Annotated in this window: 110 protein-coding genes, 1 pseudogene and 1 riboswitch (2 of these 112 cut by a window edge); of the genes and pseudogenes, 84 read left to right on the forward strand and 27 right to left on the reverse strand. The window is 42.0% G+C overall.

Annotation, left to right across the window (positions count from 1 at the left end; genetic code table 11):
• From ACXAH9_RS04060 to ACXAH9_RS04085, 6 genes are all read left to right on the forward strand, one after another.
• A protein-coding gene (locus ACXAH9_RS04060; RefSeq protein WP_474893587.1) for a PAS domain-containing sensor histidine kinase crosses the window boundary here: on the forward strand, positions 1-1,267 show its 3' portion. It extends 503 nt beyond the left edge of the window; only the last 1,267 of its 1,770 coding nucleotides appear in the window; its start codon lies off the left edge, out of view; the stop codon is at positions 1,265-1,267.
• 11 nt (positions 1,268-1,278) lie between these two features.
• Positions 1,279-1,917 carry a response regulator gene (locus ACXAH9_RS04065; protein ID WP_474893588.1) on the forward strand — a complete coding sequence of 213 codons (639 nt, stop codon included), beginning with the start codon at positions 1,279-1,281 and terminating at the stop codon, positions 1,915-1,917.
• 50 nt (positions 1,918-1,967) lie between these two features.
• Positions 1,968-5,696 (forward strand): sigma 54-interacting transcriptional regulator, encoded by a 3,729-nt coding sequence (locus ACXAH9_RS04070; RefSeq protein WP_474893589.1) that lies wholly within the window; start codon positions 1,968-1,970, stop codon positions 5,694-5,696.
• 120 nt (positions 5,697-5,816) lie between these two features.
• On the forward strand, positions 5,817-6,329 hold the full coding sequence (locus ACXAH9_RS04075; RefSeq protein WP_474893590.1) for a hypothetical protein: 513 nt from the start codon (positions 5,817-5,819) through the stop codon (positions 6,327-6,329).
• A gap of 23 nt (positions 6,330-6,352) precedes the next feature.
• Complete coding sequence (locus ACXAH9_RS04080; protein WP_474893591.1) at positions 6,353-8,101, forward strand: PAS domain-containing sensor histidine kinase; 1,749 nt, start codon at positions 6,353-6,355, stop codon at positions 8,099-8,101.
• A 130-nt stretch (positions 8,102-8,231) separates the two neighbouring features.
• Complete coding sequence (locus ACXAH9_RS04085; protein ID WP_474893592.1) at positions 8,232-8,990, forward strand: sterol desaturase family protein; 759 nt, start codon at positions 8,232-8,234, stop codon at positions 8,988-8,990.
• 213 nt (positions 8,991-9,203) lie between these two features.
• Here the strand turns inward: ACXAH9_RS04085 and ACXAH9_RS04090 are convergent, their stop codons facing one another.
• From ACXAH9_RS04090 to ACXAH9_RS04100, 3 genes are read right to left on the reverse strand one after another with little or no spacing between them, the layout of a single operon-like run.
• Positions 9,204-11,369: a carboxypeptidase regulatory-like domain-containing protein gene (locus ACXAH9_RS04090; protein ID WP_474893593.1), complete on the reverse strand. Its 2,166-nt coding sequence runs from the start codon at positions 11,367-11,369 to the stop codon at positions 9,204-9,206.
• A 1-nt stretch (position 11,370) separates the two neighbouring features.
• Entirely contained in the window at positions 11,371-12,282 is a 912-nt protein-coding gene (locus ACXAH9_RS04095; protein WP_474893594.1) for a PorP/SprF family type IX secretion system membrane protein, read from the reverse strand.
• Entirely contained in the window at positions 12,283-16,671 is a 4,389-nt protein-coding gene (locus ACXAH9_RS04100; protein ID WP_474893595.1) for a tandem-95 repeat protein, read from the reverse strand.
• Positions 16,672-16,981: 310 nt separating this feature from the next.
• Between ACXAH9_RS04100 and ACXAH9_RS04105 the strand changes: the two genes are divergently transcribed.
• The 7 genes from ACXAH9_RS04105 (at position 16,982) to ACXAH9_RS04135 (ending at position 21,677) form a co-directional block, all read left to right on the forward strand.
• Positions 16,982-17,443: a hypothetical protein gene (locus ACXAH9_RS04105; protein ID WP_474893596.1), complete on the forward strand. Its 462-nt coding sequence runs from the start codon at positions 16,982-16,984 to the stop codon at positions 17,441-17,443.
• 40 nt (positions 17,444-17,483) lie between these two features.
• Complete coding sequence (locus ACXAH9_RS04110) at positions 17,484-17,906, forward strand: SiaC family regulatory phosphoprotein (protein ID WP_474893597.1); 423 nt, start codon at positions 17,484-17,486, stop codon at positions 17,904-17,906.
• 77 nt (positions 17,907-17,983) lie between these two features.
• Complete coding sequence (locus ACXAH9_RS04115) at positions 17,984-18,352, forward strand: LytR/AlgR family response regulator transcription factor (RefSeq protein WP_474893598.1); 369 nt, start codon at positions 17,984-17,986, stop codon at positions 18,350-18,352.
• Between the two features lie 227 nt (positions 18,353-18,579).
• Positions 18,580-18,906 (forward strand): hypothetical protein, encoded by a 327-nt coding sequence (locus ACXAH9_RS04120; RefSeq protein WP_474893599.1) that lies wholly within the window; start codon positions 18,580-18,582, stop codon positions 18,904-18,906.
• 101 nt (positions 18,907-19,007) lie between these two features.
• Entirely contained in the window at positions 19,008-20,714 is a 1,707-nt protein-coding gene (locus ACXAH9_RS04125) for a SulP family inorganic anion transporter (protein ID WP_474893600.1), read from the forward strand.
• Between the two features lie 93 nt (positions 20,715-20,807).
• The gene (locus tag ACXAH9_RS04130; protein WP_474893601.1) at positions 20,808-20,996 is read left to right on the forward strand and encodes a hypothetical protein; all 189 of its coding nucleotides are present in this window, start codon (positions 20,808-20,810) and stop codon (positions 20,994-20,996) included.
• Positions 20,997-21,122: 126 nt separating this feature from the next.
• Positions 21,123-21,677 (forward strand): hypothetical protein, encoded by a 555-nt coding sequence (locus tag ACXAH9_RS04135; protein ID WP_474893602.1) that lies wholly within the window; start codon positions 21,123-21,125, stop codon positions 21,675-21,677.
• A 2-nt stretch (positions 21,678-21,679) separates the two neighbouring features.
• On the opposite strand, the gene ACXAH9_RS04140 is transcribed toward ACXAH9_RS04135, so the two are convergent.
• Positions 21,680-22,375: a metallophosphoesterase gene (locus ACXAH9_RS04140; protein WP_474893603.1), complete on the reverse strand. Its 696-nt coding sequence runs from the start codon at positions 22,373-22,375 to the stop codon at positions 21,680-21,682.
• Between the two features lie 75 nt (positions 22,376-22,450).
• Here ACXAH9_RS04140 and ACXAH9_RS04145 point away from each other — a divergent pair, with 75 nt between their 5' ends.
• Complete coding sequence (locus ACXAH9_RS04145; RefSeq protein ID WP_474893604.1) at positions 22,451-23,116, forward strand: FAD-binding oxidoreductase; 666 nt, start codon at positions 22,451-22,453, stop codon at positions 23,114-23,116.
• Positions 23,117-23,118: 2 nt separating this feature from the next.
• Here ACXAH9_RS04145 and ACXAH9_RS04150 read toward each other — a convergent pair whose 3' ends face one another.
• Positions 23,119-23,640 (reverse strand): hypothetical protein, encoded by a 522-nt coding sequence (locus ACXAH9_RS04150; protein ID WP_474893605.1) that lies wholly within the window; start codon positions 23,638-23,640, stop codon positions 23,119-23,121.
• Between the two features lie 152 nt (positions 23,641-23,792).
• Here ACXAH9_RS04150 and ACXAH9_RS04155 point away from each other — a divergent pair, with 152 nt between their 5' ends.
• Complete coding sequence (locus ACXAH9_RS04155) at positions 23,793-24,401, forward strand: hypothetical protein (RefSeq protein ID WP_474893606.1); 609 nt, start codon at positions 23,793-23,795, stop codon at positions 24,399-24,401.
• Between the two features lie 45 nt (positions 24,402-24,446).
• Here the strand turns inward: ACXAH9_RS04155 and ACXAH9_RS04160 are convergent, their stop codons facing one another.
• The 4 genes from ACXAH9_RS04160 to ACXAH9_RS04175 all read right to left on the reverse strand — a co-directional run bounded on the left by ACXAH9_RS04160 (position 24,447) and on the right by ACXAH9_RS04175 (position 27,964).
• The gene (locus ACXAH9_RS04160) at positions 24,447-24,803 is read right to left on the reverse strand and encodes a response regulator (protein ID WP_474893607.1); all 357 of its coding nucleotides are present in this window, start codon (positions 24,801-24,803) and stop codon (positions 24,447-24,449) included.
• 90 nt (positions 24,804-24,893) lie between these two features.
• The gene (locus ACXAH9_RS04165) at positions 24,894-25,268 is read right to left on the reverse strand and encodes a response regulator (protein ID WP_474893608.1); all 375 of its coding nucleotides are present in this window, start codon (positions 25,266-25,268) and stop codon (positions 24,894-24,896) included.
• A 5-nt stretch (positions 25,269-25,273) separates the two neighbouring features.
• A complete protein-coding gene (locus ACXAH9_RS04170; RefSeq protein WP_474893609.1) occupies positions 25,274-27,190 on the reverse strand; it encodes a YfiR/HmsC family protein in 1,917 nt (638 codons plus the stop codon).
• Between the two features lie 363 nt (positions 27,191-27,553).
• A complete protein-coding gene (locus ACXAH9_RS04175) occupies positions 27,554-27,964 on the reverse strand; it encodes a hypothetical protein (protein ID WP_474893610.1) in 411 nt (136 codons plus the stop codon).
• 314 nt (positions 27,965-28,278) lie between these two features.
• Between ACXAH9_RS04175 and ACXAH9_RS04180 the strand changes: the two genes are divergently transcribed.
• On the forward strand, positions 28,279-28,539 hold the full coding sequence (locus ACXAH9_RS04180) for a hypothetical protein (RefSeq protein ID WP_474893611.1): 261 nt from the start codon (positions 28,279-28,281) through the stop codon (positions 28,537-28,539).
• A gap of 19 nt (positions 28,540-28,558) precedes the next feature.
• Here ACXAH9_RS04180 and ACXAH9_RS04185 read toward each other — a convergent pair whose 3' ends face one another.
• Complete coding sequence (locus ACXAH9_RS04185) at positions 28,559-29,773, reverse strand: MFS transporter (protein WP_474893612.1); 1,215 nt, start codon at positions 29,771-29,773, stop codon at positions 28,559-28,561.
• A gap of 203 nt (positions 29,774-29,976) precedes the next feature.
• Here ACXAH9_RS04185 and ACXAH9_RS04190 point away from each other — a divergent pair, with 203 nt between their 5' ends.
• From ACXAH9_RS04190 to ACXAH9_RS04225, 8 genes are all read left to right on the forward strand, one after another.
• Positions 29,977-31,233, forward strand: a complete 1,257-nt coding sequence (locus ACXAH9_RS04190; protein ID WP_474893613.1) for an alginate export family protein — start codon at positions 29,977-29,979, stop codon at positions 31,231-31,233.
• A gap of 67 nt (positions 31,234-31,300) precedes the next feature.
• Positions 31,301-31,525, forward strand: coding sequence for a chaperone NapD (locus ACXAH9_RS04195; RefSeq protein ID WP_474893614.1), 225 nt, complete (start codon positions 31,301-31,303; stop codon positions 31,523-31,525).
• A complete protein-coding gene (locus ACXAH9_RS04200; RefSeq protein ID WP_474893615.1) occupies positions 31,518-33,860 on the forward strand; it encodes a molybdopterin-dependent oxidoreductase in 2,343 nt (780 codons plus the stop codon). Before ACXAH9_RS04195 ends, ACXAH9_RS04200 begins: the two co-directional genes overlap by 8 nt.
• A gap of 90 nt (positions 33,861-33,950) precedes the next feature.
• Positions 33,951-34,643, forward strand: a complete 693-nt coding sequence (locus tag ACXAH9_RS04205) for a hypothetical protein (RefSeq protein ID WP_474893616.1) — start codon at positions 33,951-33,953, stop codon at positions 34,641-34,643.
• Complete coding sequence (locus ACXAH9_RS04210) at positions 34,640-35,266, forward strand: hypothetical protein (protein ID WP_474893617.1); 627 nt, start codon at positions 34,640-34,642, stop codon at positions 35,264-35,266. The genes ACXAH9_RS04205 and ACXAH9_RS04210 overlap by 4 nt, the downstream gene beginning before the upstream one ends.
• 3 nt (positions 35,267-35,269) lie before the next feature.
• Positions 35,270-36,280, forward strand: coding sequence for a 4Fe-4S dicluster domain-containing protein (locus tag ACXAH9_RS04215; RefSeq protein WP_474893618.1), 1,011 nt, complete (start codon positions 35,270-35,272; stop codon positions 36,278-36,280).
• 60 nt (positions 36,281-36,340) lie between these two features.
• Complete coding sequence (gene dsrP / locus ACXAH9_RS04220) at positions 36,341-37,525, forward strand: sulfate reduction electron transfer complex DsrMKJOP subunit DsrP (RefSeq protein ID WP_474893619.1); 1,185 nt, start codon at positions 36,341-36,343, stop codon at positions 37,523-37,525.
• Between the two features lie 123 nt (positions 37,526-37,648).
• Positions 37,649-38,236, forward strand: coding sequence for a TlpA family protein disulfide reductase (locus ACXAH9_RS04225; RefSeq protein ID WP_474893620.1), 588 nt, complete (start codon positions 37,649-37,651; stop codon positions 38,234-38,236).
• Between the two features lie 117 nt (positions 38,237-38,353).
• Here ACXAH9_RS04225 and ACXAH9_RS04230 read toward each other — a convergent pair whose 3' ends face one another.
• Entirely contained in the window at positions 38,354-40,594 is a 2,241-nt protein-coding gene (locus tag ACXAH9_RS04230; protein ID WP_474893621.1) for an FdhF/YdeP family oxidoreductase, read from the reverse strand.
• 342 nt (positions 40,595-40,936) lie between these two features.
• Between ACXAH9_RS04230 and ACXAH9_RS04235 the strand changes: the two genes are divergently transcribed.
• Positions 40,937-41,236 (forward strand): GIY-YIG nuclease family protein, encoded by a 300-nt coding sequence (locus tag ACXAH9_RS04235; protein ID WP_474893622.1) that lies wholly within the window; start codon positions 40,937-40,939, stop codon positions 41,234-41,236.
• 313 nt (positions 41,237-41,549) lie between these two features.
• Here the strand turns inward: ACXAH9_RS04235 and deoD are convergent, their stop codons facing one another.
• Entirely contained in the window at positions 41,550-42,248 is a 699-nt protein-coding gene (gene deoD / locus ACXAH9_RS04240; protein WP_474893623.1) for a purine-nucleoside phosphorylase, read from the reverse strand.
• A 76-nt stretch (positions 42,249-42,324) separates the two neighbouring features.
• Here deoD and ACXAH9_RS04245 point away from each other — a divergent pair, with 76 nt between their 5' ends.
• The 10 genes from ACXAH9_RS04245 (at position 42,325) to ACXAH9_RS04290 (ending at position 50,192) form a co-directional block, all read left to right on the forward strand.
• Complete coding sequence (locus ACXAH9_RS04245) at positions 42,325-43,197, forward strand: nucleoside phosphorylase (RefSeq protein WP_474893624.1); 873 nt, start codon at positions 42,325-42,327, stop codon at positions 43,195-43,197.
• 475 nt (positions 43,198-43,672) lie between these two features.
• Positions 43,673-43,903, forward strand: coding sequence for a MoaD/ThiS family protein (locus ACXAH9_RS04250; protein ID WP_089358417.1), 231 nt, complete (start codon positions 43,673-43,675; stop codon positions 43,901-43,903).
• A gap of 3 nt (positions 43,904-43,906) precedes the next feature.
• The gene (locus ACXAH9_RS04255; protein WP_474893625.1) at positions 43,907-44,323 is read left to right on the forward strand and encodes a molybdopterin synthase catalytic subunit; all 417 of its coding nucleotides are present in this window, start codon (positions 43,907-43,909) and stop codon (positions 44,321-44,323) included.
• Positions 44,323-45,303, forward strand: a complete 981-nt coding sequence (gene moaA, locus ACXAH9_RS04260; RefSeq protein WP_474893626.1) for a GTP 3',8-cyclase MoaA — start codon at positions 44,323-44,325, stop codon at positions 45,301-45,303. The genes ACXAH9_RS04255 and moaA overlap by 1 nt, the downstream gene beginning before the upstream one ends.
• A complete protein-coding gene (gene moaC / locus ACXAH9_RS04265) occupies positions 45,300-45,770 on the forward strand; it encodes a cyclic pyranopterin monophosphate synthase MoaC (protein ID WP_474893627.1) in 471 nt (156 codons plus the stop codon). The genes moaA and moaC overlap by 4 nt, the downstream gene beginning before the upstream one ends.
• On the forward strand, positions 45,703-46,338 hold the full coding sequence (gene mobA, locus ACXAH9_RS04270) for a molybdenum cofactor guanylyltransferase (protein ID WP_474893628.1): 636 nt from the start codon (positions 45,703-45,705) through the stop codon (positions 46,336-46,338). The genes moaC and mobA overlap by 68 nt, the downstream gene beginning before the upstream one ends.
• Positions 46,335-47,339, forward strand: a complete 1,005-nt coding sequence (moeB, locus tag ACXAH9_RS04275) for a molybdopterin-synthase adenylyltransferase MoeB (protein ID WP_474893629.1) — start codon at positions 46,335-46,337, stop codon at positions 47,337-47,339. The genes mobA and moeB overlap by 4 nt, the downstream gene beginning before the upstream one ends.
• The gene (locus ACXAH9_RS04280) at positions 47,336-48,088 is read left to right on the forward strand and encodes a sulfite exporter TauE/SafE family protein (protein ID WP_474893630.1); all 753 of its coding nucleotides are present in this window, start codon (positions 47,336-47,338) and stop codon (positions 48,086-48,088) included. The genes moeB and ACXAH9_RS04280 overlap by 4 nt, the downstream gene beginning before the upstream one ends.
• A gap of 429 nt (positions 48,089-48,517) precedes the next feature.
• Positions 48,518-49,699, forward strand: a complete 1,182-nt coding sequence (locus tag ACXAH9_RS04285; protein WP_474893631.1) for a molybdopterin molybdotransferase MoeA — start codon at positions 48,518-48,520, stop codon at positions 49,697-49,699.
• Between the two features lie 184 nt (positions 49,700-49,883).
• Positions 49,884-50,192 carry a DUF7009 family protein gene (locus tag ACXAH9_RS04290; RefSeq protein WP_474893632.1) on the forward strand — a complete coding sequence of 103 codons (309 nt, stop codon included), beginning with the start codon at positions 49,884-49,886 and terminating at the stop codon, positions 50,190-50,192.
• On the opposite strand, the gene ACXAH9_RS04295 is transcribed toward ACXAH9_RS04290, so the two are convergent.
• From ACXAH9_RS04295 to ACXAH9_RS04305, 3 genes are read right to left on the reverse strand one after another with little or no spacing between them, the layout of a single operon-like run.
• Entirely contained in the window at positions 50,189-50,782 is a 594-nt protein-coding gene (locus tag ACXAH9_RS04295) for a nucleotidyltransferase family protein (RefSeq protein WP_474893633.1), read from the reverse strand. The two genes, ACXAH9_RS04290 and ACXAH9_RS04295, sit on opposite strands and share 4 nt — an antisense overlap.
• A complete protein-coding gene (locus tag ACXAH9_RS04300) occupies positions 50,779-51,936 on the reverse strand; it encodes an XdhC family protein (RefSeq protein ID WP_474893634.1) in 1,158 nt (385 codons plus the stop codon). The genes ACXAH9_RS04295 and ACXAH9_RS04300 overlap by 4 nt, the downstream gene beginning before the upstream one ends.
• A complete protein-coding gene (locus ACXAH9_RS04305; protein ID WP_474893635.1) occupies positions 51,933-53,057 on the reverse strand; it encodes a cysteine desulfurase family protein in 1,125 nt (374 codons plus the stop codon). Before ACXAH9_RS04305 ends, ACXAH9_RS04300 begins: the two co-directional genes overlap by 4 nt.
• 114 nt (positions 53,058-53,171) lie before the next feature.
• Between ACXAH9_RS04305 and ACXAH9_RS04310 the strand changes: the two genes are divergently transcribed.
• From ACXAH9_RS04310 to ACXAH9_RS04325, 4 genes are all read left to right on the forward strand, one after another.
• Positions 53,172-53,633, forward strand: coding sequence for a (2Fe-2S)-binding protein (locus ACXAH9_RS04310; RefSeq protein ID WP_474893636.1), 462 nt, complete (start codon positions 53,172-53,174; stop codon positions 53,631-53,633).
• A 21-nt stretch (positions 53,634-53,654) separates the two neighbouring features.
• Positions 53,655-55,853, forward strand: coding sequence for a molybdopterin cofactor-binding domain-containing protein (locus ACXAH9_RS04315; RefSeq protein ID WP_474893637.1), 2,199 nt, complete (start codon positions 53,655-53,657; stop codon positions 55,851-55,853).
• A gap of 130 nt (positions 55,854-55,983) precedes the next feature.
• Entirely contained in the window at positions 55,984-56,169 is a 186-nt protein-coding gene (locus ACXAH9_RS04320; protein ID WP_474893638.1) for a hypothetical protein, read from the forward strand.
• A gap of 50 nt (positions 56,170-56,219) precedes the next feature.
• Positions 56,220-57,878, forward strand: coding sequence for a sodium-dependent transporter (locus ACXAH9_RS04325; RefSeq protein ID WP_474893639.1), 1,659 nt, complete (start codon positions 56,220-56,222; stop codon positions 57,876-57,878).
• 116 nt (positions 57,879-57,994) lie between these two features.
• On the opposite strand, the gene ACXAH9_RS04330 is transcribed toward ACXAH9_RS04325, so the two are convergent.
• Together ACXAH9_RS04330 and ACXAH9_RS04335 are read right to left on the reverse strand one after the other, a co-directional pair.
• Positions 57,995-59,104 (reverse strand): hypothetical protein, encoded by a 1,110-nt coding sequence (locus ACXAH9_RS04330; RefSeq protein ID WP_474893640.1) that lies wholly within the window; start codon positions 59,102-59,104, stop codon positions 57,995-57,997.
• Complete coding sequence (locus ACXAH9_RS04335) at positions 59,101-59,853, reverse strand: EcsC family protein (RefSeq protein ID WP_474893641.1); 753 nt, start codon at positions 59,851-59,853, stop codon at positions 59,101-59,103. The genes ACXAH9_RS04330 and ACXAH9_RS04335 overlap by 4 nt, the downstream gene beginning before the upstream one ends.
• Positions 59,854-59,932: 79 nt before the next feature.
• On the opposite strand from ACXAH9_RS04335, the gene ACXAH9_RS04340 reads away from it, so the two are divergent.
• Entirely contained in the window at positions 59,933-61,069 is a 1,137-nt protein-coding gene (locus tag ACXAH9_RS04340) for a BamA/TamA family outer membrane protein (protein WP_474893642.1), read from the forward strand.
• A 6-nt stretch (positions 61,070-61,075) separates the two neighbouring features.
• On the opposite strand, the gene ACXAH9_RS04345 is transcribed toward ACXAH9_RS04340, so the two are convergent.
• Positions 61,076-61,543, reverse strand: a complete 468-nt coding sequence (locus ACXAH9_RS04345; protein WP_474893643.1) for a hypothetical protein — start codon at positions 61,541-61,543, stop codon at positions 61,076-61,078.
• 98 nt (positions 61,544-61,641) lie between these two features.
• Positions 61,642-63,531, reverse strand: coding sequence for a CocE/NonD family hydrolase (locus tag ACXAH9_RS04350; protein WP_474893644.1), 1,890 nt, complete (start codon positions 63,529-63,531; stop codon positions 61,642-61,644).
• Between the two features lie 417 nt (positions 63,532-63,948).
• Between ACXAH9_RS04350 and ACXAH9_RS04355 the strand changes: the two are divergent.
• The 6 genes and pseudogenes from ACXAH9_RS04355 to ACXAH9_RS04380 all read left to right on the forward strand — a co-directional run.
• Positions 63,949-64,098: pseudogene (locus ACXAH9_RS04355) on the forward strand (NUMOD4 domain-containing protein); the annotation flags it as partial.
• A gap of 54 nt (positions 64,099-64,152) precedes the next feature.
• On the forward strand, positions 64,153-64,506 hold the full coding sequence (locus ACXAH9_RS04360; protein ID WP_474893817.1) for a hypothetical protein: 354 nt from the start codon (positions 64,153-64,155) through the stop codon (positions 64,504-64,506).
• 15 nt (positions 64,507-64,521) lie between these two features.
• Positions 64,522-64,872, forward strand: coding sequence for a DUF2200 domain-containing protein (locus ACXAH9_RS04365; protein WP_474893645.1), 351 nt, complete (start codon positions 64,522-64,524; stop codon positions 64,870-64,872).
• Between the two features lie 254 nt (positions 64,873-65,126).
• Positions 65,127-65,783, forward strand: coding sequence for a DUF4386 domain-containing protein (locus tag ACXAH9_RS04370; protein WP_474893646.1), 657 nt, complete (start codon positions 65,127-65,129; stop codon positions 65,781-65,783).
• A gap of 66 nt (positions 65,784-65,849) precedes the next feature.
• Positions 65,850-66,773 carry an OmpA family protein gene (locus ACXAH9_RS04375; protein WP_474893647.1) on the forward strand — a complete coding sequence of 308 codons (924 nt, stop codon included), beginning with the start codon at positions 65,850-65,852 and terminating at the stop codon, positions 66,771-66,773.
• A gap of 80 nt (positions 66,774-66,853) precedes the next feature.
• Entirely contained in the window at positions 66,854-67,057 is a 204-nt protein-coding gene (locus tag ACXAH9_RS04380) for a hypothetical protein (RefSeq protein ID WP_474893648.1), read from the forward strand.
• A gap of 25 nt (positions 67,058-67,082) precedes the next feature.
• On the opposite strand, the gene ACXAH9_RS04385 is transcribed toward ACXAH9_RS04380, so the two are convergent.
• Complete coding sequence (locus ACXAH9_RS04385; protein ID WP_474893649.1) at positions 67,083-69,392, reverse strand: acyl-CoA dehydrogenase family protein; 2,310 nt, start codon at positions 69,390-69,392, stop codon at positions 67,083-67,085.
• A 311-nt stretch (positions 69,393-69,703) separates the two neighbouring features.
• Between ACXAH9_RS04385 and ACXAH9_RS04390 the strand changes: the two genes are divergently transcribed.
• The 24 genes from ACXAH9_RS04390 to ftsZ all read left to right on the forward strand — a co-directional run bounded on the left by ACXAH9_RS04390 (position 69,704) and on the right by ftsZ (position 93,058).
• A complete protein-coding gene (locus tag ACXAH9_RS04390) occupies positions 69,704-70,465 on the forward strand; it encodes an MlaE family ABC transporter permease (RefSeq protein ID WP_474893650.1) in 762 nt (253 codons plus the stop codon).
• Entirely contained in the window at positions 70,455-71,240 is a 786-nt protein-coding gene (locus ACXAH9_RS04395; RefSeq protein ID WP_474893651.1) for an ABC transporter ATP-binding protein, read from the forward strand. The genes ACXAH9_RS04390 and ACXAH9_RS04395 overlap by 11 nt, the downstream gene beginning before the upstream one ends.
• A gap of 2 nt (positions 71,241-71,242) precedes the next feature.
• Complete coding sequence (locus ACXAH9_RS04400; protein WP_474893652.1) at positions 71,243-72,211, forward strand: MlaD family protein; 969 nt, start codon at positions 71,243-71,245, stop codon at positions 72,209-72,211.
• 166 nt (positions 72,212-72,377) lie between these two features.
• On the forward strand, positions 72,378-73,004 hold the full coding sequence (locus ACXAH9_RS04405; RefSeq protein ID WP_474893653.1) for a sll1863 family stress response protein: 627 nt from the start codon (positions 72,378-72,380) through the stop codon (positions 73,002-73,004).
• Between the two features lie 192 nt (positions 73,005-73,196).
• A riboswitch (SAM riboswitch) is annotated at positions 73,197-73,308 on the forward strand.
• A 140-nt stretch (positions 73,309-73,448) separates the two neighbouring features.
• Positions 73,449-73,763 (forward strand): ArsR/SmtB family transcription factor, encoded by a 315-nt coding sequence (locus ACXAH9_RS04410; protein ID WP_474893654.1) that lies wholly within the window; start codon positions 73,449-73,451, stop codon positions 73,761-73,763.
• 7 nt (positions 73,764-73,770) lie between these two features.
• On the forward strand, positions 73,771-74,253 hold the full coding sequence (locus tag ACXAH9_RS04415; RefSeq protein ID WP_474893655.1) for an SRPBCC family protein: 483 nt from the start codon (positions 73,771-73,773) through the stop codon (positions 74,251-74,253).
• 254 nt (positions 74,254-74,507) lie between these two features.
• Positions 74,508-74,657 carry a hypothetical protein gene (locus ACXAH9_RS04420; protein WP_474893656.1) on the forward strand — a complete coding sequence of 50 codons (150 nt, stop codon included), beginning with the start codon at positions 74,508-74,510 and terminating at the stop codon, positions 74,655-74,657.
• The gene (locus ACXAH9_RS04425; protein ID WP_474893657.1) at positions 74,654-74,932 is read left to right on the forward strand and encodes a hypothetical protein; all 279 of its coding nucleotides are present in this window, start codon (positions 74,654-74,656) and stop codon (positions 74,930-74,932) included. Before ACXAH9_RS04420 ends, ACXAH9_RS04425 begins: the two co-directional genes overlap by 4 nt.
• A gap of 13 nt (positions 74,933-74,945) precedes the next feature.
• Complete coding sequence (locus ACXAH9_RS04430) at positions 74,946-75,569, forward strand: hypothetical protein (protein WP_474893658.1); 624 nt, start codon at positions 74,946-74,948, stop codon at positions 75,567-75,569.
• A 1,046-nt stretch (positions 75,570-76,615) separates the two neighbouring features.
• Positions 76,616-77,059, forward strand: a complete 444-nt coding sequence (gene mraZ, locus ACXAH9_RS04435; protein ID WP_474893659.1) for a division/cell wall cluster transcriptional repressor MraZ — start codon at positions 76,616-76,618, stop codon at positions 77,057-77,059.
• Positions 77,060-77,150: 91 nt separating this feature from the next.
• A complete protein-coding gene (gene rsmH / locus ACXAH9_RS04440) occupies positions 77,151-78,083 on the forward strand; it encodes a 16S rRNA (cytosine(1402)-N(4))-methyltransferase RsmH (RefSeq protein WP_474893660.1) in 933 nt (310 codons plus the stop codon).
• 87 nt (positions 78,084-78,170) lie between these two features.
• A complete protein-coding gene (locus tag ACXAH9_RS04445; protein WP_349562633.1) occupies positions 78,171-78,533 on the forward strand; it encodes an FtsL-like putative cell division protein in 363 nt (120 codons plus the stop codon).
• A gap of 123 nt (positions 78,534-78,656) precedes the next feature.
• Positions 78,657-80,756, forward strand: coding sequence for a penicillin-binding protein (locus tag ACXAH9_RS04450; protein ID WP_474893661.1), 2,100 nt, complete (start codon positions 78,657-78,659; stop codon positions 80,754-80,756).
• On the forward strand, positions 80,756-82,207 hold the full coding sequence (locus tag ACXAH9_RS04455; protein WP_474893662.1) for a UDP-N-acetylmuramoyl-L-alanyl-D-glutamate--2,6-diaminopimelate ligase: 1,452 nt from the start codon (positions 80,756-80,758) through the stop codon (positions 82,205-82,207). The genes ACXAH9_RS04450 and ACXAH9_RS04455 overlap by 1 nt, the downstream gene beginning before the upstream one ends.
• Before the next feature lie 118 nt (positions 82,208-82,325).
• Positions 82,326-83,501 (forward strand): phospho-N-acetylmuramoyl-pentapeptide-transferase, encoded by a 1,176-nt coding sequence (gene mraY / locus ACXAH9_RS04460; RefSeq protein ID WP_474893663.1) that lies wholly within the window; start codon positions 82,326-82,328, stop codon positions 83,499-83,501.
• Entirely contained in the window at positions 83,501-83,869 is a 369-nt protein-coding gene (locus ACXAH9_RS04465) for a hypothetical protein (RefSeq protein ID WP_350205860.1), read from the forward strand. Before mraY ends, ACXAH9_RS04465 begins: the two co-directional genes overlap by 1 nt.
• Positions 83,869-85,248 (forward strand): UDP-N-acetylmuramoyl-L-alanine--D-glutamate ligase, encoded by a 1,380-nt coding sequence (murD, locus tag ACXAH9_RS04470; protein ID WP_474893664.1) that lies wholly within the window; start codon positions 83,869-83,871, stop codon positions 85,246-85,248. Before ACXAH9_RS04465 ends, murD begins: the two co-directional genes overlap by 1 nt.
• Before the next feature lie 133 nt (positions 85,249-85,381).
• Positions 85,382-86,533 (forward strand): FtsW/RodA/SpoVE family cell cycle protein, encoded by a 1,152-nt coding sequence (locus tag ACXAH9_RS04475; RefSeq protein ID WP_474893665.1) that lies wholly within the window; start codon positions 85,382-85,384, stop codon positions 86,531-86,533.
• Between the two features lie 26 nt (positions 86,534-86,559).
• Positions 86,560-87,642, forward strand: a complete 1,083-nt coding sequence (gene murG, locus ACXAH9_RS04480) for an undecaprenyldiphospho-muramoylpentapeptide beta-N-acetylglucosaminyltransferase (RefSeq protein ID WP_474893666.1) — start codon at positions 86,560-86,562, stop codon at positions 87,640-87,642.
• A 142-nt stretch (positions 87,643-87,784) separates the two neighbouring features.
• Complete coding sequence (gene murC / locus ACXAH9_RS04485; RefSeq protein ID WP_474893667.1) at positions 87,785-89,179, forward strand: UDP-N-acetylmuramate--L-alanine ligase; 1,395 nt, start codon at positions 87,785-87,787, stop codon at positions 89,177-89,179.
• The gene (locus ACXAH9_RS04490; RefSeq protein ID WP_474893668.1) at positions 89,172-89,930 is read left to right on the forward strand and encodes a cell division protein FtsQ/DivIB; all 759 of its coding nucleotides are present in this window, start codon (positions 89,172-89,174) and stop codon (positions 89,928-89,930) included. Before murC ends, ACXAH9_RS04490 begins: the two co-directional genes overlap by 8 nt.
• Entirely contained in the window at positions 89,927-90,112 is a 186-nt protein-coding gene (locus ACXAH9_RS04495) for a hypothetical protein (RefSeq protein WP_474893669.1), read from the forward strand. Before ACXAH9_RS04490 ends, ACXAH9_RS04495 begins: the two co-directional genes overlap by 4 nt.
• A gap of 7 nt (positions 90,113-90,119) precedes the next feature.
• On the forward strand, positions 90,120-91,415 hold the full coding sequence (ftsA, locus tag ACXAH9_RS04500) for a cell division protein FtsA (RefSeq protein WP_474893670.1): 1,296 nt from the start codon (positions 90,120-90,122) through the stop codon (positions 91,413-91,415).
• An 86-nt stretch (positions 91,416-91,501) separates the two neighbouring features.
• Entirely contained in the window at positions 91,502-93,058 is a 1,557-nt protein-coding gene (ftsZ, locus tag ACXAH9_RS04505; RefSeq protein ID WP_474893671.1) for a cell division protein FtsZ, read from the forward strand.
• A gap of 231 nt (positions 93,059-93,289) precedes the next feature.
• On the opposite strand, the gene ACXAH9_RS04510 is transcribed toward ftsZ, so the two are convergent.
• A complete protein-coding gene (locus ACXAH9_RS04510) occupies positions 93,290-94,027 on the reverse strand; it encodes a lysophospholipid acyltransferase family protein (RefSeq protein ID WP_474893672.1) in 738 nt (245 codons plus the stop codon).
• Between the two features lie 119 nt (positions 94,028-94,146).
• A complete protein-coding gene (locus ACXAH9_RS04515; protein WP_474893673.1) occupies positions 94,147-96,603 on the reverse strand; it encodes an ABC transporter permease in 2,457 nt (818 codons plus the stop codon).
• 163 nt (positions 96,604-96,766) lie between these two features.
• Here ACXAH9_RS04515 and ACXAH9_RS04520 point away from each other — a divergent pair, with 163 nt between their 5' ends.
• Positions 96,767-97,930 (forward strand): thioredoxin family protein, encoded by a 1,164-nt coding sequence (locus ACXAH9_RS04520; protein ID WP_474893674.1) that lies wholly within the window; start codon positions 96,767-96,769, stop codon positions 97,928-97,930.
• Between the two features lie 103 nt (positions 97,931-98,033).
• Positions 98,034-98,582 (forward strand): hypothetical protein, encoded by a 549-nt coding sequence (locus ACXAH9_RS04525; protein ID WP_474893675.1) that lies wholly within the window; start codon positions 98,034-98,036, stop codon positions 98,580-98,582.
• Positions 98,583-98,638: 56 nt separating this feature from the next.
• Here ACXAH9_RS04525 and ACXAH9_RS04530 read toward each other — a convergent pair whose 3' ends face one another.
• From ACXAH9_RS04530 to ACXAH9_RS04540, 3 genes are read right to left on the reverse strand one after another with little or no spacing between them, the layout of a single operon-like run.
• Entirely contained in the window at positions 98,639-99,382 is a 744-nt protein-coding gene (locus ACXAH9_RS04530; protein ID WP_349562700.1) for a succinate dehydrogenase/fumarate reductase iron-sulfur subunit, read from the reverse strand.
• 27 nt (positions 99,383-99,409) lie between these two features.
• Entirely contained in the window at positions 99,410-101,419 is a 2,010-nt protein-coding gene (locus ACXAH9_RS04535) for a fumarate reductase/succinate dehydrogenase flavoprotein subunit (RefSeq protein WP_474893676.1), read from the reverse strand.
• 14 nt (positions 101,420-101,433) lie between these two features.
• Positions 101,434-102,102 (reverse strand): succinate dehydrogenase cytochrome b subunit, encoded by a 669-nt coding sequence (locus ACXAH9_RS04540; RefSeq protein ID WP_474893677.1) that lies wholly within the window; start codon positions 102,100-102,102, stop codon positions 101,434-101,436.
• A gap of 219 nt (positions 102,103-102,321) precedes the next feature.
• Between ACXAH9_RS04540 and ACXAH9_RS04545 the strand changes: the two genes are divergently transcribed.
• The 11 genes from ACXAH9_RS04545 to ACXAH9_RS04595 all read left to right on the forward strand — a co-directional run bounded on the left by ACXAH9_RS04545 (position 102,322) and on the right by ACXAH9_RS04595 (position 113,568).
• Entirely contained in the window at positions 102,322-105,135 is a 2,814-nt protein-coding gene (locus ACXAH9_RS04545; protein ID WP_474893678.1) for a T9SS type B sorting domain-containing protein, read from the forward strand.
• Positions 105,114-105,530, forward strand: a complete 417-nt coding sequence (locus tag ACXAH9_RS04550) for a thiol-disulfide oxidoreductase DCC family protein (RefSeq protein ID WP_474893679.1) — start codon at positions 105,114-105,116, stop codon at positions 105,528-105,530. Before ACXAH9_RS04545 ends, ACXAH9_RS04550 begins: the two co-directional genes overlap by 22 nt.
• 38 nt (positions 105,531-105,568) lie before the next feature.
• On the forward strand, positions 105,569-106,447 hold the full coding sequence (fabD, locus tag ACXAH9_RS04555) for an ACP S-malonyltransferase (RefSeq protein WP_474893680.1): 879 nt from the start codon (positions 105,569-105,571) through the stop codon (positions 106,445-106,447).
• A 148-nt stretch (positions 106,448-106,595) separates the two neighbouring features.
• A complete protein-coding gene (gene cmk, locus ACXAH9_RS04560) occupies positions 106,596-107,261 on the forward strand; it encodes a (d)CMP kinase (RefSeq protein ID WP_474893681.1) in 666 nt (221 codons plus the stop codon).
• Entirely contained in the window at positions 107,251-108,141 is an 891-nt protein-coding gene (locus ACXAH9_RS04565) for a 4-hydroxy-3-methylbut-2-enyl diphosphate reductase (protein WP_474893682.1), read from the forward strand. Before cmk ends, ACXAH9_RS04565 begins: the two co-directional genes overlap by 11 nt.
• A 140-nt stretch (positions 108,142-108,281) precedes the next feature.
• Entirely contained in the window at positions 108,282-109,640 is a 1,359-nt protein-coding gene (locus tag ACXAH9_RS04570) for a Na(+)-translocating NADH-quinone reductase subunit A (RefSeq protein ID WP_474893683.1), read from the forward strand.
• 6 nt (positions 109,641-109,646) lie between these two features.
• Positions 109,647-110,837: an NADH:ubiquinone reductase (Na(+)-transporting) subunit B gene (locus ACXAH9_RS04575; protein WP_474893684.1), complete on the forward strand. Its 1,191-nt coding sequence runs from the start codon at positions 109,647-109,649 to the stop codon at positions 110,835-110,837.
• On the forward strand, positions 110,824-111,573 hold the full coding sequence (gene nqrC / locus ACXAH9_RS04580) for an NADH:ubiquinone reductase (Na(+)-transporting) subunit C (RefSeq protein WP_474893685.1): 750 nt from the start codon (positions 110,824-110,826) through the stop codon (positions 111,571-111,573). Before ACXAH9_RS04575 ends, nqrC begins: the two co-directional genes overlap by 14 nt.
• Positions 111,570-112,283, forward strand: a complete 714-nt coding sequence (locus ACXAH9_RS04585; RefSeq protein WP_474893686.1) for an NADH:ubiquinone reductase (Na(+)-transporting) subunit D — start codon at positions 111,570-111,572, stop codon at positions 112,281-112,283. The genes nqrC and ACXAH9_RS04585 overlap by 4 nt, the downstream gene beginning before the upstream one ends.
• 18 nt (positions 112,284-112,301) lie before the next feature.
• Positions 112,302-112,913: an NADH:ubiquinone reductase (Na(+)-transporting) subunit E gene (nqrE, locus tag ACXAH9_RS04590; protein ID WP_350205847.1), complete on the forward strand. Its 612-nt coding sequence runs from the start codon at positions 112,302-112,304 to the stop codon at positions 112,911-112,913.
• Positions 112,914-113,019: 106 nt separating this feature from the next.
• Positions 113,020-113,568: a porin family protein gene (locus ACXAH9_RS04595; RefSeq protein WP_474893687.1), complete on the forward strand. Its 549-nt coding sequence runs from the start codon at positions 113,020-113,022 to the stop codon at positions 113,566-113,568.
• A 227-nt stretch (positions 113,569-113,795) separates the two neighbouring features.
• Here ACXAH9_RS04595 and ACXAH9_RS04600 read toward each other — a convergent pair whose 3' ends face one another.
• Both ACXAH9_RS04600 and ACXAH9_RS04605 read right to left on the reverse strand, forming a co-directional pair.
• The gene (locus tag ACXAH9_RS04600; RefSeq protein WP_474893688.1) at positions 113,796-114,422 is read right to left on the reverse strand and encodes a hypothetical protein; all 627 of its coding nucleotides are present in this window, start codon (positions 114,420-114,422) and stop codon (positions 113,796-113,798) included.
• Positions 114,415-114,651, reverse strand: coding sequence for a DUF1059 domain-containing protein (locus ACXAH9_RS04605; RefSeq protein ID WP_474893689.1), 237 nt, complete (start codon positions 114,649-114,651; stop codon positions 114,415-114,417). The genes ACXAH9_RS04600 and ACXAH9_RS04605 overlap by 8 nt, the downstream gene beginning before the upstream one ends.
• Positions 114,652-114,817: 166 nt before the next feature.
• On the opposite strand from ACXAH9_RS04605, the gene ACXAH9_RS04610 reads away from it, so the two are divergent.
• Positions 114,818-115,343 carry the 5' end (the start) of a thrombospondin type 3 repeat-containing protein gene (locus ACXAH9_RS04610; protein ID WP_474893690.1) on the forward strand. It continues 911 nt past the right edge of the window, so only the first 526 of its 1,437 coding nucleotides appear in the window; it begins with the start codon at positions 114,818-114,820; its stop codon lies beyond the right edge, outside the window.

The following is a 115,343-nucleotide window of genomic DNA, read 5'->3' on the forward strand; positions in this document are numbered from 1 at the left end:
AGTAAATCGCCCTTTTTGCGAGTTTTTGAAAATGCATGAAGCAGAGATTATCGGCTCTCGTGAGCGTGACATTTTCCCTGAGGATATCGCTGCTGAGGCGCTGGAAAAAGATGAGTATGTGAAGCTTTCCAACCGATCGCTTACATATGAGGTAGAGCACGATCAAGATGGAGTACTAAAGACGCTGGAAATAACTAAAAGCCCACTCATAAGTGACGATAGGGTCACTGGGATTGTGGGTAAGTGTCAGGATATAACCTCAAAAAAGTCGCTGTTGGAGGAGGCGATTAAGTCACGATCCATCCTTAGTCAGGCCGAAAAGCTTACGCGTTCCGGAAGCTTCGAATATGATTCTGATTTAGATTTGATAAGTTGTAGTTTGCATTTTAAACATATTTTGAAGCTTCAGATTGAGGGAGACTCCATCTCTTTCCGAAAATTTGCTCAATTAATCAAAGAAGAGGATAGGACTATATTCAATGAGGGAATCAATAAAGCCATTGAAAATTATGAAGAATATCACAATGAACACAGATTCATTATTAATCCGAATAATAAGGCAATTGTTGGTTATTTTAAGGTAGTGTTGAGACCGGATTATAAAGACGGAAAGGCCAAAAGATTTTATGGTACGATAGTAGACGTCACCGCAGAACATGAAAACCAAATCTATCTCATGAACAAACAAGAGCAGGATCGTAAAGAGTTGGCTCGTGAGCTGCATGATAATTTAGGCCAAAAAATGAACGGTATATCCATGTTCATTAGTAAGATCTCTGATGGAATGCCGGACAATAAAGACTTGAAAAAAGTAAAGGAGTTGACGCACGAAACCATTGACGACCTGAGCTATCTTATAAATAATATTTCCGTAAAGCAGATAGAAGAGCACAGCCTTGATTATGCCATTGATAAACTGATAAGCTACATGCCTATGCCAATAAAGGTGAATAAAAATTATTCGATAGATGAGGAACAATTATCTCCTTTCGTTAAATCTCAAATCTATCGGGTTATTCAAGAGGCACTCAATAATGTGGCAAAATATAGCGAAGCATCTGAGGTCAAAATGAACTTAAGGCAAAGTGGAGGGGTGCTAAGCTTGGAGATAGAAGACGATGGTAAAGGCTTTGCAGTTGAGGAGGTGCTTAATGGAAATGGTCTACAGAACATCACTCACCGGGTAAGGCGCAGCAATGGATTAGTTAATATTGATTCACAAAAAGGACAAGGCACGCGGGTGACCGTAAAAATGCCAGTCAGCTAAAAAAAAAGAAAATGCGTACACTATTATTAGTTGATGATCATCAGATTATCAGAGACGGTATTCGATTTTATTTCGAAGGTGATGAGGAATTCATCATCAAAGATGAGGCAGAAAATGGACTAGAGGCACTTGAGTTAATGAAGGAAAATGAATATGACATTGTCCTTACAGACATTAACATGCCTAAAATGGATGGGTTGGAGTTTATGAAAAGCATCAAGGAAAATTATCCTGATCAAAAAGTTCTAGTACTTTCCATGTACAATGAAGCAGGCTATATCAATAAAATGATTGCACATGGAGCCAATGGCTATGTTTTGAAAAAATCAGACAAAGGGGAGCTTGTCGCAGCAATAAAGAAAGTACTTGACGGGCAGGATCATTACTCTGATGAGGTTTATAAAACCATCATTGGAAACATTGCGGGTAGAAAACCTAAAGAACGACTGACGTTAGAGGCAGAATTGTCAGATAGGGAAAAAGAGGTATTGGTACTCATTGCCAATGAATACTCTAATCAGGAAATAGCAGATAAACTTTTTATCAGTATACGCACAGTAGAGACTCATAAAAGGAATCTACTTGAGAAAACCGGTTGTAAAAATGTAGCCGGACTAGTTATGTATGCAGTTGAACGAAATTTGGTTTAACACGAGGATTTATTAATAATAACAGAAGCTCCTCCTGAGGAATGCATAGGATGGACAACCGGATCATTCATAGTATTAAGAATCCTGTCGTGATCATGGATATGGACGTTGGGCATTTTGTCGACTGCAATGATCTGGCACTTGAGCTATTTGGAATTTCAAGAGAAGAATTATTAAAGACTAGTCCATCAAATCTTAGCCCGGCCAACGTATATGGGCATGAAGCTGAAGCTTACAGCAGACAGTTGATCCAGGAAGCTCTGGCGGGGGACAACCCTTCTTTTGACTGGATTCATATAGACAATAAGGGGAATGAAATTCCATGTGAGGTCAGGCTAATACGGTTCCCTCCGTACGACCGAAACCTTGTTCGAGGTACGATCATCCACAAAGAGGATAAGAATCGCATCGTCAGGCGCGCAAGCGAAAGTCGGTTGATACTTACCTTGGAATCGGCAGAGATAGGTACCTTCGATTGGTTTCCCCAAATAGACCAACTAACCTGGGATAGGCGCCTATATGAAATTTTTCATCTGGATCCTAATTCAAAGATTGACCTCAATAAGCATTTTTTCGGCATCATCCATCCAGATGATGTCCAGCGAACTCAAGATGATTTTAAGAAGTCGCTAAAACCGGGTGGTCCCAATCATAATCGAATTGAGTACCGTGTGGTCATTGATGGAAAGGTCAAGCATATTCTTGCCCACAGCCGGATGATCCGCGATGATAAGGGAGAGGTCATTCGGATGTTGGGTACTACCCAAGACATTACCCCATTAAGAGAGTCTGAGGAGAAGCTGAGAGAAAAAGAAGAGTTGCTAGACTCCATCATTCAGGACCAAAAGGAAATGATTGTGAGATGGAAGCCAGATGGTCTCCGAACGTTCGTAAACAAAGCCTATTGTGAAGCATTTGGTTTGGATCCATTGAAAGCGATCGGAAAAAGTGTTTTCACGAATTTAGAAAAATCAATAAAGGAAGATATAATCAATAAAATTGATGGCCTCACCATCGAAAATCCAGTAAGAACAACCACTATTCACAGGCCAATGCCTGGTGGTAAAATGGTTTGGCAGGAATGGTCAGATCGTGCCTACTTTGATGCTGAAGGAAGCATCATAGAATACCAAAGTGTGGGCAGGGATGTTACCGCCCACATAGAAAGTGAAAGAGAGCAGCAGTTAATGGCTGAGCGATTGAAAACAATCTCTGACAACTTACCAGGAGTGGTTTTACGCTATAAACTTAACCCAGACCTTACCGATGAATTAGTATTTGTAAGTGATGGAATTCGTGAAATCCTTGGAATTGACGTGAGGGATGCCACTGGTGATATTAACTCCGTTTGGTCAAGGTTTCATCAGGATGACTTAGAAAAAGTAAAGCTTTCTATCCAGGAGTCATATACAAATATGACCAGATGGTATGCGGAATGGAGGATGCATCTGGCAGATGGAACGCTTGGATGGTTGCAAGGGATTGGGCAACCTAAAAAATTAGAGGATGGAAGTGTGATTTGGGACTCTGTGATCCTGGATATTACTTCACAGATTTCATTCAAAAAGGAGTTGGAGAAAAGTGAAAGCCTTTTCAGATCTATCGTTCAGGATCAAGATGAAATGATTGTGAGATGGAAGCCCGGTGGTATTCGGACTTTTGTGAACAAGGCCTACTTAGATTTTTATAAATTGTCTGAGGATCAGGTAATCGGCACCAGCTTTTTTAATCTGATTTCCAAAGAAGATCGCAAATGGATAAAGCAAGTAATTGATCAGCTCACACCAGAAAATCCCTCACGTGAGAACACCCATAGGGTGCTGCTACCAGATGGCTCCATAGGGTGGCAAAAATGGAAGGACCGTGCTTTTTTTGACGAAAATGGTAACCCTGTTGAATATCAAAGCGTAGGGCAAGATATTACACAAGTGGTGGAGGCAGAAAGAGCAATAAAAGAAAGTGAGGAACGATATCGGAATGTTTTCAATCAACAGTTTCAGTTTACCGTACTACTAGATCTGGATGGAAAGGTAGTTCACATCAATGACCTTCCTTTAAAAATTCAGGGTCTGAAAAGAGAAGATTATTTGGGAAAATGCTTCTGGGAATCACCAGTTTGGTCTGGTAATAAAGAGTGGCAAAAGAAGATCAAAAGTCAGGTTCTCTTCGCTAAGAAAACAGGAGAATCACTTACCGTAGAGGATCCTTTTTACGGTCCGGATAAGAAGACCCATTGGGCGATGGCATCATACAGTGTGATAAAAAACAGTGAGAAAAAAGTAGAAAACATATTAGTGCAGGCCATTGATATTACCGCTGAGAAGGACGCTAAAAAAGAAATTGAGGAGCGGGAAAAGATGCTATCTCTCATTTATGACAATGCCAATGACTTCATGATTCTCTTTCGGCAAGATGGTAAGAAATTTCACATTGAAAGTGTGAATGAAGAAACGTTAAAGGGTTTTAAAAAATCAGGTTTAAAAGTATCCAAAAGCGATCTGGTCGGGATGGAGGTAAAAGACTACTTTAAAAAGTTTGTTGGTTATGATCAGGAGACCATCGATTTTCATCTATGGAAGTACAAGGAAGCCATTGAAAATAAGAAAACAATTACATATGTTTCTGAAACAACGGTTAACAACTTTTATTACGCCATTGAAACAAAGGTGACTCCCGTGGATGAATCTGATGGAGTAAGTTACCTGCTTACTACTTCTCGGGACATTACCGCTATTGTCCAATCACGCAATGAAGTGGAAAAAGCGCTGAATGAAGTGAGTGAACTGAAGGATAAGCTGGAGCAGGAGAATGTCTATCTCAGAGAGGAGATTAAGCAAGCGAATGACTTTGAGAACATGGTGTTCAAAAGCAAGGCATTTAGGGACGTGCTAAAGAAAGTAGAGCAGGTTGCTAAAACAGATGCGACCGTATTGGTCACCGGAGAAACAGGTACCGGTAAAGAATTGATCGCTCGTGCCATTCATAACGTAAGTAAACGTTCGGAAAAGCCAATGATCAAAGTAAATACAGCAGCTATTCCAAGAGACTTGATTGAAAGTGAGCTATTTGGGCATGAAAAGGGGGCTTTTACAGGTGCTTCTGGGGTGAAGCCAGGAAAATTTGAGCTGGCCAATGGAGGTACCATTTTTCTTGATGAAATAGGTGACATGCCGATGGAGCTTCAGGTGAAAATCCTGCGTGTACTTCAGGAAGGTGAGGTAGAACGGCTGGGGAGTACACAATCAAAGAAAATTGATGTAAGGATCATCTCTGCCACCAACAAAGATCTGGAGGAGGCTGTTAAAAATGGAAGCTTCAGGGAAGACCTTTACTTCAGGCTTAAAGTTTTTCCAATTGAAATTCCACCGCTCCGTTCCCGTCCGGACGATGTACCTATTCTGGTAGAGCATTTTATTGTGAAATTTGGATTAAAGCACGGCAATCCTATTAAGATAGTCCCAAAATCTGTGATGGACTACCTACGAAACTATTCCTGGCCAGGTAATGTACGTGAATTGGAGAATACAATTGAACGTGCCGTGATCTTATCTTCGGATAATAAGCTGGAACTACCTGAGGCAGTAGATAGTACTTCTACTCAGGAGAAGTGGGAACATGATAACTCACTAGATGTAATCATGGAAAACCACATCCGAAAAGTACTGAAAGAATGTGATTGGAAAGTAGAAGGTGAAGACGGTGCAGCCGCACAGTTAAAAATCAAACCAAGTACCCTTCGTGACAGAATGCGAAAGTTTGGAATAAAACGGCCCAGATGACACCCCACGAAATACCGTGATCACTAAAATATTTAACGGTTTCACCCACGGATTGTCGTGGAAATATTTTAATAAGTATTTTGCTTAATGTAAAATAATGCTGCTGATTATCAAATAGTTATGATGGTATTTTTGTCTTTAATTAATACTGGCACACCTATTGACTATTGGATTTACGTGACTGAAACAAAGAATCAAATCAAATTGAAGACAGGCGTACACTGGGTGACAGAGGATCAGATTCTTCATTCGAAATTCATGATACCTGCTGGATGTCCCATGATAGACAGCAGTATGATTAAAGAACACATAAAAGTATTGCACGATTTTCTGGGAGACAGAAAACTGCCCTTTTTAATTGATTTAACAACTTCCGAAAGTGTTCTCAGTTTTGATGCCCTTAAAAAATGGGGTCAGAGTGAACTTTTAAGAAATCATCGCGTGGTTGAAGCCTATGTGGTAAATAACCTGGCCGATTTGATTTTCATGAAACAGCACATACGACTGAATAAGGTCGAGTATCTGGCGATGGTCTTTCACGGACTGACGCTTGCGAAAGATTGGCTTAAATCGTATTCCAATAAAAACAATCCATCACACCACACCAAACAAACAATGAAAATGAACCACTAACTAGCAAAACAATAATGGAAGTTATGGAAAAGGAGATTAGAATCTTAATGTTAGAGGACAATCCAGATGATGTGGAGTTAACGAAAATGGTATTGGATCGAAAGGAGGTGGAGTATACCATGAGTGTGATCCATAAGGAGGCGCAATTAAAGGAAGAAAATTTAGAGCAATATGATATTGTACTTTGTGATTACAGCATCACAGATTATGATGGTTTACGTTCAATCAATTACATTAAACAACACTCAGATATACCGGTAATAAGTGTATCTGGTTCTATCTCAGAGGAGCTTGGCTTTGACTTAATGGCGGCAGGTGCCGATGATTTTGTTAAGAAGTCTTTTTTGAAAAAGCTCCCCTTGGTCATTGAGAAATCTTTAACTAAGGCGAAATGGAAAAGACAAGCTGATCAGTGCCTTCGAAAACTGGAGGAGACTACCCAGATGTTTGATAATTTGTTCGACGGGTTGGACAATCCGGTATTTTTAAAGAATACGGATAGAAGGTATGTTCGTGTCAATGCAGCATTTTGCAAACTATATGAGAGAAGCGAAGCAGAGATTATTGGTAAGACCGATGAAGAAATTGACTGGATGCAGCAAAGTGAGATTTATTATCAGGATGACATTACCATTCTTGGTAAAGGGGTATCCTCGCAATACGACACAAGCTATATTGATGACTTGGGAAGACGCATTTGGTTGGAAGTGACCAAAAATCCAATTGTGATTGATGGAAAGATTACCGGTATTTTAGGTCAGGCTAAAAATGTGACAGATCGGAAAGATGCCATTGCTACAATGGAAAAATCACAGCACATTTTGCAGCAGGCAGAGGAGTTGACTCTTTCTGGTAGTTTCGAATATGATGTAGAGCTTGATCTGGTGACCTGTTCTAAGAATATGATGAAAATGCTGGGGACGCATTCTAATCAAATCTCATTGGGTAGGCTGGTACGATTGGTTAAGCAAGAAGACAGGACGATATTCCTGGATGGCATCAATGAAAGTATAGAGAACAAAAAAGAGTACCGCGCGGAGCACAGGTACGATATAAACGATAAAAATCAAGGGTATTTTGAGATTTTGTTCCGTCCGGATTATAAAGATGAAACAGGAAATACATTCTATGGAACTTTAGTGGATGTAACAAGAGAATCGAAAGAAAGTAGATCACGAATTGAGCATCAGGAGGAATCTCGAAATGAAATCGCACGTGAGCTACACGATAATCTCGGACAAAAACTCAATGCTGTTTCCATGTATCTGGGCAAAGCATCCAGTTGCGACTCGTGTGCTCCTATAATTCAAAAAAGTACAGATCTTTTACATGAAGGAATTGATGATTTAGGAAGATTGCTCACCAACATATCAGTAAAACATATTGATGACATCTCACTCAGATATGCGCTGGAAAAACTGACCTCTTACTTACCTGAAGGTATGAACTTCACCTTCAATTGTGATATCAATGAGGCTAGTGTCGATCGTTTTGTAAAACGACAGGTATTTCGGGTAGTTCAGGAAACGGTAAATAATGCAATCAAATATAGCGAAGCGAAAAACCTTAATATTTCTCTCAAACATGAAGGAAGCATACTGAGTATGGTGATAGAAGATGATGGAAATGGGTTTGAAATAAGTAACAACGAGGAGTTAGGTAATGGTCTGATGAACATCACCCATCGAGTGAAAAAATCCAATGGACTTATTGATATTGATTCCAAAGTAGGTGAAGGAACCAGGGTTATGGTCAAAATACCTGTGAGCTAATCCTCTCAAAAAAAAATGTAAATCATTGAAGTGATAGTGAGTTGCCTCTATCTTTGGAGGCAGTGATTAGGTGAGGGCCTGCCGCGAAAGCGGTGGGCTTTTTTTATGATAATTGGTAACTTAGGGTAATATGATCGGTGAATTAAAAGATATGTTTCCGGCGGTTTATTTTAGTATTGGAATCCGATACGTACTGGCTGCCGGAGTTGCTTTCCTGGTATTTTACATCCTTTTTCGATCCAGGTTTTCGATGAGGAGAATACAGGCAGTCTTTCCTAAATCTTCCGATTATTGGCGAGATCTCATGTACTCCCTGCTCACGGTTTTCTTCTTTACCCTTATTTCACTATTTACGTTTATCGTTTTGAAGCCTTATAATCTGCTTTATGATTCATTGGCAGATAAGCCTACTTGGTACTGGCTTCTTACTGTTATACCCATGTTTTTCATCCATGATTTTTATTTTTACTGGGCCCATCGGCTGATGCATCATCCCAAACTTTTCAAGACAGTACATAAAATTCACCACCTTTCCACCAACCCCTCACCATGGACGGCATATGCATTCCATCCACTGGAAGCATTTATCGAGGCAGCCATTATTATGATTTTTGCATTTACTGTTCCTACCCATCCATTCATCATCTTACTTTTCATGATTTTTCAGATCATCTATAATGTGTATGGTCACCTTGGCTATGAATTGTTTCCCAGGGGCTTTCACAAAACACGTATAGGTCGATATGTGAATACTTCAGTAGCGCACAATCAGCATCATGCAAAGTTTCATGGTAACTATGGGTTATACACGCTCATCTGGGATCGCCTGTTTGGGACCATGCGGGAAGATTATGATGAATCGTTTGAAAAAGCTACAGGAGTAAAATAAAAAGCTGGCTGCACCATTGGAGCCAACTTTCAGCTATGGGTCGTATCACCAACCAAATATTATATCCGACCCGCGCCAGCGGGTCGGCAATCATTAAAACACTTATCACTAAGTGAAAAGATGTAATACTTACGAAGTGGAGGAGGGGATGGATTTTTCTGAGTGAGGTTTTCTTTTTTTATCTTAAACCCACCCAAATCCTGCGGATATATTTCAATGATAGGCATGCATCTGTACTTTGAGTTCTGCCCGCCTGTTTTTGGAGTGATCTTCTTCTTCACACTCTACTCCACTACTACATTTATTTAAAGGTAACTCCTCACCAAAAGCCAGTCCGTTAATACGGTATTTTGGAATACCTTTTTTATTGAAATAACGGACTAGTTGCTTTAGCCGGTTTTCTGAGAGCCGTTTGTTATATGCTTTGGTTCCTCTTGCATCTGCATGTGCAGCAATATTCAAAATAGCGTTAGGGTATTTGTTTAATGTACGAACCAGCTGGTTTAGATCAGCGTAATCCTTTGGGTCTACCTTATCATCATTGAAACCAAAATAGGCCACTACCTTATCGACATAAACTTCTTCCAATACTATATCATTAAGCAATTCGCCGGTATATATGTTTTTTGTATTGATTGAATAACCATCGTCTATGAAACCTTCATGGTTAGCAGTGATCTTGTAGCGCGTGTCAGGTACAAGCACAAAAGAATACTCGCCATTTTCTTTAGTTATGACAGAATCAGTCACCCCATTGTCCAGGTTTTCAATCACCACTGTAACATCGGAGATAAGCTGCTGGGTCTCGTTGCTGTATAGTTTTCCTTTCACATACAAGTCATGCTCCCATAGACTCAGAACCAGCGTGTCATAGTTGATCCTTGAGCCTCTTGTGGTGAATGGCACCTTATAAAGATCGGAGTGACCATCTTTACTCACCGTGACATAATAATCCTGATCATAAGGAACATTGATCCGGAAGCCTCCACCTTCATTGGTCAGAGAAGACCATGATTCGTCATTGAATGCAGATTCTACTTGCACAAATGCACCGGGTATTGGATTTCCATTTTGTTTTGTGACCACCTGCACCACGCCCGCATACATCGTGGTGCTAAATCGATAGATATCGTCCAGACCCTTCCCACCGGAACGGTTAGAGGAGAAGTAACCTTTTCTACCGGAAGGGTCCATATGGATGGAGAAGTCATCAGCGATCGAGTTGATCGGGGTACCCATATTCCGCGGATTAAATACACGATTTTCTTTGAAACTTGACTCGAAGATGTCGAGTCCCCCAAAACCACCCAAGCCCGAAGACGAATAGTAGAGCGTGGTGTCATTGTAAAGAACAGGAAAAAGCTCCTCTCCGGAGGTATTGATCTGCGGACCCAGATTAACCGGTTTACTCCATCCTTTTTCTTCCCTGAAGGAAGCATACAAATCAGGTCCACCAAATCCTCCCGGCATGGTAGATGAGAAAAACATGATTGAGCCATCAGACGAAAGTGTAGGATGTCCGACGGAGTAGCTGTTGCTATTATATTCAAAAGGTTCGATATTGACCCATTGATCAGGAGTGCAGTCAGCAAAGTATATTTTCAAGTTTACCTTACTCACTCCTTTATTGGTTTTCGAGGCATCTTTCAGGTTATTTCTGGTAAAGGCTACCTGCTTATATCCATTGTAGAAAGAGAGTGGACCATCATGATAATAAGGCTTGACTTCCTCGTCGTAAACAAAGTGCCGAGTACCACTGGTGTCATTTACAAAATATCGAAGCATGCCTTCATCATCATTGATTGCATTGGCAGGCTGATGCTTGATATATCTTTCGGTTTGCCTTGCTGAAAGAAAAATCATTTGATTTCTGTATGGCTGATAGGAAAAGTCGGACTGATCGGAATTAATAGGCAGGGGTTCTACTACATATGCAGAATCACGACGATAGAAATCGATATTTACTAAGAAATCCAGTTTGGAAGCGATCTCAGGATTGTTATCCTCGGTTAGGATTTTCGCATACCATTTTTTGGCCTGATCAATTTTGCCGTTTCTTCTCAGCACTTCGGCATACAAAATTTTCATTTCCAGCGTGACATTGGGGTCGTTCATTAATGTTCTGAGCCACACTTCAGAGTTTTTGGTTTCATTCAGGAATAAATAGCACTTTGCGATTTTGAATTCAGATTCTGTATCATCTGGTTGCTTATCCAAAACTTTCTCATAAAAGTGGACAGCATTCCGATAGTCCATCTGGTCATAGTATTGATTGGCCACCAATCGATCTCCCCGAAAAAGATCCAATACACTTTTGCTCTGGCAAAACGTACTCAGACAGCTCATTAAAAAGATGATATGTATGAATGATCTTTTCATATTAAAAATATCTCGGGCTTACCAGTCTGTATTTGGTAAACTTGAATCTGAAGTTTAACAATATTTCGTGTGTGCCAACACCTACTTCTCTAAGCTCACCTTTTTCCAGTGCATAGGCATAGCCCAAAAGTAGCTGGTCAGTGAGCCGGATCTCCGTAAGCAGGTTTATGCCTGGGAATCGGTAAGATGCTCCCACCCATAGTAAGTCATCAAACTGTATGCTGGCATTTAAATCAATATCTGAAACAGATCCATCGGTTACCTTAAATAAAAAATTAGGCTTAATCCTTAAAACCGGGTTGATGGTGTATACATACCCACCATGAATGAGGAATGGAATGGATTGAAACACGGTGCTGAAATTATCACCCCGGTCAAACACATTGTTCATCATGTGCGGCATGGATATACCTGCAAAGTAATTTTTGTTTCTGTAAAAGAAGCCCGCTCCAATGTTTGGTCTGCTTTGCTGGACGTCCGTATTGAAATAAGGATCATCAGGTGATAAGCTGAGCAGGTTAGTATAATCCGCCCTGTAGGTGATCATGCCATACTGCATGCCAAAAGCCACCGAATGTTCACCTTGCTCATCGAAGAAGATGCGATACGCTCCAGCAACATGAATGCCTGTATTATTGATCACGCCAATTTTGTCTCTAATAAAAAGTGCGCCACCAGAGATGTTCTTTTGCCATAAAGGAGAATGAATAGAGAAAGTCTGTGTGCTGGGAGCCCCCTCCAGACCAATGTTTTGAAAGCGTGTGATGAATGAGGCACTAAGCAGATTATGGGATCCTGCGTAGGCCGGATTGATTGCTATCGGATTAAACATATACTGAGCGAAGCTGGCCGTTTGTTGAGCAGCAGTAGCGGTCACTAAGGCGAGGAAAATACAGGCTAAGACTTTTCTCATTTAATTTCCAGTGCCTCTTAGTACTACAAAACCACCGAAAGTGCCTTTTTCCCCTGCGGAGATTCGATAAAAGTAGGTTCCTTCCGGTAGTGTTTTCGTTCCATTAGTATTTGATCGTCCAGTCCAGGCTCGATCGTTATTGTTGTACCCTTCTATTTCAAAGACGAGGTTATTGTTACGGTCATAAAGACGTACGGTGTTATTTGGGTAAAAATCGATCCCTTCAATGTGCCAGTAATCGTTGAATCCATCTCCATTAGGTGATATCGTTTGATATACCGTGAAAGGATTGTCATCTACGAGTATAATCACTGTGCCAACAGCCGATTCTGGTGGAGATCCATTATCTATGACGGTATACATTAATCGGTCTTCTCCACGGAATGTGGCATCTGATGTATAAGAGAGGATCCCATCCGATGATACTTCTACTGATCCACCCGTTGGATTCTCATGCAGGGTCAAGTCCAGGGTAAGTGGGTCATTTTCAATGTCCAGATCATTTTCTAGTACATTAATAGTACCTTTTTCTTTTCTCAATACATAAAGAGTATCTGCTATTGCTATAGGGGTATCATTCACAGGAAAGATACGGATAGTTAATTGCAAAGCACCACATAGCTGGGGTGTGCCATCATCACAGATTTCTATTTCCCAGACAGAGTTTCCGTTATAATTTTGATCAGGAATGAATTGATAGGTAAATGTTCCAATTTCGATCAGTTCTCCATTGCCACTGAGGCTGTTTAACCCAGTGGTAGTTACGACATCTCCCTCGGGATCTGTCACTTCAAAACTGAACTCCAGCGGTTCATCTTCCAGAGTGTTAACGGAATGACTGGTTGATGGTAGCGTGTTGATAATGATTTCCGGTGGCTCATTTACATCCAGTACATCTATAGTGATCGCAGAAGTGGTACATACGGAACCATCGCTTGAATCACACACGGTGATTTCAACCTGATCCTGTCCAACAAAATCAACATAACCCGTGTAGGTGAAACAAAGGTCACCATCGATATTATCCGTAATTGTAGCATTTTCTGAGGTGATGGAAACAGCACCAAGTTCGTGCAGATCATTTTCAATATCAGAAACAGACACACATATTTCAGTAGCAACCTCTTCATCTACCTCATATATTATATCATCAATGATAGGTGGATCATTGACCGGTGATACTGTAACTATGAAAGTTTGAGTGGCAGTATTGTTGGTTGTTTCTCCATCATCAACAGTTACAGTAATGGTTGCAGTGCCAAATTGATCGGCGAATGGTGCATAGGCTAATGAGCCTGTTGTATTGGAACTTGTGTAGTTAACCGTTGGATTCGGGATCAATGTAGGATTATCAGAAGAGGCGGTTACCGTAAGCGTTTGATTTTCACCTCCACCGGCGGTGATTCCAGATATGCCAATGATTTGTTGTACATCATCTTCCGGAATGGCGAGTGGATCAGTGATTGGATCTAAGGTTGGAAAATCATTTATAGGTGAAATGTTAAGCGTGATGGTGACCATATCGGTCAGATTGCCAGTACCATCATCTTCAATAGTGACTTCCCATACAGAAGGGATTCCATTTTCATCAGGGACAGGTGTGTATTCATAACAAAATTCGGTTGCATCCGCTATAAGCGTCCCATTTCCGGAAATATTATTAATTGAAAGTGTATTGACATTGTCTCCGTCTACATCGATGACTGCAAAGCAAAAAACCTTTACAGAATCTTCGATTGTTTCAACCGTCATCGTTTCGGAGCTTACACCATTGACCAGAATGACCGGGCTATCATTCACACTTAACACCTCAACCTCAACCGTAGTGGTAGAACATACTGACGCATCATTGCTGTCACAGATGGTTACCTCTACTTGATCGGTACCTATAAAGCCCGTTGGTGGCGTGTAATCAAAACATAAATCATTAGCGGCACCATCTTCTATTGTTGCTCCATTTGCTGATATACCAGATGTAAACTCATGAGTATCTCCCTCAACATCAGTAATATCTGTAGGGTTAATGCATAATTGCGTAGTGGTCTTCTCATTGGCTGTTTCGTTAGACGGTGCTATGACCGGGGGATCATTGACAGGCAAAACATCAATATTGATGGTGACATTGGTTGTATTACATTCACCCAGAGCGTCACAAGCTTCTAAAACGATGGTTTCTGAACCATCAAAGTCAGCATCGGGTGTGTAATCAAAGCAAAATATGCCTCCAGACTCAGTGATAGTTCCAGTCGTTCCATTTGTGGGAGGTGTGATTATCGTTACAGTTACCAGGTCGCCATCCGGATCATTTACTGTCAGGCAAACTTCAATCGAAGTGTCCTCATTTGTAGTTACATCCACCGCACCAATAACAGGCTCACCATTCACTTCAATTATTTCAGGAGGGAAGTTGGTACTTGTAGCAAAGGTTATAAAATGGTTGATGAAGTTGCTTGTATTTGAACCATCCGAGACGCTAAACGTGATTCTTCTGGTATTTTCGTTTGCTGCCCCCGGTGGATTATATTCATATTCCACACTATTGATGGCTGTTGCATATTGTGCCAAAGTAGCTGATCCGCTTAAATTTAAAACTCCGGTCGAGCCAGTGTATGACCCGGTGATCCCGGATTGATCAACAAAAATCAGCTCATCTCCATCTACAAAAGAATTATTACTGGATTGAACCACGGATATTGCTGCAGAAGCAATTTGTGTGTTGTCTACATCTGTAATTGAAAAAGAGGAATTAACGATGAATGGTGGAGTTTCAGTTGTATACTCTGTAGAACCTGATGTGCCATTAAGTACGGGAGAATCATTAACCTTGGAAACAGTAATGTCTCTGGAAAAAGGATCACTATCTTCTGTTCCGTCATTAATTATGAAAGTTACTGTGCGGGTAGATTCCACCGGGTCTTCACTGCTATTGGTATAAGCAACACTTTGAAAGGCAGTGTTGTAGTCGTTGATAGTAGCGTCCCCTGTGATAGTCAGGGTAGCAGAGGGTGCATCATAGCTTCCGATCAATCCCAGTTGGTCGGTAAAACTCAATGCATCTTCGGTTGATTCATAACCATTCGAAATTTGAATGGTAGAGTAAACAAAATCAAGATCTTCATTGTCACTGGCGGTAAGAGCAGGATCTATTGGTATAGCTCCATCATTTTCAGTGTAGATCAGTGCTGTAGATGTTCCATTGATAGATGGCTTGGTGTTTAAGACAACAACTGCGAAGCTGACCTGAGATCCGGAAGCTTGTGAATCACAATTACCTGCAATTTGTGCTACAGCTACCACTGAGTCGCCCTGATTAAGTGGAGCTGCTAGTGTAACACTCCATAGACTGTCTGCGGCCACTTGTGAAGTGTCGGATTCAACCAAATTGTCATTTAGATCATATACATCAATATAAACTTCACCTTCAGGATCAGCCATTCCACTGATAATAATGTCTCCTTCTTTTAATGGTATCTCTAGTTCCGGTTCTGGCGTTGATCCGGAGGCAAATCCACTTCCACCATCTTGGAGCTCGCTAAAGGGAACCGGACATTGGTTAGACGCCAAATCCTCAAAAGCGCATGAAATACAGCCATCATATTGTGTGTCATCTACTCCTCCGATATCGGATATCTTTCCTGCCATGGCACAGGTCCCGGATATGTTGGTTACAACAACAAACTGGAGCTCACTATCCACAGTGATGCCAAACTCTGCCGTTAGATCGGCGAAAGGGACAAAGAAATCGTAGAAATAATCCTCATCGCCACAGCTTACTTCGTCTGCTATCGACACTTGAAAATTACTGTTGATGTTGTATTGCAATACCGGTGTGGGGCAGCTGTCAAGGCCATCGATATCATAGACATATACACCTTTGGAGTTGCTCTTAATTAATGTAATATCAATTTCAAATCCCGCATTGGTTTCGTTGTAGTTTGGGTCACCAGTGCCTATTTCACCATCTGTATCTATGAGTACCGTATATGCTTCTACGCTCGGGTGCTCATCAGCCAGTCTCATTCGAATGATTAGATTGTTGCTAGGGTCTAGTGCAGCGTAAGCAGAAACCCCCGTTGAGTCAACGGTCAAGTCTGTGGTGCCGCAAGAGGGGCCGGCCTGGGTGTCATTGGAAGTGTCCCCATCGCCAAATACAGGGATTGGAAACATTGGGATCTCAAATTCATCCACGTACCAGCCGTCGTTAGAGAAACCAGTGTTATCTAGGGAAACATAGCTATCTCCATTGGGATCCATGACACTGGTATTAGCAGGATCAATGATTAATCCTCGCTGGGCTAAAAGCGAAGAAGAAATCAGCACAAATAAACTGATAAATATCTGGCGAAAAGTAAGCATGGTAGTAGTAATGGCTTCATTAAATATAAGCATTTTGTTAATAAGTAGCTGAATGTTAGGAGTTTGTGAACATTCACTATCTTTTAATCGACAGTTTTAGTCGACTTTGAGCTTTTCTCAATAATCAATAATGAGCGTGCTTTTACTGTTAAAAATCCCTTATTACACCCTCCGTATTTCCCGTTGCGTGATTCTCGTAGAGGCCTAAGTGCTTCCCCGATACGCATCTCACGGACTTTTCTGCGAGAAATTCTGAATCTTTTTAAACCCGAAAATCACTCTCATATAGGGGGTGGCTTTTTCTGACTTTTGAATTATCAAACAAACAAAAACACAAAAGAAAATGAAAAAGCTATTGTTATTACCGCTACTATTTATCGCAGCATTAGGAACAGCTACTGCTCAGAAAGTAATCGTGAGAACTTATATAGAGAAGACTCATATGAGCCCCAAAACTGGAACGGCGATTGGATTTGAGAACCGGTTTAAATGGGAATACGGAGCATTCTTCCAGGAAGCCTCTTTGATGGAATCATTCATGATGACAGAAGAGGAGCTGGAAGCACTACCACATGTATATGAGAAGGAATTTGCAGGGGTATACTTCGCAGTACCTATTGTTTCACGAGAGCAATTTGTAGTTAAAGCTAACGTGCGTACAGGGATGTCTAATGGCGAAAACTTCGTGATAACTCCATCTGTATTGGCAGACTATCAGCTAATGGAGCACATCAGTATTGGTATGGGCGTAGGCTCTAGAGCCTTCCGACCTACTCTACAAGCATCCGTTGCACTTTCATTTTAAATCAAAACAGTCCAAAAGAACTTTTAAAATCTAATTGATTATGAGCGCACAGCCGAAAATAACCCACAATTACCAGGAAGAAGTATCTCCGCTGAGAGTAGTAAAAAGCGACCTGAAAGTATTTAATGTTCGATACTTAGAGTCTCTAAACCTGATCACTGCAGTGGGGTGGAGTGTTACGGATGACACGGGAGAGAAATACATTCAATTATTAACAGATATTGATTCGCACCTGGTAAAGAATGATGATCTAAAGGTCTATTTCAAATTAGAAATAATAAACACCTCTTCAGCCGGATATCTTTTTAAGATTATCAAACGGTTAAACAAAGCTCATGCAGCTGGAAAATGTGTGAAGATTTTCTGGAGTTGTTCATCAAGAGACTATAGCCAAGAGATGATTGCAACAGGACTGGACATGTCTAGCATGTGTGCATTCAATTTTCAGATTACTGAAGCATAACCCATCTATTCAATAGCAATATCCTTTCATAAAATATTGAATCAAAAAACATAAAAGAGAACTAAATGACCACCACTATGCAAGTACTAAAAACAGAAACACCAAATATAAAAGATCAGATTGATCAATTTGAAGGAAGCATCTTCCTGAATGTAGGCAGACAAATTCAACGCGTTTCTTTGAGCAGTATTGAATATATCAAAGGATACGGCGACTACATGATGGTAAAGTGCAAGGAGAAGAGTCATACGGTACACATTACCATGAAGAATCTTCAGAAGATCCTACCTTCATCGGATTTTTACCGGGTTCACAAATCATACATAATCCGATTAGACAAAATTGAGAGCCTGTCATCTTCCCATGTGAAGATTGATGAAGCTCACATCCCAATAAGCAGAAACAACAAGCAAGAGTTGCTTTCTCTTATACCCTGGGTGAAATAGGCATGTGTTTTTTGGTGGTTAGTACAAGGGTGGCTCAGAGGTGAGTCACTCTTTTTTCCTCTCTTTAAATATTCGAGTGCAAATCTTAAATAAGCGAAACCTTGGCTCATTCTTTACCAGAATGGGCCTTTTTTATTTGTTGAGCTTTGAAAAGCAGGGGGTTGATCGAAAATGATTTGATCCGAAGGGCAAAATAGCTAAATTCACCTCTTTCATCCTGCCAAATTATGTTTCGTAAAGAACATATGCTGAACTATATCGCCATCATATTGATGGCATTCATCACCATTTCGGAGGTAAGCCTTTTACTTTCAGGTGAGCAGGCAGAAGAAACCAAAGAAGAACGAGAGCTTAAGGAAGAAGTAAAGGAAAAAGAAGGAGAGAAGGAGTTTGTTCTTCTACTCGGATGCCTTGACCTATCGGCAGTAGCTCCGTTTACCTTTCAGTTCTTATCAAACACATTAGATAGCGATTTAATTAAGCAGCCACGTGCTGGCTACCTGAGTCGATCACTATTTATTGTGCTCTGTAGTCTCAAAATTCCATTCTGTTAGTTCAATTCAGCTATTAGCTGAAAAACTGATCTGTTGCTCTCACCCCCTGGTGTCAGAGCCAACACTCATATCCTTTTCATCAAAAAAGAATTAACAGAAAAATGAATCAACAAACGAAAAATATATTCGCGCATTTAAAGCGTGATGCACTTGCTGGTACAGTAACAGGAGTTATGGCTGTACCATTGACAGTGGGTATCTGCCTGATGTCAGACTATCCAATCATGACGGGTTTATATACCGTCATTTTTGCAGGAGTAATCAGCTTTGTTACTTACTTGGTACGACCAGGCAATTACACAGGTATGCCAGGGGTGGCAGCAGGACTTGCACCGGCTCTGGCTTTAGGTGTCAGCACCTTTGGAATGGAAAATATGCCATTTGTGATTGCACTTACAGCTCTCTTCCAGGCAGCAGTTTGGAAGTTCAAATGGGAAAAATATATCCTAAGAGTGGTGCCTCATTACCTGGTAGAGGGTTTATTGGCAGGGGTAGGGCTTAAGATAGCGCTTAAATTCGTGCCTTTTCTTTATGACATAGAGCACGAAACGGACACTTGGCTCAATTGGGAACGAGAAATGGTAATAGCGCTAAGCATTGTTTCCTTTGCTTTGTTTGTCACATTATACAAATACTACAAAAAACGTATGCCAGCATTACCTTATTTCGTGATAATGGTCACCAGCTTTATTCTTAGCTTCATTCTACCTCTTCCTAAGGTGGCCATTGATTCCATTCCATTTCAAATACAGGCTCCTTTGCCACATCTGGATGGTATGAATCAGCAGGAGACGCTTTGGATGCTCTTAAAAATGCTTGGTTTTGCACTCATGCTGGGGACGATTGATATCATTGAGCAGGTAATGAGTCATGTGGCGATAGAAAAAATGGATCCCTACAAACGAAAGGCAGATACCAATAATGGTTTGCTTCCGATTTGGATTGCCAACATGGGAGCAACCCTCTTCGGAGGGATGACGAATCTGGATGGACTGGCTAAAAGCACTACCAATACGGTAGCTGGGGCAGTCACCAAGCTTTCCAACTTATTTACATCAATCGTCTTATTGCTGGTGGTACTGTTCCCCTCCATACTTGCTCACTTGCCGGAATACGCGCTTGGAATCATCATGGTTTATTCCGGGTGGAAGATGATTGCGAATATTTCCAACGTAAGATCGGAGGGAAGATATGCCTTGATCATGGCAGCTGTTTGTGGTTTGCTGGTGTTTGAGCTCGGCATATTTGAGGGACTACTCCTTCTACTTGGTGTTCATGCAGGCATTCAGATCGTATTTATGCGAAGGTTAGGAAAGTCCACATCAGATATCTGGTTAGAGTTTCGTGAGACCTTTAAGCCGGATGCTAACATCGAGTTGGAAATTGCAGATATGGTACAGGAACCGAATGTGCCTGTTTTGAATAAATGGGTAGCAGCCATCAATAAACACGACATAGAAAAGTTGATGGCCCTCTATGCTGATGATGCCATGATGATACCGGCTTTTTCTTCTCGAATCAGGAAAAATAGAAATGAGGTGAAAGATCTATTTCATGACTTGTTTGAGAAGGATGATGTGAAAGTCACCCCGATAGATGTGGTGACCCTAAGTGTAGATGGCCTCAAAGTAGATAGTGGAGTATATGAGTTGATTTGGAACTCAGGCGGATTTGAAAAACGAAATAAACTACGGTTTTCTTTTGTGATCAAAGATGGAAGAATCACTTCACACCACTCCAGTCTGGACCCGGATGAGGGATTAAGTATTGAGCATCCAGAAGCATATAAATCTACATATGCGGTGTAGCACACAATTGAGTGCTGACTCTCAGATTGGGAGTCAGCCTTTTTACATACTTATCAAATCCTTAACTTACTGATGTAATTGAAGGCCTCAATCATGATCGAAATAGACGATAAGTATCAATCCATTCTTCTGGAAGCTCTGGAGGAACAGATGTATAAGCTTTCACTTCAACTGGATGACTTCAAAGGAGAACCACTCAGTGATGAAAGGGAAAGACTCACCAAAAAGCAGGCAGAAGTAGAAAAATTACAACATCTCATTTCTGCGCATAAGCATAAATAAAAGGCGATTTCAGGAATTTTTTCATAGGTTTTCACGCTGGCTCATTCATCATCTCACTGAATTCTGGCATCATTTTTCCTATATCCCCTTCAAAAGGTCGAGATGTTAAACTAAAAATGAACAGCCATGAAAGGACTACTGATACTATTATTGTCTGCCTTGATCGGACTATCGAGTTGTTATTTTGATGAAGGACCAAGGGGCCCCAGAGGTTATGATGGAAGAGATGGGAACGATGGTGTGGATGGAGAAGAGGGGTATGTATTTGAATACGAATTCAGTTTTACGGCACCTGATTATAGTGAGCTGCTATTACTGCCAGATGATTTTGTCATGCTAGACTCTGATGTGATGCTCGTTTACTTCTTATGGGAAGTGACCGAAAATGGTGTAGAAGTCTGGCGATCACTTCCTCAGACCATGTATTTCAGTGGTGGAGTTCTTGAATATAACTATGATTTCACTAAATATGATGCAAGTGTTTTTCTTGACGGAAACATAAACTTCGATGAGCTAGGAGCTATTTATACTGACAATTGGATTGCGAGGGTTGTGGTAGTGCCGGCTCAATATGGTGGAAGAGGAGGAGTGGACTATTCTAATTATGATGAAGTGAAAGCATATTTTGAGCTCTCAGATTCTAAGCTTGGCACACCAGGGTATACGAAACGACCCAAATAGAATCAATTATAGAGGGTACTGGATGAATCAGATTGCCAGTACTCTTTGGTTTCTATATCCATAATGGTGAGCTTTCCATCCCAGCCAGCTCCCGTATCTAGATTCCAGACATTAAATGCCTGCATAGGAGTATCCGCCAGCCAGTTGATTGTGGGTGTATGGCCGATAAAGATCTCATCGAAGATCTTGAACCGTTCAGGCTGTAGGCCCGTTAATCGTCCTTGTATCGCTTCCAACCATAAGCTGCGGTCCCAATAACATCGGGAAGCCGGATTTTCGTATTCCGGCCCTTTCGGGTTGGTGAAACCGGCATGAATAAATAGCCGGTTTTTATTATCGATATAATAGTCTTTTTGGTTCCTGAGAAAAGAAAGGTGTTTGGATCTGCTAATTTGATTACCAGTTTCTATGTATGACTGGATGGATGCAATTCCTCCATTTTCAGCCCATCCAGCAGGCGCTTCTCCGGTATCCAGCCATGCTTCAAGCCAAGGATCATGATTGCCTCGAACGGCGATAAGGTTAGGAATCTCTGATACTAGTTCCACCACTTCACATGTATCCGGATGCCGATCACAAACATCTCCCAGTTGGATCAATGTGTCGTTTTCCCTGTCGAAATCACATCGATCCAGACATTGTTTCAGGGCTTTATTATTGCCGTGAATGTCCCCCATAACCAATGTCCGTTTATTCATTGCATTATGATTCAGCTACCTGATTCGAAACAATTTCTGTCCAAATCTCCTTATTTGAATGTAACCAATAAGATTATGGATCACAAAGTAGAGATTATAGATATATTTTCACTGACACATGATGTGAAGCGAATTACAACTAAAAAACCAGACGATTATCACTTTAAACCAGGCCAGGCTACCGAAGTAGCAATTGATCTGCCCGGATTTGAGGATAAGAAAAGGCCTTTCACATTCACCTCCTCACCTGAAGATGATCACTTGGAATTTGTCATAAAATCCTATCGGGATCACAACGGAGTAACCAATGCAATTGATGGTCTGGTTGTCGGAAATTCACTGATCATTGGAGATGCATGGGGAGCTATTGAATACAAAGGACGAGGTACCTTCATAGCCGGAGGTGCTGGTATCACCCCTTTCATTTCCATTCTACGGGACTTAGAAAATAAAGGATCACTGACGGGGAATAAGCTCATCTTCTCCAATAAGAGCGGCAAGGATGTGATACTGGAAGCTGACCTTGAGGAGATGCTTCAAGATGATTTTACTTCTGTTTTGACCAGGGTAAAGCTGGAAGGTCATAAACACGGAAGGATAGATATGGAATTCCTGAAAGAAAACATCAATGATTACTCTCAACATTTTTATGTATGCGGCCCTGATAAAATGGTAAAAGACATCAACGAACTATTAGAGAAATTAGGCGCAAATGCAGACGCTTTGGTCTTTGAAAAGTAGCTCTACTCAAAATTCAGGTGATGTATATGCTCATCTATGATATCAATTCTATAGGTGATGCTATTTAGGTATTTAATGAGCTCTTTTTCAAACTTGCGGATGTCTTTTTCATATTGCTTCACAGTCTCCTGACCAAACGAATCCTGAATGATCTTTAGCATTTCACATTCATCAGTAATGAACTTTTTGAAATTAGCGGTAGAGTATTCCATCTCTAACTTTTCAATATCTCGTAAGGTCGCGGCGGCTTCCTTGTCCTTGTTTGTATCAAATTTTTCCTGAACGATGAAATAGAGCGTGGTATCCCAATGGTGAATGTTATCTAATAAGTTGATCGTTGATTTACGAAAATCCTTTGTCAAACAGAACTCCTGTATTCCCTGGTAGTTCTTCATTTTGATGGCGGTCTCATCCCATCTCACAGTGAGATCATCAATCACAGTGACAATATCTACCTCAGCCTTTTTCTGAGATAAGACACTAAAACTTAGGCAAAATGACAGTACAAAAGTTAAATATTTCATTGCAGGTGATATTTGACTCAAGATACTAAAACCAGATTTGTAGAAAAAGGCGTTTTAAATAAGGTTTTCATTCTCCATCTAATGCATGGTAATTAACTTTTTTATAATTATCATTCAATTAATTATTTGTATTATTATATTATTGCACTAGAATGAACCGCCTGTCACCCCTTCTCCTTGCATTATTTATCTTTTCATGTTCGTCAGATTTTGATGACGAGTGGAAGCGCATCCCCTATGAAAGTGTTCATTTTAATAAGCTGGTTGTAGTAGGGCTTTCGCACGACCTTGACACCAGAAAGTTCTATGAAGAAGAGGCTGCAATGGAACTTGAAAAGGTCGGATTTCACGCAGTAAAAGGACTGAATATTTTCCCTCAGGAAGTGACAGAGTTAGATCATAATCAGGATAGTATTTCAACACTGATTGTAAAGAATAAGGTAGACGCTGTTCTAGTCATTAAAGTACTCCATGAGAACGATGACGAATATATGATGCCTGAGGATTACAGTAAATTCAAAAAGATGTATTTCAGACGAAGGTCATTTCATACCTACAATGCCAATTACTATGAGCGGCCTGATAAGTACTTTATGATTGCAACACTTTACAACCTGAAGGAAGAACATGAAGAAAACGAAGAAACAGTGATCTGGCGTGCTTCGAGTGTTATTTTAAACCCAGCTGAGAATCATGAATTCAAGAAGGAGTTTATTGATAATGCCGTGAAGCATATTACCAAACAGCACCTGATTGAATGATAGATGTAATGAAAAAACGAACTGTTTTGAGTTATGTGAATTAATCTAGATCGTACTTATTGCAGACTTCAGTCCGTCATAGGTCCAGGGCTTGTCTATGAATCGGTCGATCAGGTTTGTTCGAATTGCTTCGCCCACTTCACCTTCTGCAGCATAACCTGAGATCATTACTTTTTTTGGGGATGCAGAGATTTTCATTTCCTCCATCTCTTTAAGAAATTCTACTCCTGACATAATCGGCATACGCTGATCAGTGAATACAAATTCCACATGATTGTTTTTTACAAACTCAAGGGCTTCCTCAGGGAAGGTAGTTGTGAAAACGTCAAAATCTTTTTTGAACATTTCCTTGAATAGGAGGAGGTTGATTTCCTCGTCATCTAAATAGACTACTTTAGGCATGCTTTGCTTCATTATTAAACACTGATTGACATAGACAAATTAAAGGAATATTAATATAGTTTGAAAAGCAATCATTTTCATTTCGATGAACTATACGTGTTTGCTGAGCAAAAGGTCTTTTAAATTCTGATAAGACCATGGTTTGCTTACAAAGTGATCGATTAAATGAGTTTCTAATGCCTCATCTACTTCACCTTCCTGAGTGAATCCCGAGATGATCACTTTCATAGAATCAGAGGAAATATCCTGTTCTCTGAGTTCTTTCAGAAATTCCACACCAGTCATGGATGGCATTAATTGATCCGTGAGCACGAAATCGAGTTGATTATTTTTTACGTGCTCAATGGCAGTATTCGGATTGGTGGTGGTGAAAATTTCAAAATCCTTTTTAAACATTTCGTTAAAAAGAATCAGGTTAATTTCTTCATCATCCAGATAAATCAAGGATGGTTTGGTATCGTTCATTGGCGTTAACTAGCTAGCGGTAATTTAATGATGAATTCAGCCCCTTTTCCTAACTTAGAGTTTACCGTAATGGTTCCTCCATGTCGCTCAACAATTCCATAGGTAATAGCCAGACCCAGCCCTGTACCGGCCCCTATTTTTTTAGTTGTATAAAAAGGGTCAAATATTTTTTGTTGATCTTCCTCAGTCATTCCTTTCCCATTATCCTTTACAGCAATCTCAATGGTTTTTCCGTTTATAGATGTTGATACATCAATCACACCATCTTTTCCTTTTTCACCTACTGCGTCAATAGAGTTGTTGATTATGTTTAGAAATGCCTGACTCAGTTGTCCTTTGTAGCCGTCAATTTCAGGAATATTGTCCCCCAGGTTTTTATTGATTTGCACAGCATCCTTATGACGACTATTTAAAAGCAACAGTGCGACATCAATATCATCATTAATGTCGATTTTGGTTTTTCTTTCTGTTTCTGATCGGGAAAAGATTCTTAGCCCTTTCACAATTTCTGTGGTCCGCTCTGCGCCTACCTTGATGCTGGTGATCATTTGATCAATTACTCCCTGGGCCTCATCATAGCCTGCTTTTTCTCGCTCATCCACAAGTTCCTTCAGCGTAGATTTAAAATCTTTTTCATCTTCATTCAGGTCTGTTACTCTGGATATCACTGGTTTAATCTCAGAAAACTTGTCGCTTAAAACGTGAATGCCGGAGTAAACAAAATTGATGGCGTTATTGATTTCATGGGCTATTCCTGCAGTAAGAACACCTAATGAAGCCATTTTTTCGGATTGAACAAGCTGTGATTGAGTTTCCTGAAGCTCTTCCAGCAGACGTGCCAGGTCTTCTTTCTGATCTGCCAGTTTTTTTGCTGCGCGTTTCCTTGCTCGATACGCGGTAAATATTAGGAATGATAAAACAACAAGAACAACTAAAAATAGCACCAAGAAGATCAATGCACTCTGCTGCGAACTTACAATCGTGGACATCTCACCAAGACGTTCTTCTCTCTGCTCGATTTCTTTATTTTGAGCTGAAATCCGATCTTGCTGTGCTTCAAGCGTTTTGTTTCCTGCTGCTACTCTATCCTTTTGAAGGTCAATCTCCTCGGTGAGAACTGCTAAATCATCCTCTCTTTCTTTCAGGGTAGAGGTCAACTCCATCAATCGTTTTTCTGATTCTGCAAATTCTTTTTTAAGACTATCCAATGCTTTGGTTTGAAGAATGATTTGTTGTTCCTTTTGCTGAATCTCTCTGTTTTTCTCATTCACTATATCCGTTAGCCTCCCATATATTCCTCTTGCTGCAGCCACATCAAGGTTCAATGAGTCAAATTGCTCTCTAAGTTCTTCAGCTCTAAACTCCATTGCCCGGACAGAATCCCTCACCTGCTTAAATATTTTAGCTAAGTCTACTTCAGAACCTCCCAGAGCGTCCATTCCAGGTTTAATCCGTAAGCCCTGGTTTATAATGTTTGCCCGATTCATTTCGAATGTCAACCCACTCGAACTGTCCAGGAAATTGATCATGATATCACGTTGCTTATCATACCTGTCTGTAATTAGAAGCATCGAAGTACCACCAATTCGATCCAGCAAGGTGGGTATAGTAGCATTATACCTATTGGTAACAAAAATCACATCAGCATCCTGTGGCACGATAACATAGCTGGTAAAACTCACCTCTACAGATCTGCCGGAAAATTTTTGTGAAGCACTTGTTGTTCTAAATTCAGCTTTTAAATCATCGTCAGTGGTGATGATGTGTATCTTGAATGGAGTGTCCTCTTCCGGCCATTCGATATTTTTTATAAATGAATAGGTAGACGAAACCATCCTCTTTTGACGATCTGTCTGAGCAAGAGCTAACTGGCTTATCAAAAGCGTTACGAGCAAGAGTGCTATTCCCTTCTGTCTGTTCATTTTTGGACTGGTGACAAAGTGAAATATAGCTATTTTGAATGGGTTCATACAAGCAATTAGACAAGTCATAGACTTAATTAGATGAATATCGACTTTATCGCAAGATTGATTTTTCAGTGATTTATAAGATTTCGATGTTTGATTAATGTTCTGATGTTTGATTAAATATTGCTTTTCACCCTTTTTTTCTTACCATTCACCCAAAATCATGAAACTCTTTTGGTGGTTTTCGTATTAGAAAGACACATATACAGGACTAATAAAACGAAAACTCATGAAGGCAAAACAGATCTTATTGATCGTATACTTGGTGCTTCTGGCAATTACCATCTTGATCAGCTAAAATGAAGTCGGGTAGCTAGGTTATTTCTTGTCAGAAGGTAAAGCTTCCCGAACTTTAGCTTTCAATTGATTGTGTGTTATTTTATCAGCAGTCACTAATGTGACGGAAATATGCTTTGTTTTGTGTGATCGCTTAATCTGCTCACATAATTGTTGCTTCGTCAGTCCCGGACCCATAATCACAACATTTTCAAAGTCTTCAATACGATCAAGAATATCGGCAAAGTACATATTTAGTGAATGCTTCTTCTTCTCCAGCACTTTACTCTCTGAGATAACATCCTGAGGACCGTATGGGGTAGCAGATCCTGAACCACCCTTTGCATGTCCCAGAGTAAAATTAGATGTAACCACGTCTATGATTTCATTGCCGGATGCAATGATCGCTTCACGTAAATCGATCCATATACCAATGCTCTTTTCAAAATTCATTTATCAAAATTATTACGGTGCTCAGGCTTAAAATATGATCCGTAACAGTCACATAAGTGAGAATTGTCAGTTGTATTAATAGAGCTTAAAGACTTTAATAGAAGGGTATTCATTTGTTTATGATATTACTTAGGGTGAATCCTGATTTAGCTCATTGATTCTGGAAAAATCACTATTCATATTTACAATGTTCTTTATACGGGACACATCATAGAGGAGAGCATTGAATAATTGATAATGCTTTACTTTGTCGAATTACCAACCTTGAAGGCAGGATATATCCTGCCTTTGATTTTTATCGTAATATCACTGCTATGAAGACTGGAGAACGATACAATAATTATGATTTGGATGGAGATTTCATCTCATATATCCGAATGATCGATGATCTGAAGTTACACCTCTATGATAAGGATGGGAATCAATTAGGTTATGGTAAAATACTGGATGACCATCGATTTAATATCTATGATATGGAAGGCAACCTCACATCACATGGTATAAGAAAGGGTGGTCCTGCATACAATCTCTTCGATAATGATGGGGATCAGATTGGGTACGGTAACCTTGCCTGAAATTTAGGTGCTATCATGGTCACATCATACTTTTAGGCTTCATTCGAATCAGAATAATAAGTGCTGAGCAAATAGTAATGCCTCCAATCAGGTAGATAGAGGAATTTATCCCAAAGATATCAGCTACAGATCCAGTGATCAACGCACCTGCTGCATATCCCAAATCTCGCCACAGTCTGAACACTCCAATGCTCTCAGCTCGTTGCTCAGGGTGAGTGTAATCTGCTATTGCGGCTAGAAACGTTGGATATACGATCGCTGTTCCAATGCCTAAAGCAATACCGATCATGACAAATCCGTCGAATGTAGAGGTAATAACCATCAATACAATCACAATTCCCTGCAATAGCATCCCCCAGAAGAGCATCTTTTTCTTTGAAAAAGAGTCGGCTAGCTTACCCGTTACCAATTGCCCCAAACCCCAGACGATAGGATAAATGGCCACCAGTTTACCAATGTCTTCGAGCGTGAACCCTTTAATTGATAAAAGTATCGGAAATAGGCCCCATATCATGCCATCATTGAGGTTATTTACTAGCCCGGCTTGTGATATAGATCCCAAACTAGGATTCGTCCAGGTCGTTTCTTTAAAGACATTTTTTAGTTTGGGAATGCTACTTGATTTGGTTTCCGAACGCACGTGATGGATCGTATCGGTTACGAACAACCAACTTAAAAGCAACCCTGCCAATGCAAATCCGATTCCCATATAAAAAGGAAAGGGTCTTAGCCCATATTCCGAAGCAATGAACCCGGTTAGAAATGCAACAATCCCAACAGCCAGGTATCCGGCAGATTCGTTTAGCCCCATGGCTAATCCCCGATTCTTTTCTCCTACCAGATCAATTTTCATGACAACTGTACTGGACCAGGTGAGACCTTGATTCACACCCAGTAGTATGTTTGCCATAATGATCATGTTCCAGCTGTCTGCATAAATGAGGATTAGTGGAATTGGCAGGCCTATGATCCACCCCAGAACCAGGAGATTCTTTCTTCCTATTCGGTTAGCCCAAAATCCTGTGTAGTAGTTGGTGATGGCTTTGGAAATACCAAAAACAATAATGAATGACAGGATAGCTGTTTTGGCAGCAATGGAAAATTCAACCTCTGCAATTTGGGGTAAAATTGTCCGCTCCAATCCAACCATGCCTCCAACAAAAGCATTGATAATAACGAGGAGCGTAAATTGTTTCCAATTCTCTTTGAGACCTAGTGAGACATTTTTGTGCATAGTGAAGTTTGGTCATGCGATCTTAAGCGCCCAAAATAAATTAAGTTCCTTTTGATATACTGACTTCTTTCCAATAAAGATCCACCTGAATTTCGGTATAAGACTGTCTTTTCAGTCCTTTCAGGATTTAATGCTGATAAATATCAGTAACCCTAATGCACAATATCATGATGATTTGATGGGAGTCAGACAAGATTTGAGCCATGAAGAAATTTATGGTAATGCTTCTGATTACGAGCTCAATTGGAAGTCAGGCACAGTTCAAAGTTTCTGGTGAAATTCGACCAAGATCTGAGTATCGGCATGGATTTCAATCACTAGTAGAGCAGGATCAGGATCCTGCTTTTTTCACGGAGCAGCGAACCCGATTGAATGCAGAATATTGGCAGGATCAATATTCGATGAAGATCGTGCTTCAAGACATCCGCGTGTGGGGAAGTCAAAGTCAGCTGGTGAATAATGGGGGAGCCTTAACAGCCATCCATGAGGCCTGGGCAAAAGTCAAACTGAGCGATGCGTCCTCATTGAAGCTCGGCAGACAGGAAATCATTCTGGATGATTCCAGAATCTTTGGAAATGTAGCATGGGCTCAGCAGGCAAGAAGCCATGACGCTGCATTGTTTGAGATGAAAAAAAATGACTTCACATTGAAGTTAGCAGCAGCGTACAATCAGGATGGTGTTCAGTCTACAACCAATTTCTACACCGTTCCAAGAAGTTATAAAACGCTTCAGTTCCTATGGGTACAAAAGCAGTTGGGTCAGGTGAAATCCTCATTTCTTTTTCTCAATAATGGACTGCAGGAAGGAACTCCTACAGATGGTGAAACCTATTTCAGTCAGACGCTAGGAGTCAGATTCGTTAGCAACAGCGGTAATCTACAGCCAAGTGGTGCATTCTATTATCAAACAGGAGATGATGGTAATGGGACCAGTATATCCGCCTACGATTTGCAGCTTGATCTTACTTACAAAATGAGTGAGAAAACAAGCCTGACGCTGGGTTTTGAATCCCTCTCAGGTAATGATGAGGTCGATCCCTCTTCTGATAACAAAGCGTTCAATCCTTTTTTTGGAACCAATCACAAATTCAACGGACTGATGGACTATTTCTATGTAGGAAATCACATTGGCAGTGTAGGGTTAAATGATCTTTACCTTCAATTATCTGCCCCCATATCCACCTGGAGTTCGAGCTTAGCTGTGCACTACTTTGCATCTCAAGCAGATCAACTGGACCCTGCATCAACAGAAGCTGCTGACCGCTATCTGGGTACTGAGATTGATTGGGTGTTGACCAAAAAAATTTCTGATGAAATCAAATTCAATTTCGGGTACTCTCAGATGATAGGCTCTTCCTCGATGGAGCTACTCAAAGGTGGAGATGCAGGTGCCAATAATAACTGGGCCTGGATGATGCTGACCATCAAGCCTACGTTTTTTCAGATTGAATCTAAATAACCGATGTATGATAAAAGTCATTTCATAGCTAGTCAATCATTTGCAACTTGAATAGAAATTAAAATCCATGCCAATAAAGAGCTACATCATCATTCCTCAATCAGATCGAAAACAGCAATTAGTTGAAGAGGTAAGTCAAATGAATGGGTGTGAAATACATCCGGCAAAAAATCAGGAGGTTTTGGTGCTCGTTACTGACACAGATACTGAGAACGAGGATAAAAAGCTCGTTATGCAACTAGAGTCCAATCAAAACATTAAACACATTTCATTAGTGTCCGGATATGAATGAACTAATAGAAGATAAAGACCTAAGCAGGCGCCAGTTTTTGCGAATGGCCGCTCGCGCATCTGCCATTGCTACTGCTGCAGCTATGTTCCCGGGTATAGTATTCGCTGAGGAGCAGAATAGAATGATAGATAAGCTTGGGGCACTGGATGTCAAATGGACGAAGACCCCATGTCGTTTTTGTGGTGTGGGATGTGGACTTAAAGTGGGGATTTCGGATGGCAAAGCAGTGGCAGTCAAAGGAGATCCCAATAGCTCTGTGAATAAAGGGCTTTGTTGTGTCAAAGGCTACCACTCGATTTTAGCATTGTATGGGAATGATCGACTGACCAAGCCATTAATTCGAAAGAATGGTAGGCTGGTAGAATCCACCATGGAAGAGGCATTGGATTTGGTTGCTTCCAAATTAAAATCTACCATCGAGGAGAGCGGCAAAGATTCAGTATCTATTTATGGCTCAGGTCAGTGGACGATTCCTGATGGATATGTTGCTTCCAAGTTTTTTAAAGGAGGGATAGGAACCAACAATGTAGAAGCAAATGCGCGGCTATGTATGGCAAGTGCAGTCACAGGCTTTCTTACTTCATTCGGTCTGGATGAACCAATGGGGTGCTACGAAGACATTGATCATGCTGATGTGTTTGTTTTATGGGGCAATAACATGGCGGAAATGCATCCGGTGTTGTTTTCCAGAATACTGGACAATCGATTGAAACGTCCGGTTAAAATCATCGATCTGGCCACCCGTACCACTCGTACCTCTCATGCGTCTGATAAATCCATTTTATTCAAGCCTCAAACTGACCTGGCTATCGCCAATGCGATTTGCTATGAGATCATTAAAAACAGATGGGTAAATAAGAGCTTTGTTGAGAAGCATTGCGCTTTAAAGGAAGGAAAAACCAATATCGGTTATGGATTGGAAGAAAACTTCCAGTTTAAGGATGAACCAAAAGACATTACTTTCGAAGCGTTTGAAGCGTTTTTGGAGGACTATGCTCCGGTGAAAGTAGCTGAGTATACGGGTGTTTCAGTGAAGGATATTAAATACCTGGCATCTCTTTATGGTAATCCGAATAACAAAGTGATGTCGTTGTGGTGCATGGGAGCAAATCAGCATACCAGAGGCACCTGGATCAATAACCTGATTTACAACATCCACTTGTTGACAGGGAAAATATCAACACCTGGTAACAGTCCATTTTCACTTACAGGTCAACCAAGTGCATGTGGCACAGTACGTGAAGTAGGAACGCTCACACACAAGCTACCGCATGGAGTAGTGATGAATGAGAAAGACCGGGAAATGGCAGCAGAGATATGGCAAGTACCTGTGGAAAACATTTCATCCAAGCCTACCCACCACACGGTCTCAATGTTTAGAGCATTAGATCGTGGAGACATTAAGTTCATGTGGATTCAGGTGACAAACCCGATGGTGACCATGCCACACCTAAACAGGTATCGTAACGGAGCAAAAAAGGATGGACGGTTCATCGTTGTTTCAGATGTGTATCCAACGCCTACTACAGACATTGCCGATGTAGTCCTACCTTCAGCCATGTGGATCGAGCGTGAGGGGATGTACGGAAATTCTGAGCGAAGAACCCAGCATTTCAACCAATTACTTCAGCCTCCCGGAGAAGCAATGAGCGACACCTGGCAACTCATTGAAGTAGCTAAGAGGATGGGTTATGGCGATTTGTTTCCATGGGATGAGTCCAATCACATCGAAGAAATCTGGAAAGAATATAGCCGCTTTCATGCCGGAAAAAAACATGCAATGGCACCTTACGAAGTATTGAAATCTCTAGCGGGCGCGCAATGGCCGTATGTGGATGGGAAAGAAACGAAATGGCGCTATCACGGAAAGTACGATCCTGCATGCAAGGGTGATACCTTTGATTTCTATGGCAAACCAGATGGTAAAGCCTGGATCTGGGCACGTCCCTACGAACCAGCGCCGGAAGAGCCTGATCAGGAGTATCCGTTTTGGTTGTGTACTGGTCGCGTGCTCGAACACTGGCATACCGGCTCAATGACCAGAAGGGTACCAATTCTACACCAGGCGGTTCCTAAAAGTTATGTGGAATTAAATCCGGAAGATGCTAAGCGATTGAATATTAGAAACGGTGATCAGGTAAAGTTGGTCTCTCGCCGAGGAGAGATTGTCATGGATGCGTCTGTAAACGAGCGCGGCAAGCCTGTTTCAGGTCATGTTTTTGTGCCATTCTTTGATGAGTCGTTTTTAATCAACGACCTGACGTTGGATGCATATTGTCCCATTTCAAAACAACCGGACTATAAAAAGTGTGCAGTACGAATCGAAAAGGTATGAAATGAGCGGAATTAGTAACTATATCGATCAGATGATGAATAAAAATATAGCGAATTCCATATACACCTTTGAAAATAAATCCAAAGGCATATGAGGGGAAAAGCAATCATTTTCTTCATCATCTTGCTTATGGTATCGGCCATTGTGGTTTTCGATTTGAGCATCAGTCAGTCAAAAACTGGGGCAGAAATTACTACAGCATCTACTGAGCCTGTAGTCCAAAATGAAATACAGGAAGAGGAGGTATTTAACCTTCAGGATCTGGCCGTCGAATTCAAAGCATTGCAGTCGGTCGAAAGTGAAAAGTCACTGGATGATTACTATAAAAACAGGGCTTATGATGGTGCACCACCTATGATTCCGCACCCAATGCTTAGTAAAAAAGGAATAGGAGGCAAATCATGTCTACAATGTCATTCCACCGGGGGCTATGTGGATCAATTCAAGGCATATGCTCCAATCACTCCGCATCCGGATTTCCTGAATTGTGTCCAATGTCATGTTCCAAAGAACACAGATAAGCTTTTTGTTGCCAGTCAATTCACCAGATCTAAACCGAAGCGAATTGGATCAGGAGTGCTTGACGGTAGCCCGCCACCTATACCGCATGATTTTCAGGTACGAGGCAGCTGTCTTTCCTGTCATGGAGCACCTTCTGCTCCCAAAGAAATTCGAGTGACTCATCCGGAAAGGGTGAATTGCCTGCAATGTCATGCACCAACCAAAGGTCGTCAGATCACATGGGAACGAAAATCAACAGAAGAGAAAGGAGGGACAGAATGAAAATCGGGGTAAAAATATTTTCTCTTGCATTCATGAGTGTCTTCCTTTTAAGCTGCTCTGGCGGGCATAAGGAATCTAATCTGGAGTTGATCGCCAGGCATACCGATACGATATCTTACAATTTTGACAGCTTTGAACGTCTTGAAGATTTAGAGGTAGCAACCGTATTGACCCAGCTTCAAGAGCGGGATTCACAATTCCTAGTCCCGTCCAGAATTCAGCAGATTACCAAATACCCCTGCTCCAACTGCCATACTCAGCCGGTAGATCAATTGAAGAAGCTCAATGAGGGCAAAGACGCTCATTGGGACATTGAATTGTCACATGCTAATCCAATTTCCATGAATTGCATGACGTGTCACAACATGGATAAGCCAGATGACCTCACTTCTCTAACCAAGACAAGTATCAGTTTCGATCACTCATATAAGCAATGCTCGCAATGTCATTCCACCCAATTTAAAGACTGGGAGGGTGGAGCGCATGGAAAACGATTGAAAGGATGGCTTCCACCAAGGATATCGCAAACCTGTGTAGGATGTCACAATCCGCATAAGCCCGCCTTCGAGAAGAGATGGCCATCACGTTTGAATACAGAAAAAATTAAAGCACAAAATCACTAGATCATGGAAGAGAATAATTCATGTGGGCATAACTGTAGTTGCGGAAGCAATCAATCACCTGCCCCAACTCCGGATGCTGGATTTGGCCAGATGGGGGATGCGAAAACCAGCAGGAGAGGAGCATTAAAAAAATTGACGCTGGGACTCTTGACAGGTGCAGGAATGGCATCTACCTCATGCAGTGTAATCGGAGACGATGATGTGAAAGAGAAAAATAGTCTGAAATGGGACGAGTTCTTCAAAAAGAACTACCGGGTGATGACGGACAAAGAACAAAAAGAAACGGTGCAACGGCTAGAGCGCTTGTATGAGCTGAATACAGGAAAAAAAATCAGTGTTTCCTCAACTGGTGCTACTGAAAATGTGCTTTACGGATATGCCTTTAATATTTCCAAATGTCAAGGGTATATGGATTGTGTCAACGCTTGTGTGGAGGAAAACAATCAGGATCGGTCTTCTGAGATGCAATATATCCGTATCCACGAACACAAGAATGGGCAGATCAATTTTGAATTGGCGGAGGATGATTATTTCCATGAGGTTCCGGCTGAAGGGCATTTCTACATGGGTACCCAATGCTTTCATTGTGAAAATCCTCCTTGCGTCGATGTATGTCCGGTAAAAGCCACATGGAAAGAAGAAGATGGAATTGTGGTCATTGACTATGACTGGTGCATTGGCTGTCGGTATTGTATGGCTGCTTGTCCGTATGATGGTCGAAGATTTAACTGGCAGCAACCACAAGTTCCAGAAGAGGAGGTCAATAAAGATCAGCACTATTTGGGCAATCGGTTGAGAAAAAACGGGGTGATGGAAAAGTGCACATTCTGTATCCAGCGATCCAGAAATGGAAAGAACCCGGCCTGTGTTGAAGCCTGCCCAACTGGAGCTAGAATATTTGGCAATATCCTCGATCCTAACAGTGAGATAAGATGGGTGCTGGAAAATAAAAAGGTATTTAGGCTTAAAGAAGATCTGGGTACGGAACCTAAGTTTTGGTATTTCATGGATTAGGCAATGATGAATCAATTAAAAATATTCGGCTCACTCGTTAGTGATAGCATTTCTAATTCAATGCAAGGCTCCAGATCTTATCACATTTGGATGGGAGTGCTCACATTCTTTATGCTATTAGGAGCCTATTGCTACTACCAGCAATTAAGTCAGGGTTTGGTGGTAACGGGCATGCACGACAATGTGAGTTGGGGATTATACATCTCCAATTTCACGTTCCTCGTAGGAGTGGCCGCTGCGGCTGTCATGCTTGTGATGCCAACCTATGTCCTAAAAGACGTTGATTTTTCGAAGGCAGTTTTGATAGGTGAGGGATTAGCAGTAGCAGCATTGATCATGTGTTTAGCTTTCGTAACTGTCGATTTGGGTGGACCCGGAAGAGCCTGGCACCTGATTCCCGGCATTGGGTTATTCAACTTCCCGCAATCCATGCTGGCCTGGGATGTGATTGTTTTGAATGGCTATTTATTTATCAATATTACTATACCACTTTACATCCTGATGTCCAGGTATCAAAATCGGGAACCGAATAAGAAATTTTATATTCCTGGAGCGATGATCTCCGTTTTCTGGGCTGTAGGTATCCACATGGTAACAGCCTTTCTGTATGCAGGATTACCAGCACGACCATTCTGGAACAGCTCTCTGCTGGGCCCAAGATTTCTTGCTTCAGCGTTCGCTGCAGGACCTGCACTTATTATCATCATTTTAGAGGTGATCAACAGATATACAGATTATAAAATCGCTGATAAGTCTTTTGGAAAATTGGCCATGGTAGTGACCATTGCAGCACAGGTAAATCTCATCATGCTGATATCTGAGCTCTTTAAAGAGTTTTATGCTCAGACCCACCACAGCTTAAGTGCGGTTTATTTGTTTTTTGGATTGCATGGAAAAACGGGGTTGGTGCCGTGGACGTATGCTTCTTTGATTTTGAATGTAGTGGCCACAGGAATCCTGACCATGCACCTCATTCTAAAAAGCTATCGTTGGCTTACTGTTGCGTGTGTTTGCTTGTTTGTGGGAATCTGGATAGAAAAAGGAATGGGGTTAATCATACCGGGTTTTATCCCTGGTTCGTGGGGAGATATTGTTGAGTATGTACCCACCTGGATAGAGGTCGGAGTAACGATTGGAATCTGGGCCATGGGTGCCTTTATTTTCACCATCCTGGCAAAGTCTGCCATTTCCATTGAGATGGGTAGAATGCGGTATGTAGAAAGGAAAGTAGCAACTACTGATTAATACCCTGCCCCTGCCTCAATTTCACTTGCTTCATTGAATTGAGATGCTTTGCCTAAAGATTATTAATATTAGTCCAGCAAAAATGAAAACCATTACAATTGACGTAGTATTGTTATTCAAAATATGAGACATTCATTAATCTTATTTTTTAGCATTTCTTGGATATTGCTGTCAGCTCAAGACAAGCAAGACCTTTCTGATCTTTCTCCGGAAGAATTTTATACCTACATTTTTGAAACTAAAATCACTGAAGAAGAAGATTTCCAAAAAGGTATTCCTAATGGGGAGATATTTTCTGATTCAACTTTTCTTACAATAAATGGAGATGAACTTTCATTTATTGATGCGGAATATGAGCTAACAGTGGTTGATTTTTGGTTTAAAGGGTGCAGTGGCTGCAAGCAAGAAAAAAAGTTTGTTAAACAGGTTATTGAAAAATATGAAGATGATTCTCGGATTAGATTTGTGGCAATTACTCCAACTGATGAAAAAGGGATTGAAAGGGTTATCAAGAAGCATGGAGATTATTACAAGCATATCATATCAGTAGGAGGATTTAAAAATTGTGAACTCCTTTTTAAGTTCAAGGGATTTCCCCGACATGTTTTGGTTGATAATAATGGTAGGGTACTTGCGACTTATTTTGTGCCAATATTTAATGCTGGAATTCAAAAAGAGTATGAAAAACGAATTTTATCATTTATCAGATAGAAAAATTGATGATTTGAAGCATTGACAAATATTTTCGGTTTTGTTTGGTTCAAAAATCAAAACAGCTTGTTAAGGGATAATATTTTCAAATTTATTTCTCTCATTATAGAGGAAACCTTAAACCTTTCTAATATTCACTCCCACTGACTTAGATGCCGGGGTGTGACTTTTTCTTGCGATTAGATGCAGAGGCACCAATGGATTAGCTTCTGGGAAATATGTAGCTACACAACCCTTAGGTATTTCATACGGCACAACTGTAAATCCGGCGACCTTCCGTTCTAGTCCGTAATGGTTGGATAGTACAACAACATCTTCTTTTTCAAGACCTTCTTCTCGCATATCCACTTCATTCATGAAGACCACATTGCGGCCACCAAAAATTCCGCGATAGCGATCGTCTAATCCATAAACTGTGGTATTGAATTGATCGTGACTTCTGATGGTCATCATCACATATTTATGTCCTTCCGGTATGGATTCAGCTAATTGATTGATGGAGAAAACTGCTTTTTTGGAAGGAGTATTGAATTCTCCCTTTCGAGCCCCATTGGGAAGTTCAAAGCCATTATCATTTTTTAGTCGTTCATTATAATTCTCGAATCCATGAATGGCTTTAGCAATCAAGTCACGGATGTTGTCATAGTCCTCAATTAATCCCGACCAGTTGATATCATCGTTACCTAATGTAGCTGCAGCAATGGAAGCCACAATTTCCGGCTCACTTTTCAAGTGTTTGGAAGGAGGAGTGAGACTCCCATGCGAGCCATGAACCACACCCATAGAATTTTCAACGGTTACGACCTGTTCTTTTCCATTCTGAATGTGTTTGTCCGTTCTACCCAGACAAGGTAAGATCAGCGAAGTTTTGCCAGGCGCTAAGTGTGTTCGATTGAGTTTGGTGCTGATATGCACGGTCAACTCACATTTTTTTAAGGCCTGCTCAGTCAGTAAGGTATCAGGTGCTGCAGGCAAAAGATTTCCTCCAAGCGCCATGAAGAACTTCACTTTCCCTTCATTCATGGCCTCAATGGCTTCCACCACATTGTAACCTGGCGATTCGGGAGGATCAAAGTTGAAGGTGTCTCTCAATTTATCCGTCCAGGCTTTGGTTGGTCGTTCCCAAATACCCATGGTGCGATCACCCTGCACATTGCTGTGACCTCTGACCGGACAGGTGCCAGCTCCTTTTTTACCAATACTTCCTTTCAGCAAGAGCAGATTTACAATCTCGCGGATGTTATCCACTGCATTGACGTGTTGAGTGAGCCCCATTGCCCAGCAGGCTATTATCTTCTTACTGGCTGCCAGCCAATGAGAACTTAGAAGCACATCTTCTTTAGAAAGGCCTGTTTGACTGATTAGATCATCCAATGAATACTGTTCCAGATCGGCTTTCAGTGCTTCAAATCCTTCCGTGTTAGCAGCAATAAATTTTCGATCCAAACATCTTTCATCTACCAAAAGCAGCTTCAGCCAGGCTTTGAGTAAGGCAACATCCTGATTGATTTTGATTTGCAGGTAGAGGTCTGCGATATCCGTTCCCTGACTGATCCAACCCTTGATTTTTTGAGGATTTTTAAACTTCATCAATGCGACTTCCTTCAAAGGATTGATCACGATGATCTTCGCACCATTACGTTTGGCCTTTTCTAATGAATTCAGCATTCTGGGATGATTGGTGCCCGGATTTTGTCCAAAAATCAAAATGACTTCTGCATGCTTAAAATCTTCGAGTGTCACGGATCCTTTACCAATGCCTAAGGTTTCACTTAGGCCAACCCCACTCGATTCGTGGCACATGTTAGAGCAGTCGGGGAGGTTGTTGGTTCCGAACTTACGTACGAAGAGCTGGTAGAGAAAAGCAGCCTCATTGCTAGTTCTTCCGGAAGTATAAAACACAGCTTCATCGGGATGTGGGAGAGATTTTAGATGATCACTTATAAGTTTGAAAGCTTCGCTCCATTCAATGGGTTCGTATCGTGGACTGCCTTCTTTTTTGATCATCGGTTGGGCAAGCCTGCCTTGCTGACCTAACCAATAGTCGCTTTGCTTTCTGAGGGAATCAATCGTATGCTGTTTGAAAAATGCTTCGCCTGCCATCTTATGCTGTGCTTCCTCCGCGATGGCTTTTACCCCGTTTTCACAGAATTCGCCCAATTTCGATCGCTTATCTGGATCGGGCCATGCACATCCCGGGCAGTCAATGCCCTTTTTTTGATTTAGTCTACTCAAAAGCTTCAATGCTTTCCATGGAGGCATGGCCTTCAGAATCATGCGGCTGGCGTTGGCCACTGATGTTGGTCCAACGGAGACTTTGGGTTTGTCTTTTATGTGTAGATGGTTGTGCGCTGGCATAGGATATAAAGATAGGAATCCTTGGGCATAGACTATATATACAGATCCGTATTCCCTTGTGAGACCGACTGAAAGGAGGTCGAGTCATGGGAATCCCTTGAAGGATAGAAGTAAAGTTCATTAAGATTCCCAAGTCTCACTCGTGCCTCGTTCGCAAGGGAATAGGGGAAGTGGTTAAATAGTGTCCTTTTTGCTTCTCCGTATTCCCTTGGGAAAATGGCGTTAGCCATTTGAGTCATGGGAATCTCCTTGATGATGCGTCTAATGGTTATAAGATTCCCAAGTCTCACTCATACTTCGCTCGCAAGGGAATAGGGCTAAATTTTTTAGATTTAGGATTTGATGGTTAAAGGTGGATACGTTTATATCATGTCGAATAAGAGTCGAAGTGTACTTTATGTCGGCTCCACGGATAATCTGTATAATCGAGCCTACCAACATAAAAATGGCTTTGGGTCAGAATTTACAAAAAAGTATAACTGCACAGACCTAATCTATTATCAGTTTTATGAACGCATTGAAATAGCCAGGGAGCGGGAGCATAAGATCAAAAAGTGGAATCGCGCCTGGAAGGACAAATTAATTAGGGATTTTAATCTAACTCTTAAAGATCTTTTTGATGAGGTAAGTGATCTGCAATAAACACCGTATTCCCTTGGGAGACCGACTGAAAGGAGGTCGAGTCATGGGAATCCCCTTTGATGATGCGTCTAATGGTTATAGATTCCCAAGTCTCGTTCCTTCGTCACTCGCAAGCCAGCCTGCGGTAGGCAGGGGAATAGGGATGTAATATTTGGTGTCTTTTAACCTCACCGTATTCCCTTGGGAAAATGGCGATAGCCATTTGAGTCATGGGAATCTTCTTAAGTGATAGATTGGAAGATTACGAGATTCCCAATTCTCTTTCATTCTTCACTCGCAAAGGAATAAGGTGATAATAATCTTGATTTGTCATTTAAATAATCTCCAATGCTATTCTCGCTGAGTCCTCGAAATGATTGGCACGATCCTCTGCTGAATTAAACTCTTTGGTGATCAGATTATCACTCACGGTTAAGATACTTAAGGCTCTGGTGTTAGTTCTGGCAGCCAGCGTGTATAGTATGGCTGACTCCATCTCTACTCCAAGTACCTCATGATTAGCCCAAACTTCGTAGCGATCAGGATTTTCATCATAGAAGAAGTCTGTGCTAAATATTCCTCCTACACGAACAGGAATGGATAGCTCCCTGGCTTGATGGTAGGCCTTATCCAGTAACTCAAAATCAGCTACAGGCGAATAATTCATCCCATTAAAAGTCGCCCGATTGATGTTGGAGTCTGTATTGGCACTCATAGCCAGTATCACCTCTCCAAGGCTTATTTCTCGTTTTAGGCTACCACAGGTACCGACCCGAATAATGGTCTTCACATCGTATTCCTTAATCAGTTCGTTGGCATAGATGGCTGTAGAGGGCATGCCCATACCGCCACCCTGGACAGAGATACGCTTCCCTTTGTAAGTGCCTGTGAACCCGGACATGTTTCTGATATTCGTATATTGATGTACGTCCGTCAGGAAGGACTCAGCGATTAACTTAGCCCGGAGTGGGTCTCCCGGTAATAGGACCGTTTCAGCGATTTCGCCTGCTTTAGCACCAATATGAAAGCTCATACTTCTGTAAGGTTATTTAATCCATCTGAAAATTAGGTTCAAATGCATTAAATGTTCAATTTGTAAGACACTAATAATGAAGATAAAGCCATTATCGGAATCCGAACTTATCCTGAATCCAGATGGAAGCGTGTATCACATTTGTTTACGTGATGAACATGTGGCGGATACCGTGCTCTTAGTCGGAGATCAGGATCGCGTGGCGCAGATTAGCAGACACTTCGATCATGTTGAATTTCAAAGAAAAAATCGTGAATTTGTAACGCATACGGGTACCTATAAAGGCAATAGAATCACCGTTATATCCACTGGGATAGGTACTGAGAACATAGATATTGTGGTCAATGAGCTACATGCCGCAGTAAACATCGACTTAAAGAACAGAATTCCCAAAACAAATCAAAGAAGCTTGAATCTAATTCGCATAGGGACTTCAGGTGCACTTCAACCGGATATGCCCGTTGGATCACATGTGGTTTCAAGCTATGGGCTAGGTTTTGATGGGGTCCTCTATTACTACAACTATACGTTTGATGCCAAGGAAGCTGAAATCACAGAAGCAGTAAGAAATCATCTTCAATTGGATGCTAAACACTCACTTCCCTATGTGGTGTCCGGATCTTCCGGATTGGTTCAGCAAATAGGGGCAGACATGCGAGAAGGAATCACTGCTACAGCAATCGGTTTTTATGGCCCTCAGGGGAGGAGTATTGGTTTGAAATTGAGTATTGATGATCTACAAGGTATGTTACAGGCCTTCGAGTTTGAGGGTCTTCGAATCAATAATTTTGAGATGGAAACTTCTGCGTTGTTTGGGTTGGGCAGGCTGTTTGGCCATCATTGCTGTACATGTTGTGTGATTCTGGCAAACAGAATTACGAAAGACTTTCTGACAGATCATGAAGCAGCCATTGATGCGCTCGTAGAAACCGTGCTGGATCGATTGTGATCATGAACCTGAATTTCTTCCTTGCATATTCCCTGGGAGACCGATTGCAAGTGGTCGAGTCATGAGAATCACTTTCATGCTAGGTATTAGATTCCTACGTCTCGTTGTGCCTCACTCGCAAGAATTGGTGGTTATATGGTGCCTTCTCTCCTCCCGTATTCCCTTGGGAAAATGGCGATAGCCATTTGAGTCATGGGAATCTCCTTTGATGATGCGTCGAATGGTTATGAGATTCCCAAGTCTCCTTCGTTCCTAGTCGCAGGGAATTGGGTTGATAGAAGCACCACCCTTTTCTCTTAGACCCGATAGGAGTGGCATCCTTTTGCAACGGGTTGGGAGTGGGAAGTGCAAAAGATAGAACGGATAGCGGGAACGCCTCTTACGCACACTAGATGCCTGTTCTCTCCAAATAATTGACAAAAGTCATGTTTGTCAGCTTCTTTATTGATAAAGTAAATGCCTATTTTTACTCCATATGATAGTGGTGAAAGCTTTTGGTCATGTGAAGGAGGTATTGGGATCTGAGTTGGAGGTAAATAGGGAGTTGATCGATGTAAAATCACTGCGAGATTACTTAGGTAACGAGTACCCCACCATTGTATGGTCCACGGTTGCGATAGCCGTAAACAAGAAGTATGTGCAGGACCCGGACCCCATTAGCCCCGGCGATGAAATCGCCCTGATACCACCAGTATCCGGAGGGTAAAAATTGGTACAATTAGTTGAACATATTGACCTCAATGAGGTGTATAAGCTGCTTGCTGATACAAAAGCAGGGGGTACGTGTGTATTCGTGGGTACGGTGAGAAATCACACCCCGCAACGTGAAGATGCGGAAGTGACTGATTTACGCTTTGAAGCGTATGATGAAATGGCACTGGCTGAGATGGAAAAGATTCGGCAACAAGCCATCGAAAAATGGGGACTGCATCAAGCAGTTATGATCCATGCAATAGGCAAGAAGGAAGTTGGGGAGCCTGTTGTAGTGGTAGGAGTGGCTTCCTCCCATCGCAAAGAGGCCTTTCCGGCCTGTCAGTTTTTGATTGATGAATTGAAGAAATCGGTTCCTATCTGGAAGAAAGAATTTTTCACCGACAGTAGTCACTGGGTCTCACCTACACCATAATGGAAAAGTTGCAAGACAAATTTGGAAGGGAGATTAACTATCTCCGACTATCGGTGACCGACCGATGTAACCTGAGGTGCACCTATTGCATGCCTGAACGTGGGATGACCTTTGAGCCGAAAGAGCATCTGCTATCCTATGAAGAATTGCTGAAACTTGTGGATGTGGTGGGTGAAATGGGGATCAATAAAATCAGATTGACAGGAGGGGAACCGTTTGTTCGAGCCGATTTGATGTATTTCATCAAGGCGCTTGCTAAAAAGTCCTATCTCGATAAAATTAGCATCACTTCTAATTTGACGTTGATTCGTCCACATTTGGATGAACTGGAAAGCCTTGGGGTTAAGGACATCAATGTGAGTCTGGATTGCCTGGATCGACAGAAGTTTAAAGAAATCACCCGAAGAGATGAATACGAAGAAGTTTTTGGTGCTTTACATGAAATGATAACCAGAGACTTCAATCTGAAGGTGAATTGTGTGGTGATGAAAGGCGTGAACGAGGATCAAATCCTTCCATTGCTTGACCTGGCAAATGACAACCCAATTTCTGTTCGATTCCTGGAAGAAATGCCCTTCAATGGGTCAGGAGGGAAGGTGGAAACCCCAATGAATTATAAAGACATCCTGTCGATCATCGAAAAGGAATACGATTACACTAAGATGATTGATGGCCCGCATTCTACCTCGCAGAATTATCAAATCGCAGGATTGAAAGGCTCATTTGGTGTGATTCCCTCTTTTAGTCGTACGTTCTGTGGGGATTGTAATCGATTGAGGATGTCGGCGACCGGAGAGATTCGCACTTGTCTGTATGGACATAGCCAGTTGAATTTGAAAGAGATGCTCCGATCCGGAGCGTCTACCGATGAATTAAAAGAAGCATTGAGGGTGGCAGTGGCTAACAAACCTAAGGATGGATTCGCTGCTGCCGAGGAAAATGAAAAAGAGTATTTATCCATGACCAAATTAGGAGGATGAGCGAGTTAACACATATCAACAAAGAGGGGGATGTGCACATGGTAGATGTGAGTGATAAGGAAATTACCGAGCGCATTGCTGTGGCTACTTCCCATGTTGAATTTCCAGTAGAAGCGTTTGCAACCATCAAAGCGAATGGGTTCAACACTAAAAAAGGAAGCCTGATTCAGACGGCTGTATTAGCTGGAATAGGGGCTGTGAAGAAAACATCCGACTTGATTCCATTGTGTCACAACATCCCAATATCCAAAGTTGATATTGATATTCAGCCAACCGAAAATGGATTCGAGATTAGCTGCCTGGTGAAAACGACCGGGCAAACCGGAGTAGAAATGGAGGCTTTAACGGGTGCTTCAGTTGCCGGATTGTGTATTTATGATATGTGCAAGGCGCTTTCTCATGACATCATTATTGGCCCGACTCAGCTGCAAGAAAAGAAAGGAGGGAAGCGTGACTTCAAACGATGAACTATATGGATTGGTATTGATGGGCGGCCAAAGCTCCCGCATGGGGACAGATAAGTCCGCGCTCAATTATCATGGCAAACCACAGGTGGAATACCTGTTTGACTTACTCCAGGTTAAGCTTTCCAAAGCCTTCGTTTCGGTTCGAAAGGGACAATCTGTTGCGTTTACTGATCGTATAATTGAGGACAGTCTGGATACCAAAGGACCGATCAATGGCATTATTAGTGCCATGCATGCACATCCGAATAAGTCGTGGTTGGTGCTCGCTGTGGATCTACCTTTTGTGACTGAGCAAACGATAGATCAACTCATTCAAAATCGTGATCAAACTGCCCTGGGAACTTCACTGGCGACTAAAGAGACCGGATTGCCAGAGCCTTTAATAGCCATTTGGGAAGCACATGCTCGTCCGGTTTTGGAGGAATTTCACATCGAACAAGATATGAGGTGTCCGCGCAAATTCATGATGAACCATGAGGTCCATTTGGCACATCCAAAGGATGATCAGGAACTGTACAATGCCAATAACCCGGACGAATACGAGTTTGCCAAGTCATTGATTCAATGAATACTGAGCGTTACCAACGGCAGATTGTGCTCCCTGATTTTGGGGCAGAGGGACAACAGAGGTTGTTGGATGCCAAAGTGGTCGTCGTTGGAGCCGGAGGGTTAGGCGTACCGGTGCTTCAGTATCTGGTGGGTATGGGCGTAGGCACGATCCGAATTGTTGACGGAGATGCTGTTTCTCTGAGTAACCTACAAAGACAAGTGCTGTACTCGACCGATGATGTAGGTAGGAAAAAAGCGGTAGTAGCTAAGGAGCGATTAAAAGGCTTGAATCCTGAAGTGTCCATTGAAGTGACGACTCAAATGCTCGAAAAACAAAATGCCAACGACCTAATTTCAGGATGTGATTTGGTAATTGATTGTACGGATAATATTGAAACACGATACATCATTAATGATGCTTGTGTAGCTAATGAAATCCCATTCGTTTATGGTGCTCTTTACAAACATGAGGGGCATGTAAGTGTGTTTAACTATCGGGGAAGTTCCAGCTATCGGGATGTATATCCGGATGATTCAGCGAAAGTGGATAATTGCAATGAGATCGGAGTGCTGGGTGTGTTGCCGGGAATCATTGGCACGTATCAGGCCATGGAGGCAGTGAAAGTATTGACAGGAATTGCTCAACCTTTAGCTGGAAAATTATTGGTCGTGGACGCGATCAATACCGAGCATCACGTATTTGAATTGGCCCCCATCACCAAACCGGAAAAGAAAAAGAACATTCACCAAGAATCCTGGCTGACCTGGCATGAACTAACCGAAATGGACCTTAGCCAGTATCATTTAATTGATGTGCGATCAGAGGTTGAGTACAGTCAAAACCACGACGACCGATTTGAAAACCGACCAATGGATGAGTTGACTACTTTCAAAGCTCAAAAAGAAGTGATCCTGGTCTGCAATAAAGGGAATGCTACACGGCAGGCTGCTACGTTGATAGCAGCACAAAATCCGGAAATAAAAGTATTTCAAATGAAAGGGGGGTACAGTACGCAATGAACGAGTATGTACTCCTAGGGCTGTTTTTTTTCATTGCACTTTTTTATTCATCCATTGGGTTTGGAGGGGGGTCCAGCTACCTGGCTATTTTGAGTTTGGTATTGACCGATTTTTATGAAATCAGAACCCTGGCACTGGTGCTCAATGTAATCGTGGTTACCATTGGAACGATTGTTTTTTTAAGGAAACGAGTATTTAAGTGGTCACTTTTCTTGCCGTTCCTATTGCTAAGCATTCCAATGGCTTTTTTTGGGGCACAACTTAGGCTGACGGAACAGGTATTTTTTATCATTTTGGGAATCGCTTTGATCCTTGCAGCTGTAGCCATGCTCGCTCAGTCCATCATTAAAAAAGGAAAGTCAACAACCCTCAATACTTCTAAAAGGATGGTTTTAGGTGGAGGTATTGGTATGTTATCCGGCCTGGTAGGTATAGGGGGAGGAATCTTTCTGTCACCTACTCTGAATCTAATGAAGTGGCAGAATGCGGTAACTGTTGCATCTCTGGCTTCTTTCTTCATTTTGGTTAATTCTTTGGCCGGAATTACGGGGTTGGTGGTTAATGATACGTTTCAGTTGAGTGCCTCGTTTGCGAGCGGAATTATCATCGCGGTGATGCTTGGAGGGTTGGTTGGTTCACAGCTTTCCATCAAGATGAACCTCAACATTATTCGAATGCTTACGGCCATTCTTGTTTTGTATGTAGGGGTGAGGGTTGTGTTGTTGCATGGTTTTGATATTTTGATTTGAACATTATTAAAAGACCAAAAAAAGTTTTCTGATAGATGTTGTTTTGGAATATCTGACCTTTGAATTAATTCCGTTAAAAAATTCAGCCAAAGGAGTTTAAAATATAAATCCATTGTTTGAGCGTAGCGAGTTTGGATTTATGTTGTACAACAAGCTGAATTTTAGGAATTTATTCATAGTCTTGAGTTTTTTGCTTCGTTTTTGGGTTAAGCCAAAAATGAAGGACTATTAAAGGATATCAGATTGTTTTACTTTTTTCCTTGACGAAAAAAGTATCGCAGCGGCGAACCGTCAAAAAAGTCAACAGGGCCGCCTGGCGGAAAATTTTAAAGCCATACCCTCATGCCACCTCCACCGCTCCAAATTTTCATCCCCTCCCTCCTTGTTGATTAGTCGCTTAATATATTTAAGGTAATAGCAATAAAAAATATGATTCCAGTAAAAAAAGCATTAGAAATCATTGATCAGCATAAAGGATCGTTTGGATCCGAGGTGATCCCGTTTGATCAATCTGTAGGACGGATATTGGATGAAGATGTGAAGGCAGATCGGGATTTTCCACCTTTCAATCGGGCGGCCATGGATGGAATAGCTATATCAATGAGCGACTGGGCAAAGGGAATGCGATCGTTTCCGGTGAGTGGTGAGCAATTTGCAGGTGCACCTCAGCAGGAATTGACGCCCGGAACATGTTTGGAAATTATGACGGGAGCAGTAGTGCCAAAAGGGGCAGATGTGGTGATCAGATATGAAGATGTCACCATTGAAAACGGTCAGGTGACTGTTAATATTGATGAGGTAAGCCAAGGCCAAAACATCCATCCACAAGGGGTGGATTCAGAAGCTGGAACAATATTGATTGCTGCCGGAAAGCAACTCACCATTGGCGATGTGGGCATATTAACTTCTGTTGGTAAAGTGGAGGTAAAGGTCAGGCGATTACCCAAAGCTGCCTTGATTTCTACGGGAGATGAGTTGGTCGAGCCCCATGAAACACCCTTGCCACATCAGATACGCAAATCAAATATTCATACACTTGCCACACTCTTAAAGAAAGCAGGAATTGATTTTACTATCTTTCACATCAATGACTCTAAGGATGAAATCACTCAAGAGATTGGTCAGATACTAAAATCCTATAGCCTTATTCTGATGAGTGGAGGGGTCTCCAAAGGGAAGAGAGACTACATCCCGGAAGTGCTGGAAGAATTAGGAGTAAAAAAGCATTTTCATAGGGTGATGCAGCGACCGGGAAAACCGCTTTGGTTTGGAAGTAACGATTCTGCTACTGTATTCGGATTCCCGGGGAATCCAGTATCTACACTTGCTTGCTACATGGTCTACTGCAGGCATTGGTTGAACGCTTCATTGGGTATTCACATTGAGGAACAGCATGCCAAATTGGGTAGAGAAATCAGATTCGAAAAAGAACTAACATTCTTTGCCTCGGTTTCAGTTAAAAACGAATTAGGTGAACTAATCGCAACCCCCATTAAGGGCAATGGATCAGGGGATCTCGTCAGTCTTTCATTGGCAGATGGATTCATTGAATTGCCGGCTGACAAGTCTATTTTTAAAGAAGGTGAAGTGTATCCGGTACACTTGTTTTAGTAGAAAGAAAAAAGAGATATAATTAATCCCCTCCTTGGAGCGGTTCGACGCATCGGGGTTTGGGGTGGGTTATTGCAAGTTTTATTAATCAATTACATCAAAATGACTCGTTTTTTTACGAACCCACCTCTCACTCCTCCAGGGAGGAGACTATTTGTGTCATTTAATGTAATTATTTAAAAATATGAAACTAAGAATCAATCAATCGTCCATTCGTATTCGCTTTGGTAAACAGGATATTCTTGAACTGAAAGAACAGCGGAAGGTTAAGAACGAGCTCCTTTTTCCGGGAGGGGAAAAGCTGATCTACCAACTTGAAATAGGTGCATCCTTTCATGCTTCTTTAGATGCTAACTGTTTGATCGTCACTATTCCGAAGGATGAATCAGATAATTTAATACTGTCAGAAAAGCTTGCTATAGAAACTAAGCTTGCACGAGATGAGAATAGCGAACTCATCTTATTGGTAGAAAAGGATCTCCTTGATCTCTAACTTAAAAGATCCAGATCGTCCGGCGTATCAATATCAATGACTCCTTTGGAGAAAGGGATCGTTCGCACATGATCTAATTTTTGCTGAATCAGTTTTCTGGCTCCCTGATCTCCTTTCAATTTCATCAAATCTTCAAAAAAATGATGACTAAAAATTGCAGGAACACCCATTTGATTGGCATATGAGCAAGTTGTTATACATGGTTCATTTGCATCCTGACTCGCAATCAATTGATTAATGATTTCAACGCTCACATAGGGTTGATCGGATAGCATGATGATTACATGTCTAAGGTTAGTACACTTACTGAGAAGGCTTTTGAGCCCGGTATGAATGGAAGTACTCATGCCTTTTTTCCATTCATAATTATGAATCATGCTGAATGTTCCTGGAATTATGACCTCTTGAATGAGCTCGCTTTTTGCACCAAGAACAAGCACACGTTCTTTCACATTGACTTCCTGTCCGATATCTATGATGTGCTGAAGGAGCGGTTTATCTTCAAATTTGACCAGTTGCTTTGGTTGACCCAACCTGCTGGAAGCACCGGCTGCTAAAACCATAAGCCCGATATTTCCATTGGTTTTCAAATCCTCAAAGTATCAAATTGGGTGTTCTCTTTCGTGTGGATGGGCCCTTGCTTGTCTCGAAGGAAGGTGCCTTTGTTTCCAGTAAGCACCGCATTGATTTCAGCCAAAACAGAAATGGCAATCTCTTCAGGGGTTTCTGCTCCAATCTCTAATCCAATGGGAGCATAGATGCGATTCAAGCGTTCTGCAGAAACATCAATTCCTTTGGTTTTCAGTTCATTGATCATTCGAAGAAACTTCTTTTTAGGACCTAAAATCCCAATGTAAGGTACTTGTTCATATGGAAGAATACATTCCAGAATAGACAAATCATACTGATAATTGTGCGTCATCAATACAAAGACCGTCTGTTCATTAATTGGGATGTTTTGAATCGCTTCTTCCGGTTTCGCCACAATGATTTGACAAGAGGAGGTAAATCGGGATTCGGATGCATGTGAAGGCCTACCATCTACCACATAGATGTTCCATCCGAGTGTTTCTGCCATGAGTGCCAGTCCCTGGGTATCATTCCCGGCACCCACAATAACAAGCGAAACAGCAGGGGGGAAGTACTCAATAAAGGCATTATGCGTTGTTTGGTCATCCTCGTAAGCCCTGAAAAGCGATCGTTTTTCTTTGAAGACGATGTTTGAGTCTTTGATGATTGAATCATAAAGCTTCTGATTTTCAATTGAGCCAGCAATCACATTATCTGATTTCAATAGCAGTGTGCATCCTGGTTGTTCGCCCCTTTTATCCTTGAGGTTAAATAGGGTCACCATGACGTATGGCTTTTGTGAGTCTTGAATTTGCTCCAAAAGCTTAAGTGGATTCATTGGATCTTTGGCATCCAGCGGCTCAAACAGCACCTGAATGATTCCTTCGCATCCAAGCTGAGCACCAACTACCGCATCTGCTTCATCGCTGGTGTCATACGAGATCAGTACGTTTCTATTTTGAACCAAAGCATGTAAGGCTTTTCTAAGCGCATCACCTTCCAGACAGCCACCACTGATAGCGCCGGTCGTGATCCCATGTTCGTCTACTAACATCCTTGCGCTAGGCCGTCGATACGATGAACCATCCACATGAACCACCGTTGCAAGCACAGTCTTGATTCCGTTTGCGGTAGCTTTCTTGTAAGCTTCAATGATGGTTTTTAATTCTCTCATGTTCTCAGTTTCCTAACTGCAGCGGTAACTTTTTCGATAGCAAAATCAATTTCTTCTTCGGTAGTAAATCTACCCAGACTAAAACGAAGTGAGGAGTTTGCTAAATGATCCGGAATGCCCATGGCTTTTAATACATGTGAAGGTTCAACTACAGCAGACGTGCATGCTGATCCCTGAGAAACGGCCAGTCCATTGAGTGAAAGCAACAATCGCTCGCCATCAACATCCGAGAAAGCAATATTGGTTACATTCGGAAGTCTGCTTTTTGTGCTACTATTAAGCTGAGTCCCCTCAATAGATAATAAGGATTGCTCCAGTTTGTCTCTGAGGTTTTTAATTTTAATAGCTTCTGCCTCCATTTCTAGTTTAGATAACTCACAGGCCATCCCAAACCCTACAATAGCAGGCACATTCAAAGTACCTGATCGAATCCCTCGTTCATGTCCGCCTCCTTCTATGAGCGACCCAACCTTAGTTCCTTTTCGAATGTAGAGTGCGCCAATTCCTTTTGGGCCATACATCTTGTGACTAGAAAAAGACATCAGGTCAATGCCTAAATCATTTACATCAACGGGTGTTTTACCTACAGCCTGAGTCGCATCGGTATGAAATAGCGCCTGATTGGAATGAGTGATAGTTGAAAGTTCTTTGATAGGCTGAATACATCCGGTTTCATTGTTGGCCATCATGATGCTGACCAATCTTGTGTGATCAGAAATTGCTTTTTTAAACGCATTGATTTCAAGCGATCCATCAGATTGTACAGGTAGTACCTCAACATCAATTCCTTTAGCTGCTAATGATTCTGCCGGATCAAGGATGGCTTTATGCTCGGTAGCACAGGTGATGAAATGATCTCCCTCATTCAGCAAGCCTTTCAAGGCCAGGTTGTTGGATTCGGTGGCTCCCGAGGTGAATACAATCTCATTTGGATTGGCTCCAATCAATTCCGCCACCTGTTCTCGTGCGTGATCTACGGCTTCTTTGGCTTCCCATCCGTACGCATGATTGCGGCTGGATGCATTCCCAAACTGTTCAGAAAAGTAAGGAAGCATTTCATCAACCACTCGTGGATCAGTGGGGGTAGTAGCGTTATTGTCCAGATAGGCTCGTTGAATCATTGAAATTAAAATTAAGCTGAAATTATACAATTGATTAACCGTCCACATAAGTGGTCTGGACATTGGACTAGAAATTCACTAATTTGTATAGCCTTACCAAAAAATGATACCAACATGGCCGCTTTTTCAATTAAAGTAAATGGTAAAACCCATCAGGTAGACGTAGATTCGGATACCCCAGTACTATGGGTTTTACGAGACCACCTCAAGCTTGTCGGAACAAAATTTGGGTGCGGAATAGCATCGTGTGGTGCCTGCACCATTCATGCAGATGGCAATGCGATTCGCTCTTGTTCACTTCCAATCTCAGCAGTCAAGGACATGGAATTAACCACCATTGAAGGGCTATCCAAAGAGGGTGATCATCCGGTTCAGGAAGCATGGTTGGAGCATGACGTGCCACAATGCGGCTATTGCCAGGCTGGTCAGATTATGAATGCAGCAGCGTTTCTCGAGAAGAATCCCAATCCTACAGATGAGGAAATATCTCAGGCGATGAATGGTAACATTTGCCGATGTGGCACCTACATCCGTATCAATCAGGCGATTAAAACGGCAGCCTCAAAAATGTCCTAACTCACCCAAAAGAAATCTATTATGACACTCATTAGAACACAAATCAATCGTCGCTCATTCATGAAACTTTCTGCAGCAGCAGGAGGAGGGATGATGTTAGGATTCAGCTGGTTGGCTTCATGCTCATCACCTAAGGAGGAATATGCTCAAATTCCGGAAGAATGGTTCGATATCAATGCATTTATCAAAATAGGGGAGAATGGTACGGTCACCATCTATTCACCAAACCCAGAAATCGGACAAAATGTGAAAACTTCCATGCCAGTCATCGTAGCTGAGGAACTGGATATTGATTGGAAAAATGTAATCGTTGAACAGGCGGATTTGAATACCGTGAAATACAATCGTCAATTAGCTGGTGGAAGTCAGTCCATTCGCCATGGATGGCAAAGCTTGCGTATGGCAGGAGCTACCGGGCGCAGGATGATGATGGAAGCAGCTGCTAAGCAATGGGAAGTTCCCGTGAGCGAATTAACGACCAGCATGGGTGAAGTCATTCATGCTGCCAGCGATAAAAAAATAGGTTATGGAGTGTTGGCTTCATTGGCCGCAACTTTAGAAATTCCTGCGGAGGTAGAATTAAAAGACAATGCAGATTTTAAGCTGATAGGTGGGAATATTAAGAATGTCGATGCAAAGAAAATAGTTACAGGGGAGCCACTTTTCGGATTGGATTACGAGCAAGAAGGTATGCTCACGGCTATGATCATTCATCCTCCGGCCTTTGGTATGAAAATGAAATCGTACGATGCTTCTGAGGCTAAATCAATGCCCGGAATCAAAGATGTGATTGTGGTCAATACAGAACCAAAGGAAAAACAATGGTCCGATACCAACGCCTTTACTGAATTGATTGCGGTAGTAGGCGAAACTACCTGGCAGGTGATGAAGGCAAAAAAGGCAGTGAAGGTAGAATGGGAAGTGGATACCCCTCTGGAAAATTCGGAGGATCATAACCGTTTGCTTGTAGAAGCTATGGAAAAACCAGCGGAGGAAATGAGAAAAGACGGTGATCCTGATCAGATATCTCAGCAAGCTGCAAAGACAGTTGAAAGTGTATTCAGCGCACCTTTTCTGGCTCACAACACGATGGAGCCCATGAATTTCTTTGCGAATGTCACGCCAGATAAAGCTGAGTTGGTTGGCCCCATCCAAACACCGGAATACTTACGCTTGTCAGCAATGGACCTGTTAGGAATGACTGAAGATCAGGTTTCCATCCAAATGACCCGAATGGGAGGAGGTTTTGGAAGAAGACTGTACGGAAATTTCGGATTGGAAGCGGCTGCTATTTCGCAAAAAATGAAGGCTCCAATTAAGCTGGTGTATACCCGAGAGGATGACATGACACAAGGCACCTATCGTCCAGCCTATCGAGTGGCATATAAAGCAGCACTAGATGAGAATGGCGATGTGCTTAGCTGGCAGGTAAAAGGAGCGGGAATCCCAAGTGATCCATTATTTCCGAACCGTTTTCCAGCAGGAACCATCGACAATTTCAAAATTGAACGAGTAAGAATACCTACAAATATTTCTACCGGTGCATGGCGTGCTCCACGCTCTAATTTCATTGCGGGAGCAGAGCAATCCTTTATTGATGAGGTAGCAGAAGCTGCAGGTAAAGATCCAATCGAATTTAGGTTGGCCTTGTTTGAGAGAGCGATGAAAGATCCGGTGGGAGAAGTGAATGATTATGATGCTGAGCGATATGCCGGTGTATTGAAGCTTGTCCGTGAGAAATCAAACTGGGGGACAGAGATGCCAGGCGTTTACCGAGGAGTATCTGCCTATTACTGTCATAACTCTTATGTCGCACAGGTTGTTGATCTTGAAAAGATTAATAATGATCTCAAGATTAAGAAGGTCTGGTGTGCGGTGGATTGTGGCATTGTTGTGAACGTGGAAGGTGCACTGAATCAGATACAGGGAGGTATTATCGATGGTATAGGACATGCCATGTACAGCACTTTGACATTCAATGATGGTCAACCTCAACAGGAAAACTTCAACGGTTATAAGCTCATTCGAAACAGCGAAGCACCTTTAGAGATAGAGACACACTTTGTTGAGAACGGAATTGATCCGACGGGACTTGGGGAGCCATCCTTACCGCCAATATCAGCGGCATTGGCTAATGCATTGTATCAAGCTACAGGCCAGCGCTATTATCATCAGCCGTTTAGCAGTGCTGAGCAGGTCGCTGTGGAGATGGTGGGGTAAATGATTCTTGAATGGTTGATTGAGAGGTCAATGGTTTATTATGCTCTCTTGCTGAAAAATTCTTGAGTAATCACAGTTACTTTTTACCTCTTTTTCGTCTAATTATATAACTAGAAGCTATATAATTGGTGTGAAAAATGGGGCAGTTGATATTGATACTTTGATTGAAGTCCTGAAAAGGAGAGAAGGTAGAGCCATTGCTAAATTCAAACCGATCTACAGAAAAAGAATTGCTGAGTTGCAGAAACTGAAGAGTCATTGTCCTTTGCCAGAAATGGATTTGGTAGAGGAGAATGACTACCTGCAATTGCATTGATTGAGATGACCATCCAATTTTTGTAACTTTAATATCAATCGTGGATTTGTATGTCTGCACCTTCTAATCAATCATGGGGCTCACGGATTGGATTAATCCTTGCAATGGCCGGAAACTCCGTTGGACTGGGAAACTTTCTAAGATTTCCGGTTCAGGCAGTTGAAAACGGTGGAGGTGCCTTCATTATCCCTTACCTGGTTTGTTTCTTATTGATGGGAATTCCGCTTCTTTGGGTGGAATGGTCTATGGGAAGACGAGGTGGAACTCTCGGTTATCATGCGACACCATTCATTCTGCAATCTATTGGGAAAAGAAAAGCCTGGGCATATATCGGCGTTTTTGGAATATTCACCAATATCGGCGTAGCTGCATACTATTGTTACATTGAAAGTTGGACACTTTCCTATTTTCTTCATTCAATCAAAGGTACTTTTCAGTCCATGGATCAGCTTGCCATAGTCCAATTCTTTGATCTATACACCAATTTTGAGACCTCCTTTCTGGGTATCCCATATGAAGCGGTTTTCTTTTTTATCATATGCGTGTTTTTAAATAGCTTCATCTTGAGCAAAGGACTTAGAGGTGTAGAACTAGTTGCAAAAATTGGCATGCCGTTGCTTATTCTGTTTGGAGTATTTCTTGCCATCAAATCGCTCTCACTAGGCACCTCTGCTGCCTCAGAGCAATTTCCTCAAGCCAATGCGTGGGACGGCCTAAATTTTATTTGGACACCCGAATATGATTCGTTGTGGAAGCCTCGGGTATGGCTGGCTGCAGCCGGACAAATTTTCTTCACTCTTTCCGTTGGTATGGGTACCATCCATTGCTATGCGTCTTACTTAAAATCCAGAGAAGACATTGCATTAAACTCCACTTCAGCTGGATTTGTAAACGAGTTTGTAGAGGTTGTCTTGGGTAGCTTGATTGTGGTGCCATTGGCTGCCGGCTATCTTGGTTTGGATTGGGTCAAAGAAAATATTGGATTTGGAGTTGCTTTTCAGACTATGCCTTTCTTGTTTAGCCAATGGGGTCCATTCCTATCGATTGTGGCAGGAGTCATGTGGTTTGGATTACTATTTTTTGCCGGAATCACTTCGTCCCTTGCTATGGGTACACCATGGATCGGATTTATGAGAGATGAGTTTAAGTGGACCCAGTCGAAAGGTGCGTTTACGTTTGGTTTGCTTACGTTACTCTTCGGACTTCCTTGCGTACTCTTCTATCACATGGGCGTGTTTGAAGAGTTTGATTATTGGGCAGGTACCATCTCTCTGGTGATTTTTGCTACTGCGGAGATCATACTGTTTTCATGGGTGCTCGGAGTGAATGAAGGATGGAAAGACATTAATATTGGTGCTGAGCTAAAGTTGCCTGTATTTTTCAAATTTGTGCTCAAATACATTACTCCAATATTCCTAATCTCAGTTTTTATTGGCGCACTTGTCACTCCAGTTGATAATAACTGGATCAATGCATTTAATAACCTATCCGAAGGAAGTGGCTGGCAACTGGATCACTCATCCATCATTAGTCAAATGATGCTCACAGATTTAAGAGAGCAAATTTCTTTAGCATCAGATACTCAATTAATATCAGAGCTTCGAAAAGAGCTTTACTATGTGAGCGCAGCTCGAATGATGCTGATTTTGCTATTTGCAAGCATTGCCTATCTAGTATATAGAGCAAGTAAAAAACATCAATCATTATGACACGAGAAGCACTTATCTGGATGATTTCGGTTCAATTGCTAATCATTTTTGCAACCGCCTATCTTTTTTATCGGATATTTAGAAAAGATGAAAAAAGGTGAGTTTGTCTTGAGCAACTATTTAAATAGGTTAAGCAGTTCTTCTCGGACCAATTCATTAGCTGCAGCCGCTACAATAATGGATACAAACAGGCCAGTCAAAGCATAAAGAATATCTTTGCTAATAAGCCTAATAGTTATTTTCAAGGACTCTTTTTTGCTGAGTTTTATACCTAACTCTCTTCCTCCCAAAAGCCCAATAAACACCCATGTAGTGCTCATGGGTACAGTATTGACCCATGTAAAAACAATCAAAATGAGTACATAAACCAGGTCAATAATCGTTGCAGGACGTACATCTTTCACATCAGATTTTTCATTGACTATATCTTGAATCTTATCTCCTTTTAGAAAGAAAATCAAGCCCAAACCAAGGAATATGGTCAAACAAAAAACGATTAGTTCCACCATTGATAAACTTCGTGGAAGGAACACTGCGATGTTTGCTGCATCCTGAATAATCCAAAGTGACCATAAAAATCCACTTGTGATCCATTGAAAGATGATCCACCCTTGATGTGCCTGACCTTTGAAAAGTCGTTTAAGTGATCGATCCAATAAGAGCCAAACTAAAAATGCAGCCAGGAAAGCAATCAAGTAACCTGTCATGCTTTTTTGAAGTATTTTGACGATAGCCCCCGAACCGGTTGTAAATGAACTAAGTAGCAAAAACGTGGTAGAAACTGGCATCTTCAACTTTGTCAGAATTAATAAGAATATAGGAGCTGCAACCTGAAGAAAATGAAAAGAGGTGGGGGATGTAGAAAAACCTTTAGAAGAGAGGCGTTGATACGAGACATCACCATTATTAATTATCCAGCTAATTGTAACGGTTATGATGAAAATGCTTCCTATGAAAAGCCAGAGGTACCACCACTTTTTATCTGCATTTGAAGAGATAAATGTTCCTATCGTTTGAATACTGTCATTAGCAACCGCTGAGTATGCCGCTAGTCCAAAACCGATCCACATGGCAATGGATGGATAGGGATAAAAGATGCCTGCCAGAAAGAAACACATTGCGATGAAAATCAGGAATTTTTTTTCCCGCAGGATGAGTAAGTTGAGCAGAATATACCTTCGTTTAGAAATGAGGCTTTTACGGTGATGGCTTGTTTTGTCCTTCATCGTTTAGCGATCAGTCTTATCTCTTTAAATTTGTCATGCCGCATCCGATAGGCATTCATAGCTGTTTTCCCCAATTTATTGGTAAGCTTATGATTGACAAACGCACCTGCAATTGCCCCAACTCCCGGAATGAGTTGAAGGAGCTTGGCTAAGTCAATGTAATCCCGGTATTCCAGTTGGAAGGTGCGCCAATCAAAGGCGTTCATATCATCAGGAAGCTGATCTTTGGTGATCGTCCAGTTTTCCATCTTTTCGAAAATCATGTTGCGGTGTTGCTGGCTGGAGAAAGTCAGTTGGAAAATGTATAGAATGTACACACGCTCCTTATAGTCTTTTGTGTCATACCCATAGCGTGAGGCTATTTCAAAAAGCATTTTCATTTTTAAAGTGAGCCACAAAGGGAAATCAGCCAAACTCAACAAAAACCCACCAAAACCAGTTGCTGCACCCTCTACTGCAGCGGATGAGGAGTAGAAATTGATGCGTTCTTTGACTTTAGCCTCTGTTTCTTCAAGTGAGTTGATTTTTCGAGGTTTTCTTGTTGTAAAGCCAGATCCAAAAAGCACGCCCCTTGTAATTTCTTTGATGGCCTTTGTAATGGCACGATGTACTTTTTCCGGAATGATTGTATTGATTTTTTTTTGAACCTTTTTAGTGGTTTTGTTCCAAAAGGAAGGCTTTCGACTCATTACACTTTTCCATTGCTGCAATTCTGAATCAATGAGTTGAAAATAAACGGAGTTGGCCATAGTGGAAATATAAAACTAAATATTCCTATATCGGTTCCATCTGATTTCATCTGAATGCGTTCTATTTGCATTCTCTACTATGTACGGGTATCTGAAAGTCTTGTTAATCTTACTCTCATCTTTGGGATTTATTCCATTATCCGTCGCGCAAGAGGCTGGATTGGTTGAGCGCGTATGGCATTCGATATTCAATGATACCACCTCTATTGAAAACCCAAAATTCATTGCATACCCAACCATCGCCTATGCTCCAGAAACAAAATGGGAGCTTGGAGTAAGTGCGGTATACGTTTATTATGCTAATCGTGATACGAGCAACAGACTGAGTGAGGTCAATGCGTTCAGTTTTATAACCCTTGAAAATCAATATGGGCTTTGGATGGATCATGCCCTTTATAGTGATAAGAGCAAATGGTTTTTCCTTGGAAGGGTCCGATTGCAGCAGTTTCCATTGCTTTACTTTGGCAATGGCCCTGACACGGATGGAGAAGAGCTAGCGCAGATCGATGCAGGGAGCATCAGTATTCGAGAACGCGTTTTGAGAAAGGTGTACAAAAGTCTGTATCTGGGATTTGAATCAGACTTTCACAGACTGTCCAATGTAAGCATGACTTCATTGGGTACAGAGCCATACGAAACACCTACGGGACTGCAAAAATTCAGTAACATAGGTCTTGGCCTGGGCTTGGTATATGATAGCCGTCATAATGTATTGAATGTGAGGGATGGATTCTTTGGTGAAACAGGTTTTCTCAGATACGATGATGCCTGGGGAAGTGATTTCGAGTTCACCTCTTACTTTTTTGATGCCCGATACTACCACTCAGTTACTGAATCTCAGGTTCTGGCATCTCAGGTCTACTTTTCAGAAGTTCAGGGTAATGCACCTTTCAGTCAGCTTTCGTTGATGGGAGGGGAGTCGCTTATGCGTGGCTATTACCTGGGCCGTTACAGGGATCAAACATTACTGGCAGCCCAGACAGAATATCGATTCCTTCCATTTCCTTTCAGTAAGCGGTGGGGTGCCGCTGCTTTTGTTGGAGTAGGGACAGTAAGTGATGGCGTTCGTGAGTTAGATATAAGCAAACTCAAAGTAGCCGGAGGTACAGGCGTTCGATTCCTGATCTTCCGAAGTAAAGACATCTTCACACGATTTGATGTCGCTTTTTCAGAGGATGGCTTAGGGTATTATTTCTTTATTGGCGAGGCTTTTTAGTGAATTTTAATCTAAATACTTGTAATTCACCCTTTGCTGCCTGACTGCCTGCTCGATGGCGTGTTTAAATGCCCGATGAAAATAGCGATTAAATGGCTTAGAAAATTGTTCAATACAAACTAGTTGCTTTGGATCTTCTTCATTGATTAGAAGCAGGTAATGTTGTTCTTCCTCCATTTCAAATGCTTCCTTTATTTCGAGCGTGACTGTAAGTGTCTTTAATTCGAAAGGAAATGAAAATGTTGCCTGATGAATTACCTGCCCATCCATCCCTTTAACCCCATCCCTTCTTTTTAAAAGCTTTCCAAAAATCAGTTTGCCCCAAACGAGTATTTTAATGATTCTCAAGCCCTTTCTTAACGAGTAAATGATCAAGGCTGTGCCCCAGATCATCAACCCCATGATGATAAAAGTAAACCAGCCTTCAGCAAGACGTTTCTGTGCAAAAAAGAGAGCTAAAAGACTTGCAGCCAAGAAGATTGATCCTATGAAAAAGTATACCTCATTACACAAAATACTAACTCGGTACCTTAGAGGAATATGACGAGGGGTATCCCGCATCATTAATTAACCTATCGGTCTTCCACCCGCACCTTGCCAACAATTGGCAGCTTAATCTGAGAAGGATATTCCGCCGAATGGTGAATGGTATTGTGTGCTACAATTCCTTCCGTCTCATCATAGTTGTTTCCTCCGGTATTCAGGTTTCTCATGAACCGTGGAAAGTTGCTACTGGCAACCTCTATTCGTATTCGGTGACCCTTTTTAAAGTAATTACTTGTCGAAAGTGGAGTAAGATCAATTTTATAAACCTCTCCCTCTTCCATAAATACTTCTTTATCATATCCTTCACGATAACGTGCGCGTTGGATGGTTTCATCCAGGTTATAAGCAGTTCCATCCGGATGCACATCGATCAGTTTGACTGTAAAGTCCGTATCCTTGACATCTGAAGAAACATATAATGACATTTCGATAAACCCTGATACTTCAATGCCCTCTGCCAACGGCTCAGATGTGTACACTAGAATATCGTTTCTGGTTTCCATTTCACGCTGATCTCTTGCCCCTGCTTCAATGGCATTGCCGGTACAGCACACATTCCCACCATAAGAGTAAACAGGATTGTGAGGATCATAGGTATAGTTATCCTGACTTGGATTCGTTGGTGGGTTGAGACTGAGTCTTCCATCACCGAATAGGCTATTGGCATTGCCATCACTGTCCAAATAGAATGAAGTCATTGTGGCTTCTTTCGGAGGCCAGGTATCTGAGGTTTTCCATTCATTTTTTCCCATAAGGTAATATTGTATACGGGGCAGATCATCAAGAAAATCACTTTTACCATCTTCTTTCAGCCAGTGGTCAAACCATCCGTAGATCATTTCATCGTAATTATTGCGTGCATCACCTACACTCATCTCACCGACTATGGTATTTTCTGTCGCTCTGAAATAACCACAATGTAATGTTGGAGCAATGACCAGATACTGATTGTCAGCCACCTCCTTATTCGGGTGGTTTCTCATGTGATTGAATAAAGCCAGGTTCGGACTCACAGAAACATCGTACCATGAGACGAACCAAAAGCTTGGTTTATTTATTTCCATATTGTCATGATACAGTCCACCCTCAAACCATGCCGGATCATTTGGCTTTCTTCTAATCATTTTGTCAAAAATCTCCCGTTTGCCACTCATGTTGACTAGCATATCCTGAACAGGCAGATGTGACATGGCAGCCATCATATCATCAATTTTAGGATTTTCGGGAGCTAGATCATAGAATCTCGATATTCGAATCAGATCTTCCTGGGTGGCTCCAGCAGGGATGCGTGGCTTGAATTTATCATGTTCAACACTGTAAAGCCAGGAAGCAAACAGCATTTGAAATGCGCCACCTCGGTACCAGTTCCCCTGCTCATAATACCCCCCAACTGTCCCAACACCCGCACCATATCCCATAGGCACCATCGCAGCATGTGCCGGGTGATCCAACGCTGCAACAGCCATTTGCCATTCGGCAGTGGAAGAGCATCCAAGTGTGCCAATCTTTCCGTTGCTCCATTCCTGTTCTGTCATCCATGAGAAAGCATCATATCCGTCTGTCAGAGGTACTCCTAAAATGTCCCACTCGCCTTCAGAGAAGTACCTGCCTCGTTCATTTTGAACTATGTATGCATAGCCTTTTTCTACGGCATCAAGCGCTATTTCGTAGGTTCGTATTTTCTCTTCTCCATCTCCCCATGAGTTAAAGTTATATGGCGTTCGAGAGAAAATGATGGGTACTTTTTCATCTGTTTTAGGCCGATAAATATCTGTAGCCAGGCGCACACCATCTCGCATCGGCATCATGATTTTTTGATCAATGATGGCTATTTCCTCGAGTTTTTCACGTGCAGATTGCGCAAACGAGACAGCAACAAATAAGATAGAAAACAGAAATATGGATAACTTTTTCATAATGTTAGGAACGTTATTAGGATTAAGATAAGTGATTTCTGGAGAAGTCATCGAGACAAGAGAAAGACTGCATCATAGATTTTGAAAATTGGTTTATGATAAACTCGCATATAAGTGACAAGTCCATCCTGTTTTCCTTAATGATAATCCTTTTATTCTTCACGAGTTATGGTCAGAATAAATATCTCGATAAGGATCAAACGCTCGATTTAACCATCGAAACCCTTTTTATAGTCATCTCAGGGGAGGTAGGCGAAAAAAGAAATTGGAATTGTTTAAATGCCTGTTCGCCGAAGATTCGCAACTGAGGTAGTGCCTGAGCTGTATATTATCATCATCAAAGGGAGTGTGAAAATGGAATATATTATTTGCAAATGAGTAAGTTTGAAATAGAGAGTGAGAAAGTAGCTAAATAAGATGATCGAAACGGGGGAAAGTTGGAGAGACTATTTGCATAAAGAGAATAGAAAAGTGTACTCTGTCTCGAATCGCGGTAATGTTAGAAGTCTGAATAAGGATGGTGAGATATATCATCATACCATCTATAAGAACAATGGTTATCGCTGCGTCCCATTTAGGAAATCCAACGGAAAAAATGGGCTAATATATTTGCACAAGGTCATGTTAAAGGTTTGGGTAGAGAATCCAAATGAATACAAGCGATACCGTTTTAAAGATGGAGATTATTCAAATTGCCAAGCAGATAACCTTGAGTGGATTAGTGATGAATTTTTCACTATGCTCCATAGTAAGCGCAGCAAGGAAAGCTTTAAGCGCAGTGAGAAAAGAAAGTATCCTACAAATGCCAAATTGTCGCCCGCAAAGGTGGCGATTTTGAAGAAGCGAATAATTGAAAATGAATCGCGGGAAACAAAAATGAAATGGTCACTTTTAGCCAAACAGTTTGGAATCAATTACGCCCATCTTTATCGAATAAGAAAAGGACTGATGTGGTCGAAAATTGAACCGGCATAAAAACATTATTTAGCTATGACAAAGCACCGAATCTACACCATGAGCTTTGCGGGAGTCTACCCTCACTATGTGACCAAAGCAGAGAAAAAAGGACGCACCAAGGAAGATGTAGATCTGATCATTGAATGGCTGACCGGATATGATCAGGCTGGACTTCAAGAAGTATTCGACAGCAAAACCAATTTTGAAGATTTCTTCTCACAAGCCCCTAAACTCAACCCCAATCGCAAACTGATTAAAGGAGTGGTTTGTGGGATACGGGTAGAAGAAATCGAGGAACCGCTGATGCAGGAGGTGCGGTACCTGGATAAGCTCATTGATGAGTTAGCAAGAGGGAAGAAGATGGAGAGTATTTTGAGGAGATAAATACTAAGCACGTCACATCAGAGACTAATTTCTTAGCTCCATGTGGAAGTATAGGAATAGGTACAACTCCATTTATATTAGCTTTTCTAATCACGGGAAGTATCATATCACTTACTATTGGAGGACAGGTGCTCAGAGCTGTTAAAGTCAATCCTGTAGAGAATTTACGAGGAGAATAAATATGAGTTGGTAATTTCTTTTTACTTTGATGCAACCTAATACCATTGGTTCTCATCAAGGGTTAAACATCTACTATGCACACACTTACACAACAAAAAAATGCCGTAACCTGGCTGAGAATCATTTACCCAATTTGGGCAGTTCTAGGCATGTTCAGTCTCTTGTACGTCCCATCCCAATTGATTGTTTTGGCTGACCCGGAGCTGACAGCTTCGAACATCCTGGCGAATGAAATGCTATTTCGGTTTGGTATAGCTGGCAGTTTAATAACCCAATTATTTAGTGTTTCAGCGGTTTGGTTTCTATACAAGCTGTTTTATTCCACATATAAGGATGCTACCATTCTCATGGCTATTTTCGCTTTTCTGGGAATTCCGATAGCTATGCTCAGTACCGCTGAACAGCTAATGGTGCTAGAGGTTCTGGATCAGCCTGATCAAGTGGTTTCTTTACTGAAGCAAAGCTCAAGAGGCACCATCATCGCTACAATTTTCTGGGGCTTATGGCTGCTGCCTCAAGGTTATATGATCATTCGCTCACCCTTATTTCCGCGTATTATTGGTTGGCTTATGGTTCTGGCAGGAGCAGGGTATACCATATCGGCATTCGCATATTTCCTGGGTATCAAAGGGTTATTGATTGACGTGCTGGACTATCTCACATTCGGAGAAGTGATCTGGATGCTTTGGGTAATGATTATGGGAGCCAGGTGGAAGGCTTTGGAGGATTAATTCCGTGGAGTTGAAAAAGTAATATCAGGGCGATTTTAGCGTTAAGACCAATGAATCTAGCCTGTCGTGAAAGCTCTTCTGTTTGCGGTCTTAATTATTCGTTGTGCTTGCGTACATGCGCAAGCTGATGGAACTCAGTATGCGGATATCCTGGTGGATGCAAAATATGTAAAATGGGACTCTACCTATGATCGGTTTTACGGGGGTAGTTCTTTGCATTATGGTCTTCCTAGATACATTGATCCCAGAGCAGCACTGGGTAATAATCCGTACTATGTCACCATTCCTATAGGAAGTCATATTATCGTTGGTTTTACGGACAATCTCATTTTTGATCGCCCCAATCAGCCCGATATTTTTCTTGATGAGAAGGCTAATGCCGGTGATCAGGCTGATGTTTATGTGAGTAGTGATGGTATTGAATATACTTATCTAGGTAAGGCTAGCGGAGGAAAAACCAATGCAATGGATTTACAGGATATTAACTTTCGTGGAATTGTTAGGTATGTTACCATTAAGGGACTAGATACAAATGGATATTCTCCCGGATTTGATTTAATAAAAATCTATGGATTGCCCGGTTCAAACATAAAAAAGTATGTCGAAGAAGATTCGCTAGGCACATACCTGGAAACACCCAACCCTTATGGTCGTAGACTGCTTCTTAAACCGGTTCATTTCGATTTTAATAAATATGAATTGCTCCCAGAGGGTATCAATTACCTAAATAAGCTTGCCAGATATTTAGAGCTATTCCCTGATACTAAACTTCTTTTAGTAGGACATACAGATAATGTTGGGACAGAGGAGTTTAATAAAGAACTGTCCCTAAAACGAGCGAAAAGTGTGTGCGACTTCCTAATAGCGAATGGATTTGATGCCTCCAATCTTCAATTTAAAGGCATGGGTGATACCGAGCCTTTGTTCAGCAATAGAACAGAGGAAGGGAGAAGCAGGAATCGAAGGGTTGAGCTGGTTAAGCTGGATTAAATTGAGTGAGGTTCTGAGGAATTTAATTCTGTCTAACTAATTCACTATCCCATCCCATTATTTAGCTAACTTGGATCATCATGGGTGAGCTCCTCAATAAACAGCACAAGTTTTATCAACACAACGAACAAGCATTGATAGAACAATACAAAGGCCAATTCATCGTCATTCATGATGAAAAGGTGGTTGAGTCTTTTGGTTCAGAGCGTGATGCTTATATCTACAGTGTGCAGCATTTTCCTATGGGTACCTTCTTGATTCGGGAAGTGCTGGCTAAAACTTAAAAGTAGTTTCACAATCCTCCAGGCTCTATTTTGTCATTGCAATTGGTGCGCCTAGCACTACATTGGGAATCCGGAAGGCATTAACCAATGGCACGGCATCCTGACGTACGTCCCAGCATAGCTGGTTGATCAGCTTGCGGATGGCTTTTGTTTTTACCCCTTCCATGTATCCGTGCTCCAGATACCAGCCTTTGTTCTTTTCGATTTGAGACAAAGCAAATAATTGGCACAACTTCGTAAGTGCTGCCTTACAAAGCGGATCTTCGGTGGTTTCCACCTGGGTAATGAACTGTTCTAAAATCAGCTGCTCCACATAGGCAAACCCAACCCCCACCATGTGGTATTGTGCCTGATTGAATGCATCGAACGAATCCATACCCAAACCAAGATGCTTGCGCAAGCGCTTTGCAGCAGACGTCAGGATGTCCCGCTCTCGATAAGCGAAAGCTTTCCTATGAAACTCAAAATCCAATAAATGATTGACATCTGTGCTTCGCACAATGATTGGATTCATTTCGGCAAGGTTTGTTTTTGCCTGCTCCACCACATATCCCAGCATACCAAAAAGATTGATATCACTGAATTCTTTTTTGAAATCTGACAGCCGACTTTTAGCCACCAGCTGCATCAGCACCGTATTGTCTCCTTCAAAAGTGGTGTACACGTCCGTGTCATTTTTCAATCGGTCTATGCGGTTTTCGGAGAGATACCCTTTGCCGCCACAAGCTTCCCGACATTCTTGTAAGGTCTCTGTGGTATGCCAGGTAGAAAAAGCTTTCAGCCCGGCGGCCATTGCTTCTATTTCCTGCATATCATCTTCTGTACGTTTCATAAATCGCTCCGTGAGATGCTGCAAGGCAAAATGACATCCATAGGTGGTGGCTAACAGCGGCATCAATCGACGCTGATGTGTGCGATAGTTCAGGATAGGCACTTCACTGCCGTTTTGTGGACCGAATTGTCTGCGGCTATCCCCGTGGCGAATAGCAATGGTGAGCCCTGACTTGGCAGCACTTATTCCCGACCGAGGGATACCAATCCGTCCGCCTACCAGTGTTCCCAACATCGTGAAAAACCGCCGGTTGTCGCTGGTGATCGGGCTCTGAAACTCTCCATTTTCGTCAATGCTGGCGTATCTGTCCAGCATGTTCTCTAATGGAATCTGTACCTGATCAAACCAGATTTTACCATTATCAACGCCATTGAGACCCATTTTACGACCACAGTCTTCAATGGTGATGCCTGGCAGTGTCTTCCCTTTCTCGTCTCTGAGCGGCACCAGAAATGCATTCACACCGTAATCCACATCGTCAACAATCAGTTTGGCAAATACAGTCGCCATACGTCCGTGTAGTGCGGCATTACCAATGTATTCTTTTCCAGCCTGATGGTTTGGCGTGTGAATGATAATATTGTTCTTCTTGTGGTTGTATGTAGCCCTGGTTTCAATTCCTTTCACATTCGATCCATGTCCCGTTTCAGTCATCGCAAAGCAGCCGGGTAGTTTCATAGTACCAATGTCGGTAAGGTATTTTTTATGGTGCTTTTCTGTGCCCAGGAAGTAGATACTCATTCCCCACAAACCAAATTGCACCCCAAATTTTACAACCACACTCAGGTCATGATAGGAGAGTGTCTCCATGATGGCGAAGTATTTAGCCATATCGTCTTCACCGCCATACTCCTGTGGGTAGGCTGTGGAGCCAAACCCCTGTGCGGCATGCAGTTTGCACCATTCCAGCACCTTAGCGCGGTAAGCTGGGAGATTGTCCGGATTCACATAATTAAAAGCCGGGTCAGTGAGTACGGTTTTCACACGCTGGATGATCTCCTTGTGCTCCCCATCCAACAAATCACCCATTGCATCAACATCAAAACTTGGTGCTGTGCTGAGCAATTCGGACGTGGTGGTCCGCTTGAGTGAACGCAGGTGATAAGCAGACTCCTCTGAGATAATCCCTAAAGCTTCTTCTATTTCCAAAAGCGGCACTTTTAACTCTTCTGCATCGGGTGCCTGATGGAGCCTGGCCAAATCCATACCTATTTCTACCACGCTCTTTTTCTCTTTCTCCGATATCCGGTCGCTTGACGCACGGATGGTTTTCAGCCAGGATTTTAGTTCGTTTGGGGTGGGCGGATCTTTGGGATCAAGAAATGAAAGCAAGAATGCCCGTTCGTCAGCTTTCAATGTATGCTGTTTTTCTATGATGGACTGAAGACTCGTCACTTCACCGGGTGTAAGCACCGCATCCGCCCAGGCCATATAGAACATTGGAAGAAAGCTATACAGAGCTGGATTGGCCTGCAGCACAGGTGATTGCAACATGTTTTTCATATAACTAGGTGTTTAGGAAAAGATAACTAAAATGGGTCGTTTAACAGCCATTGGATTCTTGCCCTTTTTTTGATTTTTTTGGAGTCCTCCAAAGACCAACAAAATCCTTTGCCTACGTGATTTATTTACCGAGACAGGTTCCCGAATAATGATAAGCGAAGTTTATTGATCAATCAGGGATATGATTGAAATCATGTAATAATGCCTAGTTAAAGGCCAAATCTGTTTGATGATAGTCATTAGATACCCTGACTTCCGTCAAGGAACAGGAAAGTCTCATCTTTTAATTTCACAGTGTGGAATCTCGAAGTATGTCCAGGATTTATAAGTTTTTAGCTGAGACTACAGACGTTAGTCGGTTTGCTATACGCTTTTTTAAAGATGGACTAAAGTCACCGTTTGAGACAGAGGAAATCATCAAGCAATCATTTGTTATTGGCTATAAGTCCTTGCCTTTGGTAGGGATTACCTCCTTTATTATGGGGTTGGTTTTGACGATTCAGTCTCGCCCAACGCTGGTTGAATTTGGTGCTCAATCCTGGCTACCAAGTATGGTGGCTATTTCTATTATCCGGGAAATAGGCCCGGTGATAACCGCCCTGATTTGCGCTGGAAAAATTGGTTCTAGTATCGGGGCAGAATTAGGCTCCATGAAGGTAACCGAACAAATAGATGCCATGGAGGTCTCTGGCACCAATCCATTCAAATTCCTGGTTGCGACCAGAATTATAGCTACCACATTGATGCTGCCGCTATTGGTTATCCTGTCAGATGCTATTGGAATATTCGGATCATACCTGGCTGTTAATATCAAGGACACAGTGAGCTTTACTTTGTTCTTCAATCAGGTCTTCGATTCGCTTTCATTTAGTGACGTTATCCCTGCTATCGTTAAAACCTTCTTTTTTGGTTTTGCAATAGGGCTGATTGGTTGTTACAAAGGATACCACTCTGATAAAGGAACGCAGGGCGTAGGACGATCCGCTAATTCAGCAGTTGTTGTAGCTTCCTTGCTGGTTTTTGTACTTGATTTGATTGCTGTTCAAATAGCAGACTTATTTTATGAATTATAAGGAAGCCGATATTGAAACCCTTGCATCCGGCAGCATAAGAGAAGATTCGGTTCCTGCCGTTGAGATCATTGATCTGAAGAAGTCATTCGGGAATAATCACGTGCTGAAAGGATTCAACCTTTCCATTAAACAAGGTGAAAATGTAGCGGTCCTTGGCAAATCCGGAAGTGGCAAATCCGTACTTATTAAATGTATTGTTGGTCTAATTAAGCCTGATTCCGGACAAATCAAAGTGTTTGGCAGAGATGTGGTCAACCTTGATCGGCACGAACTGGACGAGGTGAGAAGCAAGATTGGGTTTCTTTTCCAAAGCAATGCATTGTATGATTCGCTGACTGTGAGAGAAAACCTTGAATTTCCGATGAGACGGTTGAGAATAAAAAAAACCAAAGAGCAGGTTGATCAGATGGTACAAGAAGCCCTGGAGAGTGTCGGATTGCCCAATGTGCAGGAACTCATGCCGGCATCACTATCGGGAGGCATGAAAAAGAGAATAGGTGTTGCGCGCACACTAATTCTGCAGCCTGATATCATATTGTATGATGAACCGACCTCCGGCTTAGATCCCATTACAAGCAGGGAAATAGCCAATTTGATGAACGATGTGCATCGAAAGTACAAAACGTCTTCCATAATCATTTCGCACGACATGAGCTGCATTAAGCGTACTGCTCAGCGAATTGTTTTGTTAAATGATGGAATTGATTACCTGCATGGAAACTATGAGAAATTGAAAAACTCAACAGATGAAATAGTAAATTCATTCTTTTTATAGACATGGAACAAAATTTTAAAAATATTAGACTTGGTGTATTTGTGATTATCGGGACCTTGTTCCTTGTAATGGCTTTATATTTCATTGGGAACAATCAGAATCTGTTTGGTTCCAATTTTACCGTTCATGCAGTTTTTAAAAATGTGAGCGGACTTCAAAAGGGGAACAACGTTCGCTTTTCAGGGATCAATGTTGGAACGGTTCGGGACATAGAAATGATCAATGACACTTCCGTATTGGTGAGTTTCATTCTAAAAGAAGAAATGAACCAATTTATACGACGAGATGCCATTGCATCATTAGGGACGGATGGACTTCTGGGCAACCGAATAATAAATATTATTCCCGATGAAGGAAGTGATCGGCTTATAAATGATGGTGATACTTTGAAGGTATATCATGGAATTGATGAGGATGAAATGTTCAGCCTGCTGGAGCGAACGAACTACAATGTAGCTGTAATTACGAATAATCTGGTAGATATTTTGAAGGACGTTAAGGATGGGAAAGGGACAGTGGGTCGTCTGATTTCTGATTCCACGCTGGCTAATGACATCAATGAAACCATTAGTAATCTCAATGCATCAAGTAAGCGAGCCGTTGAAATACTAGATGAGCTGGATAAGAATATTGCTAATGTGAGCGAAGGTAAGGGTACTGTAGGCATGCTCCTGAATGACACAACACTTGCAAACAACATAAACAGGATATTTGAGGAAATTCATGCAAGCACAAGCAATGTTGAGGAAATATCCCACGATATAAGGGAGTTGGTCACCAAAGTCCAGAGCGGATCAGGCCTGACCGGAAGTGTTATCAGCGATTCAACGATGGTCAATAGCCTGGAGGAAAGCCTGGAAAATATCAGACAAGGAACAGAATCATTCAACCAAAACATGGAAGCCATGAAGCATCACTTCCTGTTTAGAGGGTATTTCAAAAAGCTCGAGAAAGAAGAGAAAGAGGAATGACACTTTAAAATTCATAAAATTCAAACCGTATTGGGGAGGTGAATTATCAGCTATTTATGTGACAGAAGTCATTTGATTCAGACGTAACACAAGGTAGGTTTGATACTAGCTAAATGCGGATAAAACGCCGTAAATAATTGGTTTTGGGAGTCATAAAAATAGCAGCATGAAAACCGAACTCACACTTAAGGAAAAAGGGGCAAAGAAGCTTGATGAATGGAAGCAATTTGTCCATGAACTAAATGAGCAATTGCATCATGAAGTATCGGATGCAAAAGAGGAATTTGAACGGCAGAAGAAGAAACTTCGCGAATGGCTTGACTCCCTTGAGAATGACGTGGAACACGCCATTGACATTAGCAAAGAAAAGACAGCAGGCATCAAAGCTTCCATAGAGGAGTTGCGTGTGCAGGCTGCACTCGGACGTGCAGAAGCAGAAGAGCTCATGCATGACCAGCAGAAAAAACTTGTAAATGGTCTGCACGATCTGAAACATAAAATCCATACGCTCTACGATTCTTCAAAAGAAGATGCTCAAACCTTTAAAGAAAAGGTGGCGGATAAAGTAGATGATTTTCATACCCGCTTTGACTTGTTTCGTTTGCAATGGCATCTGGGCATGACAGAGGCACGGCAAGAGTGGCAGGAGAAGAAGAAAGAACTGTCGCATCGCTTGCATGAAGTAAATACTAAATTGGATCACCTGGAAGAAGAAGCAGCTGATAAGTGGACCGTTTTTTCATCTGAAATGTCTGAAGCATGGGATCATTTCAAGAAAGCATTTAAAGGCTAAACGGGTTGACTGTCATGACATTTCCTAATGGAAACATTTCTATTCGTGAGGTATGTTCCAAGAATTAAACCTGGTAATCAATAGTTATTTCCCTGAACAAAGGGGTTGTTATAATTATTAATCCAATGTGATGTTTTCATTGCTAAATCATCATAAATGAACTATTTCTAATCCGCACACGTACCTTTAGGTACATTATCGGGAAAGGTGAAGGGACTGGGCCCGATGCAGCCTTGGCAGCCCGATCGCCAGCGTGCGATGACTGGTGCCAACTCCCAGCCTGCAGCGACAGGACAGATAATGGACAGATGCCATCTTCATTGATGGTTTTTTTATGTCCTTACTTTTTCATTCACATTTTACATTACTGTTCTAAGGTTTATTGATAAAATATTGCGCAAGTAAATACTTGCATATAAATTAGCAAGCACTTACTTACGTATCGTGGAACAACGGAGAGATATTTTTCAGGCCATAGCAGATCCTACGCGTCGAGAGATTCTGTCTGCGCTTATTGAAGAGCCTAAGAACTTGAATGCGCTTGCAGAGCAGTTTTCAATCTCACGTCAGGGGGTTTCATTGCATGTAAAAGTGCTTGAGGAGTGTGATATGATCTCCATATCAAAGGAGGGAAGGGAACGGTATTGTCACATCAAGCCTGAGAAATTATTGGAGATTATAGAGTGGCTGGAACCGTTTAAACAGCTCTGGAGAGACCGGTTTGATCAATTGGATGACCTATTAAAAAACATTAAATAACACTACAATGAACAAAACTACATTCACCGAAGACCTGGAAAACAACCGGCTAATTGCTGTGCGAACGTTTAATGCCCCAGTCGAAAAAGTATGGAAAGCCTGGAGCGATCCGGAGCTCCTCTGCCAGTGGTGGGCGCCAAAACCGTATATCTGTAAGATTGATACCATGGATTTTAAGGTAGGAGGACATTGGATGTACAAAATGGTTGGGCCTGAGGGAGATGAGCATCGTGGACGCATGGATTTCCTGGAAATAGAGCCACGCAAGCGACTGGAGGGAGAAGACTATTTTGTGGATGAAGAAGGCAATGCATCAGCCGACATTCCACCCATGCAAATGTCAGTGAAATTTGATTCGGACGGCTCATCCACGACCGTGACAACCATTACCACCTTTGCTTCTGCGGAAGCCTTTAAGCAGATGGCAGAGATGGGCATGGCCGAAGGCTGGGAGCTGGCTTGCAATCAGTTGGAAGCACTATTGGATTGATTTGGAATTTCAAAGTGATTCCCTTGCCTCGAACAGTCTGTGACTGCTCCCAAAAGAACGCCACGACTAGTCGCTATTCCCCTACCTACCGCAGGCAGGCTTGCGAATGAGGTACGAATGAGACTTGGGAATATGACAGATTTCATGTGCTTGGCATCTGCCACAGTTATTCATTAAGTTTGAATTCCCCCTTTGAATCGGTTCGACGATTCGAGGGTGAGGGGGTTGATATCTTGCAAGACAACACTTAGTAAATGACCAGAAAGAATAAATACTACCTAGGCATAATTGCAGCTGCCATAACATTCATTATTGCTTCCCAAATCTTCAGTGACTGGGATCATTTCAAACGAGGGTTGGTGGGTGAGCCAGAGGTTGAAAAAGTTGAGGCTTTGAAGGAATGACCGGAGGAGCAGGCTTTACCAGAGACGGAATTGAAAGAGGGAGGACGAATCGATCCGCCCTAAAGAAGAAGTTGCCATTTCAGCGATTGAAAGAAAATCTGTTTGTAAAGCCAATTAAGAATAAGCTAGCTATTAAGAAGTCAACTCTGGAGGATCTTCATGCCATGAAAGCTGATCGCAGAAATGAAGAGAAATTGAGGCGAAGGTTCTTTCTGATTTTTATCCTTTCGATCCTGCTAATCATTTTTCTGTGGATTGGGAGTTGGATGATATAATTATTGCAAGCAAATGAAACTAGAAGGAAAAACCGCAGATGAAATCTTGAAAAACAAGTTGATAGATAGATCGTCTTGGCATTTCTTTCAAAGCAAATCATGGATTGACTATGCTTTGAGGAATTCAAATCCAAGTGCTATTCAGTATGCGTCTTTTGAGTTGCGGTATGGAATAGAGTACTTTCTTTTTGAACTACTAGTTATAACTAGAAACTTGACAGAGGAAGAATATAAAAAAGCACAGAATTCTCGAAAAGAAATGAAGAGATTGCTTAAGGATGCTAATCATCCATATGAAAAACTCAATCATTTCACTAAAGCAGCAATGAGAATCGATGGACATAACTTTCATCCATTTGAGCTATCATTAAATCAAATTTTTAATTCGTGGGCGAAAGCTTCAGACTACTTGCATGTTTTAGATTCTCACCAAAAGACATTTTTGTCAGATGATTGGATATCAAAATCAATCTCAACTTTAACAGAAGAAGTCGACAAGTTTTATGGAAAAACAAATATTGCTCTATTAAGAGTTGAAACAATGCCATCAAGTATTAGACAGGTTTGGGAGGATTACAAGAAAGGAAGAATTGATATTCATAGCGTTGATTCACGCCTAAGAATTCTGAAAAAATAAATGAACCAAATAGAATCAAGTAAGCTAATCCATTTCATAGCAAAAAACTTGTTTGGTTTTACCTATTGCCCTTGTTGATTTTTCTGATTGGTTCTTTAATAGTTGAGTCACCGCCTGAGCAAATAATAGTTATCTCGATATTTCTCGCCCTTTTTTATATGCTCCATGTTGTCTGGAAAAAGAAGGTTTTTAGGGTTCGAATGACGGAGGGACATATTGAAATAAAGAACAAGAATTGGGAGACTATTGATTGAGATGAAATAAGATAATTAAGTTTAGCCCCCCACAGGTCTTAGCGTCTCGCTGAGACCAATACTTCAGGAGTGTCATCAAATGTAGCCATGTGTTAGTTTTGATAGTATGGGTAGAAAATATACCATCCGCGATCAGGATAAATTTTACTTTGTAACGATTACAGTCATTCATTGGATGTATTTATTAGAATCCTGTGGAGGCAGGATTTGTGGATCAGCCTCTTGAATGGTTATACAGTAGCGCAAGAGATTATCGTGGCGAGAAAGGGTTGATTGATTTGATGCTTTTTGATTAGCGGTCTTAGCGAGACGCTAAGACCAGATTGTGTCCTCGTTTCTAACGAGGATTTCTACGCCTCGGTTCGTGTCCCCACGAACCGAATAACTTGTTTATGGTTTGACGAACTACTTTCATTAGTAGCGTTCAGGTCCATGACTCTGCACTTATATCATCGCTAATTGCACGTATTCCTCATCATTTTCTTTGTCCAATCCCAAAATTCTTAATTCACTAATTCACAATTCAACATTCCCCCACCATCTCCCACCAAACTCCCCAAATTCCAATCGTCAAGCCTCAAATTCCAAAAAAATCTTCAAATATGGTAGTCTAACCATCTTGTTTTCATAACTCACTCATTTACAGAACATTCATTTTCAGCTCAAAATCATTGATTTAAAAGCCAATTTTACCGTTTTTATACTTTTGTGTATGAAAGTGGGGGAAAGTGGTGTAAAATGTGAAAAGTTGATTACATTTGTCTCGGTGGTTTATATTTTTCAAGGCTCAGTATGACGTTTTTTACAAGCGAATATGAGTGTAAGTTGGATACTAAAGGGAGGTTGGTCTTGCCTGCAAAGATCAAGAACAACCTCCCGGAGGTCTCCACTGCAGAACTAATCATTCGGAAGGGATTCGAGCCGAACCTAATCCTGTACCCAATGGTGGAGTACAAAAAAATACACCACAAGATCTCTTCACTTAGTGAATTCGATCCGGAGCAGCGTAAGTTGAAACGGACATTTTTCAGGAGTATCGCACAGGTGGAGTTGGATAGCGCCAACCGCATCCTCATCCCCAAGCAGATGCTCGCTCATGCACAGATAGAAAAGGAGGCACTCCTCATCGGCACGGGCAACTATATAGAAATGTGGAACCCTGAAGTATTTGACAAGCATATGATTGATGATGCAAGTGAATACTCAGAGCTGGCACAGAAGTTTCTTGACGAATGAGTGTAGTTGAAGTTAGTCTTCGACAGGCTCAGACTGACACAGCGGGTTGTTACCCTGAGGTAGTTGAAGGGTACAGGAAAGGAGAAGAGGAATGAGTGAATACCACAACCCGGTGATGCTTCAGGAATGTCTGGAAGGATTAGACATAAAACCAGACGGAGTATACGTGGATGTGACCTTTGGAGGTGGCGGGCACAGCAAAGCGATACTCGACAAATTGACAACCGGCCACCTCATTGCTTTTGATCAGGACAAAGACGCTGAGCAAAATGCACAAAAGCTTCAGGAAGAGCTTGATTCTTCAGGGAGCGAATGTTCTTTCACATTTATTGAATCAAATTTCAGATACCTGAAAAAATTCCTCAGGCTACACGGCATCACGGAAGTGGATGGCATCCTGGCGGATTTGGGAGTTAGCTCCCATCAGTTTGATGAACCATCGCGTGGATTCACCATTAGGGCAGAAGGTGTGTTGGATATGCGCATGGATCAGGCCGCAGCTAAAAGCGCCAGGGAGGTAGTCAACGAATACGAGGAAAAGGATCTGATACATATTTTGAGTGCGTACGGGGAAATCAGGAATGCACGAACACTCGCAAGAGAGATCGTGAGCTTCCGGATGAACCAACCCATCGAGACCAACGAGCAACTGAAAGCCATCGCGCTGAAAAATGCTCCGAAAGGTCGGGATCTCAAATACCTCGCACAGGTCTTTCAGGCCATAAGAATAGAGGTAAATGAAGAGATGGAGGCACTCAGGGAATTTTTGATGCAGGCAGGCGAGGTGCTAAAGGCAGAAGGCAGACTCGTGGTGATGAGTTATCACTCATTGGAAGACCGGCCGGTCAAGAATTTCATAAACAAAGGAAATATTAAAGGGGTCGATGAAAAAGACTTTTACGGGAATCCAATCAGGGTATTAGACCCGGTGAACCGAAAGCCCATCGTTCCCATAGCGGCAGAAATTGAAGAAAACAGCAGAGCGAGAAGCGCTAAGCTGCGTATTGGCAGAAAAAGAGGCTGAGTCATTTGAAAGCCTTTATTCCCCTTCTGGAAGGGGTGTAGAGGTAGGTTGACTTTAAAAATTCAAATGACGAAGCGGAATTGAACTATGAAAAACACCTACAAATTACCACAAAGAGAAGAGCGAGGAGGCTTATTCCGTCTCATCAATCGCTTTCTACGCATGGACTCATCCATGAGCGAGGTGATACACGTGCGTTTTCTTCCCCAAATTCTATTTCTGGCATTCTTATGTCTGCTATACATCGGAAATCGCCACTACGCAGAAAAGAAAATCAGAGATATCAATCATCTGGAAACAGAGGTTGAGGATCTCAGAGCGGATTACACTACCCTGAAGGCTGATTTCATGTATGAAAGCAAGCAATCAGAGGTGGCAAAACGAGCGGCAGAGCTCGGCTTGAAGGAGAGTAAAGAGTTACCGGTTTTGATCAGGGAAGTTGAGAAATAGTAAGTCGACATATCATTTTTTTGGACCTGTCATCTCGACCATAGGGAGAGATCTTTACTTTTTTGAATCGTGGGTAAAGATTTCTGGCGATGCTCGAAATGACATAAAAGATTGTCCTGCTATATGAGCATCAAACGAGACATAGTATTACGTGTGCGAATCGCCTTTTTGCTGACCTTTCTAGTTGCAGGGGCGGTGATTTTCCGTATTGCTAAGGTTCAATACGTGGAAGGGGATAAGTGGAGGAGCATGGGTGAAACGCTCGGCATGCAGGTCATGAATGTAAAAGCGACCCGCGGTAACATCTATGCAGATGATGGAAGCTTATTAGCTACATCACTTCCATTCTACCGATTGGCAATTGATCCATACTTATCTTCAAACGGCCTATACAAAAACAACATCGACTCACTATGTTACTTGCTTTCCAGGTATTATGGGGACCTGACGCCAACCCAATACAAACGAAAGATTGATGATGCCCGGAGGAAAGGTCGACGTTATCTCACCCTGAATCGGCAAGAGATTGGCTACCAGGACAAAAAGAACATGGAAAACTGGCCACTCTTCAGAGAGGGTCGGTTAAAAGGTGGGGTCATCTTTGAAAAGGTAGAAAAACGCTTTCTGCCTTTCTCCCATTTAGGCATCCGAACCATTGGTAGTGTTAATGCGAATGATCGTGGCACTGTTGGACTAGAGTATAGCTTCAATAAGCAGTTGGCTGGTGTAAACGGCAAAGGACTATACCAGAAAATGGCCGGTGGAGGCTGGAGACCTATTTATGATGGCACTGAGAGACGTCCAGTGGATGGGTACGACATCCAGACCACCATCAATGTGGACTTGCAGGATGTAACCGAATCAGCGTTGCTGAATGAACTTCAAAAGCACGACGCAGATTATGGAGTAGCTATTGTAATGGAGGTAAAAACGGGTGAGATCAAAGCGATTTCCAATCTGAGCAGAAACAGCGAAGGTGACTACTACGAGCGCTACAACTATGCTGTGGGAAGTCAGGGATCAAGAGAGCCTGGTTCTACATTCAAACTCGCAAGCATGATTGCACTGTTAGAAGAAACCGACATCAAGCTTTCTGATACTGTGGATACCGGCGATGGCGAGCTGGAGTTTTTTGACAAAACAATGCGTGATCATAAGCCGGGAGGGTATGGCACGCTATCAGTACAGGAGGTTTTCGAAAATTCCTCCAATATAGGTGTGGCAAAACTGATCACTCGCTACTTCAATGACCGTCCGGAGAAATTCATCAATTACCTGAAACGAATGAATCTTCACAAGCCATTAGATTTCCAAATGGTGGGAGAAGGCAAGCCGTACATCAAAGACCCATCAGATAGCACGTGGAGTGGAGTGAGTTTGCCCTGGATGTCGCACGGCTATGAGCTGAAAATGACACCTCTTCAAATGCTGACACTTTACAACGCAGTAGCAAACAATGGCAAAATGGTAAAGCCGATGATTGTGAAAGGCGTGATGAAAGCCGACCACATGGTAGAGGAATTTGACACGGAGATCATCAATGAACGAATCGCCTCTAAAGAGACCTTAAGAAAAGTCAAACTGATGATGGAAGGAGTTGTAGAGAGAGGTACAGCCAAAAACATCAATCACAGTCATTACAAAATTGCAGGTAAGACCGGAACAGCTAAGAAGGTAAAAAATGGTCGCTATGTGCGTGAGTATTACACCTCATTTGCCGGTTACTTTCCTGCAGAGGCACCTCGCTATAGCTGCATCGTGGTAATTGATAATCCAAAAGGATATCAGATTTACGGTAGCGATGTATCAGCCCCGGTATTCAAAGAAATTGCGGATAAAATCTACTCCCTCGAGCTGGATATGCATGAAATAGGAACCGAAGAGCGCACCTATGTAACAGGCGTTTTTCCTTACATCAAAGCTGGAAAGCGAGATGAGCTGACCATGATTTGCAATCAACTCGGCATCTCCAATCATGCCAAGGCTGAAACCGAGTGGGTAACAACAGATGTCATCAACGATGCAGTGTACTGGGAAGGCAATCCGGTGAAGTATGAAGTAGTGCCAGATGTACGTGGTATGACTTTACGTGATGCAATCTATGTGCTGGAAAACCTTGGGTTAGAAGTAGAAGTGAAGGGTCGAGGACGTGTGGCTACCCAATCCATGATGCCAGGAGGAAGATTAACGAAGGGTTCAACCATTAAACTGAAACTGAGCTGATGCAAACGCTAAAAGACATATTGTTTGGCGTTTCGCTAAAGTCGATCACCGGGAATCGTGATGAGAAGGTGACTGGAATAACCTTTGATTCTCGAAAAGTGGAAAAAGGTTTCCTTTTTGTAGCAGTAAAGGGACTGACTGTTGACGGTCATGATTTCATCCACGGAGCAATTGAAAAAGGGGCTAAGGTAATTGTTTGTGAGGAAGTTCCTAAAAGTTTAGACAAAGACATAACGATCGTTCAGACAGATAATTCAACGAAAGCCCTGGGCATTATCGCTTCGAATTTCTACGGACGACCTTCAGAGAAATTGAAGCTTGTAGGCATCACGGGTACAAATGGTAAGACCACTTGTGCTACGCTGCTTTTTGAGCTTTTCCAAAACCTGGGCTATTCGGTGGGCTTGCTTTCAACCGTAGAGAATAAGATTAACCATAAGATCTTAGACACCAGCTTTACTACTCCAGATGCGGTACAACTTAATCAGCTTTTAGCCGAAATGGTCGAGAGTGGCTGTACGCATGCTTTTATGGAGGTGAGCTCCCACGCCCTGGTACAAAATCGTGTTGCCGGTATTCATTTTACCGGAGGCGTTTTTACCAACATCTCTCACGATCATCTGGATTATCACAAAACCTTTGATGAGTACATAGCAGCGAAGAAACTCCTGTTCGATGGACTTACATCAGAGGCCTTCGCCTTGGTGAATGTAGATGACAAGCGTGGAGCCGTGATGTTGCAAAACACCAAGGGAGAAAAGAATAGAATGGGCATTCGCTCAATGGCGGATTATCGTGTGAGAATCATTCACAACACGCTGCAAGGACTGGAACTGAATTTTGATGGGGTAGATGTGTGGTTCAAACTGATCGGCGAGTTTAACGCCTATAATCTGCTGACTGCTTATGCAGTGGCAATTTTGCTGGGAGAGGAGAAGGAGGAAGTGCTGAGTGGACTTTCAACCACGACAGGAGCAAGTGGACGATTCGAGAAGGTAGAAAACACATCCAATGTGATGGCAATTGTGGATTATGCGCATACGCCTGATGCTCTGGAAAATGTGCTTCAAACAATTGATGATCTGCGAACAAAAAATGAAACGCTAGTCACTGTAGTAGGTTGCGGAGGCGATCGTGACAAGACTAAGCGACCAAAAATGGCCGGTATTGCTGCACGATTTAGTGATAAAGTCATCCTTACATCTGACAATCCTAGGACAGAGGATCCACAGCAGATTCTAGAGGATATGAAAGATGGGATCCCAAAATCAAAGGAAAGGAATGTGATGGTCATTGCAGACAGAAAAGAAGCGATTCGAACGGCCTGCAATCTGGTTAATGATCAGGACATCATTTTGGTCGCTGGAAAAGGGCACGAGACCTACCAGGAAATTAACGGAGTGAGGAATCACTTTGACGATAGGGAGGTATTAAAAGAGCTATTGAACTAATGAATACAGTTTTAGAAAATATCTCAAGAAATAATCCCCCTTATAAAGGGGGGTGCGCAGGGGTGCGCGCATGCAGGGGGATGTCTAATCTGAAATCATACAAATCTAAAATCGAAAGATGCTGAACTACTTATTTGAATATCTCAATCAAATAGACTTCCCGGGAGCGGGACTGTTTCAGTACATCTCATTCCGTGCTGGGATGGCGGCATTGCTTTCATTGCTTATCACAATTACATTCGGTAAGCAGCTCATTAATATGCTGCGAAAGTATCAGCTGGGAGAATCCATCCGTGACCTGGGACTGGAAGGCCAAATGGAAAAGAAGGGAACACCTACGATGGGTGGCATTATCATCATTTCCGGGATTGTCATACCTACATTACTATTCGCAGACCTCAGTAACATCTACATTATTCTCCTGGTCATATCTGCACTCTGGATGGGTAGCATCGGGTTTCTGGATGACTACCTGAAAGTAAAAAAGAAAAACAAAGAAGGACTAAGAGGAAAATTCAAAGTAATCGGACAGATCGGACTGGGGCTGTTGGTAGGACTGGTAATGGTATTCCATGAAGACATTGTTGTGAGGGACTTTTCAGGAGAAGCATTCAAGGATGAAAACTCATTACTTACCACGATCCCTTTTGTTGCTAACAATGAATTCAATTACGAGTGGTTGCTGCCGGATTTTTTAGCAGACTACTCATGGGTACTATATGTGGGGGTTGTCATCTTCATTGTTACAGCCGTCTCAAATGGAGCAAATATCACAGATGGACTGGACGGCCTTGCAGCAGGCACATGTGCAATCATTGCCTTGACTTTAGCTGTATTGGCATACTTATCAGGTAATGCGATCTTCTCCGATTACCTCAACATCATGTTCATTCCTAACTCAGGTGAACTGGTAATCTTTTGTACCGCATTTGTAGGGGCTTGCATCGGGTTCCTGTGGTACAATGCATACCCTGCTCAGGTATTCATGGGCGATACGGGTAGTCTTTCATTAGGCGGAATCATTGCCGTTCTGGCATTTGTGATTCGGAAAGAATTATTGATCCCAATACTATGTGGGATTCTGGTCATCGAGAATTTATCGGTGATTATACAGGTGTCTTATTTCAAGTACACCAAAAAGAAATATGGGGAAGGAAGACGCATCTTTTTGATGTCGCCACTTCATCACCATTATCAAAAGAAGGGAATTCATGAGGCCAAGATCGTAGGAAGGTTCTGGATCATGGGTATTCTCCTAGCCATTTTCACACTTGCAACGCTAAAAATCAGATAATGACAGTAACAGAAATCCATGAACTAAACGAGAAATTCCAGAAAGGTGCAGTACAGCTTTCTGAGCTCATCCCATCTGGCACTTTGGTGCAGGCAACATCCATGTTAATCCGATGTTCACGTAAGATTGATGATCAATTTTTGAAGTTGTTAAAGGCACCTTCGGAGATGGCATTCAATCAGATAATGGGAAAGCTGGAAGATGAAACCGATGAGGTGCTTTTCATCCTTGATCAGCTTGAGCTGGCCAATAAAAAGCAGAAGATCGCTTTGATCAATGACTTTGTAAAGGATGGATACGACCTAATGTCGATCTATTCCAGATGTTTTGATGTGATCATAGACCGAAAACAAAAAGAAGAGGAATAATGAACGAACGCATAGTCATATTAGGCGGAGGAGAGAGCGGCGTTGGGGCTGCCATACTTGCTCGTCAAAAGGGCTATGATGTATTCCTTTCTGACGGAGGAAACCTGGCCCCAGACCGGAGAAGGACGCTTAAAAGTCAGAAAATTGATTTTGAAGAGGGAGGACATTCGGAAGAGTTGATCATGGATGCTTCTCTTGTTGTGAAAAGCCCTGGCATTCCGGATTCAGCTCCACTCATTCAAAAAATTGTTGGCAAAGGCATTCCTGTCATTTCTGAGATTGAGTTTGCGTATCGATTTATTGATAAGGCAAAAGTGATTGCCATTACCGGTACCAATGGAAAGACAACTACTTCGATGCTAACCTATCACTTGCTGAAAACCGCAGGTTATAAAGTGGCACTTGGGGGGAACGTTGGAAGGAGCCTTGCCGGACTTGTTGCTGAAGGCGGCTATCATTATTATGTCGTGGAGGTAAGTAGTTTCCAATTGGACGGGATTCAAAATTTCCGACCGGATGTGGCTGTGTTACTGAATATCACACCTGATCACCTGGATCGTTATGAGTACAACTTCAATAAGTATGTCACTTCGAAATTCAGAATTGTAGAGAATCTAACGAACGAACAGGCATTCATCTACTGTGCGGATTCTGATCCGGTGACCGAGGAAATTAGTCGTAGAAAAATCGAGGCAAGCATGTTTGCCATGTCAGCGTCTAACAATAACAAACTCAGCGCTTATCTAAAGGAAGAGCACCTGATTTTTAATTTCCAGTTCAAGAAGAATAGTGCTGAATATAAGATTCCGGTCTCTGAGATCTCATTGATTGGTAAGCACAATATGGTCAACAGTATGGCTGCTGTATTGAGTGCACTTTGCATGGAGGTGCCGATTGAAAAAGTACTGAAGGGACTTAAGAACTTTAAAAATGCACCTCACCGATTGGAATTCGTGCAGGAGATAGATGGTGCGGCATACATCAACGATTCCAAAGCTACCAATGTCGATTCGGTCTACTATGCGCTGGATGGTGTGAAAGGAGATATCATTTGGATTGCCGGAGGAATCGATAAAGGAAATGATTACAAGCAGATCGAGAAGTTGGTAGAGAAGAAAGTGAAGGGACTGATCTGTATGGGTAAGGATAACAGCGCTTTGACTAAGTTTTTCGGATCTAAACTGGATCGTATCGCTGAGGTTGATTCAGTCAAAAAGGCAATTCATCAGGCACATGAATGGGCCAATGATGGAGATGTTGTGTTACTGTCTCCAGCCTGTGCCAGCTTCGATTTGTTCGATAATTACGAGGATCGTGGTGACAAATTCAAGCGAGCAGTCCATAAGCTCGCAAAGAAATTAAAAACGAAAGAGGCATGATGATATCTGTTTTTAAAATAGTGTCATTGACTAGTTCTGTTAAGCTCGGTTTCGATAGGAAGTCCCCCTTTGAAGGGGGGTGCAAAAGCAAGAGTGTCGGAAACGGTATGTTAAAAAAAAATCAATTCAAGCAATGAATGAAATCAAAAATTGGGCATATAGAAACCTGAAAGGTGACCCGGTGATTTGGTTCATCGTGCTGATCCTTTCATTGTTTAGCATTTTGGTGGTATATAGCGCCACCGGCAGCCTGGCCTACAAAATGATGGATGGCAACACAGAGTACTATTTGATCAAGCACTCGGTTTTGGTGGTGGTGAGTTTGATAGCCATATGGATTGCTCACCGCATCGATTATCGTTATTACTCTAAAATTTCACGCCTTGTTCTTTGGCTCTGTGTGCCACTTCTTCTGTTTACCTGGATGTTTGGTACCAATATCAACGAGGCATCCCGATGGTTAACGATCCCTGTAATCAATCAGGCATTTCAGCCTTCAGACTTAGCTAAGCTTGCTCTACTAGTGACATTAGCGAGTATGCTATCTAAGCGTCAGCGATCCATTGATGATTTTCAAAAAGCCATTGTCCCAATGCTTTTTTGGATTGGGTTGATCTGTGGATTGATTGCACTGACCAATTTTTCATCAGCGATTCTATTATTCCTCACATGCATGCTGGTTCTTTTCATCGGGAGAGTCCCTGTGAAATACCTGGCGATGCTCGTAGTGATTTGTGCATCATTTGGTTCGGTGGCATTCATGGTTGGACAAAGAGGAGGAACAGCTATCTCCAGGGTAGAAGACTTTATCAATAACGATACACCATATCAGGCGAAACAGGCTTACATAGCCATAGCTTCTGGAGGTGTCATTGGTAAGGGGCCTGGGCAAAGTGATCAACGAAATTTCTTACCACACCCATACTCAGATTTCATCTATGCAATCATATTAGAAGAGTACGGATTGATTGGTGGGGTACTCATTCTCTTTCTATACCTCGCACTATTGTATCGGGGCATGAAGGCAGCAGAGCAGAATGAACGGGCCTACGGCGGACTGCTATCCGCAGGGCTGAGCTTCGCGCTGGTCATACAGGCACTGGTAAATATGGGAGTGGCAGTAGGACTGGGACCGGTTACAGGATTAACTCTTCCGTTTATCAGTATGGGAGGAACTTCTCAGCTTTTTGCTGGGGTGGCATTAGGTATCATCCTCAGTGTGAGTAGAGGTGAGATAGACAATTTCGGAGGAACAATAGGGAATCAATATAAAGAAGCTGCATAATCGAACAGGGACGAACATATCGGATAATGATTAGCGGTGGCGGCACAGGTGGCCACATCTACCCGGCTATTTCCATTGCCCAGGCATTGAAAGACATGCTTCAGTCGGTGGAGATTTTGTTCGTAGGTGCAAAAGGAAAGATGGAGATGAAGAAGGTGCCTGAAGCTGGTTTTGAAATAGAAGGACTCTGGATTAGTGGCATACAAAGAAAGCTATCTGCAGATAATTTGATGTTTCCGTTTAAGCTCCTATCGAGTATTCGGCAAGCATCTAAGTTGATCAAAAAATTCAATCCTGATGCGGTGGTAGGAGTAGGAGGATATGCCAGTGGACCATTGCTTTATGTAGCTGGTAAAAAAGGAATTCCAACCTTAATTCAGGAGCAAAATTCGTATGCCGGACTGACCAATAAATGGTTGTCAAAGTCAGCTAAAACGATATGTGTTGCGCATCAGGGAATGGAGAAGTATTTTCCTGCTGACAAAATTGTCGTAACAGGAAACCCTGTAAGAAAGACTATCAAGCTTAATCCTAATCGAAAAGCTGAGGCATTCAAGCATTTTGAGCTGGATGAGTTTAAACCAACGCTACTGGTAATAGGAGGAAGCTTGGGAGCAAGAACATTGAATGAAAGCGTTCTAAATGGTTTAGAGAAGCTTGCAAAAGAGGATATTCAAGTGATCTGGCAATGTGGTGGTTACTACCATGATGAAATGAAAGGGAGAGTAGAAGATAAAGGTGGAAAGGTCATCCTTAAGGATTTCATTCTCCAAATGGACTTTGCATATGCATGTGCGGATGTTGTGATTTCAAGAGCGGGAGCACTTTCCATAGCGGAACTGATGCTTACAAGTAAGCCTTCGATCTTAGTGCCTTCTCCTAATGTAGCAGAGGATCATCAGACAATCAATGCAAAGGCACTAGTGGATAATGAGGCAGCTGAAATGGTAAAGGACAATGAAGCCATGGACAAGCTTATTGATGAGGCCATTGCATTATTGAAGAATAAAGACCGACAGCAAAAGCTGTCTACGAATATTGGAGCTATGGCGCATGAAAATGCTGCCATGGATATCGCAAACGAAGTGGTAAAATTGGTTGATAAATGAAATTAGCTGGAGAACATATAGTTCAATTTTGCCATCCTGAGCGCAGCGAAGGATCTATTCCCCCTTTGAAGTGGTCCTACGATTCGGGGGGTGTGTTGGATACATGTGTAAGCAGGGGGATGTATAAAACGAATCATCAATCATGAAGCTCAACGAAGTAAATAGTGCCTATTTCATCGGTATCGGAGGTATCGGTATGAGTGCATTGGCTCGTTGGTTCCATGCGAAGGGTAAACCGGTGGCCGGATATGATAAGACGGAATCCGATTTGACGAAAAAGCTTGTTGAGGAAGGGATTGAGGTGCATTATGAAGATCAGCTGGATTTGATTGGTGATAAATTCCTGGAAAAGGAAGGTACATTGATTGTTTACACGCCTGCTATCCCACAAGATCACATCGAGTTTAATTACTTCCGTGATAATGGCTTTACAGTGATGAAGCGATCAGAAGTGCTCGGAATGATCACAGAAAATCACTTCACCATTGCGGTAGCGGGAACACATGGAAAAACGACTACAACGTCCATGATCGCGCATTTACTAAGTCATTCCAGAAAAGGATGCTCAGCGTTTGTTGGCGGGATCATGGCCAATACGGGTACTAATCTGATCATTGGAGATGACAATGCTCCGGTGGTGGTGGAAGCAGATGAATATGATCGTTCATTCATGCGATTGAACCCAAACTACACAGTAATTACTTCACTGGATCCGGACCATCTGGACATCTACGGGGATGAAACGGCCATGCTGGATACTTATGAGGAGTTCGTGAAGAAGACACCAAAGGATGGGAAGGTTCTAATGTATTCGGACGCTGGGTTTAAGATCAACCCGGGAAATAAATATATATCCTATGCAATAAGACACGGAGATGCAGTTGCGGATGCTCTTCGGATAGTGAACGGAGCGTTTGTATTCACCTATCGCTATGGTATGGAGAAAATCTCGGATGTACACCTGGAGTTTCCGGGGTACCATAATGTGGAGAATGCACTGGCAGCTATCACAGTGGCTGTGGACATGGGCATGGAAGGACGAGAAATTCGCAAACTAATGCGATCCTACAAGGGAGTAAAGAGAAGGTTTGAATACGTCTTTAGAAGTCCGCATGCAACACTTATTGATGATTATGCACATCATCCCGAAGAGATCAATGCTTTTTTGAAGTCGGTAAGATCACTGGCAGGCAAGAGAAAGATCACAGCCATTTTTCAGCCGCACTTGTATTCGCGAACAAACGATTTCAAGAAAGGCTTTGCTGAGGCACTGGATAAAGCAGATGATGTGATTCTGCTGGACATCTATCCTGCCAGGGAGGAACCGATTGAAGGTGTGAGTTCCAAGTCAATTTATGACTTAATGGAGAATGAGAATAAAGTGATGGTAACTAAAGATTATTTACTTCAGGAGTTGGATGATCATAACCTGGATATCGTGGTGACCATAGGTGCCGGTGATATTGACCGTGAGGTTCCGAAAATCGCCGAGTACATGAAAAATAAGTTTAATCCTAAAAGTGAAGAAGATGAGTAAGGAAGAAAAGAAAAACATCCTGATCTACTCATTCAGTGGCTTGCTTTTGCTCACGCTGATCACCTTTGCAGGGTTAAAAAATAATGGTAGGTCTGTGGAGAATATTAAGGTTGAAATCTTTGATCAGGAGGGAATATTTTTTACTGATCAGCTGGAGGTTGTTGATTTGATGACGGATAAGAGTGCAGACTATGTAATAGGGGTGGAAATGCGGGATCTTGATCCCAAAGTGCTGGAAGAGCGAGTGGAAACCAATCCATTTGTGAAGGATGCTCAGGTATATCGAGACCTGAAGGGGAATTTGCAGGTGAAGGTTGAGCAGAGTAAGCCGATAGCAAGACTTTTCATTGATGGGAAAAAGGATCGATACATCGATGAAGATGGTCGGGTGCTCCCGATTAATGCAAAACATACCGCCCGGGTACCATTAATGGAAACGGAATTTGAATTCATGTGGGAGAAAAACCTGAATGAAAGCAAGTTTGGAAGACAGGTGTTTGAGCTGCTCACTTTTATTGAAAAGGATGAATTCTGGAAAGCCCAGATTGCACATATCTTCATTCGAAAAGATGGAGAGATAGAACTGTTTCCTCAGGTAACGAAGCAGGTTGTTGAGTTTGGTAAGCCTGAAGATTTAGAAAGAAAGTTTTCAAAGCTGATGACTTTTTATAAGGAGATTTTACCTAAGAAAGGGTGGAACACCTACGATAGGGTAAATCTGAAGTTTGAAAATCAAATTATATGTGAATGACCAACATAGTTGGAAATATCATTTTAGAGTGTCATCCTGAGCAAAGCGAAGGATCTTTTCCCCTTCTGGAGCGATTCGACGTTTCGAAGGGTAGGGGGAGGAAGAATAATAGCAGGGGGATGTTAATTAAGATTCCTGCATGCGCAGGAGCGACGAAGAAATATTTAATCACCGAGAAATAAAGAAATTATGGAAGATAAAATCATCGTTGGACTAGACATTGGCACCACAAAGATTTGTGCCATTGTAGGTAAGAAAAATGAATACGGAAAGCTCGAGATACTCGGCATGGGCAAGGCAGTATCTGATGGTGTGATCCGTGGAATTGTCACCAATATTGATAAGACCGTTCGTGCAATAGAGAAAGCGATCTCCGAAGCAAGCGAGCAGTCTGGTATTGATATAGGAGTGGTGAATGTGGGCATTGCCGGTCAGCACATTCGAAGTGCTGTTCATCATGGAGGAATCACTCGTGAGGATACGGATGGTGAGATTACCATCGAGGATCTTGCTCGCCTAAATAGCGATATGCACCGAATTGTTACTCCGCCAGGTAGCGAGATCATCCACGTAATGCCACAAGATTACATCGTAGACTATGAAGATGGTATCATGGATCCGGTTGGGATGACAGGCGTAAAGCTTGAAGCTGACTTCCATATCATTACTGCTCAAACCAACGCAATCAACAACATAAACAAGTGTGTGAAAAAGGCTGGGCTCCAGATTGAGAATCTCATTTTGGAACCACTCGCGTCCAGCTTATCTGTGCTAAGCGATGAGGAAAAAGAGGCAGGTGTTTGTCTGGTAGATATTGGAGGTGGAACTACAGATGTTGCGGTATTCTATGAGAATATCATCCGACACACAGCAGTGATTCCTTTTGGTGGTAATATCATCACCTCTGACATCAAGCAAGGCTGTATGGTGATGGAGCATCAGGCGGAATTGCTAAAAACGAAATTTGGTAAGGCTATTTCTGAAGAAGCCAGCCCGAACGAGATCGTATCGATCCCTGGATTGAGAAACCGACCTCCTAAAGAAATCTCTATTAAAAACCTCGCGCATATCATAGAGGCGAGAATGGAAGAGATCATTGAGCTGGTTCATACCGAAATTATTAGCTCCGGCTTCAATAAGAAGCTGGCTGCAGGTATCGTGGTGACCGGGGGTGGTTCTCAGTTGACCAATCTAAGTCAGCTGTTTGAGTATATGACCGGACTGGATACACGCATTGGTTATCCTAATGAGCACCTTGGAAGAAGTAAAGTGGATGCGGCGAAGAGCCCAATGTTTGCAACAACCGTTGGATTAGTACTTTCAGGATTTAAAGCCCTGGATATCCGACAGGCAAGATATTCGGAAGCTCCATCTTTTAAAGGAGATGGCAAGAAAAAGATGAAGGCTGGAAATAAATTCTTTTCCAATATTCTGGAGAAAACGAAAGGGCTTTTAATCGATGATTTTGATGATAAGATTAATTAAGTCACAAGCCGCAAGATGCAAGCTACAAGCGGGACTTGAAGCTTTAGACTTGAAGCTTGAAGCTTTAGAACTTAAAACTTAGAAAAATGGCAGAAAATATGTATCAATTCGACTTACCGTCACATCATAAATCCATCATTAAGGTGGTGGGTGTTGGTGGTGGCGGCAGCAATGCTGTTAATCACATGTACAGCCTGGGGATCCGGGATGTAGAGTTTGTGGTTTGTAACACGGACCATCAGGCACTGGAAAGCAGTGCGGTTCCAAGCAAACTGCAAATAGGAACAAACCTGACCAGTGGGTTGGGGGCAGGGGCAAACCCTGAAAGAGGCAAAAATGCCGCGATCGAAAGCAAAGAAGAAATTCGCGACCTACTCTCGCAAGACACGAAAATGGTCTTCATCACAGCAGGAATGGGTGGAGGTACCGGTACCGGTGCAGCACCAGTCATTGCGCAGGTAGCCAGTGAGCTGGATATCCTTACAGTTGGTATCGTCACTGCACCATTTGCTTTTGAAGGAAAGAAAAAAATGAAAGCCGCTGAGGAAGGGATCAAAGAGCTGAAAAAGTACTGCGATACCGTCCTTGTAATCATGAACGACAAGCTGCGGGAAATCTATGGTAATCTATCTATAAGTGACGCGTTTGCGCAAGCAGACAATGTATTAACAACGGCTGCAAAAGGTATTGCTGAGATCATTACTGTTCCGGGATATGTCAACGTGGACTTTGAAGATGTGAAAACCGTGATGAAAGGTGCCGGACCAGCTGTAATGGGATCAGCGAAAACAATTGGCGATAACAGAGCGAGAAGAGCAGCAGAAGAGGCTCTTAACTCTCCATTGTTGAATCAGCAGGATATCTACGGAGCGGAAAAAATCTTACTTTCAATTATTTCCGGTGAGGAAGCAGAACTCCAGATGGATGAGCTTACTGATATTACTGATTACATCCAGGAATATGCCGGTGATGATGCGGAGGTAATCTTCGGACATGGTGTGGACAGCTCATTGGGTGAAAACATTCGCGTGACGGTGATAGCAACCGGATTTGGTAAAATAGATGAAGATGGCGAGTACATTTCTAAAGAGGAAGAGGCCAAACGATTTGATCTGGATTCGCAGAAAGAAATTGATGAATCCAAAAAGCGAGGTAACACTTCTGACTTCATGTTTGAAATTGAAGAGGAGAGTGATAAGGATGGCGTAGAGGATTGGGACTATGAGTTCAGTTCTTTGAAAGATGAGATCAAGCGTGAGGTGGAAGAAGAGGAGCAGAGAAAGAAAAAGCCGGAACAGCGTTCTTTTGAGTTTGATTTTACCAATGGGTTTGATCATGAGGAAGAAGAGGAGCTGCATGAAGATGAGGTGAATATCTCAGATGCTTTTCACGCAACTCCTAGCTCCAAACAAGTCAAGCTTGCGCAAGAGCGAGCGGAACGTGAGGCGATGTTCAATAATAAGAAGTTTGAAATGCCAACAGAGGAGTTTAAAGAACGACTGGATGTACCGGCATATGAGCGAAAGAAAATCAAGCTTCAGAACGTGCCGCACTCTTCTGAGCGAAACGTCTCAAAGTATAATCTAAACGAAGAGAATCAGATTTTAGGCAATAATAAGTTTTTGCATGATAATGTAGACTGATGAAAGGCTAGTCCTTCAATCTACGTCATCGCGAGTAACGAAGCGATCTTAATATTGAGATTGCTTAACCCGCTTTTCAGCGGATTCGCAATGACGAAAAAGGTCTAAAAACATGGTTAACAGTAGGTGTTAGTCATATATCGTCCTGACTTCAAAAGGTTGGGATATTCTGCCAAGAATGGCCCCTGGTATTAATTTGTCAGGGGCTTGATTTTTTTAAATTTGTGCTCGCTACTTTGCTTCTATTGGATTATCTTCCCCAATTGCTACACCCATCTTCTTTACCAATTCCTCTACAGATTCATTTTCGTAATCGATATCCATAGGCTGACCAAATTTCAGGGATAGAGTCACACCCTTTTTTAGTCGTTTGATTCCAGTTTTATCAAAGGCTTCTCTAAAACCATCCACTCTTACGGGTATTACCACTGGTTTGTGTTGTTTGATGATATGTGCGGTTCCTTTTCGTACTGGTGCGCCCTGTCGGGTGGTTCCCTGCGGAAACGTAACAACCCATCCATCTTTGATTGCCATACCAATGGATTTGGTATCATCGGGGTTGACATCTCGTTTGATCATTTCATCCCCCTTTCGCCATGTACGGTCTACCGTCACTGCACCAGCCAGTGCAAGCACTTTAGCCAAGGCCCCTTTCTCCATTGTCTCACGTGCAGCTACATAATATACGTTCACCTTCGGATTCTTTAGGTAGCTCCAGTCATCAATGGAATCTACTTGTCCGTTGAGTGCCGCAAACATGGCATGAAACATTGCGATTACATCGGTAAAGATGGTCTGATGGTTTGCAATGAAGAGGACGTTGTTGTCCGGGATCTCAGTCAAAACCTTGCTCCCGGAAACTACCACTTTGTTGGGTTTTAACAGGTACCATAGTACCAATCTTCCCACTGTCTGAAAAATCTTCTTTTTGAACCAGATCGACTGACCGAATATATTCTTCTTAGCCATGGAAACTTTTTTTCAACTCGAAATTACTGAACATGATGGAAGTATTGACCAAAATAAATAACCCCGACAAAATTGCCGGGGCTTTCATAGTAGAGTAAGTAGGTAATTGGGCGTTTTCTTTATTCTGTACGTAGTGATTTCACCGGATTGGTTTTTAAGGTGCTCAGCACTTTGGACGATATACTTAGCAAGGCAAGACCAATGACAAATGTGACAGGAATGAAGACAAACCACCATCCCAACTCAATTCGGAAGGTGTAGTCCTCCAGCCACTTAGACATGATCCACCAGGCAGCAGGCAGGCTGACCATACAAGCAGCCCCCACAAGGATCATGTATTCCCTGGATAGTAACACCAGTAGGTTTTTAGCAGTAGCACCCAGCACTTTACGTATGCCTATTTCTTTGGTTCGTCGTTGCACGCTGAATGAGGTCAATCCATAGAGTCCAAGGCAGGCAATCAAGATAGCCAGAATCGAAAACCCAGTAAAAATCTTTCCAAAGCGGATATCTTCCTTATACTGTTCATCAAATGCCCGGTCAAGAAAGAAATAGTCCATCTGGTAGTCTGTAAAGACATCATTCCATTCTGCTTTGACAATCGCAACTAAATCAGACAGCTGTTCACTACGGGAATCACCTGATGTATCATCCAATCGGAGTTTGATGAAATAATACTCGGTCCATGAACTTAAAATGTAAGTAAGCGGAGTGTAATCATTGTGAAGGGAGGTATGATGATGGTTTTCAAGTACACCACGCACTGTTAGAGGCACGTAAAAACCAGCCAATTCGGCTCCTATTGCATCTTCTGGATTGGAAAAACCAAGTTGCTCAGCCAGTTTTTCATTGATGACCACATCTCCTTTTGTCCATGGGTCATCCCCACGCTGCAGCTCTCTTCCGGCTATCAGGTCTATCCCAAAGAACTGAGGAAAATTCAGATCCATGGATACTAGTCCAATTCGAACCGAGCTTTCCTGAGACTGATTTTTCAGGTAGATATTAGTCCCCCATCCAACGGGCTCTCCGGGGATTTCTCCAGCATTTGTAATCTCTTTAATCCCGGCGTATTTCTCAAGTTCGGTTTTGAGCGTGCGAAACTTCTTCACATCCTCACGATCATCTGAGTTAATGTCACCTGGAGGAGATTTTATCACCAGAATATTCTCGATTTCTATACCCAGATCTGCATCTCGCATAAAGTTGAGTTGCTCGTAGACAGTAATCGTGCCAGCAATAAGCATGAAGGTGATCATGAACTGCACAAATACCATACTCTTTCGCATCTTTACACCACCTACTTTTCCTCTGTTGCCAATTAAGATGTTCACAATGTTCATCGTTTTAAGCAGAACATAAGGATATAGTCCAATAAGTAGTGTGCCAGCTGCAATTAGTCCAATTAAGAGTAGCAAAACCTTTAGGTCCATTAGTGCTGATACCGGCAGTCCAGTCACTTCAATTAAATATTTTTCACCTACCTGTGTCAGCAAGATTGCCAAACCAAAAGCCAGCAAATTCATGACGAGGGCTTCTAGAATAAAAAGCAGTGTGATTTGCTTCATAGATGATCCCATGCATTTTCGGATACCTATCTCCTTCAATCGCTCCATGGTTCGCACCAATGACAGGTTCATGTAATTGATCCAAGCGATGATAAGAATGATCGCTGCGATGAGACTGAGGACCAAAACTGTTTTACTATCCACACCTTCAGCAAATGCCCAAGCACTTTGAGAATTTAGGTGAATATCAGTAATGAGACGGAGGTAGTAATCGACAGCATATCCGTTTTGGGAGTATGATTCCTTAGAATTTTCATCATGCAGACGGATGATTGCACTTAGAATTTCTCCCTTTTTAGATTCGTCTGTAGCTAGTATATAAGTGATCATGCTGCTGGAACTCCAGCTTTGTCTGGCCTCCGTATAGTTATCCAGCGATGGGAAGGAGAGTAAAAGACCAAATTGTATGTGTGAGTTTGTAGGGATATCCTTTAATACGCCAACGAGTTCATATTCATGTGATCCTGTATTGCTCGCAAGGGTAAACGAACGACCAATTGCTTTTTGGGGGTCGCTGAAGTACTTTCTTGATTCCTTTAGGGTGAGTATTGCTTTTTGTGGCTCATGAAATTTTGCTGCACTTCCAGCTTCAAATTCAAAATCAAATAGTGTAAAAACTCCTTGGTCAGCAATGTAAATCTGTGGCTGCTCAAAATTGACTTTGTTTTTACCATCATCATAGATGATGGACGAATTGGCATAACTGAAATTGAAAAATCGAGCAACCTCTTTCACCTGGGGAGATTGTGCTTTTAATGTCTCCCCCATCATAGATGGTGAGCTGATACTCTGGCCTAATGCTTCGCCATTCTTATAAGCATCAGATTCTAATCGGAAGATCCGATCAGCTTTTTCATGAAATGCATCGAATGACGTATGAAAATTGACATATTGAGCGATTACCAAACAGGCAGCCATGCCAAGAGACAGACCCAAAATATTGATGAAGGAGAACACTTTGTTTTTTTGGATCTGCCGAAAGATCGTTATCAGGTAGTTCTTTAGCATGTCGATTTTGGTTGATTATTGAAAATCAATTGCTATGCCACGTATTGTAAAAATCAGTAAATCAATTAGTTACAGTAATTGGTGAATTATATTTCTGTGCGATTTCGCACAATTGAGTGTACACAATAATTAAGTTTTGACGTTTTTTGTTGAAATTTCCTGCATGAAGAAACTAGCTCTTTTAATTTTATTGATTCCGGTGACACTCACTGCACAAATTCAATTTTCAGATAATTGGGAGCAGGCGGTTTCGGAGGCCCGAATGAACGGAAAATTGATTTTCCTAAATGCATATGCAGAATGGTGTGAGCCTTGTGATGAGATGGAGGAATATACTTTTAGTGATTTGGAGGTGGCAAACTTCTTCAATTCAACGTTTATAAATGTCCAGCTGGATATGGAGGATTATCCCGGGGTGGAGTTAGCAGAGGAGTATACAATCGGTGTTTTTCCTTCCTTTCTGTTTATCAATGGAAATGGACAAGTCGTACATCGAAGCTGTGGAGGAATGGATGCCTCCCAGTTTCTTAAGCTGGCTGAAGATGCGCTAACAGATAGCCTTACGCTTCTTGCAATGGAAAAGAGATACGATGACGGTGATCGATCCACCGATTTCATGTTGAACTATTTAGCACTTCTGGAGGATGCATGTCTGGATGCAGAGCGTTTTGCTGGGGGATATCTGAAAGAGGTTGCTCTTGAAAACTTGACCGATGAAACACCCTGGGAAGTATTTGCCGCTTATCAATGGGATATTTATAGCCGTGAGTTTCAGTATCTGCTAAATAACAAAGAGCTTTTTGAGAATAGTGTGGGTAAAAAAGTGGTCAATGCGAAATTATACGACACTTACCTATCACAGTATCAGGAAATCTTTGAGGCAGAAGAACTTCATGACTTTGGTATGCGTGCCTTATTACATTCGTTTAAAGACGTGACGTTTACAGGATCGGATACTTTACGATTAATGATGAATCTTCACTATTCAGAATACACTGAAAACTGGTCCGATTATGCTGATTATGCGGTTGAACTGGTTGGTATGACCAATCTTGAGGATCCTGAGCAGTTAAATGAATTGGCATGGAAGTTCTACCTTTTTGTTGATAATAAAAATCAATTAGAGATCGCTTCTTCCTGGGCCCAGCAGGCGGTAGATCAGCAGCCTGAACCATCCATGATTGATACGTATGCATCCCTTCAGTTTAAGTTGGGCAATAGAAAGAAAGCAGTTGAGTTGGAAAAGCGGGCGCTGGAATTGGCTCAGGAGCTTTACGAGGATACGTCGCATTATGAGCATCAGCTAACAAAGTTTGAGGGGAAGTAAACTCCATTCATGACTTGGATAGTCTGGGTGTGTTTTTTTATACAGCTCAATTTTTAGTAAATTGTTTTACGGATTTTATAATAACAGAATAAAATATCTGGATTTGAAAATCTATTTAACGATTATATTATTCGTTCTGCTTGTATCTGCAAGTGCCCAACAATACCACGTTTCCATTAATTCGGTTTTTGAGGTAGAGGAGGTTGCCTATTTCGACCCACCAGATGCTTTTTCTGCATTGGAAGGTGGTTTAATGATAAAAGCCGCAGGAATATATGGAGAATCAACTTTAAGGTATGGATGGTTTATTAATTACATCCCTACGAATTATGTCTATCGTTATGATTTTGATTTACAAATGATTGGGCTTGGTGGTGTCATTGGTGCATCATTTGAAGTAGAAGATAATATTGAAATACAACCTCTGGCCCAGATTGGCTATCGGGTCAGTATTCCTTCCGAAGATGTGGATTCTTATAATGGCCTTGCGGTCAACCTGAACATCAATGGCATTTATTGGCTCGACGGCAATGTCCATCCAAAGCTGAATTTTGGATTCTTAACCCAACCAGCTAGAGGTAATTCGGATTTCACCTTCACATTCAGTCCCCAATGGTTTATAGGTGCGGGTATAGTGATAGGTGAAGATTAATCTATAAAAAAAGCCCACATTACTGCAGGCTTCATAAATATCATAGCTTTAGTTACTTAGCTAATCGAGCTCTTCAAATACTCACGATTCATACGAGCAATGTTTTCAATAGATATTCCTTTCGGACATTCTACTTCGCATGCTCCGGTGTTTGAACAGTTCCCAAACCCTTCTTCATCCATCTGTTTAACCATGTTTTGAACTCTGTCTTTAGCTTCTACTTGTCCCTGGGGTAGGAGAGAAAGCTGAGAAACTTTGGCTGATACAAATAACATGGCAGAAGCATTTTTACATGAGGCGACACATGCACCACAACCAATACACGTAGCAGCATCAAATGCTTTGTCAGCATCATGCTTATCAATAGGAATGGCATTCGCATCCTGTGTGTTACCTGAAGTGTTTACACTCACAAAACCACCGGCATTCATTACACGGTCAAATGCGCTTCTGTCTACCACCAAATCCTTGATGACAGGAAATGCTTTAGCTCTCCATGGCTCAACATATATGGTATCCCCATCCTTGAATTCGCGCATGTGAAGCTGACAGGTAGTCGTTCTTCTTTTTGGTCCGTGTGCTTCACCGTTTATGTACATGGAGCAACTCCCACAAATGCCTTCACGACAATCGTGATCGAAAGCGATAGGCTCATCTCCCTGCTCGATCAATTGCTCGTTGAGGATATCCAACATTTCAAGGAAAGAGCTATCTGTTGAGATATTAGAAACCTGGTAGGTTTCCATTTTCCCCTTGTCTTTATCGCTTTTCTGTCTCCAGACTTTCAGTGTAAGATTCAATTCTTTTGCTGCTGACATATCTAAATATTATTTGTAAGAACGAGTCTTTAACTCAATGTTCTCGTATTTCAAATCTTCTTTATGCAATTTGGCCTTTGATGGCTCACCTGTGTATTCCCAGGCAGCTACATAGGTGTATTTTTTGTCGTCACGTACGGCTTCCCCTTCTTCCGTTTGATATTCTTCACGGAAGTGTCCACCGCATGACTCATTACGCTCCAGCGCATCTCTGGCAAACAATTCGCCAAGCTCAAGGAAGTCCGCTACTCGACCGGCTTTTTCCAACTCCTGGTTGATGCCATCAGCTGATCCCGGAACACGTACTTCTTTCCAGAATTGCTCTCGCAGCTCCTGAATTTCCTTGATAGCTTCCTTTAACCCCTTTTCATTTCGAGCCATTCCAACCTTGTTCCACATGATTTTACCTAATCGTTTGTGGAAGTAATCAACAGAATGTTTACCTCCATTGTTGGTAAAAAATTCGATTCTCTCTCTTACCGATTTTTCAGCTTCCTCAAACTCTTTCGTATCGGTGGGAATAGCACCTGTGCGAATATCATCAGCCAGATAATCTCCAATGGTGTATGGAATCACAAAATATCCATCAGCTAGTCCTTGCATCAGTGCTGATGCACCAAGTCTGTTTGCACCGTGATCGGAGAAGTTTGCTTCACCTAGTGCATAGCATCCCGGAATAGTAGTCATCAGGTTATAATCCACCCAAACGCCACCCATAGTGTAATGTACAGCTGGGTAAATTTTCATTGGAGTTTTATAAGGATTGTCTCCGGTAATGTTTTCATACATCTCGAAGAGGTTTCCGTATTTGGCTTCTACTACCTTTTCACCAAGCTCTCGTACTTTTTTATCATCAGCATCGTGGATGCCTTTCACATTGGCTTCTTCACGACCATATCGCATGATAGCTGCATCAAAATCAAGATACACAGCTTCACCTGTCTCGTTCGTTCCAACACCGAAACCAGCGTCACATCGCTCTTTAGCTGCTCTGGATGCCACATCTCGAGGCACCAGATTACCAAAGGAAGGATATCGTCTTTCCAAATAATAATCCCGGTCTTCCTCTTTCAGATCAGTCGGTTTCAGTTTCCCTGCCCGAATAGCTTCCGCATCTTCTTTTTTAGCTGGAACCCAGATACGCCCATCATTTCTTAATGACTCAGACATCAAAGTCAGTTTAGACTGCTGCTCTCCATGCTGAGGAATACAAGTTGGGTGAATTTGTGTAAAGCAAGGGTTTGCGAAGTAAGCTCCTTTTTTATGGATTTTCCATGCTGCTGAAACATTAGATCCCATCGCGTTGGTAGAAAGGAAGAAAATGTTTCCATATCCACCGGATGCAATTACTACTGCGTGTGCCGAATGCCTCTCGATCTCTCCGGTTACAAGATTTCTTGCAATAATTCCTCGTGCTTTTCCGTCGACAATCACCAATTCCATCATTTCATGGCGATTGTACATTTTGATTTTTCCTTTACCGATCTGACGAGACATAGCGGAGTATGCTCCAAGAAGTAGCTGCTGCCCGGTCTGTCCCTTCGCATAGAAAGTTCTGGATACCTGAACACCTCCAAAAGATCGATTGTCAAGCAGTCCACCATAATCCCGAGCGAAAGGCACCCCTTGCGCCACACACTGATCAATAATATTTGTGGATACTTCTGCCAACCGGTAAACGTTTGCTTCTCTGGATCGGTAATCACCACCTTTTACCGTGTCGTAAAAAAGTCGGTAAGTGGAGTCACCGTCACCCTGATAGTTTTTCGCTGCGTTGATTCCGCCCTGAGCAGCAATTGAGTGAGCTCTCCTTGGCGAATCCTGATAGCAAAATGCTTTTACGTTGTAACCCAACTCGGCCAATGTTGCCGCTGCAGAACCACCTGCAAGACCAGTTCCCACCACGATTACATCGATTAGACGCTTATTGGCTGGGTTTACCAGTTTGATGTTGTTTTTATGATTGGTCCACTTTTCAGCTATTGGACCTTCAGGTATTTTAGAATCTAAAGTTGACATACCTATTTAATTTCTTATAAAGAATTGACATAATGATAAACAGCGATAAAAATGAATCCTGCTGGAATCAATATCGCATATGCAGTACCTAACTTTTGAATAGCCGGCGTGTATTTTTGGTGTCTGGCACCCATTGATTGAAATGCGGATTGGAAACCATGCATTAAATGAAGTGCAAGGAATACAAATGATAGAGAGTAAATAATCACTCGTGCAGGGTTTGCAAACATATGCACTACTTCCTCATAATATCTATCCGGATCTTCCGGCTTCATTTCAATGTACTTGTAATTCATCTCAGGGATCCAGAAATCATAAAAGTGGAATCCCAAAAAGAAAAGGATAAAAAGACCACTCCAGATCATGTTTCTAGACATCCATGATGAATTTGCAGCGCCATTGTTCTTGGCATATTTCACCTCGCGAGAATTTCTGTTTTTGATTTCAAGCACAAATCCCATAATAAAATGGAATGCTACGCCGAACATCAGTATAGGTTGTAAGACAAACTGAACGAGTGGATTAGTACCCATGAAGTGAGATAACTCGTTAAAAGTATCTTCACTAACTACAGAAGTGAAATTGATTGTAAAATGCTGCAATAAAAATATGATCAGGAAGAGTGCGGAAAGTGCCATCGCAAATTTTCTACCGATGCTACCTGAAAAAAGTTGCTTGCTCATTTATATAGGATTATTGGATTTGCGCCAAAGGTAAATTCTGAAAGCTTGTTAGGCAATCTAAAATTTGTTTTTGGACTGTTTCTAAATAATATCACAATGTAGTAAGTATTAATTCTTTTTACATTGTTTCTCTGTACAACTAATGCAGCACAATTCTTGTTCGATATACATTCATGTGTTTTAAAAGCGTTTAGTTTTACAGTGATTTAACTGGCTCCTATGAGGTATTTAAGATGTTTACTTGTTTTCATTTTTGCATTGCTGGCTGTTGTTTCCCGAGCGACCCACATACGCGCTGGAGAGGTGATAGCCAAACGAGTCTCCGGTCTTACCTATCAATTTACCTTTATTGGTTATAGAGATGTAGAAGGTGTTCCATTTGGTCAGGGTGTTTTTGATTTCGGTGACGGTAATTTTTATGGAGACGACCCTGGAGAGGATATTCCATGGGGAAATATTGAAGATATTGGAAATGGTGTTGAAAAATGGGAGTTCACATTAACCCATACCTATGCCGGCGGTTCCAACTATCTGGTGAGCTATAAAGAAGACTTTAGAAACGCTAATATTCAGAATATCTCTGGTTCTGTAAGTACATCCTTTTATGTAGAGACGCTTGTTATCATTGATCCACTCATAGTTAACAGTACACCTTTCTTTACGGTACCTCCAATCGATCAGGGAGTAGTTGGAGGAATATTTGAGCATAATCCGGGAGCGTTTGATCCGGACGGAGATAGCCTTTCTTATTACTTCACCACTCCGAAACAGGATGAGGGACTTCAGGTAAATGGATATCAATCACTAATTGACCCATCATTCTACGATAATTTCAACGAAGGCAATCAGGCTAAAGATGGACCGCCGACACTGGAAATAGATCCGGTGACAGGAACACTTACGTGGGATGCCCCAGGAGGTGCTACCATCCCCGATCAGGAAAATCGAGAGTTTAATGTTGCCTTTGTGGTGGAGGAATGGCGTAGGATCAATGGCCAGCTGATCCGCCTTGGTTTTGTAACCCGGGATATGCAGATCATTATTTGGGATTATGAAAATGATCCACCTGAACTGGAAATCCCAGAGGATACCTGCGTTGTTGCCGGGGAAACGATTACTGGAATTATCACGGGAACTGATCCCGATGGAGATCCCGTGAAAATAGAAGCATTTGGTGGACCATTCGAGGTAATCCCCTCAGCGACTGTTGATCCAGATCCAGCCGAATTCCAGGGCCCACCCTCTATTTTAAATTTTGAGTGGACCACTGCTTGCGGTCAGGTTCGTTTAGCACCATATGAAGTGCAATTTAAGGCAGAAGATGATCCAACTATACCAAATATCACAAACCCTCCCGGTCAGGTAAACTTTGAAACATGGCGAATTACCGTGGTTGGACCACCACCTACTGGACTGACAGCAGATACACAAACAGGTCGAAGAATTCAACTCAACTGGGATCCGTATTCCTGTACAAATGCTGACTCAATGCAGGTCTGGAGACGGGTAGGAGAATTTGAAATTGACCCGACATGCAACCCGGGTATTCCCGAAAATTCAGGATATGAATTAATCGAAACACTTCCAATATCAGAAACGGATTACCTAGACAACAACGATGAGTTGGGACTTTCACCAGGATCCAAATATTGCTATCGACTGGTGGCAACATTCCCTAGTCCAGGAGGAGGAGAAAGTATTGCTTCAGTAGAAGCATGTGATAGTCTCTTGATTGATGTACCGGTTATAACCCATGTAGATGTGCAGGAGACCAGCGAAACCGACGGAGAAATTCAAGTCAGTTGGACAGGTCCATTGCAAAGAAATCCAATTGCTACGCCATACGAATATGAAGTATTAAGGAAAGTTGGTCAAGGTTTTGGAGGAACTTTTACCTCCGTCAGACCACCATCTCCGGATACTACATTTGTAGATTCAGGCCTCAATACTGAGGATTTTTCCTATTCATACAAGATCGTCTTGTATGATAATACAAACCAACCTGTTGATACCTCTCAGCAGGCCTCATCCGTATGGTTGCAGCCAGCTCCGCTGGTTGGATCTATTCGCTTGGATTGGGAAGCCAATGTGCCCTGGTCAAACAATGTTCAGGATTATCCATATCATTATATATATAGGGACAATGTGAATAGTGCGGATTTATCTTCCATTGAATTGATTGATTCCGTGGATGTGACGATGGATGGTCTGAGTTATTTAGATGACGGCAGATTTAATGGTGTGGACCTGGATGAAGAAATCGAATACTGTTACTATGTAACAACTTACGGCTCATATGATAATGACCTATTAATTGAGCCTTTGATCAATAACTCACAAATCATTTGTGCACAACCTAATGACACCATTCCACCTTGTGCACCTGTCTCAATAACCTTCAATTCAAGCTTGGATTGTGAAACACAGGCTTCCTGTCAAACACGTACTGGAAATTCAGGTGTTGATCTGGTAAATGGTTTTTCCTGGGAGTTTGACAATGATGTTACGTGCGACGATGACATTGTTTTCTTCCGTGTTTATCGATCCTCCACAGGTGAGGAAGGAGAATTTCAACTTGTTTCAGAAACTCCTGCGACTGAATATTTCGATAATAACCTCACATCTTTAGCTTTTTGCTATTATATAACGGCCGTGGATCGCTCAGGAAATGAGAGTGCCATCTCGGAAATCGTGTGTAACGATAACTGCCCTCAGTATATTTTGCCGAATGTGTTTACTCCCAATGGAGACACGAAGAATGAGACCTTCAGACCTATAGAGAGAGACGGGCAATGTCCTCGGTTTGTTAAGAGCGTTAATTTCAAAGTGTTTAATCGGGCAGGCGCGGAAGTATTTAGTTATGATTCTACAGAGCCAGAAAAAACCATCTTCATAGACTGGGATGGAAAAACAAAGGCTGGAAGGGAGCTGCCTGCAGGAGTTTATTACTACTCTGCAGAGGTTAGATACAATATCCTGAACCCTCAGGATGCCACTGAAGTTATAAACGGGTGGGTACAGATTATTCGATAGGAAAACCGATTATCCTGTTTGACGGAGTTTGCAATCTTTGCAACTCATCCGTCCAATTTGTAATTAAAAGGGATAAAAAGGAGCAATTTATTTTTGCATCTCTTCAGTCAGATTATGCGAAGGAAAACCTACCCGAGGAATACTCTGGTACCAATGCACTTCAAAGCATTGTACTGAAAGACAAGGATACCCTAATAACAAAAAGTACTGCTGCGCTAACTATTGCAAAGCATTTGTCCGGACTTTGGCCAATACTGTACGCTTTCATTATTGTCCCTAAGTTTTTGCGTGACTGGGTGTACGATATCATTGCACGAAACAGATATAAGTGGTTTGGAAAGAAAGATCATTGCATGATCCCGTCACCGGAATTGAAAGATCGGTTCCTCGATTGATTTGATTGCCTACTTTTGCGGTGAACAAACATTTACCTATGAGCAAAGCATACGTTTTCCCCGGACAGGGAGCCCAGTTTTCAGGAATGGGCAAAGAACTTTATGATAATCATTCATCCGCTAAAGAATTGATTGATCAAGCCAACGATATTCTGGGTTTTGACATCAAGAGTATCATGTTTTCTGGCACTGATGAACAGCTAAAACAGACCAAGGTAACTCAGCCAGCCATATTTATTCACAGTGTGGTGGCAGCTCTTACATCAGAGGACTTTAACCCTGATATGGTAGCGGGCCATTCATTAGGCGAGTTTTCAGCTTTGGTGGCCAATGGAGTCCTGAGTTTTGAAGATGGTCTTTCGTTGGTATCTAAAAGAGCAATGGCCATGCAAAAGGCATGCGAAATGCAAGAATCAACCATGGCAGCTGTATTAGGGCTTGAAGATGAAGTAGTAGAGAAGGTGTGTGGAGAAACCGATGGGATTGTGGTTGCAGCGAATTACAACTGTCCCGGCCAGCTGGTGATTAGTGGAGAGGTAGCTGCAGTAAATGCAGCATGCGAAAAACTGAAGGAAGCCGGGGCAAAAAGAGCGTTGGTTTTACCAGTAGGAGGTGCATTTCATTCTCCATTGATGGAACCGGCACGTGAAGAGTTGGCCGATGCGATTCAAAATACTAACTTCAATGATCCGAAGTGCCCTGTGTATCAGAATGTAGATGCAAAAGGATATTCGAATGTGGACGATATAAAGAAAAACCTTGTTCTTCAACTAACATCGCCAGTAAGGTGGACACAATCAGTACAGAATATGATCGCTGATGGTGCATCCAGTTTCACTGAATGTGGCCCTGGTAAAGTGCTACAAGGATTAGTGAAGAAAGTCGATCGAGCGATGGAGGTTGCTGGTATTTCATGAGATTTAGCAAAACCATATTGATTCTATTTTTAGGGACAATCCTGATTGGAGCGGAAGGGTGTAGGAAAGGCCCTTCCTCCTCGCACAAGAAAAACAACAAGAAAATCAAGAAGGGCAAACCAATACCATGCCCGATTAAAGATTGTTGATGAAAAAGATTGTGATTGCCATAGACGGCTACTCCGGTACAGGTAAAAGTTCTACAGCTAAACAAGTGGCTGCACGCCTGAGTTATACCTATATAGACAGTGGAGCCATGTATCGAGCTGTAACTTATTTCTTTCTGCAGGAAGGGATTGACTTCTCTGATGACAGTCAGGTCAATATTGCATTGGAGAACTGTAATCTCTCTTTTGATGGTCCATCTATTTTCATAAATGGTGAGAATGTAGACCATCAGATTCGGACGATGGAGGTCAATCAAAATGTGAGTCAGGTAAGCGCAATCTCCGAAGTAAGAAAGAAGCTGGTGGAGCAGCAGCGAAGAATGGGAGAGGAAAAAGGTGTAGTGATGGATGGGCGTGATATTGGTACGATTGTATTTCCAAAGGCAGAATTAAAGGTCTTTATGACTGCTGAAATGGACGTGCGAGCTGAGAGAAGACGAAAGGAGTTGGTGAAAAAAGGCATAGAAGAGGATTTGGAGACCATCAAAGCCAATCTGGAAAAGAGGGATGAGATAGATAGTACGCGAGCGGATAGTCCACTAAAGAAAGCTGATGATGCAAAAGAGATAGATACTTCTCGTTTAACTTTGAATCAACAGATCGATAAAATTGTTGAAATGGCAGAATCGATAATATATGAAGGTTGAAATAGACGAAAATTCAGGATACTGCTTTGGAGTAGAGTTTGCCATCCAGATGGCAGAAGATGAGATGGCAGAGGGGCAGGAGCTTTACTGCCTTGGTGATATTGTTCATAATTCAATGGAGGTGGAGCGACTTTACAATAAAGGGTTGAGAACCATCACCAGAGATGAATTGAAAAACCTCAAAAATTGCAAGGTGTTGATTCGAGCCCATGGCGAACCACCAGAGACCTATCAGATTGCCATCGACAACAATATAGAGTTGGTAGATGCTTCATGTCCTGTTGTATTGAAACTTCAGAACAGGGTCAAGAACGCATATGACCTTGTTAAACACAAAAACGGACAGCTAGTGATCTATGGTAAGCCCGGTCATGCAGAGGTGATAGGTTTAACTGGTCAAACATCCAATGAGGCCATCATTATTACCGAACCTGCCGATTTGGAAAAAATCGATTTCTCTCGACCGATCACGCTATATTCTCAAACGACCAAAAGCACGAAAGGCTTTTATACCATAAAAGAAGAAATCGAAAAACGTATTGAAAAAGAAGGTCTACTATCGGTAGAGGAAGATTTTAATGCGAATGACAGCATTTGCCGACAGGTTTCTAACAGAGAGCCGCATATGGTCAAGTTCTCTCAAAAGCATAATGTGATCATTTTTGTGGCAGGGAGAAAGAGTTCTAATGGCAAAGCTCTTTATAATGTATGCCTGACCAATAACCCTCGTAGTTATTTTGTGGAAAACGAAAAAGAGATTGACCTGAGCTGGATTGAACCGGGAGATTCTGTGGGTATCTGCGGAGCAACATCCACCCCGACATGGCTGATGGAACAAGTTGCCGATTTTCTAAAAGCTAATGAGCCCGCAACTGCCTAACAGATCAAACCAATTGGATAAAATTCAGTTTTTACAAAGAACACAAGTAAACCCTTTTTTTATTGAATTTTTGACGGGCGTTAAAACCGATATTGATTAAGTTTGCCTCGTTTTTTAAGACGTTCTCTCAAGTAAGAAATATGTCTCAGACAATTAAGCTGAAAAAAGGTTTTGACCTAAACCTGGCCGGAAAGGCCGAAAACAAAACAATAGATGCCCCACAGCCGGATACCTATGCTTTAAAACCGACTGATTTTAGTGGACTAAGCCGTCCTAAAGTAGTGGTAAAAGAAGGTGATAATGTAAAAGCCGGATCCCCGCTCTTCTTCGAAAGAAATGTGGAGGATATTCTGTACACAGCTCCGGTTAGTGGAGAGGTAGTGGAAATCAAACGCGGGGAAAAAAGAAAGGTGCTGGAAGTAAAAATTCTTGCAGATAAAGAAATTGAATTTGAGAAATTCAAAAATTACTCTGCATCTGAAATAGGTGGTATCTCAAAGGAAGACGCCATCGAGCAGTTGAAAAAATCCGGAGGGTGGACCAACATCATCCAAAGGCCATATGGAGTGGTGGCTAATCCGGAAGATACTCCAAAGGCAATTTTCATATCTGCTTTTGATTCCAGTCCACTAGCACCTGATTATTCGTATGTGCTAAATGGACAGGATCAATATTTCCAGGCTGGAATCGATATCCTTAAAAAATTCACTGCAGGTACAGTTCACTTAAATGTAGACGGAAAAGCAGAGGTTTCTCAGCTGTTTTCACAAGTGAAAAATGTGCAACTAAATACGATCACCGGTCCGCACCCAGCAGGAAACGTAGGCGTCCAAATTCATCACATTGATCCGATCGCGAAAGGCGATGTAGTATGGACTGTGAATCCGGTAGGCGTAGCGCAGATTGGAAAATTATTTATAGAAGGAATCTACGATACCTCGAGGCTGGTCGCATTGACTGGCTCTCAAATGAAGGAGAGAGGCTATGCAAAAATGTACGCTGGTGCGTGCTTGAATAAACTAGCTGTAGAAGGGACAGACAACCGATTTATATCCGGGAATGTTCTTACAGGTGAAGGAGTAGGACCGGAAGGATATCTTGGATATTATCACAACCAAATCACGGTAATACCGGAAGGGAAGCAAGAAGAGTTTTTGGGGTGGATTATGCCATCTACAAAAAAGCTAAGCTTCCACAAAGCATTTGGAATGTTGACATTCCTGAACGGAAAAAACAAAGAGTTTGAAGTAGATACAAATACCCACGGGGAAGAGAGAAACTTTGTGGTGACAGGTACATTCGAGGAGGTAATGCCTATGGATATCCTGCCAACATACCTGTTCAAGGCTATCATGGCTGAAGACTATGATGATATGGAGGCACTTGGAATCTATGAAGTGGTTGAGGAAGATGTTGCCTTGTGTGAGTTTGTAGATGTTTCAAAGAATCCACTTCAGGAGATTCTAAGAGAAGGAATTGATTTAATTAAAGAAGGATAAGCAGGAATGAAGTTTTTGCAGAAAAAATTTGACGATTTAAAGCCCCTTTTTGAAAAAGGTGGGAAGTTCGAAAAGTTCTATCCTATCTATGAGGGCCACAGAACTATCTTTTTTGCTCCGGATATCATAACAGGCAAAAAGGGAACCCAAATAAAAGATGCGACGGATTTGAAGCGTGTGATGATGACAGTAATCATCGCCATGATCCCATGTCTCATATTTGGAATGTGGAATGTGGGTCATCAGCACTTCATTGCTACGGGGGTAGAGGCCAGTCTTTTAGATAAATTTTGGATTGGTATCCTTAAAGTGGTGCCAATCATTGCTGTTTCATACGGGGTAGGTCTTTTGACAGAGTTTACCTTCTGTGTGATTTATCAACGACCAGTTGAAGAAGGATTTCTGGTTACCGGAATGCTTATTCCATTAATTATGCCTGCAACTATTCCTTTATGGCAAGTGGCTTTAGCCACAGTATTTGCTGTGGTTATTGGAAAGGAAGTTTTCGGAGGAACAGGGATGAATATTCTCAATGTCGCTTTGACTGCCAGGGTATTTTTGTACTTCGCTTACCCCACAGATATTTCTGGTGATGTATGGACTTATTTTGGAGATAAAACTCCAGTAGATGGATTCTCCGGTGCTACGATTCTTGCCTATGGAGCAGAAGCGGCAGCAAATGGCACTAACATGTTGGAATTGGCAGGAAACCACTGGTATGCCGGCATGTTTGATTTCTGGAATATGTTCCTTGGTGTGATACCAGGAAGTATTGGCGAAACATCAACATTAATGTGTCTATTAGGAGCAATCATTCTTATTGTGACAGGCGTAGGAAGCTGGAAGATCATGCTGAGTGTAGTACTTGGAACATTGGCCATGGGAGGCTTGTTCAACCTGACTGGAGGAAATAGTTTTATGGAGATGCCAGCTTATTATCATCTGGTAATAGGAGGTTTAGCTTTCGGTGCTGTTTTCATGGCTACAGACCCTGTAAGTGCATCACATACAGAAGTGGGCAAATGGATATACGGATTTTTGATTGGTGTAATTACCGTATTGATTCGAGTAATTAACCCGGCATATCCGGAAGGCATCATGTTAGCGATCCTGTTTATGAATGTGTTCGCTCCGCTTATTGATTTTTACGTAGTAGAAGCAAACAAAAAACGAAGATTAAAACGTGCGACAGTCTAATTTATATGTAATTCTATTTGCCATAGGTTTGACCGTGGTATTAGGAGGTGGACTTTCCCTTACCTCAGTAGGGCTGAAGCCACTGCAGGATAAGCAGGTAGAGCTTGATACTAAGAAGAAAATTCTTGGTGCCGTGATGGACATTTCCTCTATTGAAGATCCAAATGAGATTCTTAGCATCTATGATGAAAAAGTAGAGTCTATTGTTGTGGATATCAATGGAAACGAAGTAAAAGAAGATTCAAAAGGAAATACGGTTGTAGCTGAGAAGGTAAACATTCAGAAAAACTATAAACTTGATCCTCAAGAGCGATTGTATCCTGTCTTTATGTTTAGTGAAAATGGAGATGAAACAGACGCATACATTTTTCCAACTTTTGGCTCTGGTCTTTGGGATTGGATCTCAAGTTATGTAGCATTCGGGCCGGATCTGAATACAGTAAAAGGAATTGCTTTTGATCATAAAAGTGAGACTCCTGGTCTTGGAGCCAGAATCACAGAGGAAACTGTACAGAACAGATTCGTAGGAAAAGAAATTTATAATGACCAGGGTGAGCTTGTAAGCATCACCATGGTGAAGGGCGAGGGTAATTCCGGCCTTAGTGAGCACGAGGTTGATGGGCTCTCCGGAGCAACCATGACCGCCAAAGGTGTAAACGCCATGCTCGAAAAATATTTGGAGTGCTATTCAGCATTCATTAAGAAGAAGAAATCTCAAAAAACGGCTAGTCTATGAGTACCGATATCGCAGAAGTATCAGAAGAATCCGCTGTAGAGCTAAAGACCAAAGAGCCTGCAGAGCCTTTGTTTTCGAAGAGGAGACGAAGGATTGTATCTGACCCATTAAATGAGGACAACCCAATTACCGTACAGGTATTAGGTATTTGTTCGGCACTGGCCGTGACGGTACAGTTCAAACCGACAATGATCATGTCCATCGCGGTGATTTTCGTGATTGTGTTCTCAAACCTTATCACCTCATTGATGAGGAAGATGATCCCTAACAGGATTCGAATCATTGTACAGCTGGCGATTATTGCAACGTTGGTAACGCTTGTTAGCGAAGTGCTGAAAGCTTATAGCTATGATATGTACAAAGTGCTTGGTGCTTACGTTGGTTTGATCATCACAAACTGTATTGTAATGGGACGACTTGAGGCATTCGCGATGGCTAATAAACCTTATGATTCCATCCTCGATGGATTTGGAAGTGGATTTGGCTATGCATGGATCATTCTGGTAGTAGCATTCTTTAGAGAGCTACTGGGAGGAGGAACTGTGTTTGTAGGAACACCGCTGGAGTTTGATGTGTATAGTTCACTAGGAAGCCTATTTGGGACAACCCTTCAAACCAATGGATTGATGGTTGATTCGATTGGAGCATTCATCATTCTTGGAGTGATCATTTGGGTACAAAGAACGAAAAACGGTTACGTAGAGCACTAAGCTGAAAGATTAGAAATTATGGAAGCAATTAATATAGCGATAAAGGCAATTTTCATTGACAACATGGTCTTTGCATACTTTTTGGGTATGTGCTCATTTTTGGCTGTGTCTAAGAAAGTGAAAACCGCTTTTGGTCTTGGAATGGCAGTAATTTTCGTATTGACCATTACTGTGCCTATCAACTGGTTGATTCAGGAAAATGTATTAAGAGAAGGAGCTCTCACCTGGCTGGGAGCAGATTTTGCAAATATTGATCTCACATTCTTGCAGTTTATCATCTTCATTGCTGTGATTGCGGCGATGGTACAATTGGTAGAGATGATCATTGAAAAATTCTCTCCTTCGCTTTATGGATCATTAGGTATTTTCCTTCCATTGATCGCGGTAAACTGCTCAATTTTGGGATCTTCCCTTTTCATGGTTCAAAGAGACTATACGATAGTGGAGGCAACTGCTTTTGGATTTGGATCAGGAACTGGTTTCTTCCTGGCAATTATTGCACTAGCAGCCATCAGGGAGCGATTGAAATACTCACACGTGCCAGACGGACTCAAAGGACTTGGAATTACCATGCTGATTACCGGCCTGATGGGTCTTGCATTTAAGTCATTCATTGGAGTGGCTATATAAATCAAAAAGAAAATCTTTAAAAAGGGTGTACTAACACCCTTTTTTTATGTCTATTCTTTAGGTGTGTTCCACCTATTCTTTTACTTATACAAAACGAAAAACAATTATGAAAAAGACTTTATTAACACTTTCATTAGTACTTATTTCCGCTGTAGCATTTAGCCAGGCATCTGTTAGTTTAGGCTTGAAAGCAGGCGCAAACTTTGCCAATGCAGATACAGACATCAGCACAGATGGTATTACCTCATTTCATGGTGGTGCATACGGACTTATTAAGCTAGCCAATATCGGTATCCAGCCAGAAGTGCTATTCTCTAAGCAGGGTGCAAGTACTAATTTCGGTGATGTTGATCTTAGCTATGTAAATGTCCCTGTTATGGTTAAATTTTATCTTCCATTGGGGCTTAACCTACAAGCTGGCCCTCAGTTTGGAATACTTACCAAAGCTGAAAGCGGATCTACTGATGTAAAGGATGCATACAAAAATAGTGATTTGAGTGCTGCGCTTGGAGCAGGATGGGATGCTCCATTCGGCTTGCAGTTTACTGCTAGATATGTATTAGGTATTTCTAATGTAAGCGAAGGGGCTGGTGATTTCAAAAACCGCACTTTCCAGCTATCTATAGGCTACAGCCTGTTCAAGCTTGGTAAATAAGAATTATAATAAACTATCAAAGAGAGCCGGAGCATGTTGCTTCGGCTTTTTTTGTGCATCAGGATTTAGGTTGGATTCCCATTTTGTTGTCTTCATGTTTGATAGAATCAACATGACAGCTATAACTATACCACAAGCAATAATCAATATTTGCTTTCTTTTCTTCACGGTTGGGTTTTAGTTATAAAAAACCAACTTTCATTTTCCCCTATTGCTTCATGGTTTAATCACTGAAGAAGTGGCTTAAAAACCTCTAAAAAAGGATCTTTATCAACGACCGTGTAATAGAAAATTCCACCTAGCCACCCATGGAATATTCCAAGCACATACAGGTTGCGTATTTTGAGGTAGATAAATGAGTAGAATAGCGCAAGGAAAAATGTACCTGCAACCAGCCACCAATGCGGATAGTGCAGCAACCCAAATAAAACGGAAGATAGGAATATAATCGTATGATGCCTGAATCGGTTAAAGTCTTGCAAATTACCAGCTACAAGAGCCATTAATAAGAATTGCTGGAGCACACCAAATATGGGATAGAGAACAAGGATTGGAATGAGATGCCAGTGCATATTGATGGTGCCCTGCTTAAAGCCTATAAAAAAACATACGAAAATGGCCATGATTCCAAAGGGAAGAACCTTTCTGAGAACAGTATGAAAGTTATCCATTCTAAATCCCCAGGATTTCAGTACATCTGGAGATTGCCGAACACGATAGGTGATGTAGATGCCCCAAAAAAGAAACATAAGCGAAATGAAAATCAAACGTTCATCAAGAATGTCGTAAAATAGAAATTTGCCCAAAGCAGTGAAGACTACTGCTAAGATTTCAAATTGTCGATTACTAGTCATTTGGTAATGCCTCGAACTCCTTTCGCTTACTCTCAACCCAAGCCTCCATATCGGAAGCTGAGGTCATTAACTGTTTCATTTTTTGCATCGCATCCAGGTGAGGCTGGTCTCCTTTTTGGAACATTTTCATTCCGTGTTGTTTGCTTTGCTCTTTTATTTCTTCGAATGTATCTGCATGGAATTCCAGATCACAAGCTCCTCCCAACTGTTTGCAGGTCATTGTTTTCATAGGCCTCATGGGTTTCTGTTAAGGTAATTCAATTCTTGATTTCAGCAAGAGAACGCAAATCCTAAACACAAAAAAATCTTACATTAATGCAATTATTTAAAATATTTTATGAACTTTATATGCTAAATAGCTTAATATCAGGCTACTACCGCTAAAAGTCAAAACCATGAAATCTCAATTCACTAAATCAGTTCATGCAGTTTTTCGAACTGCATTTCTAATCACCACCTTTTTAACGCTTATTATTTTCATGTCTTGTTCAAAAGATGAAGAACCGCCTCCAGATACTGATGGTGATGGAATTGCAGATGTGGAAGATAACTGTCCTCTTGTAAGCAACCCTAATCAATCTGATAGTGATGGAGATGGGATAGGTGATGTTTGTGAAGAAGATGCAGACGGGGATGGTGTTCCTGACGATGAAGATAACTGTCCACTGGCAGAAAATCCGAATCAGGAAGATAAAGATGGAGATGGGATAGGAGATGTCTGCGAGGAAGATTCAGATGGAGATGGAGTGCCCGATGATGATGATAATTGCCCTGAAACCGAAAACCCTGATCAATTAGATTCTGATGAAGATGGGATAGGGGATGTTTGTGATGATGTGCCTACAACTGTTGCTCAGGATAAGGAAAATATACAAGCCTCAATTGATGCAACATTAGATTGCATTATGACTTTCGAAAGTG

This window comes from Ekhidna sp. ABH4_415 (genome assembly GCF_056161305.1).

Excerpts from the sequence above, each read along its gene's own strand:
- ACXAH9_RS04065 (WP_474893588.1), top strand. The coding sequence starts at position 1,279 with ATGCGTACACTATTATTAGTTGATGATCATCAGATTATCAGAGACGGT.
- ACXAH9_RS04070 (WP_474893589.1), top strand. The coding sequence starts at position 1,968 with ATGGACAACCGGATCATTCATAGTATTAAGAATCCTGTCGTGATCATG.
- ACXAH9_RS04075 (WP_474893590.1), top strand. The coding sequence starts at position 5,817 with ATGATGGTATTTTTGTCTTTAATTAATACTGGCACACCTATTGACTAT.
- ACXAH9_RS04080 (WP_474893591.1), top strand. The coding sequence starts at position 6,353 with ATGGAAAAGGAGATTAGAATCTTAATGTTAGAGGACAATCCAGATGAT.
- ACXAH9_RS04085 (WP_474893592.1), top strand. The coding sequence starts at position 8,232 with ATGATCGGTGAATTAAAAGATATGTTTCCGGCGGTTTATTTTAGTATT.
- ACXAH9_RS04090 (WP_474893593.1), bottom strand. The coding sequence starts at position 11,369 with ATGAAAAGATCATTCATACATATCATCTTTTTAATGAGCTGTCTGAGT.
- ACXAH9_RS04095 (WP_474893594.1), bottom strand. The coding sequence starts at position 12,282 with ATGAGAAAAGTCTTAGCCTGTATTTTCCTCGCCTTAGTGACCGCTACT.
- ACXAH9_RS04100 (WP_474893595.1), bottom strand. The coding sequence starts at position 16,671 with ATGCTTATATTTAATGAAGCCATTACTACTACCATGCTTACTTTTCGC.
- ACXAH9_RS04105 (WP_474893596.1), top strand. The coding sequence starts at position 16,982 with ATGAAAAAGCTATTGTTATTACCGCTACTATTTATCGCAGCATTAGGA.
- ACXAH9_RS04110 (WP_474893597.1), top strand. The coding sequence starts at position 17,484 with ATGAGCGCACAGCCGAAAATAACCCACAATTACCAGGAAGAAGTATCT.
- ACXAH9_RS04115 (WP_474893598.1), top strand. The coding sequence starts at position 17,984 with ATGCAAGTACTAAAAACAGAAACACCAAATATAAAAGATCAGATTGAT.
- ACXAH9_RS04120 (WP_474893599.1), top strand. The coding sequence starts at position 18,580 with ATGTTTCGTAAAGAACATATGCTGAACTATATCGCCATCATATTGATG.
- ACXAH9_RS04125 (WP_474893600.1), top strand. The coding sequence starts at position 19,008 with ATGAATCAACAAACGAAAAATATATTCGCGCATTTAAAGCGTGATGCA.
- ACXAH9_RS04130 (WP_474893601.1), top strand. The coding sequence starts at position 20,808 with ATGATCGAAATAGACGATAAGTATCAATCCATTCTTCTGGAAGCTCTG.
- ACXAH9_RS04135 (WP_474893602.1), top strand. The coding sequence starts at position 21,123 with ATGAAAGGACTACTGATACTATTATTGTCTGCCTTGATCGGACTATCG.
- ACXAH9_RS04140 (WP_474893603.1), bottom strand. The coding sequence starts at position 22,375 with ATGAATAAACGGACATTGGTTATGGGGGACATTCACGGCAATAATAAA.
- ACXAH9_RS04145 (WP_474893604.1), top strand. The coding sequence starts at position 22,451 with ATGGATCACAAAGTAGAGATTATAGATATATTTTCACTGACACATGAT.
- ACXAH9_RS04150 (WP_474893605.1), bottom strand. The coding sequence starts at position 23,640 with ATGAAATATTTAACTTTTGTACTGTCATTTTGCCTAAGTTTTAGTGTC.
- ACXAH9_RS04155 (WP_474893606.1), top strand. The coding sequence starts at position 23,793 with ATGAACCGCCTGTCACCCCTTCTCCTTGCATTATTTATCTTTTCATGT.
- ACXAH9_RS04160 (WP_474893607.1), bottom strand. The coding sequence starts at position 24,803 with ATGCCTAAAGTAGTCTATTTAGATGACGAGGAAATCAACCTCCTCCTA.
- ACXAH9_RS04165 (WP_474893608.1), bottom strand. The coding sequence starts at position 25,268 with ATGAACGATACCAAACCATCCTTGATTTATCTGGATGATGAAGAAATT.
- ACXAH9_RS04170 (WP_474893609.1), bottom strand. The coding sequence starts at position 27,190 with ATGAACAGACAGAAGGGAATAGCACTCTTGCTCGTAACGCTTTTGATA.
- ACXAH9_RS04175 (WP_474893610.1), bottom strand. The coding sequence starts at position 27,964 with ATGAATTTTGAAAAGAGCATTGGTATATGGATCGATTTACGTGAAGCG.
- ACXAH9_RS04180 (WP_474893611.1), top strand. The coding sequence starts at position 28,279 with ATGAAGACTGGAGAACGATACAATAATTATGATTTGGATGGAGATTTC.
- ACXAH9_RS04185 (WP_474893612.1), bottom strand. The coding sequence starts at position 29,773 with ATGCACAAAAATGTCTCACTAGGTCTCAAAGAGAATTGGAAACAATTT.
- ACXAH9_RS04190 (WP_474893613.1), top strand. The coding sequence starts at position 29,977 with ATGAAGAAATTTATGGTAATGCTTCTGATTACGAGCTCAATTGGAAGT.
- ACXAH9_RS04195 (WP_474893614.1), top strand. The coding sequence starts at position 31,301 with ATGCCAATAAAGAGCTACATCATCATTCCTCAATCAGATCGAAAACAG.
- ACXAH9_RS04200 (WP_474893615.1), top strand. The coding sequence starts at position 31,518 with ATGAATGAACTAATAGAAGATAAAGACCTAAGCAGGCGCCAGTTTTTG.
- ACXAH9_RS04205 (WP_474893616.1), top strand. The coding sequence starts at position 33,951 with ATGAGGGGAAAAGCAATCATTTTCTTCATCATCTTGCTTATGGTATCG.
- ACXAH9_RS04210 (WP_474893617.1), top strand. The coding sequence starts at position 34,640 with ATGAAAATCGGGGTAAAAATATTTTCTCTTGCATTCATGAGTGTCTTC.
- ACXAH9_RS04215 (WP_474893618.1), top strand. The coding sequence starts at position 35,270 with ATGGAAGAGAATAATTCATGTGGGCATAACTGTAGTTGCGGAAGCAAT.
- dsrP (WP_474893619.1), top strand. The coding sequence starts at position 36,341 with ATGCAAGGCTCCAGATCTTATCACATTTGGATGGGAGTGCTCACATTC.
- ACXAH9_RS04225 (WP_474893620.1), top strand. The coding sequence starts at position 37,649 with ATGAGACATTCATTAATCTTATTTTTTAGCATTTCTTGGATATTGCTG.
- ACXAH9_RS04230 (WP_474893621.1), bottom strand. The coding sequence starts at position 40,594 with ATGCCAGCGCACAACCATCTACACATAAAAGACAAACCCAAAGTCTCC.
- ACXAH9_RS04235 (WP_474893622.1), top strand. The coding sequence starts at position 40,937 with ATGGTTAAAGGTGGATACGTTTATATCATGTCGAATAAGAGTCGAAGT.
- deoD (WP_474893623.1), bottom strand. The coding sequence starts at position 42,248 with ATGAGCTTTCATATTGGTGCTAAAGCAGGCGAAATCGCTGAAACGGTC.
- ACXAH9_RS04245 (WP_474893624.1), top strand. The coding sequence starts at position 42,325 with ATGAAGATAAAGCCATTATCGGAATCCGAACTTATCCTGAATCCAGAT.
- ACXAH9_RS04250 (WP_089358417.1), top strand. The coding sequence starts at position 43,673 with ATGATAGTGGTGAAAGCTTTTGGTCATGTGAAGGAGGTATTGGGATCT.
- moaA (WP_474893626.1), top strand. The coding sequence starts at position 44,323 with ATGGAAAAGTTGCAAGACAAATTTGGAAGGGAGATTAACTATCTCCGA.
- moaC (WP_474893627.1), top strand. The coding sequence starts at position 45,300 with ATGAGCGAGTTAACACATATCAACAAAGAGGGGGATGTGCACATGGTA.
- mobA (WP_474893628.1), top strand. The coding sequence starts at position 45,703 with ATGACATCATTATTGGCCCGACTCAGCTGCAAGAAAAGAAAGGAGGGA.
- moeB (WP_474893629.1), top strand. The coding sequence starts at position 46,335 with ATGAATACTGAGCGTTACCAACGGCAGATTGTGCTCCCTGATTTTGGG.
- ACXAH9_RS04280 (WP_474893630.1), top strand. The coding sequence starts at position 47,336 with ATGAACGAGTATGTACTCCTAGGGCTGTTTTTTTTCATTGCACTTTTT.
- ACXAH9_RS04285 (WP_474893631.1), top strand. The coding sequence starts at position 48,518 with ATGATTCCAGTAAAAAAAGCATTAGAAATCATTGATCAGCATAAAGGA.
- ACXAH9_RS04290 (WP_474893632.1), top strand. The coding sequence starts at position 49,884 with ATGAAACTAAGAATCAATCAATCGTCCATTCGTATTCGCTTTGGTAAA.
- ACXAH9_RS04300 (WP_474893634.1), bottom strand. The coding sequence starts at position 51,936 with ATGAGAGAATTAAAAACCATCATTGAAGCTTACAAGAAAGCTACCGCA.
- ACXAH9_RS04305 (WP_474893635.1), bottom strand. The coding sequence starts at position 53,057 with ATGATTCAACGAGCCTATCTGGACAATAACGCTACTACCCCCACTGAT.
- ACXAH9_RS04310 (WP_474893636.1), top strand. The coding sequence starts at position 53,172 with ATGGCCGCTTTTTCAATTAAAGTAAATGGTAAAACCCATCAGGTAGAC.
- ACXAH9_RS04315 (WP_474893637.1), top strand. The coding sequence starts at position 53,655 with ATGACACTCATTAGAACACAAATCAATCGTCGCTCATTCATGAAACTT.
- ACXAH9_RS04325 (WP_474893639.1), top strand. The coding sequence starts at position 56,220 with ATGTCTGCACCTTCTAATCAATCATGGGGCTCACGGATTGGATTAATC.
- ACXAH9_RS04330 (WP_474893640.1), bottom strand. The coding sequence starts at position 59,104 with ATGAAGGACAAAACAAGCCATCACCGTAAAAGCCTCATTTCTAAACGA.
- ACXAH9_RS04335 (WP_474893641.1), bottom strand. The coding sequence starts at position 59,853 with ATGGCCAACTCCGTTTATTTTCAACTCATTGATTCAGAATTGCAGCAA.
- ACXAH9_RS04340 (WP_474893642.1), top strand. The coding sequence starts at position 59,933 with ATGTACGGGTATCTGAAAGTCTTGTTAATCTTACTCTCATCTTTGGGA.
- ACXAH9_RS04350 (WP_474893644.1), bottom strand. The coding sequence starts at position 63,531 with ATGAAAAAGTTATCCATATTTCTGTTTTCTATCTTATTTGTTGCTGTC.
- ACXAH9_RS04360 (WP_474893817.1), top strand. The coding sequence starts at position 64,153 with ATGTTAAAGGTTTGGGTAGAGAATCCAAATGAATACAAGCGATACCGT.
- ACXAH9_RS04365 (WP_474893645.1), top strand. The coding sequence starts at position 64,522 with ATGACAAAGCACCGAATCTACACCATGAGCTTTGCGGGAGTCTACCCT.
- ACXAH9_RS04370 (WP_474893646.1), top strand. The coding sequence starts at position 65,127 with ATGCACACACTTACACAACAAAAAAATGCCGTAACCTGGCTGAGAATC.
- ACXAH9_RS04380 (WP_474893648.1), top strand. The coding sequence starts at position 66,854 with ATGGGTGAGCTCCTCAATAAACAGCACAAGTTTTATCAACACAACGAA.
- ACXAH9_RS04385 (WP_474893649.1), bottom strand. The coding sequence starts at position 69,392 with ATGAAAAACATGTTGCAATCACCTGTGCTGCAGGCCAATCCAGCTCTG.
- ACXAH9_RS04390 (WP_474893650.1), top strand. The coding sequence starts at position 69,704 with ATGTCCAGGATTTATAAGTTTTTAGCTGAGACTACAGACGTTAGTCGG.
- ACXAH9_RS04395 (WP_474893651.1), top strand. The coding sequence starts at position 70,455 with ATGAATTATAAGGAAGCCGATATTGAAACCCTTGCATCCGGCAGCATA.
- ACXAH9_RS04400 (WP_474893652.1), top strand. The coding sequence starts at position 71,243 with ATGGAACAAAATTTTAAAAATATTAGACTTGGTGTATTTGTGATTATC.
- ACXAH9_RS04405 (WP_474893653.1), top strand. The coding sequence starts at position 72,378 with ATGAAAACCGAACTCACACTTAAGGAAAAAGGGGCAAAGAAGCTTGAT.
- ACXAH9_RS04415 (WP_474893655.1), top strand. The coding sequence starts at position 73,771 with ATGAACAAAACTACATTCACCGAAGACCTGGAAAACAACCGGCTAATT.
- ACXAH9_RS04420 (WP_474893656.1), top strand. The coding sequence starts at position 74,508 with ATGACCAGAAAGAATAAATACTACCTAGGCATAATTGCAGCTGCCATA.
- ACXAH9_RS04425 (WP_474893657.1), top strand. The coding sequence starts at position 74,654 with ATGACCGGAGGAGCAGGCTTTACCAGAGACGGAATTGAAAGAGGGAGG.
- ACXAH9_RS04430 (WP_474893658.1), top strand. The coding sequence starts at position 74,946 with ATGAAACTAGAAGGAAAAACCGCAGATGAAATCTTGAAAAACAAGTTG.
- mraZ (WP_474893659.1), top strand. The coding sequence starts at position 76,616 with ATGACGTTTTTTACAAGCGAATATGAGTGTAAGTTGGATACTAAAGGG.
- rsmH (WP_474893660.1), top strand. The coding sequence starts at position 77,151 with ATGAGTGAATACCACAACCCGGTGATGCTTCAGGAATGTCTGGAAGGA.
- ACXAH9_RS04445 (WP_349562633.1), top strand. The coding sequence starts at position 78,171 with ATGAAAAACACCTACAAATTACCACAAAGAGAAGAGCGAGGAGGCTTA.
- ACXAH9_RS04450 (WP_474893661.1), top strand. The coding sequence starts at position 78,657 with ATGAGCATCAAACGAGACATAGTATTACGTGTGCGAATCGCCTTTTTG.
- ACXAH9_RS04455 (WP_474893662.1), top strand. The coding sequence starts at position 80,756 with ATGCAAACGCTAAAAGACATATTGTTTGGCGTTTCGCTAAAGTCGATC.
- mraY (WP_474893663.1), top strand. The coding sequence starts at position 82,326 with ATGCTGAACTACTTATTTGAATATCTCAATCAAATAGACTTCCCGGGA.
- ACXAH9_RS04465 (WP_350205860.1), top strand. The coding sequence starts at position 83,501 with ATGACAGTAACAGAAATCCATGAACTAAACGAGAAATTCCAGAAAGGT.
- murD (WP_474893664.1), top strand. The coding sequence starts at position 83,869 with ATGAACGAACGCATAGTCATATTAGGCGGAGGAGAGAGCGGCGTTGGG.
- ACXAH9_RS04475 (WP_474893665.1), top strand. The coding sequence starts at position 85,382 with ATGAATGAAATCAAAAATTGGGCATATAGAAACCTGAAAGGTGACCCG.
- murG (WP_474893666.1), top strand. The coding sequence starts at position 86,560 with ATGATTAGCGGTGGCGGCACAGGTGGCCACATCTACCCGGCTATTTCC.
- murC (WP_474893667.1), top strand. The coding sequence starts at position 87,785 with ATGAAGCTCAACGAAGTAAATAGTGCCTATTTCATCGGTATCGGAGGT.
- ACXAH9_RS04490 (WP_474893668.1), top strand. The coding sequence starts at position 89,172 with ATGAGTAAGGAAGAAAAGAAAAACATCCTGATCTACTCATTCAGTGGC.
- ACXAH9_RS04495 (WP_474893669.1), top strand. The coding sequence starts at position 89,927 with ATGACCAACATAGTTGGAAATATCATTTTAGAGTGTCATCCTGAGCAA.
- ftsA (WP_474893670.1), top strand. The coding sequence starts at position 90,120 with ATGGAAGATAAAATCATCGTTGGACTAGACATTGGCACCACAAAGATT.
- ftsZ (WP_474893671.1), top strand. The coding sequence starts at position 91,502 with ATGGCAGAAAATATGTATCAATTCGACTTACCGTCACATCATAAATCC.
- ACXAH9_RS04510 (WP_474893672.1), bottom strand. The coding sequence starts at position 94,027 with ATGGCTAAGAAGAATATATTCGGTCAGTCGATCTGGTTCAAAAAGAAG.
- ACXAH9_RS04515 (WP_474893673.1), bottom strand. The coding sequence starts at position 96,603 with ATGCTAAAGAACTACCTGATAACGATCTTTCGGCAGATCCAAAAAAAC.
- ACXAH9_RS04520 (WP_474893674.1), top strand. The coding sequence starts at position 96,767 with ATGAAGAAACTAGCTCTTTTAATTTTATTGATTCCGGTGACACTCACT.
- ACXAH9_RS04535 (WP_474893676.1), bottom strand. The coding sequence starts at position 101,419 with ATGTCAACTTTAGATTCTAAAATACCTGAAGGTCCAATAGCTGAAAAG.
- ACXAH9_RS04540 (WP_474893677.1), bottom strand. The coding sequence starts at position 102,102 with ATGAGCAAGCAACTTTTTTCAGGTAGCATCGGTAGAAAATTTGCGATG.
- ACXAH9_RS04545 (WP_474893678.1), top strand. The coding sequence starts at position 102,322 with ATGAGGTATTTAAGATGTTTACTTGTTTTCATTTTTGCATTGCTGGCT.
- fabD (WP_474893680.1), top strand. The coding sequence starts at position 105,569 with ATGAGCAAAGCATACGTTTTCCCCGGACAGGGAGCCCAGTTTTCAGGA.
- cmk (WP_474893681.1), top strand. The coding sequence starts at position 106,596 with ATGAAAAAGATTGTGATTGCCATAGACGGCTACTCCGGTACAGGTAAA.
- ACXAH9_RS04565 (WP_474893682.1), top strand. The coding sequence starts at position 107,251 with ATGAAGGTTGAAATAGACGAAAATTCAGGATACTGCTTTGGAGTAGAG.
- ACXAH9_RS04570 (WP_474893683.1), top strand. The coding sequence starts at position 108,282 with ATGTCTCAGACAATTAAGCTGAAAAAAGGTTTTGACCTAAACCTGGCC.
- ACXAH9_RS04575 (WP_474893684.1), top strand. The coding sequence starts at position 109,647 with ATGAAGTTTTTGCAGAAAAAATTTGACGATTTAAAGCCCCTTTTTGAA.
- ACXAH9_RS04585 (WP_474893686.1), top strand. The coding sequence starts at position 111,570 with ATGAGTACCGATATCGCAGAAGTATCAGAAGAATCCGCTGTAGAGCTA.
- nqrE (WP_350205847.1), top strand. The coding sequence starts at position 112,302 with ATGGAAGCAATTAATATAGCGATAAAGGCAATTTTCATTGACAACATG.
- ACXAH9_RS04595 (WP_474893687.1), top strand. The coding sequence starts at position 113,020 with ATGAAAAAGACTTTATTAACACTTTCATTAGTACTTATTTCCGCTGTA.
- ACXAH9_RS04600 (WP_474893688.1), bottom strand. The coding sequence starts at position 114,422 with ATGACTAGTAATCGACAATTTGAAATCTTAGCAGTAGTCTTCACTGCT.
- ACXAH9_RS04605 (WP_474893689.1), bottom strand. The coding sequence starts at position 114,651 with ATGAAAACAATGACCTGCAAACAGTTGGGAGGAGCTTGTGATCTGGAA.